This is a genomic window from Kosakonia sp. MH5 (genome assembly GCF_009935945.1).
Classification (GTDB): Bacteria; Pseudomonadota; Gammaproteobacteria; order Enterobacterales; family Enterobacteriaceae; genus Kosakonia; species Kosakonia radicincitans.
On record NZ_QODH01000001.1, the window covers coordinates 745594 to 860936 of the forward strand.

A 115343-nucleotide genomic window follows, 5' to 3' on the forward strand; every position below is an offset into this window, starting at 1 on the left:
TTTTTCCACGCCCTTTCGCACGCGTTTTCGCCAGCCCTTCGCCCATCGCCAGAATATCCACCACCTTCTTGTTCAGGCCCTGCGGCGTTATGCCGTGCTCAACGTTATAAGCGTGCTGTTTTTCGCGGCGGCGTTCGGTTTCACCGATTGCTTTCGCCATCGATGGCGTGATCTTATCGCCGTACAGAATCGCTTTCCCGTTGATGTTACGCGCTGCGCGGCCAATGGTCTGAATCAGTGAACGCTCCGAACGCAGGAAGCCCTCTTTGTCCGCATCCAGAATCGCCACCAGCGACACTTCCGGCATATCCAGCCCTTCGCGCAGCAGGTTGATGCCCACCAGCACATCAAACTCGCCGAGACGCAGGTCGCGGATAATTTCCATACGTTCAACCGTATCAATATCAGAGTGCAGATAACGCACCCGTTCACCGTGCTCTTCCAGATATTCGGTGAGATCTTCCGCCATACGCTTGGTCAACGTCGTCACCAGCACGCGCTCATTAATGGCCGCGCGGATGCGGATTTCCGACAGCAGATCGTCAACCTGCGTAGCGACCGGGCGCACTTCGATGATGGGATCCAGCAAACCTGTCGGACGTACCACCTGGTCAATCACTTCATCGCCGGATTTCTCCAGCTCGTAATTGCCCGGCGTCGCCGAAACATAGATAGACTGCGGCGCCAGCGCTTCAAACTCTTCAAATTTCAGCGGACGGTTGTCCAGCGCCGACGGCAGACGGAAACCGTACTCCACCAGTGTCTCTTTACGCGCCCGGTCGCCACGGAACATCCCTCCGATTTGCGGGATGGTGACGTGGGATTCGTCGATCACTAACAGGCCATCGGCTGGCAGGTAATCAAACAGCGTTGGCGGCGGCTCGCCAGGGCCGCGCCCGGAGAGATAGCGCGAGTAGTTTTCGATGCCGGAGCAGTAGCCCAGCTCGTTCATCATCTCCAGATCGAACTGCGTGCGCTGGCTGAGACGCTGCTCTTCCAGCAGCTTATTGTTCGCCAGCAGCGTTTTACGCCGTTCTGCCAGCTCATCTTTAATCTCTTCCATCGCCTGCACGATACGCTCGCGCGGCGTCACGTAGTGCGTTTTCGGGTAAATGGTAAAGCGCTGAACCGTCGATTCCACATGCCCGGTGAGCGGGTCAAACAGCGACAGACGCTCTACTTCTTCGTCGAACAACTCGACGCGCAGCGCCAGGTCATCCGATTCCGCCGGGAAGATATCAATCACTTCCCCACGCACGCGAAACGTCCCGCGCTGGAAGGCCTGATCGTTGCGGGTGTACTGAAGTTCTGCCAGACGACGCAGAATCGAACGCTGGTCGATAATCATGCCGTTGGTCAGATGGAGCATCATCTTCAGGTAGAGATCCGGATCGCCCAGACCATAGATGGCCGAAACGGACGCCACGACCACCACATCACGGCGTTCCAGCAGCGCCTTCGTTGCTGACAGGCGCATCTGCTCGATATGCTCGTTCACCGAGGCATCTTTTTCGATAAAGGTGTCTGAGCTGGGCACATAGGCTTCCGGCTGGTAGTAGTCATAGTAGGAGACGAAATACTCCACCGCGTTTTCCGGGAAGAACTCCTTCATTTCGCCATACAACTGCGCCGCCAGCGTTTTGTTCGGCGCCAGCACCATCGTAGGGCGTTGCAGATCGGCAATGACATTGGCGATGGTAAAGGTCTTACCCGAGCCGGTAACCCCCAGCAGCGTCTGGTGCGCGAGGCCGTCTTCCAGACCTTCCTTAAGCCGACGAATCGCCTCAGGCTGGTCGCCGGAGGGACGAAAAGCAGAATTCAGTTTGAACGGTTTACTCATGAACGGCTACCTGGTGAAGGAATGAGCGGGCAGGTAACATATTTTACTCACCCTGTTCACTTTTGCCAATAAATAATACTGGATGAAAAAACAGTAGCAGGTTAGCTGATTTGGTCTACCCGCGATAAAGAAATGCGTTTTCGCGTTAAATTTCCCCCCCGACAAGATAAAACACCACACCCGCAGGGTTATCCCCAGGAATCTTCACTTTTTAACAATTGTCAAGCCGCACCTTGAAAGTTTTGTGGCAGCCAGTGACACTTTTCTTACAACCATTGATTTTATATAACCAATTGATAAATAAAAATTAATTCAAAAAGCCGGGTTTCGCACCAATTCAGACGGAAGCCGCGTCCGCTCTCGCTTGCCGCACGTTTTCTAACTCTAATACACAAGGTTATCCACAGGAATAGTGGATAACTGCCGCCAGCCCGTATACCTCGCCAGCCGACAAATTCCCAACAAGACCCAACAACTCTTCGTTAAAAAATTTTTATCATTTCTTTTTGCTCATTATCAGCTAAACAAAGACGTCATCCTCATGAGAGACCAATCACAAATTGTCGCTTTGCTGCACCACAACCCAACACTGGTAGCACTGGCAAAGTGCAGGATATTTACCTGCGTTCTCTCTTTCCCGCGTGTTAAACGGCAGTTTTATCATCCGCATCCGAAAAAAAAGCCTTTTTTCGCTTCTGGCAAGCCTTTTGCAATACGGAATGGTCACCAGAGCCGTAAGAAGGAGCGGACAATGTTGAGCTTACGCGCAGTAAACCAGTACTACGGTAATCAGCATACGTTATGGAATGTTGATCTTGATTTAACCCCGGGCGTATGTAATTCGATCATCGGCATGCCAGGAATGGGGAAAACAACACTCATAAATTGCATTTCCGGTTATTTACCCATTGAGAGCGGCAGCATGATTTGGCAGGAAGCAGGCGCACCACCGTGCGATCTGCTGAATATTCAGGCAGAGCACCGCAGCGCAATGGGAATTGGCTATGTGCCGCAGGACCGGCGCATCTTTTCGCAATTGACCGTGGAGGAGAACCTGCATATTGCCATGCGTGCAGTCGGCGAGCCGGGAAGCGTCATGGGGCGCGATATTTACGACCTGTTCCCTGAGCTGTATACGCTGCGTCCGGTACGTGGCGCAGAGCTGTCAGAGGATAACCAGCAACAACTGGCGATGGCGCGGGCGCTGGTCACCCGCCCGCGATTGCTCCTGCTTGATGAGCCGACGCGCGGGCTGGGCCAGGCGTTTATCCATAAACTGGGTAACCTGATCGTGCGGCTGAACCAGGAATTCGGCATGACCATTTTACTGGCCGAGCAGCATCTCTCATTCATTCGCCGGGTAGCCGACCGTTTTTGTCTGTTGCACCGGGGACGTAACGTCGCGCAGGGAGATGTCAGACAACTGGATGATCAGATGCTGTCACACTGGATGACACGGGAGTCAGTACGCTGAGATCGAGAAAATGGCCTGTTTTTTCTTTTTCGGGCGCGTGGGCAAACCAGGGGATTTCACCAATCAGTGGAGCCTGCATCACGCGCCGCAGCGTCGCCATATACTCCCGGTGACGCGCGCCTGGCGCCACCACATCGTTAGCAATCCAGCCCGCCAGCCTTAATCCTGCCTGGCGTACCGCTTGCGCTGTCAGCATGGCGTGGTTGATACAGCCCAATTTCACGCCCACCACCAGAATCACCGGCAACTGCTCCTGAATAACCCAGTCGGCATAGGTGAACGTTTCTGAAAGCGGCGTAAACCAGCCGCCCGCCCCTTCCACCAGCAGCCACTCTGCTTGCGTTTCCAGCGTGCGTAACCCGGCAGACATCACAGCGGCGTCAATCGGTTCGCCCAGTTCGGCGCTGACAATATGCGGCGAGGTCGGTTCCGCGAAGGTGTAAGGGTTCACGGTTTTATAATCCAGCGGCAAACTACTATGCTGCTGCAACGCCAGCGCGTCGCTATTACGCAGCCCCTGCGCCGTCATTTCACTACCAGATGCAACCGGTTTATACCCTGCACTGCGCAAACCGCGCAGGTTTGCCGCCTGTAGCAGCGCGCAGCTGGCGACGGTTTTCCCCACTTCGGTATCCGTGCCGGTGACAAAATAGCGTTCAATCACGCGTGATAACTCCCCAAAAAAGATGATACGTCAGGGGACATTTCCCCTGCTGCTGCGGCCAGGCGAGTTGCAGACGTTGCAGTTTGCCCCGCGTCAGCCCCTGCTGCCTGCCGTCGTGTAAATGTGTCGCGCCAATGCCTTTCAGCGACCGCAGCGCGCGGGCGGCGTCATCAAAGTGCAAGGTGATGCTCTCAACACCGCTGCGTAACGACCAGCCCGCTAAAGCCTGTTCGATTGACGGAAGGGATAAAAAGCGATTGGCATGCGGCTGATCGTCCACCGCCCGCCAGGCTTGATTCAATTCCGGCAACGAAGCTTCCACCAGTGTGGTAAATGCCACAAGACCGCCGGGTTGCGTCACGCGACAGAGTTCGCTGATAGCCTGGCGTAAGTCATCACACCACTGCACGGCGAGGTTGCTCCACACCAGTGAGAACTGTGCATCCACCAGAGGCAGCGCTTCGATATCCCCCAGCAGATAACGAGCAGCGCTTTGCTGTCGACGCGCTTCATCCAGCATAGTGGCCGAGAGATCCAGTGCCGTCACATTACTGCCCAGCCCGCGCCAGTAACGGCTTATGGTGCCAGGGCCGCAACCAGCATCAAGAACGTTTGCCGGGGTGATTTCGCCCAGTTGTTTCAGCAGCAGATCGGCACTTAGCCGCTGCAATGCGTCGTGGTGAGCGTAACTTTGCGCCGCACGGCCAAATGCGGCGGCAACGGCGCGTTTATTCACCGCCATATAACGCCTCCAGCAGACTATCAATATCTTCCGCCAGGTGAGCCGCCGTCAGCGTCAGGCGCAGGCGCGCAGTGCCCGGCGGTACGGTCGGCGGACGAATCGCTGTCACCCAGCAACCCTGCTGACGCAGACGCTCCGCCAGACGCAGGGCGCGCGCGTTATCACCGACGATGAGCGGCTGAATCGCGCTCTCTGAATCTGCCAGCGTCATCGGCAGTTGCGCCGCGCCGTGGCGAAAACGTGCGATCAGCGCCGCCAGCATTGCCCGGCGTTGCTCGCCCTCATCACTGCGGATCACCCGCAATGCCGCGCTGAGCGCCATTGCCTGCGCGGGTGGCATTGCGGTGCTGTAAATCAGATGACGGGCGAATTGCAGCAAATAGTCGGCAACCGTTTCGCTGCACAGCACTGCCGCGCCGCTGACGCCGAAGCCTTTGCCAAAGGTAACAATCAATATCTCAGGTTTGATGCCATGCAGATGGCAACTGCCGCGCCCCTGCTCACCCACCACGCCGGTGCCGTGCGCGTCGTCAACCATCAGCCACGCCTGCGCTTCACGTGCCGCCTGGGCGATTTCCGCCAGCGGCGCGCTGTCGCCATCCATACTGAAAATGCCTTCGGTGACCACCAGTTGCTGGCCGTCAATGGGCTTTGCCAGTAGCGTTCGCATCTGCGCCACATCGTTGTGCGCAAAACGCCGCAACTGCACCGGACTGTGGCTGGCCGCTTCCAGCAACGACGCGTGGCTCAGCTTGTCGGCGACAATGCGATCCTCTTTACCGGTCAGTGCGGCGATCGTCGCCTGATTGGCGGAAAAGCCAGAGATAAACAGCAGCGCGCGCGGGTATCCCAGCCATTCGGCCAGCTCGCTTTCCAGCGCCTGATGCGCCACGGTGTGGCCGCTGACGTGCCCCGAACCGCCGCTGCCCACGCCATAGCGTTCCGCGCCCTGCTGCCAGGCACGCACCACTGCCGGATGCTGGCTTAAGCCGAGGTAATCATTGCTGGAGAAGTTACAAAAACGCCGCTCACCGACCGTCAGCCAGCGTCCTGCGCCTTGTGCCACAGTCTGTCGCGAGCGCAGGGCATCTGCCGCGCGGCGTTCGCTCAACGCGGCATCAATACGCTGTTGCCAGCTCATAGCGCTGCCGCGTTGTAGAATTGCTCCGTATCGGCGTGCAGCAGTTGCTGCTCAATCTGCTGTTGCTGTTCGTTATCGCCATTCAGCACTTCTGTCTGCTGCGGGTTCAGCCCCAGTTTGCGGAACAGTTGCAGATCTTTATCCTCTTCCGGGTTCGGCGTGGTCAGGAGTTTGCAGCCGTAGAAAATGGAGTTCGCCCCGGCCATAAAACACATTGCCTGGGTCTGTTCGTTCATTTGTTCGCGACCGGCAGAAAGGCGCACATGGGAAGTGGGCATCATAATGCGGGCAATGGCGATGGTGCGGATAAAATCGAAGGCATCGACATCGTCATTATCGGCCAGCGGCGTGCCTTTGACCTTCACCAGCATGTTAATCGGCACGCTCTCCGGCGGCGTGGGCAGATTCGCCAGTTGCAGCAGCAGACCGGCGCGATCTTTCACCGTTTCCCCCAGCCCGACGATACCGCCCGAGCAGACTTTGATCCCGGCTTCGCGCACTTTATCCAGCGTGTCGAGGCGCTCCTGGTAGGTGCGGGTGGTGATGATATTGCCGTAAAACTCCGGCGAGGTGTCGAGGTTGTGGTTGTAGTAATCCAGCCCGGCGCTGGCAAGGCGCTGTGCCTGGTTTTCATTCAGCGTGCCAAGCGTCATACAGGCTTCCATCCCCATCGCTTTGACCCCTTCAACCATTTTTTCAAGGTACGGCATGTCGCGATCGTGCGGGTTTTTCCAGGCTGCGCCCATACAAAAACGCGTTGATCCGGCGAGTTTCGCCTGTCGCGCCGATTCCAGCACCTGCTCCACTTCCATCAGCCGCTCGGATTCCAGCCCGGTTTTGTAGCGCGCGCTCTGCGGGCAATATTTGCAATCTTCCGGGCAGGCGCCGGTCTTGATCGACAGCAGCGTACTGACCTGAACCTGGCGCGGATCAAAGTGCTGGCGGTGAACCTGCTGCGCTTCAAACAGCAGTTCAAGGAATGGTTTTTCAAACAGGGCGGTAACTTGCGACATTGTCCAGCGTGCGTGGTGAGCCATCGGGCGTCTCCAAAGGGTGTTGTTAATTTTTGATTCGGTGTAGACTTGTAAACCTAAAACTTTTTAATTTGGTTTACAAGTCGATTATGACCGCAGACGATTTCGCTTTTGACCAGCGCCATATCTGGCACCCATATACGTCAATGACCTCTCCCCTGCCGGTTTACTCGGTGCAATCCGCGCAAGGCTGCGAGATTCAACTCAGCAGCGGCGAGCGGCTGGTTGACGGCATGTCCTCCTGGTGGGCGGCGATTCATGGCTATGGTCATCCGGCGCTGAATGCGGCGATGAAAGCGCAGATTGATGCGGTTTCGCATGTGATGTTCGGCGGCATAACGCATCAACCGGCGATCGACCTCTGTCGCAAGCTGGTCGCGATGACGCCCGAAGCGCTGGAGTGTGTGTTCCTGGCAGATTCCGGCTCGGTGGCCGTGGAAGTGGCGATGAAGATGGCGTTGCAATACTGGCAGGCAAAAGGCGAAGCGCGACAGCGTTTTCTTACCTTCCGCAACGGCTATCACGGCGATACCTTTGGTGCAATGTCGGTCTGCGATCCGGACAACTCCATGCACAGCTTGTGGAAGGGCTATCTGCCGGAGAACCTGTTTGCGCCTGCGCCGCAAAGCCGCTTCGACGGTGAATGGGACGAGCATGATATGGTGGCGTTTGCCCGGCAGATGGCGGCGCATCGCCATGAGATCGCGGCCGTGATCCTCGAGCCCATCGTGCAGGGCGCGGGCGGCATGCGCATGTATCACCCGGAGTGGCTGAAACGCATACGCAAGATGTGCGATCGTGAAGGCATTTTGCTGATTGCTGACGAAATTGCCACTGGCTTTGGCCGCACAGGCAAACTGTTTGCCTGTGAACATGCGGGCATCGCGCCGGACATTCTGTGCCTCGGCAAAGCGCTGACCGGCGGCACGATGACGCTCTCCGCCACCCTGACCACGCGCCAGGTCGCCGAAACCATCAGCAACGGCGAAGCGGGCTGCTTTATGCACGGCCCGACATTTATGGGCAACCCGCTGGCCTGCGCGGCAGCCGCCGCCAGCCTGACGCTACTTGAGAGCGGCGAATGGCGCAAGCAGGTTGCGACCATTGAAGCCCAGCTCAAAGAAGAACTGGCGCCTGCGGCGCAAGCCGCCACGGTGGCAGACGTTCGCGTGCTCGGCGCAATTGGCGTGGTGGAGACCCGCTCACCGGTAAATATGGCGGCGCTACAGCGTTTCTTCGTTGAACAAGGCGTGTGGATCCGGCCATTTGGCAAGCTCATCTACCTGATGCCGCCGTATATCATTACGCCTGAGCAGTTGTCGCGACTGACCGGCGCGGTGAATCACGCCGTTGCACGCAGCGATCTGTTCGCATAGGCTACACTTCAGCCTGAACGAACAGAGGAGCCCGTAATGAAGCTTATCAGTCACGATTTACGCGACGGCGAAAAACTGCCGCATCGCCATGTGTTTAACGGCATGGGCTACGATGGCGACAACCTCTCCCCGCATCTGGCATGGGACGACGTCCCTGCCGGAACCAAAAGTTTTGTCGTCACCTGCTATGACCCGGATGCGCCGACCGGCTCCGGCTGGTGGCACTGGATTATCGCCAACCTGCCTGCCGATACGCGCGTTCTGCCGCAGGGCGCCGGTTCCGGCGTCGCTGAATTGCCGGAAGGCGCGATTCAGACGCGCACCGATTTCGGTAAAGCCGGTTACGGTGGCGCTGCGCCGCCGAAAGGCGAAACCCATCGCTACATTTTTACCGTTTACGCCCTCGATGTGGACCATCTGGAGGTGGATGAAAATGCCAGCGGTGCGATGGTCGGTTTTAATGTCCATTTCCATAAACTCGCCAGCGCCAGCATTACGGCGATGTTCAGCTAATTCATGTGCGCGCAACGTAGTGCATCCGGCGACTGGGTGGATTTTCGCCGCGAGCAGGAAACCGGCATTGAGAGTGTCAGCGCTCACTTCACCGGGCACGCCTACGATCCGCACGACCATGACGAAGTGCTGGTGGGCGTGACCCAGCAAGGCGTGCAGCGTTTTAACTGCCACCGCGAGTTGCATACCAGCCGCCCCGGCCGCGCGATTTTGATTGAGCCGGGCGCGGTGCATGACGGACATGCGCCGGACGAAAATGGCTTCACCTATGTGATGCTTTACCTGCCGCAGCAGTGGGTCACCACCATGCTGCAACAGCGCGGGCACAGAGACGTATCGCAAATCGAAGCGGCCTTTCGTAACACCCTGACCGATGACAACATGCTGATCCACGCCATTCAGCAGGCATTTTTTGCCATTCATCATCATGAAGGCCGTCTCGCCCGCGATCAGAGTCTGGATCATCTCATGAAGCTGCTCACCCGCCATATTGATGGCAAAACCGCCCTGCCGCCGGATGAAACCGTGCTGCGTATGCAGCAGGTGAAAGAGATGCTGCATGACCACATGGCGGACGATATCGGGCTGGACGCGCTTTCGGCGCACTGCGGTATTGACCGTTTTCGCCTGAGCAGACAATTTCAGAAAGCCTTTGGCCAGACGCCGCACGCGTATCTGGTGCGCCTGCGCTTGCGCACTGCCAGAGCCTTGCTGGCGCACGGGCTGGAGCCAGCGCAGGTGGCGGCGCAGGTGGGTTTTGCCGATCAAAGCCACCTTGGCCGGTGGTTCCAGCGCGCGTATCGCCTCTCTCCCGCCGCCTTCCAGCGCCAGTGCACAAACGTTCTATCCCGCTGAATGCGCTTCTCCGAAGATGGGCTTTTTACGACAGACGGAGAAGAAAAACGCATGTTTGATACCAAAGTTGCCCTTGTGGTACGTGACGATCTGGAAAGCTGGCAACGGTTGAATGTGGTGGCGTTTCTCGCTACCGGCGTGGTCTCTGCTGCGCCGGAGGTGCTGGGTGAACCCTATGTGGATGCCGCCGGGCGCCGTTACGAGCGCATTGCCGGGCAGCCGATGCTGATTTTCGCCGGTACGCTGGCCGATTTGCAGCGTACCCACCGCAAAGGGCTGGAGCGGGAAGTGACGGTTGTGCCGTATGTGGAAGCGATGTTCTCTACCGGCAATGATGACGCTAACCGCGCCGTGTTTCAGCTGGAAGATGCGGATGCGATGAACCTGGTCGGCATTGCCCTGCGCGGGCCGAAAAAAGCCGTCGATAAAGTAATCAAAGGTCTCTCCCTGCATCCTTAATTTCCCTTCCCGCCGACGTCTTTGTGCGGCGGGAATTCCCCCATCCGCCAAATAGCGGTCAATTTCGCTCACTTACCGGTGACTTTTTTCGATTTTGGCTTCCCGTTTCGCTCAACTTAGTATAAAAAAGCAGGCTTTGACGTAACCCTTTCAACTTTGCATAGTCTGGAGCACGCTTTGAACACATCATCGGTTTCCCGTCTGGCGCTGGCGCTCGCTTTTGGCGTGACACTGACCGCCTGTAGCTCAACCCCGCCGGCTGAACGTCCCTCTGAACAGAAAGCACCGGGCACGACGTCGCGTCCGATCCTCAGTGCGGGCGAAGCGAAAAACTTCGTGGCGGATCGCTACTTCACCTCGCTGACGCCGGACGGCGCGGTATGGAAACCGGTGTCGATTCGTCTGCCGGAAAAAGCGGACTTCGTGGTTGGCCCGGCTGGTACTCCAGGCGTAACGCACACCACTATTCAGGCTGCGGTAGACGCGGCAATCAACAAGCATGCCAGCGATCGTCAATATATCGCAGTGATGCCGGGCGAGTATGAAGGCACGGTGTATGTCCCTGCAGCTTCCGGCAGCGTGACCATTTACGGTACCGGCGAGAAAGCGCTGGACGTAAAAATCGGTATGGCGATTGACTCTGAAATCGACCCGAACAGCTGGCGTCGTCTGGTCAATCCATCAGGCAAATATATGCCGGGTAAACCTGCCTGGTACATGTTCGATAACTGCCAGAGCAAACGCGCTGCAACGGTCGGTGTAATGTGTTCTGCGGTTTTCTGGTCACAGAACAACGGCCTGCAATTGCAGAACCTGACCATTGAGAACACGCTGGGCGACAGTGTTGATGCGGGCAACCACCAGGCGGTAGCGCTGCGCAGCGACGGCGATAAAGTGCAGATCAACAACGTCAACATTCTGGGTCGCCAGAATACCTTCTTTGTCACCAACAGCAGCGTGGACAACACCCTGCGTAGCGATCGCCAGACCCGTACGCTGGTGACCAACAGCTACCTCGAAGGGGATGTGGACATCGTTTCTGGTCGCGGCGCGGTGGTGTTTGATAACACCGATTTCCGCGTAGTGAACTCCCGCACGCAGAAAGAAGGCTACGTCTTTGCCCCGGCGACGCTCTCTAACCTGTACTACGGCTTCCTCGCCGTGAACAGCCGCTTTACCGGCAACGGCGTGGCGCAGCTCGGCCGTTCACTGGATGTTGATGGCAACACCAACGGTCAGGTCGTTATCCGCGACAGCGTGATTAATGAAGGCTTTAACGTCGCTAAACCGTGGGCTGATGCTGCGGTTTCTGGCCGTGCATACGCAGGCAATGTCGGTGCGGTGGATGATAAAGGCAATGTACAGCGCGAGCTGAACAACCCGCAGTTCAACCGCATGTGGGAGTTTAACAACCGCGGCGTGGGCAGCCAGGTTGTCGCTGAGCCGAAAAAGTAATTCAGCAGTAATAAAAAACCTCGCCACGGCGAGGTTTTTTTATGGCTGACGTTCGGTATCAGAAGGCGTTAACTACCACCCACATCGGCCCCTGGCCTACCGCATAGCGCGCTTTCTCGGTCAGCAACCCCTGCTCGCCGGTGATTTCATACAGCGCGATGTGATGCGATTTCTGCCCGGCCGCGATCAGATACTTACCGCTTTTATCGATGTTGAAACCGCGCGGTTGTGTCTCCGTCGGCTGGAAACCTTCCAGCGACAGCACGCTGCCATCTTCCGAGACACTGAAAACCGTCAGCAGGCTGGCGGTACGATCGCAGGTATAGAGGTGGCGACCATCCGGCGTGATATGAATATCTGCTGCCCAGCGGGTATCGGTAAAATCTGGCGGCATGATATCCAGCGTCTGTACGCACTCGATTTTGCCGTGCACATCGCTCAACTGCCAGACATCAACGGAGCTGTTCAGCTCATTCACGCAATAGCCGAAACGCGCGTTCGGATGGAACACCATATGGCGCGGACCTGCGCCTTCCACGGTGGTCACTTCTGCCGGGTTTTGCGCCGTCAGATTGCCGTCATCCGCCAGCGTGAACAGGCAGATGCGATCCTGCTTCAGCGCCGGAACCCACAGCGTACGGTTGTCCGGAGAGATGTTCGCCGAGTGGCACCCTTCCAGCCCTTCCACCACATCCACGATCTCCGTCGGAATTCCGTCTTCCAGGCGCGTCACGCTGACGCTGCCTGCATTGTAAGAGGCGCTGAACAGGAAGCGGCCGCTGTGATCGGTGGAAATATGCGTCGGGCTGCCCGGCAACGGCGCTTCCGCCGTAAACGTCAGCGCACCGTCGTCAGGGGCGATACGGTAAGCGATAACGCGAAATTCAGGGCGAACGCCCACGTAGAGGTAACGTTTATCCGGGCTGACCACCATCGGCTGAACCTGACCCGGCACATCAACGACCTGAACCAGCGTCAGGGTGCCTTCAGAATTCAAACGCCAGACATGGATTTGCTGACTTTCCGGACTGGCGGTATAAACGGTTTGTTTCATGAACACTCCTTTCCTCTAATTCTTATTTGCGTTAAGTAACCAGGATAGCCTTTTTTCTGGCTTGATGCTGATTTTCTGCGCCAGATTTTGCGCATCCGGCGACGCGGTGTACCATGCCCGGACGCAAAAATTTCAACATCGACCACGGAATACGTTATGACTTCGCGAGTTATTGCTCTGGATTTAGACGGTACGCTACTGACACCGAAAAAAACGCTTCTGCCCTCATCTATTGAAGCGTTGACCCGCGCAAAAGCGGCAGGACATCAACTCCTCATCGTCACCGGTCGGCATCATGTTGCCATCCACCCTTTTTATCAGGCACTGGCGCTGGATACACCTGCAATTTGTTGTAATGGCACTTATTTGTATGATTATCATGCAAAAAAAGTACTCTCTGCCGATCCACTGCCGGTGCCGCAAGCGCAACAACTGATTACTCAGCTTAACGAGCATAACATTCATGGTCTGATGTATGTCGATAACGCCATGCTGTACGAGAAACCCACCGGCCATGTGCTGCGCACCAACAACTGGGCGCAATCACTGCCGCCAGAGCAACGCCCGGTTTTCCAGCAGGTAGCATCGCTGAACACTGCGGCGCAGGAAGTGGAAGCCATCTGGAAGTTCGCGCTCACCGATGAAGATACGCAAAAGCTGAAGGATTTCGCCCACCATATCGAGCAGACGCTGGGGCTGGAATGTGAATGGTCGTGGCACGATCAGGTCGATATCGCCCGCGCCGGAAACAGCAAAGGTAAACGCCTGGCTGAATGGGTGGCATCACAAGGTTTGTCGATGCAGAACGTAGTGGCGTTTGGCGATAATTATAACGATATCAGCATGCTGGAAGCGGCAGGCGTGGGTGTGGCGATGGGAAATGCCGACGATGCAGTCAAAGCGCACGCCGATGTGGTGATTGGCGACAATACCATCGACAGCATTGCCAGCTTTATCTACAAAGAGCTGCTGTGATCGACCCGTTACCGTCCGGGCTGTTGAAAATGTGCTTCGGCCTGACAGCTCAGCGCATTGTCTTGCAAGCGATCAGGGAAGTTTCGTCCCGGGATGAATGGCGACAGTGAACCCCTGATTGCGCCAGTGCGTCAGTTGCTGCAACTGACTGCGCGTCAGCGGTTTTCCTGTCCAGACGAAAAGCTGCTGGCCGGGGAAGAACTCCGGGTGTGGGGAATCGAGCGGCTCGGCAAGCACATGAATGCGCCAGCCCTGCTGAGAAAGCCGCCAGGCTTCCAGCCACAAACGGGTACGATCGTGATTGTCCCAGGCCACCAGCAGCGCCTCTTTCGCCGCCTGCGAACGTGCCTGCGCGATAGCCGCGGCGGCATATTCAATCAGCACGCCATCCAGCAAACTGAGCATAACGCGCGCGGTATTGGGATCGAGGCTCATGCGCTGCCTGACCGGCATGATAATATCCTCAATAAACTGCTCTGCGGAGTATTGCTGCGCCAGCGTGGTCAGCATCGCCTGCAAACGGGCAGGATTGACCTGCCGTAGCGTGGACATCATCTCTTCCTGAACCGATGTCCATCCGGCCTGGCCTGCCAGCTTGTTCTCATCGAGCAACGCTTTCACTTTACTGACGGACACACCGCTCTCGATCCAGCGTTTGATCTCTTCAATACGCTGAATGTCGGACTCATCAAATTGACGGTGCCCGCCTTCGCTGCGCTGTGGCCTTAACAAACCATAACGACGTTGCCATGCACGCAGTGTGACCGGGTTAATGCCGCATCGCTCGGCAACCTCGCCAATGCTGTAAAATGCCATGGACTTCCTCTACTGGTAACGCCGGTTTACTCGGTTGCAAGACTAATTAACTCTGCCAGCTTGTACAAATACTTTTGTACAACTTTATGATGGTAGATCTTCTCTTTTCTCAGGCCAGGCCACTGCCGGGATCCCCGACAGCGAAGGCGGCGCGAACAAATAGCCCTGGAAATGGGTAATGCCCGCTGACTCCAGCCACATCCACTCTTCTGCGGTTTCGATGCCAACGGCGGTAACGGCAATTTCAAGCGCGGTACAACAGCGGATAATCGCCTGAACAATGGCCTGCCGTGAGCCGCTTTTGTGTACGTCCTGAATCAACGCGCGGTTGATTTTGATCCGGTCCGGCTGAAACTGCGCCAGCAGCAGCAATCCGGCAAACCCGGCGCCAAAGTGCTCAATCGCCACGCGGATGCCCGCGCCTTTTAATAGCTTCACCGCCTGAGTAAATTCGTCCAGGTGCGAAAGAATTTCACTTTCTGTAAATTCAACGACAATCTGCTCCGGCACCAGTCCGTTGGCGCGAATTTCCTGCAGGAAAAACTCCACCGCATTGGGGACCTTTACCAGCGTCATTGGCAGGAGATTCACCGAGAGAGTTTGCGCGCCCAGGCGCAAGGCGGCCGCCAGCGCAAACGCCACTTTCTTACTGCGTAAATCTGCCGCATAGATATCTTCTCCCGCAAGGCCATCAAACCAGGCCTGCGGCGAGCCGCCTTCCGGCGTTCGCAGCAGCGCTTCCAGCGACACGATTTGCCGGGCAAACGGATCGACTACCGGCTGGAATGCAAAACGGCATTCAGCAAGGCTGTCGAGCACCATTGCCGGCAGCGCAACCGCCTGTTCATCCGCAATGAATTCCCACATATCGCCCGGCGGGATCTCAAAGTAATTCTCTTTTTCACTGTCCTCGACAAAGGTCTGGAAAAATTGCAGCGCGCGATCGCCGTAGATCAGCTGATAACGTGAAGTGCCTCTGTCGAATACCGCCTGCAACACCGCTTCCCGGCGATGATCGCGTAAATCAAACAGCTCCATTCCGGTCTTACCGAACCGACGCGCAGGGGCGTAATCACGCAATAACTCAACCAGATTGTAATGACGGTTGTCTGCACAAATATCCTGATAGATGGCGGCGACGCCCTCTTCAGGCCCCTCCAGTAACTGGAAAAAATGAGTGCCGTTAAACAACAAAATCCCCGTAACGCCTGCCTGACCATTCTTGATATTCGCGGCGACGACCATCTCTTTAAGCACTTCATAAGAGACATGTTCATGCAAATGGCTACGGTAAATGATGGTGGTGAGCATAAAGGCTCCGGGGCGAAATGAAAGAACAGCAACCTTAGCAGATGCTTTCAGGGGCGTCTTGCATTGATTTTCCTTGGTTTATCGCCGGATGGGATAATGGATCAATATCAGACTTATCCGAGGACAGGTTGTACAACGTCTGTTTTTTCCTGAATTTTCAGAAATTTATTAACGCAATAAAACAACGAATTAGTGAGTGTTTCTATAGGACGCTAATAATTTTGTACAATTTTAATATACATTTTTGCCATGTTTGTATAACTTTAATTGTACTTATTTAACTGACAATTTCCTGAGGAGTGACAAATGCAACAGAACGGTTATCTTCCGAACACAGCAGCTGCCGTTACCCGTTATTTCAACAAAGCGACGCTACCGACCCAACAAGTGACACTCGGGAAAATTGCGGTAGAAATCCTCAGTGAAGGGCGTAATCTCAATCGTAAAGCCATTTGTACCAAACTGCTCAGCCGCCTCGAACAGGCATCCAGCCCGGAGGAGGAGAGCCACTATCATGCGTTGATTGGTATGCTGTTTGACCGCTAAGGCTCTGCTTAAACAGCAAAAATTATCTGGTATTTGAGTCAATTCTCGCGGGTCACGTAGCATTCTGCGAATGTTTCCACGGGAGAATGGGCTTCAGGCCGTCTTTGCAGATCCGCAATGGGCGGCAACCCGAGATGCAGTTATGAACAGTAGTGAAATTGAGCAACTAACCGATGAACTTATTGGCGTGGCGGTTCTGTCACTCCTTAAGGACAATTCGCCCATTAGCACTCAGGCACTGATTAACCGGCTGAGGTCAATGGAGCGAAACGAAACCGATATTGAGCGGCGTAGCATGCTGGGGCGTATTATTGCCGAAATCATCAGCAATAACATTTCCTCGTTACGCTCCGCCACGGGTAGTGAAGCATTCTGGGACAAGGAAAACAGAAGTAACGTTTTCCCTCTGTTTGGCGAAAAATCGCCAGGCAACAACAAAAAACACTGAGGCCGCTCAGTCATGTTCAATCACAACAGGATCCACCCGATGAGCCAGGCTATGCAAGACCCATCATATGGTTACGAAAATCTGCCCGATGCTTCTCTTGCTGAATACTTCCGCAGCGGCGGCAATTTGTTATCAGAGGAATCGGCAATACTCGGTGCCGCCATTCGTCGTATTTCTGCCGCAGAGCAAAGGATCACGCACAAGGCGCTGATTCTTGAATTGATTAAGATGATCGAAACAACAAAAGACGTGGTCACAAGCGATGTTATCCGCAATACGCTGGAGATCGTTGTCCACCACACCACGGATGATCTCTGAGGCTCATCACCGCCAGCCACTTTCGCCACGACGGGGAGCTCTGCTCCCCTTCTTTATGTTACGCACTCAGGCGGTTATCGACACGCTCTTGATTTGCGCATACAGCCACTGACCCGCTTTCACGCCCAGTTCATCTCTCGCCCAGGGGCTGATGCGCGCCCACAACGTGCGGCTACCCACCTCCAGTTGAACTTCTACCTGCCCATCAACATCGAAACACTGCGCCACCTTGGCACGCAAAATATTACGGATACTGGTATTCATCGGCGGTTGCAGCACAAGAGAAACATCCGTCGCCTGCACGCGAATGCGTAGCGTACTTTGCAGCGGGCGATCAATTTTGTTCACCCAGATATGCTGATCGCCAAGCGCCAGTGCGGTCATGGCGTAGTGCGGATGGTGTTCCAGCACTATCACTTTTAGCACGCTGCTTTGCTGCTCGGGCGGCAACCACGGGTTCATCACGCGGCTCCCCCAGACATCCTCCAGTCTGCCGAACGCTTTCACTTCCCCCGCTTCCAGTACCATCACGTTATCGGCGAGATGCAGGATCTCATCCAGCGAGTGGCTGACATACAGCATCGGAATGTTGATCTCCTGCGCCAGCCGCTGCAAATAGGGTAACAACTCCCGTTTACGCGGAATATCCAGCGATGCCAGCGGCTCATCCAGCAACATCAGTTCCGGCGCGGTTAATAACGCGCGGCCAATGGCGACGCGCTGTTTTTCGCCGCCGGAAAGCGTACCCGGAAGCCGCTCCAGCAAAGGCTCAATGCCCAGCAGCGCCACCAGCTTGTCGAATTGCCCGGCCATGGATTTCGCCATGCCGTAACGCAGGTTACCGAGCACTTTATAGTGCGGGAACAGGCGCGCATCCTGAAAAACGTAGCCAACACGACGTTTTTCCGGCGGCAGGCAAATTTTGCGCGAGGTATCGAGCAGCACGCGATTGTTCAGGATGATGCGCCCCTCTTGCGGGTGCGTCAGGCCGCCGATCGCGTTAATCAGCGAGGTTTTCCCGGCGCCGGAAACACCAAAAATCGCCGTAATTCCGCTGGCAGGCAGCGATTCGGCGACACGCAGTTGATGTGTTCCCAGCGTCTGGGTGAAATCGAGCTCCAGCATCGGTTATCTCCCTGTCCGTTCACGGCTGATACGCGCCAGCCATTCCGATACCAGCAACGAGATCAGCGCCAGCACAATCGAGATCACACACAGCCGCGCCGCCGCGCTTTCACCGCCCGGCATCTGGATCAGGGTGTACATCGCCGAGGGAATGGTGCGCGTTTCCCCCGGAATATTGGAGACGAAGGTGATGGTCGCGCCAAACTCGCCGAGCGAGCGGGCGAAGGCCAGCACCGTACCGACAATAATTCCCGGCAACGTCAGCGGCAGCGTGATAGTGACAAAGACGCGCCAGCGCCCTGCGCCAAGCGTGCGTGCTGCCTGTTCGAGCTTTCTGTCCACACCTTCCAGCGCCAGACGGATCGCGCGTACCATCAATGGAAAAGACATTACTGCGGCAGCTAACACCGCGCCGCGCCAGCTAAACGCAAAGGTGATACCAAACCAGTCATACAACCACTGACCGATAAAACCGCGTCTACCCATCGCCACCAGCAACAAATAACCGACCACCACTGGCGGTAAAACCAGTGGCAGATGCAGTACGCTATCAAGGAGGGCTTTGCCCGGAAATGTGCAACGCACCAGCAGCCAGGCGAAGAAGATCCCAAAGGGCAAACTGAATAATACCGCGAGGGATGAGACTTTCAGGCTCAGCAGTACCGCCTGCCATTCGGGATCCGTCAATATCATTAGTGCGTCGTAAATCCGTAACGTTTGAAAATTTCAGAAGCCTGCGGGCCTTTCAGGTAATCATAAAACGCCGTTACCGTCGCGTTTTTATGCCCGTCGATAATAGCCAGCGGGTATTCCACTTTTTGGTGTGAATCTTCCGGGAAGGTCCCCACCACTTTCACACCTTTGCTGACAACCGCATCAGAACCGTAAACGATGCCCAGCGGCGCTTCTCCACGTTCTACCAGCGCCAGCGCGCCACGTACATCTTCTGCCGGAGCGAGCTTCGATGACAGAGAGTCCCATGCTCCCAGTTTTTGCAGCGCTTCCTTGGCGTAAATCCCTGCCGGAACGTGGTCCGGGTCGCCAACGGCAAGGCGACCGCCTTTCAGCAGGCTGGCCCAGTTCGTTTTGGCATTAACGCTAATATCGCCCTGAGTGCTGCTTTTCGGTGCCACAACCACCAGGCTGTTGCCCAGCAGGGTTTCACGCGTCGCCGTATCAATGGCTTTTTTCTCGACGGCGTAATCCATCCATTTCTGATCGGCAGAAATAAACAGATCGGCTGGCGCGCCAGCTTCAATCTGCCGCGCCAGCGTTGACGAAGAGGCGAATGAAGAGACTACCTCAACGTTTTTCTCTTTTTTATACGCCGCCGCAATATCCTGCAGCGCATTGGTCAGCGACGCTGCTGCAAAAACGGTAATTTTGCTCTCTTCCGCCAGCGCATGCCCGGCAACAGAAAGCGATAAAGTCGCCCCAGCAAAAAGGCGTAACCATGTACCTGCCATTTGTAGCTCCTCTGAGTATCGTTATATACATTGAAACATAACGATGTTATCAGAGTTTTCATGACGGCAGGTAATACCCATAAAGAATGAGTAACTTCAGTAAATATATCGGCAGGATGTCACAAAATCTTGAACAGTAAAACGCCCACCGAAGTGGGCGTTTTCGAAAGGATCAGCGCTGCTGGCTGGAGCGGTCGCGACGACCAACAGCGGAAAAGACGTTAAACACTTCACCCAGGCCATAAATCAGCCCCAGGATGATAGCCATCACCACAGGAACCATGATCACGGCAAAAACCAGGCTTTTCAACAACTCTAACATGATCGACTCCGGATATTGTGAAGCAGACATTTTAGCCTGATTCTACAGAAAAACACTCGCCTTTTGTGCGATTGCATGAGCCGCTTTGCTATCAATATCAGGGCTCAGGCTAGGCGTAATACCGCTTTTCCTTCACAATACTCTTTTTGCCAGGACATTGCGTAATGCAGGCTGAAATTCTCTTAACCCTCAAACTCCAGGAACGCCTTTTTGCCGATCCGCGCCGTATTTCTTTGCTGAAACAGATTGAACAAACGGGTTCGATTAGCCGGGGCGCAAAGAACGCAGGCATCAGTTACAAAAGCGCCTGGGATGCCATCAATGAAATGAACCAACTGAGCGAACATACGCTGGTTGATCGTGCGACAGGCGGTAAAGGCGGCGGCGGCGCAGTAGTGACCCGTTACGGGCAGCGCCTGATTCAGCTTTACGATCTGCTGGCACAGATTCAGCAGAAGGCGTTTGACGTGCTAAGCGACGACGACGCGCTGCCGCTGAACAGCCTGCTGGCAGCTATTTCCCGCTTTTCCCTGCAAACCAGCGCCCGCAACCAGTGGTTTGGCACCGTAACCGCCCGCGATCACCAACAGGTGCAGCAGCATATTGAAGTGCTGCTGGCCGACGGTGAAACGCGCCTGAAAGTCGCTATCACCGCACAAAGTGGCGAACGGCTTGGCCTTGATGAAGGAAAAGAGGTGCTGGTATTGCTGAAAGCGCCGTGGGTCAATATCACACAGGATGCGCAGCGCGCAGCGCTTGCCGACAACCAGCTTAAAGGGTTTATCAGCCATATTGAGCGTGGCGAACAGCAAAGCGAAGTGCTGATGACATTGCCAGACGGACAGCAGCTCTGCGCCACAGTGCCGACGCATGACGTGGATAATTTGCAGGAACAGCGCGAAGTGACGGCATATTTTAATGCCGATCGCGTCATTCTCGCCACGTTATGCTAATCGCATTGACAAGTGAGTGCATTGCACGTATCCCTGAACTTCATTGCTGCAAAAAACGGGATATATCATGTCATCATTGCAAATTTCGCAAGGTACGTTTCGTCTTAGCGATACACGCACGTTGCACCTTGAGCAGTTGATCCTGCGGGCAGGCGAAAGCTGGGCCTTCGTTGGCGCGAACGGCAGCGGGAAATCCGCGCTGGCCCGCGCGCTTTCCGGCGAACTGACGCTGCTGAATGGTGAGCGTCAGTGTCAGTTTACCCGCCTGACGCGCCTCTCTTTTGAGCAGTTACAAAAACTGGTCAGCGATGAGTGGCAGCGCAACAACACCGATATGCTCAGCCCGGGCGAAGAAGATACCGGGCGCACCACGGCCGACATCATTCAGGATGAGGTCAAAAACCCACAGCGCTGTGAACAGCTGGCGGCGCTGTTCGGCATCACGCATCTGCTGACACGCCGCTTTAAATACCTTTCGACCGGCGAAACGCGCAAAACGCTGCTGTGCCAGGCGCTGATGTCCGAGCCGGAACTGCTGGTTCTGGATGAACCGTTCGACGGGCTGGATGTGAACTCCCGCCAGCAACTGGCGGAACTGCTGGCGCGGCTGAATAGTGAAGGTTACACCGTAGTGCTGGTGCTTAACCGCTTCGATGAAATCCCGGATTTTGTACAGCATGCTGGCGTACTGGTGGATTGCACCCTGACGGAAACCGGTGAAAAATCCGCCCTGCTACAACAAGCGCTGATTGCGCAACTGGCCCACAGTGAAAAGTTGGCCGGGATTGCCCTGCCGGAACCCGATGCGCCCCCGGCCCGAGAAACATTACGCGCGGGCGAGCCGCTGATAGTGCTGAATGATGGCGTCGTTTCTTATAATGACAGGCCGATCATCAACCAGCTTTCCTGGAAGGTAAATCCCGGCGAACACTGGCAGATCGTCGGCCCGAACGGCGCGGGGAAATCGACGCTGTTGCGCCTGATCACCGGCGATCACCCGCAGGGTTACAGCAACGATCTGACGCTGTTTGGCCGCCGTCGCGGCAGCGGTGAAACTATCTGGGATATCAAAAAACACATTGGTTACGTCAGCAGCAGTCTGCATCTTGATTACCGCGTCAGCACCAATGTGCGCAACGTGATCCTCTCCGGCTACTTTGATTCAATTGGCATCTATCAGACGGTATCAGACAAGCAGCACAAACTGGCGCAGCGCTGGCTGGATATTTTAGGTTTTGACGCCCGCACCGCCGATGCGCCCTTCCACAGCCTTTCATGGGGACAACAGCGGCTGGCGCTGATTGTCCGCGCGCTGGTGAAACATCCGACATTACTGATCCTCGACGAGCCGCTGCAAGGGCTGGATCCGCTAAACCGCCAGCTAATCCGCCGCTTTGTTGACGTATTAATCAGTGAAGGGCAAACCCAATTGCTGTTTGTTTCGCACCATGCCGACGATGCGCCAGCCTGCATTACTCACCGGCTGACCTTCGTGCCGGAAGGCGACAGCTATCGCTACCAACTCGAAACGCACGCTTCCTGATCAGCATCACTCTGGCGAACATCTGGAATATAGTCTTTTATCCTGTGCGCCGATTGCCTGAATGCCATCAATGACTTATAACCTCCTCGGGACGTTGTCCGGCTTTGCCGGCAGCGTCTGCGTTGCTGTAACGCAATGCAGTCATTTTAAGACTATTCATATTCGCCGGATAAGCGCCGCTAAAGCAGGGTTTTTCCGGCGGTTACGCGACAAACCGGACGACAGAAAATTCAGTGTAAACGATTCCACTAATTTATCCCATGTCACAGTTTTCACCTCTCTGTTATGCTAAGGTTTGTTCATATCAAATGCTTTATGGAGTGAAATATGCGAGTTCTGGTTACTGGTGGTAGCGGTTACATAGGAAGCCACACCTGCGTGCAACTGCTGCAAAACGGCCATGACGTCATCATTCTGGATAACCTCTGTAACAGTAAGCGCAGCGTGCTCAATGAAATCGAGCGCTTCGGCGGAAAATCCGCACTGTTCGTTGAAGGCGATGTTCGCGATGAAGCGCTGCTGGCCGAAATCCTGCACGATCATGCCATTGAAGCGGTCATTCACTTTGCCGGGCTGAAGGCCGTTGGCGAATCCGTGGCGAAGCCGCTGGAGTACTACGACAACAACGTCAACGGTACGCTGCGCCTGATCGACGCCATGCGCGCGGCCAACGTCAAAAACCTGATTTTCAGCTCCTCCGCCACGGTCTACGGCGATCAACCGAAAATCCCTTATGTCGAAAGCTTCCCTACCGGAACGCCGCAAAGTCCGTACGGCAAAAGCAAGTTGATGGTGGAACAGATCCTCACCGACCTGCAAAAAGCCCAGCCGGAGTGGAGCATCGCGCTGCTGCGCTACTTCAACCCGGTTGGCGCGCATCCGTCAGGAGATATGGGCGAAGATCCGCAGGGTATCCCGAATAACCTGATGCCTTACATCGCGCAGGTTGCCGTTGGCCGTCGCGATTCTCTGGCGATTTTCGGCAACGATTATCCGACGCCGGATGGCACGGGCGTGCGTGATTACATTCATGTGATGGACCTGGCTGACGGTCACGTTGCGGCTATGCAACAACTGGCCGGCAAACCGGGCGTCCATATTTACAACCTCGGCGCCGGCGTCGGCAGCAGCGTACTGGATGTGGTCAACGCGTTCAGCAAAGCCTGCGGCAAACCGGTGGCATGGCACTTTGCGCCGCGCCGCGAGGGCGATTTACCGGCCTACTGGGCCGACGCGACCAAAGCCGATAAAGAGCTGAACTGGCGCGTAACCCGTACGCTTGACGAAATGGCAGAAGATACCTGGCGCTGGCAGTCACGCCATCCGCAGGGTTATCCGGATTGAAGGAGCAGTAATGACGCAATTTAACCCGGTCGATCACCCGCATCGCCGCTACAACCCGCTGACCGATCAGTGGATCCTGGTTTCTCCGCATCGCGCAAAGCGTCCCTGGCAAGGGGCGCAAGAAACGCCTGCGAAGCAAACATTGCCTGCACACGATCCGGATTGCTTCCTGTGTCCGGGTAATACTCGCGTAACGGGCGATAAAAACCCGGATTACACCAGTACTTACGTGTTCACCAATGATTTTGCGGCGCTGATGACCGACACGCCGCAGGCGCCGGAAAGCAGCGATCCGCTGATGCGCAGCCAGAGCGCGCGCGGGACCAGCCGGGTTATTTGCTTCTCGCCGGATCACAGCAAAACGCTGCCGGAACTGAGCCTGAATGCGCTGGAAGAGGTAATAAAAACCTGGCAACAGCAAACCGCCGAGCTGGGCCAGCACTATCCATGGGTGCAGGTGTTTGAGAACAAAGGCGCGGCAATGGGCTGCTCCAATCCGCATCCGCATGGTCAGGTGTGGGCGAATAGCTTTCTGCCCAACGAAGTGGAACGCGAAGACCGCCTGCAAAAAGCGTACTTTGCTGAACATCACTCACCGATGCTGGTCGATTATGTGCAGCGCGAGCGGAATGACGGCAGCCGTACGGTGGTAGAAACGGACCACTGGCTGGCCGTGGTGCCTTACTGGGCGGCCTGGCCGTTCGAAACGCTGCTGTTGCCGAAGGCGCATATCCAGCGCATTACCGACTTAACCGCAGCACAGCGCAGCGATCTGGCGCTGGCGCTGAAAAAACTGACCAGCCGTTACGACAATCTGTTCCAGTGCTCTTTCCCCTACTCGATGGGCTGGCACGGCGCGCCGTTTAACGGTGAAGAGAATGATCACTGGCAGTTACACGCGCATTTCTATCCGCCGCTGCTGCGTTCCGCTACCGTGCGTAAATTTATGGTGGGCTACGAAATGCTGGCGGAAACCCAGCGCGATCTGACGGCAGAACAAGCCGCTGAACGCCTGCGTGCGCTGAGCGATGTCCATTTTCGCGAATCCGGAGAATAACAATGAGTCTGAAAGAGAAAACACAATCCCTGTTTGCTGAGAAATTTGGCTACCCTGCCACCCATACCATTCAGGCTCCGGGCCGCGTGAATCTGATTGGTGAACATACTGACTATAACGACGGTTTTGTACTGCCCTGCGCCATTGATTACCAGACGGTGATTAGCTGCGCGCCGCGCACCGATCGCATCGTGCGGGTGATTGCCGCCGATTATGATAACCAGACGGATGAATTTTCCCTCGACGCCCCGATTGTGACTCACGACAGCCAGCAGTGGTCCAACTATGTGCGTGGCGTAGTGAAACACCTGCAAAAACGCAACGCAGGCTTTGGCGGCGCCGATCTGGTGATCAGCGGCAACGTACCGCAAGGCGCGGGGTTAAGCTCCTCAGCATCGCTGGAAGTGGCGGTCGGCACCGTCTTCCAGCAACTTTACCATCTGCCACTGGATGGCGCGCAGATTGCCCTTAACGGCCAGGAAGCGGAAAACCAGTTCGTCGGCTGTAACTGCGGCATTATGGATCAGTTGATCTCGGCGCTGGGCAAAAAAGGCAGCGCGTTGCTGATCGACTGCCGCTCGCTCGGCACCAAAGCGGTGTCGATGCCGGAAGGCGTGGCAATTGTCATCATTAACAGTAACTTCAAACGCACGCTGGTCGGCAGTGAATACAACACGCGACGTCAGCAGTGCGAAACCGGCGCGCGTTTCTTCCAGCAGAAAGCGCTGCGTGATGTCAGCATCGATCAGTTCAATGCGGTAGCGCATGAGTTGGATCCGCTGGTCAGCAAACGCGTACGCCATGTGCTGACAGAAAACGCGCGCACGGTCGAAGCGGCCGCCGCGCTGGAGAAAGGCGATCTGCAACGCATGGGCGTGCTGATGGCTGAATCCCACGCGTCAATGCGCGATGATTTTGAAATCACCGTGCCGCAAATCGATACGCTGGTCGAGATTGTGAAAGCCACCATCGGTGATAAAGGCGGCGTGCGCATGACCGGTGGTGGCTTCGGCGGCTGCGTTGTCGCGCTGGTGCCGGAAGCGCTGGTTCCTGCGGTCAAACAGGCCGTGGAAAGCCAGTACGAAGCCAAAACCGGCATCAAAGAAACCTTCTATGTGTGCAAACCTTCACAGGGAGCAGGACAGTGCTAAACGAATCTGCGACGGCGGCTCCGGACGGGCTGCCCTTTCGTCTCATCACTCTGCGCAACAGCGCCGGAATGGTGGTGACACTAATGGACTGGGGCGCGACGCTGCTTTCGGCTCGCGTGCCACTGAAAGATGGCTCCGTGCGTGAAGCGCTGCTCGGCTGCGCGTCACCGGAATACTATCTGCAACAATCCGCGTTTCTCGGCGCTTCGGTGGGCCGTTACGCCAACCGTATCAGCAAGAGCCGTTTTCAGCTTGATGGTCAGACATATGCGCTTACGCCCAGCCAGGGCGAAAATCAGTTGCATGGCGGCCCGGAAGGTTTCGACAAGCGTCGCTGGCGGATTGAGCGTCAGAATGAAAACGAAGTGCTGTTTTCGCTCACTTCGCCGGATGGCGATCAGGGTTTTCCGGGCAACGTAAACGCCACGGCGCATTTTCGCCTCGGCGAGGATAACCGTCTGGCAATTGAATATCGTGCCACGACGGATAAACCCTGCCCGGTCAACCTGACCAACCACGCCTATTTCAACCTCGATGGGTACCAGTCTGATGTGCGTAGCCACTCCCTGCAACTGCTGGCAGATGAATATCTGCCTGTGGATGAGATGGGGCTGCCGACCGGTGGGTTGAAAAAAGTCGCGCTGACCAGTTTTGATTTCCGTACGCCCAAAACCGTGGCGGAAGAGTTTCTCAGCGATGACGATCAGCGTGCGGTAAAAGGCTACGATCATGCGTTTTTGTTGCAGGCGAAGGGCGATGCCAGCCTGCCTGCGGCACAGTTGTGGTCGGCGGATAATCAACTGCAAATGACGGTTTATACCAGCGCTCCAGCGCTCCAGTTCTATTCCGGCAATTATCTTGACGGTACGCCAGCGCGCGGGGGGAAAACCTACGCTGCATGGCAAGGCCTGGCGCTGGAGAGTGAATTTTTGCCCGACAGCCCGAATCGCCCGGACTATCCGCAGCCGGACTGTGTTTTACGCCCCGGCAGCGAATATGTCAGCCTGACGGAATATCACTTTATTGCGCTTTAATCTCAGCCCTCCTCCCGGAGGGCTTTTTTTTGCTCATTTTGCTGAAATAAGCGTCACTTATCGACAAAACTATAACCCCTGGTTCACAAGCACCTTACACTGCGCGGCTATTTTCGCTATGGTTATGGGTAATCGTTGCCGGGGCTCTCTCTCCGGCAATATAATGAGAATTGTTATCATTCAATCAGACTTACAGGAGTAAGAGTATGGCTGTTACTAAGCTGGTTCTGGTTCGTCATGGCGAAAGCCAGTGGAACAACGAAAACCGCTTCACCGGTTGGTACGATGTCGATCTGTCAGAGAAAGGAGTTGGTGAAGCGAAAGCAGCAGGCAAACTGCTGAAAGAGGAAGGCTACTCCTTCGATTTTGCTTACACCTCCGTGCTGAAACGTGCCATCCACACACTGTGGAACGTGCTGGACGAACTGGATCAGGCGTGGTTGCCGGTAGAAAAAAGCTGGAAACTGAACGAGCGTCACTACGGTGCGTTGCAGGGTCTGAACAAAGCCGAAACCGCAGAGAAATACGGTGACGAGCAGGTTAAACAGTGGCGTCGAGGCTTTGCCGTTACCCCGCCAGCGCTGACTAAAGATGATGAGCGTTTCCCGGGCCACGATCCGCGCTACGCTAAACTGAGCGAAGCCGAACTGCCGCAGACCGAAAGCCTGGCGCTGACCATCGATCGCGTTATTCCTTACTGGAATGAAACTATTCTGCCGCGCCTGAAAAGCGGTGAGCGCGTGATCATCGCTGCGCACGGTAACTCCCTGCGTGCGCTGGTGAAATACCTCGACAATATGAGCGAAGAAGAGATCCTCGAACTGAACATCCCGACCGGCGTACCGCTGGTTTATGAGTTCGATGAAAACTTCAAACCGCTGAAACACTACTACTTGGGCAATGCGGAAGAGATCGCTGCAAAAGCCGCTGCAGTAGCAAACCAGGGTAAAGCGAAGTAAGTTTTCCCCCATAAAAAAAGCGTGGATTGCTCCACGCTTTTTTTTGCACTTCACACGCAATCAGAGACACAAAATAATTCGCGTTGCAGAAAGGCGGCGAAGCTAATCTCCGGCAGCTAGCACAAAGTGACCCAGGTTAGCGAGAAAAGCCAACGTCTCTGCGGCTCGAATCAGGCACGACGCGCTTTTACCGCTGCCGCTAACTGACGCAGGATAGTGTCCGTATCTTCCCAGCCGATGCACGCATCGGTGATGCTCTTACCGTAGACCAGCGGTTCGCCGCTCTCCAGACTCTGGTTACCTTCTACCAGGTGGCTTTCAATCATCACGCCGATAATCGCTTTTTCACCGTTGGCGATCTGCTGACAGACATCGCTGCCAACGTCCATTTGCCTTTTGAACTGCTTGCTGGAGTTCGCATGGCTGAAATCGATCATCACCTGCGGTTCCAGGCCCGCTTTGGTCAGACCTGATTTCACTTCTGCCACATGTTTTGCACTGTAGTTCGGCTCTTTGCCGCCGCGCAGAATAATGTGGCAGTCGCCATTACCGGCGGTATTCACAATGGCAGAGTGGCCCCATTTGGTGACCGACAGGAAGCAGTGCGGCGCGCTGGCGGCGTTAATGGCGTCGATCGCCACTTTGATGGTGCCGTCGGTGCCGTTTTTGAATCCAACCGGACAGGAGAGACCAGAAGCCAGCTCGCGGTGTACCTGTGATTCCGTAGTACGGGCGCCGATCGCACCCCAGCTCATCAGATCCGCCAGATATTGCGGCGTGATCATATCGAGGAATTCACCCGCAGCCGGCAGGCCGCTGTCATTGATTTCCAGCAATAATTTGCGGGCAATGCGCAGGCCGTCGTTGATCTGGAAGCTGTTGTCCATATGCGGATCGTTGATCAGCCCTTTCCAGCCAACGGTAGTACGCGGTTTTTCAAAATAGACGCGCATCACCACTTCCAGCTCGCCACCGAGCTCTTCACGCAATGCCAGCAGGCGCGAAGCGTACTCTTTCGCCGCCGCAGGATCATGAATGGAACACGGGCCAATCACCACCAGCAGACGATCGTCATTGCCGCGCAGAATGTTATGGATCGCTTTGCGGGCGCTGGATACCGTCTGGGCGGCAGCTTCAGTGGCGGGGAATTTTTCAAGGAGCGCTACAGGAGGTAATAACTCGTTGATCTCTTTAATACGTAAATCGTCGTTCTGATAATTCATGATCTTTCCAGTGTGGCCATACTTTTTGTAATGAATGCAATCTTTCCAATCTATCTTGTCAGGCCCGAAGTGTAAACGCCCTTTTACACTTCGGGCGGATAATTCCTGGAATGGCGCAAAAAGCCATGCAAAAGTCGCAGACTGTTAGATAGTGGCTACACTTTTTAACTGTAAACACCGTTAAATTGAACTTTAGCAATATTACATTCTGCCGTTAATAAATAAAGCGGCATCTTTCACCACTGAGCGTGATGACTCGTTCGCGCTGCTTTTATCGCCTTTGCCGGTGATGAAAACGACCAGAACAGGAGCTTTATGATGAAAATGAATAAATTAGCGACGCTTTTACTGACCTCGACCCTTACCCTTGCAGGTGGCGCAGCATGGGCTGCGGATTCTGCATCTGATGCCTCGGCCAATAACGGCCAGGCAAACTCCTCGGCAGCCGCGGGGCAGACCGCCCCGGATGCGCAGCAGAACCTTGCACCGAACGGGGTTGATAACAGCAAAATTAACAACGGCAGCACGAATTCTGCTACCGGTACGCAGCAAACTCACTCATCGCAGCATATGAGCAAAGATGAAGTGCACAAAAACACGATGTGTAAGGATGGGCGTTGCCCGGACGTAAACAAAAAAGTCGAAACCGGTAATGGCACTAATAATGACGTCAATACCAAAACCGATGGCACAACCCAGTAAAGAGTGATGCCATGACACATGAGGAGAGCTTCGGCTCTCCTTATTTTTTTCTTCTCACCGGTTAAAAATCTGTAATGATGTAAGGCGTTAAGCCTGGTTAAAAGGAAGGAGCCATTCATGGCGCATTCACATTCACACGCTCCCGCCGATGCCAACGCCCGGCGTTTGTTGCTGGCATTTATTGTCACCGCCGTTTTTATGTTGGTGGAAGTGGCTGGCGGGATTATTTCCGGCTCGCTGGCGCTACTGGCTGATGCTGGTCACATGCTTACCGATGCCGCCGCCCTGCTCTTCGCGCTATTAGCTGTCTGGTTTGCTCGCCAGCCGCCCAGCGCGCATCGTACGTTTGGCTGGCTGCGGCTGACGACGCTGGCCGCCTTTGTGAATGCGCTGGCGCTGGTGCTGATTACCGTGTGGATTGTCTGGGAAGCACTTCAGCGCTTCTACCATCCGCAGCCGGTCGCCGGGTTAACCATGATGGTGATCGCTATTGCCGGTCTGCTGGCAAACATACTGGCGTTCTGGTTGCTGCATCGCGGTAGCGAAGAGAAGAATCTCAATGTGCGTGCTGCGGCGCTGCATGTACTGGGTGATCTGCTCGGTTCCGTTGGGGCGATCGCCGCCGCGCTGGTCATTATGCTGACCGGATGGACGCCGGTCGATCCTATACTTTCCGTGCTGGTTTCAGCGCTGGTGTTGCGCAGCGCCTGGCGTTTATTGAAGGAAAGCGTCAATGAATTGCTGGAAGGTGCGCCGTCGACATTCGACATTGGCGCGCTGAAACGCCATTTGCGCCGCGCCATTCCGGAAGTGCGCGACGTACACCATGTTCATGTCTGGCTGGTCGGTGAAAAACCATTAATGACGTTGCATGTGCAGGTTATTCCACCGCGGGATCACGATAAGCTACTCGGTGAGATCCAGCATTTCCTCATCCACCATTACCAGATTGAGCACTCCACCGTGCAGATGGAGTATCAGCTCTGTAACGGGCCAGACTGTACGCTGGGAGAATCACAGCCTGACCATCACCATCAGCATCACCATTAATGTGAAAACGCGTGAGAACCCCGCTCACGCGCGCTGTTCATCCACATCCGGCTGCCATTAAGCGCAATGAATGTCAGGATCAGATACTCAAGCGACATCGCCCACACGCCTTGCAATGCGAAAATCACCACGCTGATGACGTTGATGATCACCCAGAGCAGCCAGTTTTCAACGTATTTGCGGGTCATCAGGATCATCGCCACAATCGACAACACCATCATGGAAGAATCCCAGAACGGGAAAGCATCGGGTTGCAGCTGCGGCATCGCCACATTCAGCCCCAGCGTTTGCATTACTGAGACAGCAATTTTCGTCAGAAACGCAAAGACAGGATCAATAAACGCGGTCATCAGGCCAATCGCGACCACGCACACGGCCAGCCACGCCAGCGCCTTCGGCAACGGCAGCCAGCGAATTTGCAGCTCAGCCTCGTTTTGCGATGTCTGGCGTGACCAGGCGTACCAGCCGTAAATATTGGCAGCAAAGAAAAAGAGCTGGAGCAACAGGCTGGCGTAGAGCTGGATCTGGAAAAAGATAATGGCGAACAGCGTGACGTTTATCAGACCAAACGCGTAATTACTGATTTTCTCCAGGCTCGCCAGCCAGATACACAGTAAGCCCGCCAGCGTGCCTGCAGCTTCAATCCATGAGAGATCGTACCCACCAGCACCCAGCGGTATGTGCACCAGGATGTTCTGTGTACTAAAAAAATCCATTCTTTCCCCAGAGCGTATTGTTACGCGTTAAAAAGTATTAAGGTCGTAGTGTAGCCGCAAAATCCAGCATGCGGTTCAGCGATACCAACGCGCCTTCGCGTAGTGCCGCATCAACATGGATCTCATGCTCAGCACCGGCGTGTTCCAGCCCTTCAGCAATCGCTTTCAGGCCATTCATCGCCATCCACGGACAGTGCGCACAACTGCGGCAAGTCGCCCCTTCTCCTGCTGTCGGCGCTTCAAACAGCTCTTTTTCCGGTACGGCTTGCTGCATCTTATAAAAGATACCCCGGTCAGTGGCGACAATAAGCTGTTTATGCGGCAGTGTTTTTGCCGCAGCAATCAATTGGCTGGTGGATCCTACAGCATCCGCCAGTTGCACGACCGATTGCGGCGATTCTGGATGCACCAGGATAGCGGCTTGCGGGTAGAGCGCCTTCATGCGCATCAGCGCCTGGGTTTTAAATTCATCATGAACAATACAGGCGCCCTGCCAGCACAGCACATCAGCACCGGTCTGTTTCTGCACGTAGCTTCCCAGATGTTTGTCCGGCGCCCAGATAATTTTCTCGCCGAGGCTATCGAGATGCTCAATCAACTCGACGGCAATACTGGACGTTACGACCCAGTCGGCACGCGCTTTCACTGCTGCCGAGGTATTGGCATAGACCACCACTGTACGATCCGGGTGAGCGTCGCAGAAAGCAGTAAACTCATCAATCGGGCAGCCCAGATCGAGTGAACATTCGGCGTGCAGTGTTGGCATCAGGATGTTTTTTTCCGGGCTGAGAATTTTAGCGGTCTCGCCCATAAAACGAACGCCTGCGACCAGCAGCGTGGAGGCTGGATGTCTGGCACCAAAGCGCGCCATCTCCAGCGAATCGGCGATACAACCCCCAGTCTCTTCCGCCAGTTGTTGGATCTCCGGGTCGGTATAATAGTGCGCGACCATCACCGCATCCCGTTCTTTCAGCAAGCGTTTGATTTTCTCGCGGTAAAATTGCTTGTCTTGCTGATCCAGCGGCTGGGGTTTTGGCGGAAAAGGATAGATTGCGGCTTCAGGGTCAAACATTACGCTCATCATGCTTACTCGTTTTTCTTGCTGAACTTAACAACCGGGTTCGTCACCATGGAAGCGGGTAATCCGGCAGAGATGTTTTATATACTAAACAAGATAGCCGATTGCGTAAAAAATGTCGTGATGAATTTTTAAGGAATGGCAGATCCCCCTCCAACAGCAGCTACTGCTGACGCTGTGCTTAGCAGGCCTATGGATGGATATCGCGGGATTTACGGATGTCAGAAAGCAAAAAACCCGCCAGCGCCATTTTACATGGGTGGGTCGTGCAGGATGACTCGCTTCGCTCGCCCTTCGAACGCTGCGCGTTGTTCAAAATTGTTCCCGACAATTTTGTCGAATCTTCTCTATTCGCAGAAAGCAAAAAAGCGCCTTTAGGGCGCTTTTTTACATTGGTGGGTCGTGCAGGATTCGAACCTGCGACCAATTGATTAAAAGTCAACTGCTCTACCAACTGAGCTAACGACCCCTTACGAGACTGCTCTTCGAAGTAATCACCCACGTTGAAAGTGGTGGGTCGTGCAGGATTCGAACCTGCGACCAATTGATTAAAAGTCAACTGCTCTACCAACTGAGCTAACGACCCATAGGGGTAGTGACTTCGAAGATAATTTTACCAGGAACCACATTAAGTGGCGGATCGTGCAGGATGATTTGGCCTTTGCCTCGCCCTGTGGCGTCGCTGCTGACGCAACGTTATCCTTCACGTTTAACACCATTAGATTGATGTTAAATTGGTGGGTCGTGCAGGATTCGAACCTGCGACCAATTGATTAAAAGTCAACTGCTCTACCAACTGAGCTAACGACCCGAGTGGTGGGTGATGACGGGATCGAACCGCCGACCCCCTCCTTGTAAGGGAGGTGCTCTCCCAGCTGAGCTAATCACCCGATACTACTTGCTGGATACTACTTTAAGTGATGGGTCGTGAGGATGATTCGGCTTTGCCTTACCCTGTCGGGCCGTTGCTACGCAACGTTATCCTTCACGCTTAACATCTCCACCCCGATGTTAAATTGGTGGGTCGTGCAGGATTCGAACCTGCGACCAATTGATTAAAAGTCAACTGCTCTACCAACTGAGCTAACGACCCACTTTCATGTTGCCTCTGGTTTAAGAGATATCCCGTGGCAACGGCGGCATATATTACTGATTTAAGATTTCAGCGCAACAACAATTTCAACCAGAATGACTTAACTGCTTATGATTCATGCGACAAGACCAGAAAAAACACGATTTCTGGTCATGCGCTATGCATTACATAGAACCAAGGCGTTTTTGCGCTTGTTTCGCGCCGTCGGTACCAGGGTATTTACTGACCACCTGCTGGTAAACCGCTTTCGCTTTCGCGCTGTCACCTTTGTCCTGCATAATCACGCCGACCTTGAACATAGCGTCAGGCGCTTTAGGCGACTTCGGGTAATTCTTCACCACAGAGGCAAAGTAATAAGCAGCGTCGTCTTTTTTACCCTTGTTATAATTCAACTGACCAAGCCAGTAGTTGGCATTCGGTATGTAGGTTGAATCTGGGTACTTTTTGACAAAATTCTGGAAAGCAGCGAGCGCATCATCCTGACGGGATTTATCCTGTACCAGCGCAATCGCCGCATTGTAATCCGTATTTGCATCGCCGCTTTGAACGGGAGCACCAGACGTTGCCGTACCGTTATTTGCGCCCGTATCCACTGCTGGCGCTTGCGCCGCCGCACCGCTCTGATCGCCGGAAGCTTGCTGCGTCTGTCCCGCTGTGCCACTGCTCAAATTGCCTATCTGCTGCAAAATTTGCTGTTGGCGTTCAACCACCTGATTAAGCTGATACTGATTTTCCTGGATTTGTCCACGAAGGGTATCAATATCGGCCTGATTATCGGAGAGTTGTTGCTGGAGTTGAGTCAAAAGCTGGCTATGAGCATTAGAAATACGCTCGAGTTGAGTGACACGGTCTTCGACCGAGCCTGAGCCGACACTACTGATTGGCGCCTGAGCATTAGCGGCCCATGGGGCCGCTATGCCAACCAGTAACGACAGACTCAACAAATGATGTCTGAAGTTACTGCTCATGCAATTCTCTTAGTAAACCAGTACGGCACGACGGTTTTTAGCGTAAGCCGCTTCGTCATGACCCAGTACTGCAGGTTTTTCTTTACCGTAAGAAACGATGGAGATCTGATCTGCGGAAACGCCTTTACCCTGCAGGTACATTTTAACGGCGTTAGCACGACGTTCGCCCAAGGAGATGTTGTATTCCGGAGTACCACGTTCGTCCGCGTGACCTTCTACGGTGACTTTGTAGGACGGGTTGCTACGCAGGAAGTTAGCGTGAGCATCCAGCATCGCAGCGAAGTCAGAACGGATGTCATATTTGTCCAGATCGAAGTAAACAATGTTGTTCTGCTGCAGCTGTTGCATTTGCAGACGCGCTTGTTCTTCGGAGGACATATTGCCACTACCGTTCATGCCAGTGCCAGCACCCATCATGCCTTCGCCGCTCTGGTCGCTGGTGTTGTTCTTGTGAGAAGAACACGCAGCAATCGCCATAACAGGCAGAGCCAGCATCAGGCCTTTCAGCACTTTGTTCAGTTGCATTTCTTTGATTCCTTTATAAATATTTATTATTACAGATACGGAGACCAGGCAGGGAATTTAACCTGACCATCAGTCGCCGGAAGACGCGCTTTGAAACGCCCATCTGTAGAAACCAGATTCAGCACGGATCCCATCCCCTGAGAAGAGCTGTAGATTACCATTGTGCCGTTAGGTGCCAGACTTGGCGTTTCATCCAGGAACGTTGACGTCAGAACCTGTACGCCACCCGCTGCCAGATCTTGTTTAGCGATGTGCTGCTGACCACCGTCAGAGCTTACCATCACCATAAATTTGCCGTCGCTGCTCACGTCAGCATCCTGGTTTTGTGAACCCTGCCAGGAGATACGCTGCGCTGCGCCGCCATTGATACCTACTTTATACACCTGCGGACGACCCGCCTGGTCAGACGTAAAGGCCAGCGTCTGGCTATCCGGGAACCAGGTCGGTTCGGTGTTGTTGCTGCGGCCATCGGTAACCTGACGAATCTGGCCGGAACCAATATCCATGACATAAATGTTCAGGCTACCGGTTTTAGACAGCGCAAACGCCAGTTTAGAACCGTCCGGCGAGAAGGCCGGCGCACCGTTGTGGCGCGGGAAGGAAGCAACCTGGCGGATGCTCGCATTCGCCAGCGTCTGGATAACCAGAGCAGAACGACCGCTTTCAAACGTCACGTAAGCCAGTTTGGACCCGTCCGGAGACCATGCCGGAGACATCAGCGGCTGCGGCGATTTGTGCACCAGGAACTGGTTGTAACCGTCATAGTCAGAAACGCGCAGCTCGTACGGGAACTGACTGTTCGCAGTCTGCACTACGTAAGCAATACGGGTACGGAATGCACCTTTAATGCCGGTCAGTTTTTCGAATACTTCATCACTGGCGGCGTGAGCGGCATAACGCAGCCACTGTTTGTTCACTTTAAAGGAGTTCTGCGCCAGCACGGTACCCGGCGCACCACCGGTGTCCACCAGTTGGTAAGCGACGTTGTAGCTGCCGTCAGGATTCGGGGTTACCTGACCAACAACCACCGCATCGATGCCTAACGCAGACCATGCGGCTGGCTGAACTTCCTGTGCGCTGCCAGGCTGCTGCGGCAGGCGGGAACGATCGAGGGGATTGAATTTGCCGCTGTTGCGCAGATCCGCAGCAACGATACCGCCGGCATCTTCAGGCGCGGCACCAGGGCCTGCCCACTGGAAAGGCACAACGCCAATCGGGCGTGCCGAGTCCACCCCCTGGGTGATCTCGATACGTACTTCTGCGTGCAGCACCGCTGCCCACAGCATCAGAAAACCAAATGCAACACGTAATGCCTGCTTCATCATATCTCCCTTATCCGGGTGGAAAACCCGCGATAATTTAGCAGAATTTTAACAAACTCAATAAGACAAAACTACCCGCGTCGGAACAACCGGTACGATTTCCCCCCGCGCGGTGCGAAGGAAAGTCTACCTTATGGTTCAAGGTCCTGGTTTAAAGTCCAGCGGCGCATTTTTGAACACTTCATACACAGCCTGACTTGGCGGCTTCGGTATTTTTGCCTGTCTTGCAGCTGCAAGAGCCGCCTGACAAAGCGCCGGGTCGCCACCTTCGGACTGAATATCTAACAGCATGCCATCCGGCGCCAGTTTGACACGCAACGTACAGGTTTTCCCCGCATAGGAGGAGGAATCATAAAAGCGGCTTTCAATCGCCGATTTTATCTGCCCTGCATAGTTACTGATGTCAGCACCTGATGCGCCGTTGTTCTTAGTGTTACCAGAACCGGCTGCGGCTGCATTATTCCCTTTCGCCCCACCACCTGTTTTCGGCGCATTCTTACCGGAACTTAAATCGCCAAACAGATCGTCAACGCCAGCGGCAGCAGCGGCTTTTTCAGCGGCGGCTTTCTTGGCAGCAGCCGCTTTCTTATCGGCGGCGGCCTTCTCAGCGGCTGCAGCTTTCTTCTCTTCTGCAGCTTTTTCAGCGGCAGCAGCTTTCGCAGCAGCAGCCTTCTCAGCCGCAGCGGCTTTCTCTGCTGCTGCTTTCTCCGCGGCGGCTTGTTTAGCCGCTTCGGCCTGTGCTTTCTTCTCAGCGTCTGCCTGAGCTTTCTTCGCTGCTTCAGCTTCCGCTTTTTTCTTCGCATCGGCGGCGGCTTTTGCGGCTTCAGCTTCTGCTTTTTTCTGTGCGTCGGCAGCGGCTTTTGCGGCTTCAGCTTCCGCTTTTTTCTGCGCATCGGCAGCGGCTTTCTTCGCTGCTTCTGCTGCTTCTTTTGCCTGAGCGTCTGCTTTAGCTTTTGCATCAGCGGCTGCTTTCGCTGCGGCTTCTTCAGCTTGCTTCTGTTGCTGCTGCGCTTTTTTCGCCGCCTCTTCCGCTTGTTTCTGCTGCTCGGCCTGTTCGCGCGCGGCTTCCTGCGCCTGCAAACGCTCCTGCTCCAGCTGTTTCAAACGCTCCTGCTCGGCAGCCTGCTTTTCACGCAGCTCTTCCGCCTGCTGTTGCGCCTGTTTTTCGCGCTGCTCTTTGGCTCGTTGCGCACTGGCTTGCTGCTGCTGTTGGCGATTGTAATTGTCCACCACAGCACCGGGATCGACCATCACCGCATCGATCGCCGAGCCACCGCCGCCGCCCGCAGACGCATCAATATGCTCGTCGAACGAACTCCAAATCAGCAGCGCCACCAGAATTACGTGCAGCACGGCTGAGATGATTATCGCTCGCTTAAGCTTGTCGTTTTGTACGGTTGCCTTTGACACTCTCGGTTCCCAAAAACTGTCCGCCTGTCAGGCGAGTGATCAGATAGGCTGCGTCATCAAGCCAACCGATTTCACACCCGCGCTATGTAACAGGTTCAGCGCTTTAATGATTTCATCGTACGGCACATCTTTCGCTCCGCCGATTAAGAACACGGTTTTCGGATTGGATTGCAGGCGACGCTGCGCCTCGGCAATCACCTGCTCTGGCGGTAGCTGATCCATGCGATCTTTTTCCACCACCACGCTGTACTGTCCGACACCGGAAACCTCAATAATGACCGGAGGATCGTCATTGGTACTGACGGTCTGCGATTCCGTCGCATCCGGCAGATCGACCTCTACGCTCTGCGTGATGATCGGCGCTGTTGCCATAAAGATCAGCAGCAGCACCAGCAACACGTCCAGCAACGGTACAATGTTGATTTCAGACTTGAGGCCACGACTGCCCCGCCCACGCGTTCTGGCCATGGATTACTCCTTATTGCTGTCGCTGCTGGCGAATGCCTGGCGATGCAGAATAGCCGTGAACTCTTCCATAAAGTTGTCGTAATTCAGTTCCAGTTTGTTCACGCGCTGGTTCAGGCGGTTATATGCCATCACCGCCGGGATTGCGGCAAACAGACCGATTGCGGTAGCGATCAACGCTTCCGCGATCCCCGGCGCAACCATTTGCAATGTGGCCTGCTTCACCGCGCCCAGCGCGATAAAGGCGTGCATGATCCCCCATACCGTACCGAACAGACCGATATACGGGCTGATAGAACCCACGGTACCAAGGAAAGGAATGTGGTTTTCCAGATTTTCCAGCTCGCGGCTCATCGAAATGCGCATCGCCCTTGATGCCCCTTCGACAATCGCTTCTGGCGCGTGACTGTTTGCGCGATGCAGACGGGCAAACTCTTTGAACCCGCTGTAGAAGATTTGTTCCGAACCGCTCAGATTATCGCGGCGAGCCTGGCTTTCCTGATACAAACGTGACAGTTCAATGCCGGACCAGAACTTGTCTTCGAATGCTTCTGCTTCGCGCCCTGCTGCGTTCAGGATGCGCGTTCTCTGGATGATGATTGCCCAGGATGCGATTGAAAAACCAATCAAAATCAACATGATAAGTTTGACCAGAAGGCTAGCCTTCAGGAACAAATCAAGGATGTTCATGTCAGTCACTGCTTAAACTCCGCGACAATAGACTTGGGAAGCGCACGAGGCTTCATTAAGAGTGGATCAACACAGACAATCAGCACCTCAGCTTCATTCAGCACTTTGTTCTCTGCGTTGACAATCCGCTGCGTGAACACCATGGAGGTACCACGCATTGATGTAATTTCCGTTTGGACTTCGAGCATGTCGTCGAGTCTGGCGGGCGCAAAATACTCCAGCATCATTTTGCGTACCACGAACGCGACGCGCTCAGCCAGCAGAACTTGTTGGCTAAAGTGATGATGGCGCAGCATCTCTGTACGGGCTCTTTCATAAAAAGCTACGTAGCTGGCGTGGTAAACCACACCACCGGCGTCTGTATCTTCGTAATAGACACGAACCGGCCATCGAAACAGCGTTGTATTCACTTTACATCCCGGTAATGCAAAAAAAGTTAGAGCTTTTAAACTTCGCTACTATACGCGCGGGAAAGGTGCTTTGGAATGGGTTCAGGTAAACGGATAGTAAAAATTTATGGGCTTTTGCAAGCCCATGAGGATAGCGGATATTTCTTATTCAAAAGAAGAAAAAAATAAGCCCCGCCAGCAGAACGGCATCAGCAATAAGCGGGCAGAAAAAACCCTGCCAGTGAATGGCGCGCGGACGAAAACCGACGCCATGGATAACCCCGGCACACACCGCCCACATCAGCAGCAATCCGTGCCAGATCTCCAGCTCGCTGGTTTTCGCAGCAAAACGGGACGGATCCCAGAAAATGCAGCCAGCCAGCAGGAGCGCCATTATTAAGGAAAGGGCCCTTAACGGGCCCTTATCCATTACCGCATACAATTTTGCGATAACTTTTTCCATTACTGTTCTTCTTGTCCGGCTTTCGACGCTTCAACGTGTTCCAGCGCCAGGGCGGTAATCACTCCAAAAGCACAGGCAAGAAGCGTTCCTAAAATCCATGCGAAATACCACATATTCAGCTCCTTACTTAGTACATAGAGTGGGTATTGCTTTCAATATGTTCTTTGGTGATACGGCCGAACATTTTCCAGTAACACCAGATGGTGTAGAGCAGAACGATTGGCACAAATACCAGAGCAACATAGGTCATCAGATTCAGCGTCAGTTGGGTCGATGTTGCATCCCACATGGTCAGGCTAGCTTTCAGCATGGTGCTTGACGGCATGATGAACGGGAACATCGCGATACCGGCGGTCAGAATGATGCAGGCCAGGGTCAGCGAAGAGAACACAAATGCCCAGGCCGCTTTATCCAGACGCGCGGTCAGTACGGTCAACAGCGGCAGGACTACGCCCAGCGCCGGGATCACCCACAACACAGGCGTGTTGTTAAAGTTAGTCAGCCAGGCACCAGCCTGTAGCGCAACGTCTTTAAGCAACGGATTAGACGGGGCGTGATGATCCATCACAGAGGTCACTACATAGCCATCAATGCCGTAAACCACCCACACACCGGCCAGTGCGAAGCAGATCAGCGTCACCAGTGCGGCGATCTGCACAGTAGCGCGAGCACGCAGATGCAGTTCACCCACGGTACGCATTTGCAGATATGTTGCGCCTTGCGTCAGGATCATCGCCACACTAACCACACCCGCCAGCAGACCAAACGGATTCAGCAACTGGAAGAAATTGCCGGTGTAGAACAGACGCATATCGTTGTCGAGGTGGAATGGCACACCCTGCAGCAGGTTGCCAAACGCCACGCCAATCACCAGCGGCGGTACGAAGCTACCGATGAAAATGCCCCAGTCCCACATCCCGCGCCAGCGATTGTCTTCAATCTTCGAGCGGTAATCGAAACCCACCGGACGGAAGAAGAGAGAAGCCAACACGAGGATCATCGCAACATAGAAGCCGGAGAACGCAGCAGCGTAAACCATCGGCCAGGCAGCGAACAGCGCGCCACCAGCGGTGATCAGCCAAACCTGGTTGCCGTCCCAGTGCGGCGCAATGGCGTTAATCATCACGCGGCGCTCAGTGTCGCTACGACCCAGCACGCGGGTCAGCATGCCCACACCCATGTCGAAGCCATCTGTGACAGCGAAACCAATCAGCAAAATACCGACCAGCAGCCACCAGATAAAACGTAATACTTCATAATCGATCATTTGACGACTCCTGTCTTAGCGTGCCGGCTGAGAAGCCACAGTGGACTGCTCATAGTGATAGCGACCTGTTTTCAGGCTGCTCGGCCCAAGGCGAGCAAATTTGAACATCAGGAACACTTCCGCCACCATAAACAGCGTATAAAGGCCGCAAATCAGAATCATGGAGAACAGCAGATCGCCAACGGTTAACGACGAGTTAGCCACCGCGGTCGGCAACACCTCACCAATCGCCCACGGCTGACGTCCGTACTCGGCAACAAACCAGCCGGATTCAATGGCGATCCACGGCAGCGGAATACCATACAGCGCCGCGCGCAACAGCCATTTCTTCTCGCCAATACGGTTACGAATCACCGTCCAGAAGGACGCGGCGATAATCAACAGCATCAGAACACCGCACGCCACCATGATACGGAACGCGAAGTACAGCGGCGCAACACGAGGGATAGAGTCTTTCGTCGCCTGCTGAATTTGCGCGTCAGTCGCATCGGTCACATTCGGCGTGTAGCGTTTAAGCAACAGGCCATAACCAAGGTCTTTCTTGACGCTGTTGAACTGATCGCGAACGGACTGATCGGCAGAACCTGAGCGGAGCTGCTCCAGCAACTGGTACGCTTTCATACCGTTACGGATACGCTCTTCATGCTGCACCATCAGCTCTTTCAGGCCGATAACCGGGGTATCCACCGAACGGGTCGCGATAATGCCCAGCGCGTAAGGGATCTGGATAGCAAATTTGTTCTCTTGCTTATCCTGGTCCGGCACACCAAACAGAGTAAATGCCGCCGGAGCCGGTTGCGTTTCCCATTCGGCCTCAATGGCAGCCAGTTTGGTTTTCTGCACGTCGCCCATTTCGTAACCGGATTCATCACCCAGCACAATAACAGACAGCACAGCGGCCATGCCGAAGCTGGCAGCGATAGCGAAGGAGCGTTTAGCAAAAGCGATGTCGCGCCCACGCAGCAGGTAGTAGGAGCTAATACCGAGGATAAAGATGGCGCCGCAGGTATAACCGGAAGCTACGGTGTGAACGAATTTCACCTGAGCAACCGGGTTCAGCACCAGTTCGGCAAAGCTCACCATCTCCATGCGCATGGTTTCGAAGTTGAAATCAGAGGCGACGGGGTTCTGCATCCAGCCGTTAGCAACAAGGATCCACAATGCCGACAAGTTAGAACCCAGCGCGACTAACCAGGTAACTGCCATGTGCTGCACTTTACCGAGACGATCCCAACCGAAGAAGAACAAACCGACAAATGTGGATTCGAGGAAGAAGGCCATCAACCCTTCGATTGCCAGTGGCGCACCGAAGATATCCCCAACGTAGTGGGAATAGTATGACCAGTTAGTCCCGAACTGAAACTCCATCGTCAGGCCTGTTGCCACGCCCAGAGCAAAGTTGATACCAAACAACTTGCCCCAGAACTTGGTCATATCTTTATAAATCTGTTTGCCGGAGAGGACATAGACCGTTTCCATAATTGCCAGCAGGAACGCCATACCGAGCGTCAGTGGCACAAACAGAAAGTGGTACATCGCAGTCAAGGCAAACTGTAAGCGCGACAGTTCGACTATATCTAACATTCTGACTCCTTGCTCATCGCATGAAGACTCCGAGAGTAAACCCCGTTAGCGCGGGTTCACACGCATGCCCCAATACAAATTTGTTGCACTACTTTTATTCACTGCCACATAAATTGTGGTAATGAATGAAAAAAGTTACAACCAGGTTAATAAAAATTTCGAATTGATCTCGCGAACATATTAACTCGGAAAACCCTTACGATAAATAGGTTTTTATTGAGTTAATTTTACGTTTTTCGACACCGATCAATTTATGCCAACCATACCGCTTTTTAGCCAATTTGATCTGCGACAATTTAACGATTTTCACAATCTTTTCCAAGCTTTTAGATATTGATTTAAATCATTTTTATTCTTTACTGTTAATTTTGTAGCTGGTGTATAGCTGTGGTAAAAACCTTGTTAACAGCATGTTCATTTTAACGTAATCAATGGTTATCAATCGGCAGGTAAAGGTAAATAATGGCGAGTATATTTAACGTTTATCATTTGCGTAAAAAAATGGGTCGTCCATGACAGATAAGGAACCTGAGAAATTAGACTTATTGCACATCTTTTTTATTTTACAAATATTTCACCATTACGATTATCATACTTAACACCGCTCCGTGATTATTCTTTTTATTCTCGCTCGCGCTAAAACCCTTTTATTTTATGGGGCATTGTTCAGCCGCATCCAGCGCCGTGTTGTAGCCCAGAAGATAAGCGCCAGCAGACTTACGGTAGCACCGAGCAAACAAACGCCCTGCCAGCCGAATCCAGCATAGATAACAGTTGTCGCCATGGCGCCCAACCCACTGCCTGTCGCGTAAAACAGCATATATAACGCCACCAGTCTGCCGTGTTGAGCAACGTTGGTGCGCAAAAGCAGACTCTGGTTCGTGACATGCAGCGCCTGTCCGCCGAAATCAAGCAGTACAATCCCCAGGATCAGCAGAACCAGAGAGTGTTCCAGCCTTGACAGCGGCCACCAGGCAAGCAGCAATAGCAGAAGAGACAGCAAACTTGTGCGCTGTGCATTACCGCGATCCGCTTCCTTTCCGGCTTTCGCCGCAGCCAGTGCTCCCGCAACACCCGCCAACGCCAACAAACCAATCGCCGTATGTGAAAAACCAAACGGCGCGGCACTCAACGGCAGCACCATCGCACTCCAGAAAATATTAAAAGCCGCAAACATCAACAGCGCCAGCACACCACGGATTTGCAATACCCTATCGGTGCATAACAGCACCAGCATTGAAGACATCAAACGAAACCAGCTTTCAGAAACCGCAGAGGCGCGCATGACCGGCAACCGTTGCCTGAGGAGCAGCAACAGCATCATCATCAGCAATGCAGAAACGCCATACACCGCCCGCCATCCCGCCAGGTCACTAATAACCCCGGCAAAGATACGCGCCAGCAGCAGGCCGATAAAAACGCCGCCTTGCGCGGCGCCCACAACCCTGCCCCGCTCCCGTTCACTGGCAATACTGGCCGCACTGGCGATCAATCCCTGTGTCATGGCCGTACCCAGCAAACCGGTTGCCAGCATGCCAGTGAGCAACACTACAGCCGATTGCGCCAGCGCCACGGTGCTCAACGCCACCATCAGCGCCAGTAACTGCACCAACAATAACCGACGTCGTTCAACAATATCGCCCAGTGGTACCAGCAGCAGTAAAGCCAACGCTGATCCCACCTGAGTTGCAGTCACCACGCCGCCGACAGCCGCCTGGCTAATGGCGAAACTCTGCGCCAGCGCATCAAGTAGCGGCTGAGCGTAATAAACATTCGCCACACATAAGCCGCTGGCCACGGCAAACATGGCAATCAAACCCCGTTCTGTTGTCTGCTTGTTTTTATTCATTCCACTAACCTGGTTGCAAAATAAAACTGGTTGAAGCGTAGCCAGGCTAGTTTTAAAATGCAACCAGAATTCCAAACCGGAGATACGCCGTGCCACTGAAGACTCAACCCTGCCCCGTTGCCCGTTCTGTCGATTTGATTGGCGATCGCTGGGCATTGCTTATCATCCGTGATGCCTTCGATGGCGCGCGGCGTTTTGGTGATTTTCAGCGTGGTCTTGCCGTGGCGCGTAACATTCTTACCGACAGGCTACGCAAGCTAGTGGAAGCGGGCATTTTTACCACTCAACCCGCATCAGATGGCACGGCATATCAGGAATATGTGCTGACAGAGAGAGGCGAATCGTTATTTCCGGTAGTAGTGGCGCTGCGCCAGTGGGGCGAACAACATCTTTTTGCTCCTGGTGAACCCCATTCCGTATTGATCGATAGCCAGAGCGGCGAAGCCATCCCCCCGATGCTGCCGCAAGCGGCTGACGGGCACCGGCTTACCGCGGCAAATACTGAAGTACGTAAATTACGGCAATAAAAAAGGCCGCTACGGGAGCGGCCAACCATGTCGAGACAAGTTTATGCTCCCCTCAGGGAGGAGCAATAGTTTTATTTAATGATAGATTTCAGTGCTTCGCCGATATCAGCGAGGCTACGCACAGTTTTCACCCCGGCCGCTTCCAGCGCAGCGAATTTCTCGTCCGCTGTACCTTTACCACCCGCGATAATGGCGCCCGCGTGGCCCATACGTTTGCCTTTCGGCGCAGTGACGCCCGCGATGTAGCCGACAACCGGTTTGGTCACATGTTCTTTGATGTAAGCAGCCGCTTCTTCTTCTGCGCTACCGCCAATCTCACCGATCATAACGATCGCTTCGGTCTGCGGATCTTCCTCGAACAGTTTCAGGATATCGATAAAGTTAGAGCCCGGGATCGGGTCGCCACCGATACCAACACAGGTAGACTGACCAAAGCCGTAATCGGTGGTCTGTTTAACCGCTTCATAAGTCAGCGTACCGGAACGTGACACAATACCGATTTTACCCGGTTTGTGAATATGGCCCGGCATGATGCCGATTTTGCACTCGCCCGGGGTGATTACACCAGGGCAGTTCGGGCCGATCATGCGCACGCCAGCTTCGTCCAGCTTCACTTTTACCGTCAGCATATCCAGCGTCGGGATACCTTCAGTAATGGTGATAATCAGTTTGATGCCCGCGTCGACGGCTTCCAGAATCGAGTCTTTGCAGAACGGCGCCGGAACGTAAATCACGCTGGCTGTCGCGCCAGTGGCTTCCACCGCTTCACGTACGGTATTAAATACAGGCAGACCCAGATGCGTGGTGCCGCCTTTACCTGGCGTTACACCGCCAACCATCTGCGTACCGTAGGCAATCGCCTGCTCGGAGTGGAAAGTACCCTGGCTACCGGTAAAACCCTGGCAGATAACTTTGGTGTTCTTATCAATCAAAACAGACATTATTTCCCCTCCACTGCGGCAACAACCTGCTGTGCTGCATCCGTCAGACTTTTCGCTGCGATAATGTTCAGACCACTGTCCGCCAGACGTTTGGCACCCAGCTCGGCGTTGTTACCTTCCAGACGGACAACCACCGGGACGTTAACACCCACCTCTTCTACCGCACCGATGATGCCGTCGGCAATCAGGTCGCAACGCACGATACCGCCGAAAATGTTCACCAGCACCGCTTTCACGTTCTCATCGGAGAGGATAATTTTAAACGCTTCAGTAACACGTTCTTTGGTCGCACCGCCGCCGACGTCGAGGAAGTTCGCCGGTTCGCCGCCGTGCAGCTTAACGATGTCCATGGTGCCCATCGCCAGACCCGCACCGTTAACCATGCAGCCGATGTTGCCATCCAGCGCAACATAGTTCAGTTCCCACTGCGCAGCTTGCGCTTCACGCGGGTCTTCCTGCGACTGATCGCGCATTTCGCGCAGTTCCGGCTGGCGGAACAGTGCGTTGCCATCAGCGCCCAGTTTGCCGTCGAGGCAGATAAGGTCACCTTGTTTGGTGATGACCAGCGGGTTGATTTCAATCAGCGCCAGATCGCGCTCAAGGAAAATAGTCGCCAGCCCCATGAAAATTTTAGTGAACTGCTGAACCTGTTTGCCTTCCAGACCGAGTTTGAACGCCAGTTCGCGTCCCTGGTACGGCATCGGGCCAGTCAGCGGATCAATGGTGGTTTTGTGGATCAAGTGCGGCGTCTCTTCTGCCACTTTTTCGATTTCCACGCCGCCTTCCGTCGACGCCATGAACACCACACGTCGTGAGCTGCGGTCAACAACCGCACCCAGATACAGCTCTTTGTCAATATCCGTTGCCGCTTCGACCAGAATCTGGTTAACCGGCTGACCGTTGGCATCTGTTTGGTAGGTTACCAGGCGTTTACCCAGCCAGTGTTCCGCGAAAGCGCGAATATCTTCTTTGCTGCTAACGACTTTTACGCCGCCCGCTTTACCACGGCCGCCCGCGTGGACCTGGCATTTCACCACCCACGGGCCGGTGCCGATTTTCGATGCGGCTTCTTCTGCTTCACGTGGGGTAGCACAGGCGTAACCAACCGGAGTCGGCAGTCCTGACCGGGCAAAAAGCTGTTTCGCCTGATACTCGTGTAAGTTCATGTGTTCTATCCATCCTTCATTTAATTTGTCATGCCGGAAGCGCCAGAGCTTTCCGGCCTGCAAAGCAGGTGTTCGTTATAGACCCGGCAGCCTGCGCCGCCGGGCAAAGGACACTACACATCCAGCAGCAGACGCGTCGGATCTTCCAGCATTTCTTTAATTGCGACCAGGAAGCCCACAGACTCACGTCCGTCGATCAGGCGGTGGTCATAAGAGAGCGCCAAGTACATCATCGGCAGAATTTCAACTTTGCCATCTACCGCCATTGGGCGATCTTTGATGGCGTGCATGCCAAGGATCGCACTCTGCGGCGGGTTGATGATCGGCGTGGACATCAGCGAACCGAATACACCGCCATTAGTGATGGTAAAGTTACCACCGGTCAGATCCTCAACGGTCAGCTTGCCGTCACGGCCTTTTACCGCCAGTTCTTTAATTTTCTTCTCGATGTCGGCCATGCCCAGCGTATCCACATCACGCAGTACCGGCGTAACCAGACCACGCGGTGTGGAAACCGCCATGCTGACATCGAAATAGTTGTGGTAAACCACGTCGTCGCCATCAATAGAGGCGTTCACTTCCGGATAGCGTTTCAGCGCTTCAACGACCGCTTTCACGTAGAACGACATAAAGCCCAGACGGATGCCGTGACGTTTTTCAAACGCATCACCGTACTGCTTACGCAGATCCATGATTGGCTTCATGTTGACTTCGTTAAAAGTCGTCAGCATGGCAGTTGAATTTTTCGCTTCCAGCAGACGCTCAGCTACGCGTTTGCGCAGACGGGTCATCGGCACGCGTTTTTCAGAACGGCCAGCCAGCTGCGGCGCCGGGCTGCTCGCCGGTTGAGCGGCCGGTTTGCTCTCTTCTTTAGCCGGGGCTTTCGCCAGGTACTTATCCACATCTTCACGGGTGATGCGGCCGCCAACGCCGGTACCTTTAATCGCACTGGCGTCAAGGCTGTGTTCAGCCAGCAGGCGACGGATCGCCGGGCTGAGCGCGTCGTTATTTTGCTCTTCCAGCGACGCCTGCTGGCGCTGAGCTGGCGTGGATTCTTTCGCTTCAGATTTGGCGCTGCTCTCTTTACCCGAGCTGTTGCCTTCTTTCAGGCGGCCAAGGATCTGACGGGAAGTGACCGTCGTACCTTCGTCTTCCAGCACCGCGTCCAGAACACCGTCCGCTGAAGCCGGTACTTCCAGTACCACTTTGTCCGTTTCGATTTCTACCAATACTTCATCGCGTCGGACGCTATCGCCTGGTTTTTTGTGCCAGGTCGCGACAGTCGCATCAGCAACGGACTCAGGCAGATCGGGAACAAGAATATCTACGCTACTCATTATTTATCCTTTATTGAATCGACGTTCAGCGCGTCATTCACCAGCTCTTGCTGTTGCTTCTGGTGAACGGACAGATATCCCACCGCCGGGGAGGCGGAGGCCGGGCGTCCTGCATAGCGCAGAGCGGCCCCAAAAGGTATCACATCACGGAAATGATGCTGGCTGCAGTACCATGCGCCCTGGTTAAGCGGCTCTTCCTGGCACCAGACAAAATCATGTACGTGCGCATAAGGTTTCAACGCGTCCTGCACCGACTGATGCGGGAACGGGTACAACTGCTCAATACGGACAATGGCGACATCCTTCTGGTCATTTTTACGACGCTGTTCAAGCAGGTCGTAATAAACCTTACCAGAACAAAGGATAACGCGCTTCACGGCTTGCGGATCCAAATCATCCACTTCGCCAATCGCCGGCATAAAGGTGCCATTCGCCAGTTCATCCAGCGTGGAGACCGCCTGCGGATGACGCAGCAGCGACTTCGGTGACATCACCACCAGCGGGCGACGCATACCGCGCAACGCCTGACGACGCAGCATATGGTAAACCTGCGCCGGGGTGGACGGGACGCAAACCTGCATGTTTTGCTCAGCGCACAGTTGCAGATAACGCTCCAGACGAGCGGAGGAGTGCTCCGGGCCCTGCCCTTCATAGCCATGCGGCAACAGCATTACCAGCCCGCACATACGGCCCCACTTCTGTTCGCCGGAGCTGATGAACTGGTCAATCACCACCTGCGCGCCGTTAGCGAAGTCGCCGAACTGTGCTTCCCAGATGGTCAGGGTACGCGGCTCAGCGGTGGCGTAGCCATATTCAAAAGCCAGCACCGCTTCTTCAGAGAGCACGGAGTCCCACACGCGGAACGGGCCCTGGCCATTATGCACGTGGCTTAGCGGCGTATAGGTTGAGCCGTTGGCCTGGTTATGGATCACGGCGTGGCGATGGAAGAAGGTACCGCGCCCGGTGTCTTCACCGGAGAGGCGCACCGGAATGCCTTCATCAACCAGCGTGGCGTAAGCCAGCGTTTCAGCACCGCCCCAGTCGAACAGTTTCTCGCCATTGGCCATTAACTGGCGATCGGCGTAGATTTTCGCCACACGGGGCTGCATCTCAATGGCTTCCGGCACCGTGCTGATGCGCCTCGCCAGTTCTTGCAGGCGTTTCATCTCTACTTTGTTCGGGTAGCTCTCATCCCACTCGTGGTTGAGGTACGGCGACCAGGTAAAGGAGTGCATATTCATTGGACGCCATTCAGCGACCACACACTCGCCCGCATCCAGCGCGTCGCGGTACAGGTTAACCATCTCAGTGGCATCTTCCAGCGTGATGGTTTTGTCCTGCTCCAGACGATCGGCGTAGATTTTACGCGGCGTCGGGTGTTTTTTAATTTTCTGGTACATCAACGGCTGGGTTGCGCTCGGCTCGTCGGCTTCGTTATGGCCGTGACGGCGGTAGCACACCAGATCGATAAACACATCGCGTTTGAAAGTGTTACGGAAGTCCAGCGCCAGACGGGTAACGAAAGCAACCGCTTCCGGATCGTCCGCGTTGACGTGGAAAATCGGCGCCTGCACCATCTTACCGATATCGGTACAGTACGGCGTAGAGCGGGCATCCAGCGGGTTGGAGGTGGTGAAACCAACCTGATTGTTGATCACCACGCGCACCGTACCGCCCACTTCATAACCGCGCGCTTTGGACATGTTCAGGGTTTCCTGTACCACGCCCTGACCCGCCACCGCCGCGTCACCGTGAATGGTGATCGGCAGCACTTTATTGCTGCTCGGCTCAGAGAGGCGATCAAGACGCGCGCGTACGGAACCAATCACCACCGGGCTAACGATTTCCAGGTGCGACGGGTTAAACGCCAGCGCCAGATGCACCAGGCCGCCTTCAGTCTCAACGTCAGACGAGAAGCCCATATGGTATTTCACGTCGCCGGTACCGAGGTGTTCTTTATGTTTACCGGCAAACTCGTCGAACAGATCCTGCGGCTGTTTGCCCAGCACGTTGACCAGCACGTTCAGACGACCGCGGTGCGCCATGCCCAGCACCACTTCGCGGGTGCCGCTTTTGCCTGCATGGCGAATCATCTCTTTCAGCAGCGGTATCAGCGCATCACCGCCTTCCAGCGAGAAGCGTTTCGCGCCCGGGAACTTCGCCCCGAGATAACGCTCCAGACCTTCAGCTGCCGTCAGTTCGCTTAAGAAGCGTTTTTTCTCTTCGCTGCTGAAGCTCGATTTTCCGGCTGCTGACTCAATCCGCTGCTGGATCCAGCGCTTCTCTTCAGTGCTGGTAATGTGCATGTATTCCGCGCCGATCGAACCGCAATAGGTCTCTTTCAGCGCTTTGATCAATTCGCCCAGCGGCAGGGTATCTTTCCCAATCGCAAAGGAACCTACGTTATAGCTGTTCTGGTAATCCGCTTCGCTCAGATCGTGGAATGCCGGATCCAGATCGGCAACGCGCTCTTGCTGCCACAGCCCCAACGGATCGAGATTCGCATGCTGGTGACCACGGAAGCGGTAGGCGTTGATCAACTGCAGGACTTTAACCTGCTTAACGTTGGTGTCGGGGTCGGAAATAGAGGAAGAGTAACGTGAGGCATCTTTCGCCAGTTGACGGAAATAATCACGTGTTTTGGAGTGGAACTGATCCGGTTTGACTCCGGTGCCCGGTAACTGCTGGAACATAGATCGCCAGTTAGCATCTACCGAGTCAGGATCGGTTAAGAAGTCTTCATAGAGCTGTTCTATCCAGCTCTGGTTCGACCCAGAGAGGTAAGAAGAGTCCAGCCAGGCTTTCATTGCGCCGTTCTGCATCGTGATCCCTTAAGCATTGTTATGCTTACTTCGCCGTGGATAACTACGACGTACACCGAGTAGCGCACGTCCCAGGGTTCACTTGCGGGCTCTTGGCGGCCCGCGAAGGAACCTTTAAAAACTGCCCTAATCTTCGCTGTCCGGGCTGCGACTGTGTTGGCTGCCTTCACTTACCCTGGTCACATAGTTCACTATGCTCCCAGGGATGCGCTCAGTTGCCGCCTTGTCTCGCTCCAGACATCTCGATTATGTCTTTGTGGCGGTTTTTAAAGATTTCCTGCTTTTGTATCGCCCTTACCGGGCCGACAAACATCATTAATACTGTAGGCCGGATAAGCGCAAGCGCCATCCGGCACTTCGACCGCGCAGCGCTATCCGGCACGGACTAATTACGCACTTCTTTGCAACAACATCGACTTAATATGGCCGATGGCGCGCGTCGGGTTCAGCCCTTTCGGACATACACTGACGCAGTTCATGATGCTGTGGCAGCGGAATACGCTGAAAGCATCGCTCAACCCTTCCAGACGGCTGTCGGTTTCGGTATCGCGGCTGTCGATCAGGAAGCGATACGCCGCCAGCAAGCCAGCCGGGCCGATAAACTTATCCGGGTTCCACCAGAATGACGGGCAGGACGTAGAACAGCAGGCGCAAAGAATACATTCGTACAGACCGTCAAGCTTTTCACGCTGCTCTGGTGCCTGTAAATGTTCTCTGGCCGGTGGATTTTGCCCATTATTCAATAAGTAAGGTTTAATCTTCTCATATTGGGCATAGAATTGTCCCATGTCCACCACCAAATCGCGGATAACCGGCAACCCTGGCAGCGGGCGGATAACGATCTTCTGTTTGCCGTTGCCAAGCGCGGAAATCGGGGTGATACAGGCAAGACCATTCTTACCGTTCATGTTCAGACCATCGGAACCACATACACCTTCACGGCAGGAGCGGCGGAACGACAGTGTAGAATCCTTTTCTTTCAGCTGGATTAATGCATCCAGCAACATCATGTCACGCCCTTCTTCCGCTTCCAGCGTGTAATCCTGCATACGCGGCGCGTCATCCACATCCGGGTTATAGCGATAAATCGAGAATTCGAGTTTCATCATCCTGTCTCCGCATTAATAAGTACGAATCTTCGGCGGGAACGCCGGACGCAGTTTCGGTTCCATATTCACGCTACGGCGCGTCATGGATTCCGTTTCTGGCAGATACAGGCTGTGGCACAACCAGTTCTCATCGTCACGATCCGGATAGTCGAAGCGGCTGTGCGCGCCACGGCTTTCGGTACGGAAGTTTGCGGAAACAGCCGTTGCGTAAGCGGTTTCCATCAGGTTATCCAGCTCCAGGCACTCAACGCGCTGGGTATTGAACTCGCTCGACGTATCATCCAGACGAGCCTCTTTCAGGCGCTCGCGGATCACTTTCAGTTGTTCAAGACCTTTCGCCATCGCATCACCTTCGCGGAACACCGAGAAGTTATGCTGCATACACTCTTGCAGCGCTTTGCGGATGGTGACCGGATCTTCGCCGCTGCGATTGTTATTCCAGCGGTTGAGGCGGCTGAGCGACCCTTCGATATCCGATTCGCTGGCATCGCGCAGCGCGCCCTGTTCAGCGATAGATTCTTGTAAATGCAGACCTGCTGCACGGCCAAAGACCACCAGGTCGAGCAGCGAGTTACCGCCCAGGCGGTTGGCGCCGTGAACCGATACGCAGGCGATTTCGCCCACCGCAAACAGCCCCGGGATCACGACATCTTCGCCCTTCTCGTTGACCGTCAGCGCCTGGCCGGTCACTTTGGTCGGAATACCGCCCATCATATAGTGGCAGGTCGGGATCACCGGAATTGGCTCTTTCACCGGATCCACATGTGCGAAGGTGCGCGACAGTTCCAGGATCCCCGGCAGACGCGATTCGAGTACTTCTTTACCCAGATGATCGAGTTTCAGTTTGGCGTGCGGTCCCCATGGACCGTCGCAACCGCGACCTTCACGGATTTCGATCATGATGGAACGCGCCACCACATCACGGCCCGCCAGGTCTTTGGCGTTCGGCGCATAACGCTCCATAAAGCGCTCGCCGTGTTTGTTAAGCAGATAGCCGCCTTCACCACGGCAGCCTTCCGTTACCAGCACCCCTGCCCCGGCGATACCGGTCGGGTGGAACTGCCACATCTCCATATCCTGCACCGGTACACCCGCGCGCAGCGCCATACCCACGCCGTCGCCGGTATTAATGTGCGCATTGGTGGTGGACTGGTAAATACGGCCTGCGCCGCCAGTTGCCAGCACGGTTGCGCGGGCTTTGAAGTAGACGACTTCACCGGTTTCGATGCACAGTGCGGTACAGCCCACGACAGCGCCATCCTGGTTTTTCACCAGATCCAGCGCGTACCACTCGGAAAAGATGGTGGTGTGATTTTTCAGGTTCTGCTGATAAAGGGTATGCAGCAGCGCATGGCCGGTACGGTCCGCTGCCGCTGCGGTACGCGCCGCCTGCTCGCCGCCGAAGTTCTTCGACTGGCCGCCAAACGGACGCTGATAGATACGGCCATCATCAAGACGGGAGAACGGCAGGCCCATATGCTCCAGCTCAAGAATCGCTTCCGGGCCGGTTTTGCACATATATTCAATCGCGTCCTGATCACCGATGTAGTCGGAACCTTTTACCGTGTCATACATGTGCCATTCCCAGTTATCTTCATGGGTATTGCCCAGGGCTACGGTGATACCGCCCTGCGCAGACACAGTGTGGGAACGGGTTGGGAAAACTTTGGAGAGCAGCGCACAGGTTTGCCCGCTCTGGGAAATTTGCAGCGCCGCGCGCATACCTGCGCCGCCCGCGCCAATAACAACAGCATCAAATTCTCTGACTGGCAATTTCATTACACACCCCACACCACAACGAATCCATAAATCACGTAAGCCGCCAGCGCCACAACAATAACCAGTTGCAGAATCAGGCGTACAGCCAGCGGTTTAACGTAGTCGGTCAACACTTGCCACATGCCAATCCAGGCATGGATCAGAATGGAAAACAGAGCCAGCAGAGTGAAGACTTTGGTAAAGGCGGAGGAGAAGAAGCCGGTCCAGACCACCCAGGTCAGGTCGCCATGCAGGGCGAAAAAACCCACCATATAGATGATGTATAACGTCAGGACGATGGCGGTAGCACGGACAAGAATAAAATCATGTACGCCGTTGCGTCCTAATGCGGAGGCGTTGCTTACCATACGAGAACTCCTGCGAGAATTGAAAGCACGACAGTGATCACAAAAGAAAGGTTTGCGGAACGTTTTCCTGCTTCGAAGGTTTCTTCCAGCCAGCCAAAATCCATCAGCATGTGACGAATCCCGCCGACAGCGTGATACGCCAGCGCGGTGAGGATGCCCCACAGAATGAATTTAACGAAGAAGCTGTTCACGATGGCAGAGGCAGTCAGGAAGCCGTCTTCAGATGACAGCGACAGGCCCAGTAACCACAGCAGAATACCGACGGCTACAAACGTAATAACGCCGGAGACGCGGTGAAGAATGGAAGCTATAGCCGTAACAGGAAACCGAATTGTTGTCAGATCCAGATTGACAGGTCTTTGTTTTTTCACATTTTTTATCATGAATAACGCCCACATGCTATTCTTATAGTTTCCTTCCTCCGGTCTGCGTGCGGGTCAGACAGCGTCCTTTTCTATAACTGCTCGTCATGCAAAAAATTAGCTTCCAGATGCTAAACGACAGGTTACAACGCTGGGTGGCTCGGGATGGCAGGGTATTCCGGAGACCTGGCGGCAGTATAGGTCGTTCACAAAATCATTACAATTAACCTACATATAGTTTGTCGGGTTTTATGCAGAACAGTGACACTCATCACGATAACAACATTCTTTTAAAATTTAATCATCTGATTTGACAAAAGTTAAACATTATTGTTACAAACTACGCCGAATAAGGCTTATAATTCGCAAAAGTTATGGGGTCTTGCTTTCACCTGAGAATAAGTTATGTAACAGTGTGATGGTATTGACCGATGTAATCAGGACAGTTATTAGTGATATACAGGTTTGACAAATTCGGACTGCTGAGACGCTGATTTGCTGTTTTTTCACTGTATTTTCAATGTGTACTGGCACGCGCCATTGCTCTGTACCCTGGTTCTCCCTCTCCACAGAGCTGCGAGCTAATAACAAACTGGTAACGTTGACGGGCAGTTGAAAGCAAATCCGGTAACTGGCAGTCTTAAGCAATAAGGCGCTAAGGAGACCGTAAATGGCTGATAAAAAAGCAAACATCACCTACAATGGTGACGCTGCTATTGAACTGGATGTGCTAAAAGGCACGCTCGGTCAGGATGTAATTGATATCCGTAGTCTCGGTTCAAAAGGGGTTTTTACTTTTGACCCTGGTTTTACCTCTACCGCATCGTGCGAATCAAAAATCACTTTTATCGACGGTGACGAAGGTATTTTGTTACACCGCGGTTTCCCGATTGATCAACTGGCGACCGAATCCAACTACCTGGAAGTGAGCTACATCCTGCTGTACGGCGAAAAACCGACGCAGGAGCAGTTTGAAGAGTTCAGACTGACGGTCACCCGCCACACCATGATTCACGAGCAGATCACCCGCCTGTTCCACGGTTTCCGTCGCGACTCACATCCAATGGCAGTACTTTGTGGCGTGACCGGCGCGCTGGCAGCGTTCTACCATGATTCGCTGGATGTGAACAATCCGCGCCACCGCGAAATCGCGGCGTTCCGCCTGCTGTCCAAAATGCCGACCGTAGCGGCGATGTGTTACAAATACTCCATCGGTCAGCCGTTTATCTATCCGCGCAACGATCTCTCTTACGCCGGCAACTTCCTGCATATGATGTTTGCCACTCCGTGCGAACCGTATGAAGTGAATCCGGTGCTGGAACGCGCCATGGATCGTATTCTGATCCTGCATGCCGATCACGAGCAGAACGCCTCCACCTCTACCGTGCGTACCGCCGGTTCTTCTGGCGCGAACCCGTTTGCCTGCATCGCGGCCGGTATCGCCTCTCTGTGGGGACCGGCGCACGGCGGCGCCAACGAAGCGGCACTGAGAATGCTGGAAGAGATCAGCTCCGTAAAACATATTCCGGAATTCCTGCGTCGCGCCAAAGACAAGAACGATTCGTTCCGTCTGATGGGCTTCGGTCACCGTGTCTACAAGAACTACGACCCACGCGCTACTGTGATGCGTGAAACCTGCCACGAAGTGCTGCGCGAGCTGGGTACGAAAGATGATCTGCTGGAAGTGGCGATGGAGTTGGAGCACATCGCGCTCAACGACCCGTACTTTATCGAACGCAAACTCTACCCGAACGTCGACTTCTACTCCGGTATTATCCTGAAAGCGATGGGTATTCCGGCGTCCATGTTTACTGTTATCTTTGCGATGGCGCGTACCGTGGGCTGGATTGCGCACTGGAACGAAATGCACGACGACGGCATCAAGATTGCCCGTCCGCGTCAGCTTTACACCGGCTATGCCAAACGCGAATTCTCCTCCGATCTGAAAAAAGATTAAGGGTGAATCCGCATAAAAAAACGCGCCTGTGGGCGCGTTTTTTGTTTCAGCGTTGACAGCCCGGGCACCAGTAAAACGGGCGCGATGAGAGCGTGGTTTTTTCGATGATCCCACCGCAGCGCTCGCACATCTCCCCTGCCCGGTGAAAGACCCGGAAGCGAAACAGCGCGCCGTGATGCTTGTTCTCATTCACAGTGCCGCGTGTCTGCCAGGACAAACGAGGAATATCCAGCAACGCCTGCGCCAGCACGTCAAGCTGGGTATCATCCAGTTCGGCGGCACAATGCTGCGGTGCCAACGCACAGTGCCAGAGGATCTCTACGCGTAAATAGTTGCCCAGCCCGGCCAGAAACGCCTGATCGAGGAGCAAACCGGAGAAGCGACGACGGCGAAAACGCGGCGATAACAGACGTTCTTTCACCTGCGCCGCAGTGAGCGTCATGTTCAACACATCCGGCCCAAGCCGCTGTAGAAACGGGTGCTGCGCCAGTTGTTCTGGCGTGAGTATGGCGATATCTGACGCGCTGTAAAGCAAGATGGCTTTATCGGTCGTCTGTAATTTTACGCGCAACACGCGGTTGGTTTGCGGCGTTTCGCCCGCATTCACCACGCGCCAGACGCCGTAAAGCTGGTTATGGCTGTAGAGGGTCAACCCGCCGGAAAAGTGCGTCAACAGCGCCTTGCCGCGGGTTTCAATCTGCTCGATGCGCTGTCCCACCAGACCTGGGGCAAAATCGGTTAGCTGCGGCGGAGCAAACCAGACATCGGTCAGTGGTTTTCCCTGAACCGCCGCTTCAAGCATGTCCGCCGCCCGGCGGATCTCCGGTCCTTCCGGCATGTAAAACTCCTTGTGTTATCGCGCGGAAATGATCACCCCACGCTGGGTAAAAGCAGCATGCAGACGGCGGGCAAACAGTAACGCATGTTCACCATCGCCGTGCAGGCACACCGTTTGCGCCTGCACGGGAACATATTCGCCTTCAATACTTTTGACACGCCCTGCCAGCACCATCTCCAGCGTTTGCGCCAGCGCCACATTGTCATCAGTAATCAACGCGCCCGGCTCGCTGCGTGGTACCAGCCGACCATCGCTGCGATAGCCGCGATCGGCAAACACTTCCTGGCGGGTGATCAGCCCCCAGTTTTTTCCGGCGCGGATCAGTTCGCTGCCCGCCAGCCCGACCAGAATCAAATCCGAATCAACATCGTGTACCGCACTGGCGATAGCGTCGGCCAGTTGCGCATCATTTGCCGCCTGGTTGTATAACATGCCGTGGGGCTTCACATGCTGTAATTTACCGCCCTCAGCATGCACCATCGCTGCCAGTGCACCGATTTGGTACAGCATCTGGGCATACACGGTTTCCGGCGGCAGTTGCATCGCTGTACGACCGAAGTTTTCCCGATCGGGAAACGAGGGATGTGCGCCGATGGCGACCCCGTTACGCAGCGCTTCGCGCACGCATGTCAGCATCGTCCCGGCATCGCCCGCATGAAAACCGCAGGCGATATTGGCCGACGACACCAGTTTCAACAACGCAGCATCATTGCCGCAGCCTTCGCCAAGATCGGCGTTTAAATCAATCTTCATGCGTTAACCGCCATGCCAGTTGTTCAAGATAACGCTGTTGGTCCTGGCGGGCATGCAGCGCTTCATCCAGTGAACACTGAACAAAATGCACCGGTTGCCCAAGAGGAATTTGCGCCAGATGGTACATATCGGCCTCAATAATGCAGGCAATACGCGGGTATCCGCCGGTCGTCTGAGCATCATTCATCAGCACAATCGGTTGGCCATTTGACGGCACCTGTATAACGCCGGGTAATAAGCCGTGGGAGAGCAACTCGCGCGAGGTCGTCCGCAACAGTGGCTGCCCCTGTAAGCGGTACCCCATACGGTTGCTCTGCGGGCTTATCTGCCATGGCAGACGCCAGAATGCTTCCTGCGAAGCCGTGTCGAATTCGTGATATTCCGGCCCCGGCAGCGCGCGAATGCGGTTACCCCACAGCAGTTGTTTTACGCCCTGCTGGGTACGAAACTGCCGCTTCGTTTTTGCCAGAGGCAGCGTATCGCCATCACGTAACAGTCGCCCTTCCAGCCCACCGATAGCGGCTTTCAGATCGGTACTCCCGGAACCCAGCACCTCCGGCAGCGCGAAACCTCCTGCCACTGCCAGATAACTACGCACACCGTGCAGCGGGCGTTTCAGCACTAGCCGCTGCCCGGCTTTTGCCACAAAACGCCACCCCGTCCACACGGGTTTACCGTCGAGCTTCGCTTCACAACCGGCGCCGGTCAGGGCAAACCAGCAGCGGCTTTCGAACACCACTTCGAACTGGCCGAGCGTAATCTCAAGCCCTGCCGTATCAGGCGCATTGCCCACCAGCGCATTGCCAATTTGCAGCGCAGGCGCGTCCAGCGCGCCGCAATAGCTGATTCCGGACTGGCGCAAACCGGTACGTTTACCACCCTGTAAGCTGGTGTAAATACCGGCGCGGATAATGTTCAACATACGCCCTCCTTACGCGGAATGAAGCGCAGCGTGTCGCCAGGACGCAGCAATGAAGGCTCCGCTAAACGCGGGTTAAAGAGCGCCAAATCTGTTCGTCCAATCAGGTTCCAGCCGCCGGGCGTCTCCAGCGGGTAGATGCCGGTTTGTGCGCCGCCAATACCGACAGAACCGGCTGCTACGCGAACACGCGGTTCAGCGCGTCGCGGCGTGGCCAGTGCTTCCGGCAGGCCGCCCAGATAGGGAAAGCCAGGCTGGAAGCCAATAAACCAGACCACATAATCAACAGAGGCATGAAGCTCCACTACCTGTTTTTCACTCATCCGGCAATGTTCCGCCACCCGTCCGAGATCCGGCCCGGCATCGCCGCCGTACAGCACCGGGATCTCAATGGCGCGAGATTCCGGCTCCAGCGCCTCGCTCTCTTCCCACCAGCGCTGTAAGCGTTCAATGGCATCGAGCGCCAGCGTGCCCGGATCGCGCAGCACAACCGTAATGTTATTCATCCCCGGAATGACTTCTGCCACCTCCGGCACCGTGGACAGCCGCTGCGTCAGCCGCCAGATCCGCTTTTGCGTCGCCAACTGCACAGGAGGCTCCAGCTCCAGCACCACGGCGGTTTCCCCTAATAAATAACAACGCGCTCGCTGCACTTGTTTGCTCCTCAGGCCGGGTTCGGAATATCCACAAACGTAACGTCAAGATCGGTATGGGTATTCAGCCACTCGCTCAACGCGCGAATGCCGCCACGTTCGGTGGCATGGTGCCCCGCCGCGTAGAAATGCAGCCCCTGTTCACGCGCAGAATGAATGGTCTGCTCCGATACCTCGCCGGTGATAAAGGCATCCACGCCAAAGCGGGCGGCTTTATCGATAAAGCTCTGTCCGCCGCCGGTACACCAGGCGATACGTTTCACAACATCCGGCCCGGTATCGCCGCACCAGAGCGGCTTACGGCCGAGACGCGCTTCGATCCACGAAGCCAGTTCCAGCCCCGGCACCGGCATCGTGAGTTCTCCCCACGGCAACAGCTCTTCGATTTCGCCCTGAATGGTAATACCTAGCAGCGCCGCCAGTTGCGCGTTATTGCCCAGCTCCGGGTGCGCATCGAGCGGCAGATGCCAGCCATACAGGTTGATGTCGTTCGCCAGAAGCGTTTTCAGGCGGTTACGCTTCATGCCCAGAATGACTGGCGCTTCGTTTTTCCAGAAATAGCCGTGATGGACAATTACCGCGTCCGCCTGCTGACGCACTGCTTCATCCAGCAACGCCTGGCTGGCGGTCACGCCGGTGACAATTTTTTGCACCGTTTCTCGCCCTTCAACCTGGAGGCCGTTCGGGCCGTAATCACTGAATGCCGCACTGTTCAGCTTCTCGTTAATCAGTTTTTCCAGTTCGGTATTTTTCATCAATGCTCTCTTTTACGCTTTACGGGCGGCTTCATACGCCGCCAGGGTGGCGGCTCGCGCCTGTTTATGGTCCACAATCGGGCGAGGATAATCGAGACGTTGCCCCTGTTTATCCGCCCACGCCCAGGGCTGATGGAGATGCTTTTCCGGCACTGCTTGCAGTTCCGGCAGCCAGTGACGAATAAACTCGCCGCTGGCGTCAAAGCGCTCCCCCTGCGTGGTGGGATTAAAAATGCGGAAATACGGCGCCGCGTCGGTCCCCGTTGAGGCTGCCCACTGCCAGCCACCATTGTTTGCCGCCAGATCGCCATCAATCAACTGAGAAATAAAATAGCGCTCTCCGCAACGCCAGTCGATAAGTAAGTCTTTGACCAGGAAGCTGGCAGTAATCATCCGCAGCCGATTGTGCATCCAGCCAGTGCTGTTCAACTGGCGCATTGCGGCATCGACAATCGGAAAGCCAGTCTTGCCTTCTTGCCACGCCGCAAGCTGCTGCTGGCTCCCCTGCCACTGCACCCTATCAGTCCAGGGGATAAAAGGTTTGTGCTTGCAGAGCGCCGGATGAAATGTCATCAGATGACGGTAAAACTCACGCCAGATCAGCTCATTGAGCCATACTGCGCCGCTTCCACCATCAAGCGCCTGCGGCTGCTCGGCCAGTAAACGATGCAGACACTGGCGCGGCGACAGTGCGCCAATCGCCAGCGCGGCGGAGAGGCGGCTGGTACCTTCAATCGCCGGAAAATCACGCTGCTGCTCATACTCCGCCGCCTGCTGCTGGCAAAAGTGACGCAGCCGGGCAATCGCGCTTTTCTCATCGGCGGGGAAAAGTTGTTCATCAAACGGCTGCTGCGGATAGTTAAGTGCGATCGGCTTAGCGACAGGCCGCGCCCCTTCGCGTGCATGCGGCGCGGCGACGCATTGCGGCAGTTCCTCTTTTAGCCGACGCAAAAAAGCGTTTTTGAACGGCGTAAAGACTTTATACATCTCGTGATTACCGGTCATAACGCTGCCAGGTGCCAGCATCACGCTGTCATCAAACCCCTGGCAGGATACGTTCGGCAGCGCTTTTTCTACCGCCGCATCACGCTGGCGTTCATTGAATTCATATTGATAGTTATAAAAAAGATGGCTTACCTGCTCGCTGGCACAGATTTGGGCGATGGCCTGCGCGCAGGCAGCAAAATCATCCACCTCGCGGTAGAGCAACGGAATGCCCTTCTCCGCCAGCGCCTGTTGCAGCGCATTAAGATGGGCGTTGAGCAGCGCCGCCTGACGGGGAGCCATATGATGCTGCTGCCACTGTGCTGGCGTGGCAATGAAAAGCGCAATAACTCGGACATCGGGATAACGGCAGGCGGCCGCGAGCGCAAGATTATCATGTACACGTAAATCCGCGCGAAACCAGACCAGATGGGTGGTCATATCACTCCTTAATGTCCACAACGAAAGCGCAGCGTAGCGGATCTAATCAGCTACGCCAGGCGGCACAGTGTAAATGTAGCAAAAAGGTTACTGCAAAAAAAAACCACCGCAAGGCGGTGGCTTAGAGAATTTGCTGTGTGTAATCGATTAATAAAAGTCGCAGGCTACTTTTTCGGCCTGGTCCATCCACACCGGTTTTTCACTGGTTTTCGCCCAGACGCGGTGCAGGTAGCTGTAAAAACGCGCGCGATCTTTCCAGAATAACATCACTGGTAATGCCAGAACGCCTGCCAGAATGGCGAAAGCGCGACGCATCAACACAACGTGTACCGGAAACGCTTTATATGTGTTCATAATTCTCTCCCCTTTGTCAGGCCGGCAATCACTACCGGAAATGTTCCCGCCTTACAGAAAATCAGGGCGGCGCTGAAATCTGGTTAAAATAGTATCGCTTTATTCGTAATTTTACTACTCATCCGACCACTATTTTTCTGTCAATTTACGATTTATTGATGTCCCGGCGGTAAATTAGTTACAAAACAGTTAAATTAATACTAATCATTAGTTAAATTGTGGTTTATCGATTTTCGTTACGTTGAAAGCCCCTGGGGGATCCCCCCGCTTGTCCGCCCAATGTTTTTGGCCATTTTTATATTTTTTTTACACCCCGCCTGACGATTTTTGCGAAATCTTTGCGCCGAAAAAACTACTTTCACAACACATCCTTAAATCACCCCGGAGGTGAATTGTGAGTGCAGGCGTAATAATCGGCATCGTGCTGGTTTTCCTGTTATTGGGCTACCTGGTTTATGCCCTGATTAACGCGGAGGCTTTCTGATGGCCGCTCAGGCGTTTCTTCTGGTCGCCAGCTTTTTGCTGGTGCTGTTTATTCTTGCGCGCCCGCTGGGATCGCTGCTGGCAAAACTGATTGCCGGACAAGCGCTGCCCGGCACGGCGACAATCGAAAATATCCTCTGGCGTGGACTGGGTATTGATACCCGTGAAATGAACTGGCGGCACTATCTGTTCGCCATCCTGTGGCTCAATGTGCTCGGTATTGTGCTGCTATTTGCCATGCTGATGTTGCAAGGCATTTTGCCAATGAACCCGCAAAACTTGCCCGGCCTCTCCTGGCATCTGGCACTGAATACGGCGGTCAGCTTTGTCACGAATACCAACTGGCAATCCTATTCAGGCGAAAGCACACTGAGTTATTTCAGCCAGATGGTCGGGCTGACGGTGCAAAACTTCCTCTCTGCGGCAACGGGGATTGCGGTGATATTCGCGTTGATCCGCGCCTTTGCGCGCCGCAGCATGGATACGCTCGGCAACGCGTGGGTAGATCTCACTCGCATTACTCTGTGGGTACTGCTGCCGATTTCGCTGATCCTTGCCTTGTTCTTTATTCAGCAAGGCGTCCTGCAAAACTTTTTACCTTATCAGCCTTACACCTCGCTTGAAGGCGTTCAGCATCTGATGCCGATGGGGCCAGTCGCGTCTCAGGAAGCGATCAAAATGCTCGGCACCAACGGCGGTGGCTTCTTCAATGCCAACTCTTCACACCCGTTTGAAAACCCGACCGCATTGACCAACATCGTGCAGATGCTGGTGATCTTCCTGATCCCGGCAGCGCTTTGCTTTGCTTTTGGCGATGCAGTGGCGGACCGTCGCCAGGGGCACATGCTGCTGTGGTCGATGTCGCTGATTTTCGTAGTCTGTGCCGGGGTGGTGATGTGGGCGGAGTTCCAGGGTAATCCGCACTTCCTGACGCTCGGTGGCGACAGCGCCATCAATATGGAAGGTAAAGAGAGCCGGTTTGGCATTCTGGCGAGCAGCCTGTATGCCGTGGTTACAACCGCCGCTTCATGCGGCGCGGTGAATGCCATGCATGACTCCTTTACCGCGCTGGGCGGCATGATCCCGATGTGGCTGATGCAGATTGGCGAAGTGGTGTTTGGCGGCGTGGGCTCGGGTCTTTACGGCATGCTGCTGTTCGTGCTGCTGGCGGTGTTTATTGCCGGGTTGATGATTGGCCGTACGCCGGAGTTTATCGGCAAAAAAATCGATGTCCGCGAAATGAAAATGACCGCGCTGGCGATCCTCGTCACCCCGGCGCTGGTGCTGATTGGTACCGCGCTGGCGATGATGACCGATGCCGGGCGTAGCGGCATGTTTAACCCCGGCATTCACGGCTTTAGTGAAGTGCTGTACGCCGTCTCGTCGGCGGCCAACAACAACGGCAGCGCCTTTGGCGGATTAAGTGCCAACACCCCGTTCTGGAACTGTCTGCTGGCGTTCTGCATGTTCTTCGGCCGCTTCGGTGTGATTGTTCCGGTGATGGCGATTGCCGGTTCACTGGTCGGCAAGAAAATCCAGCCCGCCAGCACTGGCACCCTGCCGACGCACGGCGCGCTGTTTATCGGCCTGCTGATCGGCACGGTACTGCTGGTTGGCGCATTGACCTTTGTTCCTGCCCTGGCGCTCGGCCCGGTGGCGGAATACCTCTTATTTTGAGACTGGCGGAGACGCGTTTTATGAGTCGCAAACAACTGGCCCTGTTCGAACCGCACCTTGTTCGTCAGGCGCTGATGGATTCGGTGACCAAGTTAAGCCCGCAAGTACAGTGGCGTAACCCGGTGATGTTTATTGTCTGGATCGGCAGCCTGTTGACCACAGTTTTGACTGTGGCAATGGCAACAGGCCATCTTGACGGCAGTGCATGGTTTACTGGCACAGTCAGCCTGTGGTTGTGGGTTACGGTATTGTTCGCCAACTTTGCAGAGGCGCTGGCGGAAGGTCGCAGCAAAGCGCAGGCCAATAGCCTGAAAGGGGTGAAAAAAACCGCTTTCGCCCGCAAATTACGCGCCCCGCAGCATGATGCACAAATCGACCATATTCCGGCAGCAGACCTGCGTAAAGGCGATGTGGTGCTGGTTGAGGCCGGTGACATTATTCCGTGCGATGGTGAAGTGATTGAAGGTGGCGCATCGGTAGATGAGAGCGCGATAACCGGCGAATCGGCACCGGTTATCCGTGAGTCCGGTGGCGATTTCGCTTCGGTCACTGGCGGGACACGCATTCTTTCTGACTGGCTGGTGATCCAGTGCAGCGTTAACCCCGGCGAAACGTTCCTCGACCGCATGATTGCGATGGTGGAAGGTGCGCAGCGGCGTAAAACACCGAACGAGATCGCGCTGACCATTCTGCTGGTTGCCCTGACTCTTGTCTTCCTGCTGGCAACCGCCACTTTGTGGCCATTCTCGGTATATGGCGGCCAGGCAGTCAGCGTAACTGTGTTGGTGGCCCTGCTGGTATGCCTGATCCCAACGACTATCGGCGGGCTGCTGTCTGCGATTGGCGTTGCCGGGATGAGTCGCATGCTGGGTGCGAATGTGATTGCCACCAGCGGTCGTGCGGTGGAAGCGGCAGGTGATATCGATGTGCTGCTGCTGGATAAAACCGGCACCATCACCTTAGGTAACCGCCAGGCATCCGATTTCCTGCCCGCGCAGGGCGTGGATGAAAAAACGCTGGCCGATGCTGCGCAACTCTCTTCGCTGGCGGATGAAACGCCGGAAGGCCGCAGTATTGTGATACTGGCTAAACGCCGCTTTAATCTGCGCAAGCGCGATATGCAGAGCCTGCAAGCCACCTTTGTGCCCTTCACTGCGCAAACCCGCATGAGCGGCATCAACGTGCAGGATCGGATGATCCGTAAAGGTTCGGTGGATGCTATCCGTCGTCATATCGCCGCCAATGGCGGCCAATTCCCGGCCGATGTGGAAACGCTGGTCGAACGCGTCGCCCGCCAGGGTGCCACGCCGCTGGTCGTTGCCGAAGGGGCGAAAGTGCTGGGTGTTATCGCGCTGAAAGATATCGTCAAAGGCGGGATTAAAGAGCGTTTTGCCCAGTTGCGTAAAATGGGCATTAAAACGGTAATGATCACCGGGGATAACCGTTTAACCGCTGCGGCGATTGCTGCTGAAGCCGGTGTCGATGACTTCCTTGCGGAAGCGACGCCGGAAGCGAAACTGGCGTTGATCCGCCAGTATCAGGCGGAAGGTCGTCTGGTGGCGATGACCGGCGATGGCACGAACGATGCGCCAGCGCTGGCGCAGGCGGACGTTGCGGTAGCGATGAACTCCGGCACCCAGGCCGCCAAAGAGGCGGGCAACATGGTGGATCTCGATTCGAACCCCACCAAATTGATTGAAGTGGTGCATATCGGTAAACAGATGCTGATGACTCGCGGTTCGCTGACCACCTTCAGTATCGCCAACGATGTGGCGAAATACTTCGCCATCATTCCGGCGGCGTTCGCAGCAACCTATCCGCAACTGAATACGCTGAACGTGATGCATCTGCACTCCCCGGCGTCGGCAATTTTAAGCGCGGTGATCTTTAACGCGCTGGTGATTGTGTTTCTTATCCCGCTGGCGCTGAAAGGGGTGAGCTACAAGCCGCTTACTGCTTCCGCCATGCTGCGCCGCAACCTGTGGATTTACGGGCTGGGCGGGCTGGTAGTGCCGTTTATCGGTATCAAGGCGATCGACCTGATTTTGACCCTGTTTGGCCTGGTGTAAGAGGTATAAAAAATGGCTTTATTACGTCCCGCATTTCTGCTTTTGTTACTCTTCACCCTGATTACCGGCGGGATCTACCCGCTGGTGACCACCGCGCTCGGGCAGTGGTGGTTTAACGCGCAGGCGAACGGTTCGCTGATCCGTGAGGGCGATACTGTGCGCGGTTCGCGCTTGCTGGGTCAGGACTTTACCGCGCCGGTTTATTTTCACGGCCGCCCTTCTGCCACTGCCGATGCGCCTTATAATCCAATGGCGTCCGGCGGCAGCAATCTGGCAGGCAGCAACCCGGAGCTGGATAAAGAAGTGGCGGCGCGCGTGGCGCAACTGCGTGCCGAGAATCCACAAGCGGATACGCATGTGCCGGTGGAGTTGATTACCGCCTCGGCGAGCGGCCTTGATGGTCAACTCTCTCCGGCCGCCACCGCCTGGCAGATCCCGCGCGTGGCGCAGGCTCGTCACTTACCCGTGACAGAAGTGGAAAAAATGGTGGCCGAACATACCACCACACCGCTGGTCAATTTTATCGGCCAGCCGGTGGTCAATATTGTGGAACTCAATCTGGCGCTGGATGCGCTCAAGGATAAATAAAGCATGACTGACGAGCCTTTGCGTCCCAATCCCGACCGCTTGCTGGAACACGCCGCAACGGCGCATCGGGGAAAGTTGAAAGTCTTCTTCGGCGCCTGCGCCGGTGTGGGCAAAACGTTCGCTATGCTGCAAGAAGCGCAGCGTCTGCGGGCGCAGGGGCTTGATATTCTCGTTGGCGTGGTGGAGACTCACGGGCGCAAAGAGACTGCCGCGCTGCTGGAAGGGCTGGCAACCCTGCCGCCACGCCGTATCGCCCATCGCGGGCGACTTATTCAGGAGTTTTCGCTGGACGACGCCCTTGCGCGCCGTCCGGCGCTGATTTTAATGGACGAGCTGGCGCACAGTAACGCGCCCGGCTCGCGCCATCCGAAACGCTGGCAGGATGTAGAAGAGCTGCTGGAAGCGGGCATTAATGTCTTTACAACCGTCAACGTCCAGCATCTGGAAAGCCTCAACGATGTGGTCAGCGGCGTGACCGGTATTCAGGTACGTGAAACCGTACCGGATCCCTTTTTCGATAACGCCGATGAAGTCGTACTGGTGGATTTGCCGCCGGACGATCTCCGCCAGCGCCTGCACGAAGGCAAAGTCTATATCGGCGGCCAGGCCGAGCGCGCCATCGAACACTTCTTCCGTAAAGGTAATCTGATTGCCCTGCGCGAACTGGCGCTACGCCGCACCGCCGACCGTGTGGACGATCAGATGCGCGCCTGGCGCGATCGCCAGGGTGAAGAGAAAGTCTGGCATACGCGTGATGCTATTCTGCTCTGCGTCGGGCATGGCGCGGGCAATGAGAAGCTGATCCGCACGGCGGCGCGGCTGGCAGCCAAACTGGGCAGCGTCTGGCATGCGGTGTACGTTGAAACGCCGTCGTTACATAAATTGCCGGAACCGCAACGGCGGGCGATTTTAAGCGCCCTGCACCTTGCACAGGAACTGGGGGCCGAAACGGCAACGCTTTCCGATCCGGCGGAAGAGAAGGCGATTCTGCGTTATGCCCGCGAGCATAACCTCGGCAAAATTATTATTGGCCGACGCAATAAGCACCGCTGGTGGAACCCAGAATCATTTGCCGATAAGCTGGCACGCCGCGCGCCGGATCTCGATCTGGTGATCATCGCGCTGGACGACGCTCCGGCAGCATTGCCCTCACGCGCCGGAGATACACGCCCGTTGATTGAGCGCTGGCGGGTGCAGTTAAAAGGTTGTGCCGTCGCCCTCGCCCTCTGTGCGGCAATCACGCTGATCGCCGCGCAGTGGCTGACTGCTTTCGACGCCGCCAACCTTGTGATGATCTACCTGCTTGGCGTGGTGCTGGTTGCGTTGTTTTATGGGCGCTGGCCATCCGCGTTCGCCACGGTGATTAACGTCATCAGTTTCGATCTCTTTTTTATCGCTCCGCGCGGCACGCTGGCCGTTTCCGATGTGCAATACCTGCTGACCTTTGGCGTGATGATGACGGTCGGTTTGGTCATTGGCAATCTCACCGCCGGGGTGCGTTATCAGGCGCGTGTGGCGCGGTATCGCGAGCAGCGCACCCGCCATCTTTATGAGATGTCGAAAGCGCTGGCGGTCGGGCGTAATAACAAGGATATCGCCGTTACCAGCGAAACATTTATCCAGTCTACCTTTGATGCCCGCAGCAAATTGTTGCTGCCGGACAGCCACGGGCAGTTGAAAGCGGTGACGCAAACCCACGGCATGACGCCCTGGGATGACGCAATTGCCCGCTGGAGTTTTGATAAAGGCCAGCCTGCCGGAGCGGGAACCGACACCCTGCCCGGCGTGCCGTATCAAATTTTGCCGCTTAAAAGCGACCAAAAAACCCATGGGTTATTGATTGTGGAACCGGCCAACTTACGTCAGTTGATGATCCCGGAACAGCAACGCCTGCTGGAAACCTTCACCCTGCTGGTTGCCAGTGCGCTTGAACGCCAGGCGCTCGCCACCAGCGAAGAACAGGCTCGCCTCGCCAGCGAGCGGGAAAGCATTCGTAACTCCTTGCTGGCCGCACTCTCCCATGATTTGCGCACACCGCTGACTGTGCTGTTTGGCCAGGCAGAGATCCTGACGCTCGATCTGGCAAGTGAAGGCTCCTCGCATGCGCCGCAGGCCAACGAGATCCGTCAGCATGTGCTGAATACCACGCGACTGGTGAATAATCTGCTGGATATGGCACGTATTCAGTCCGGTGGTTTTAATCTTAAAAAAGAGTGGTTAACGCTGGAAGAGGTGGTCGGCAGCGCGCTCAGAACGCTGGAACCCGGGCTTGGCGGCCGCCATATCAACCTCGCCCTGCCCGACCCGTTAATGCTGGTACATGTTGACGGCCCATTATTTGAACGGGTGCTAATCAATCTGCTGGAAAATGCGGTGAAATATGCAGGACAGCGGGCAGAGATCGGCATTACCGCCCATGAAACGCCGCAACAGTTGATGCTGGATGTGTGGGATAACGGGCCAGGTATTCCGGCGGGACAGGAGCAGGCCATTTTTGATAAGTTCGCGCGAGGAACCAAGGAATCAGCGATTCCTGGCGTCGGTCTTGGGCTGGCGATTTGCCAGGCGATTGTTGAGGTTCATGGCGGTACCATTAGTGCCCGCAATCGTCCGCAAGGGGGTGCGCTGTTTTGTGTTACACTTCCCCGTGAAACACCTCCGCAACTGGATGAATTACCTGAGGATCTGTGATCAACGTTCTGATTGTCGAAGATGAACAAGCTATTCGCCGATTTCTGCGTACCGCGCTGGAAGCTGAAGGGTTGCGCGTCCATGAAGCGGAGACCTTGCAGCGCGGTCTGATTGAAGCCGCCACCCGCAAACCCGATCTGGTGATCCTCGATTTGGGGCTGCCGGATGGCGACGGTCTGGACTTTATCCGTGATTTGCGCCAGTGGAGCCAGATGCCGGTGATTGTCCTTTCGGCGCGTGCTGAAGAGAGCGACAAAATTGCGGCTCTTGATGCCGGCGCCGACGATTACCTCAGCAAACCGTTTGGCATTGGCGAGTTGCAGGCCCGCCTGCGCGTTGCCCTGCGCCGTCATGCGGCCACAACCCCTGGCGAACCGGTGGTGGCCTTTGCTGATATTCGCGTCGATCTGGCTAACCGCCGCATCCAGCGCGGTGAGGAAGAGATCCATCTGACGCCCATTGAATTTCGCCTGCTGGCCGTGCTGTTGAACAATCACGGCAAAGTGTTAACTCAGCGACAACTGCTAAGCCAGGTCTGGGGGCCGAATGCCATCGAGCACAGCCACTACCTGCGCATCTATATGGGCCACCTGCGCCAGAAACTCGAAGCCGATCCTGCCCGCCCTCGCCATTTACTGACTGAAACAGGGATTGGCTACCGGTTTATGCTTTGAGGGCGTATCCTGCTGTTTTTTGGGAGAGTAATGATGAGCGCCTGGCTAATTTATGCGTTGTTATCAGCGGTCACCGCTGCGCTGGTGGCTATTTTCGGCAAGATCGGTTTGCAACATCTCGACGCCAATACTGCCACGGCGATCCGTGCGGTGGTAATGGCCGTATTTCTGGTCGGTGTGGTCGTGGTGCAGGGCAAATTGTCGCTGGTCGCCACTGTGCTGGCCGATAAAAAAGCGCTGCTGTTTGTGGTACTGAGCGGCATCGCGGGCGCGCTGTCGTGGCTGTTCTATTTTATGGCGATCAAAAGCGGCAACGTATCGCGGGTTGCTCCCATCGACAAGCTGAGCGTGGTGTTTGCCGTGATCCTGGCGGTGATCCTGTTTGGCGAGAAAGTCTCACTGATTGCGGCAGCGGGCGTGGCGTTAATTACTGCCGGTGCGCTGATGGTTGCGCTGGGGTGAGTTTGCAACAGATGGCAGCCCCGATCCGCAAAAATTTAAGGCTCCCGAAGGAGCCTTTTTTCTTACGCGTTTTTCAGCACTTCGCTGACAATTTCTACCGCTTCTTTTTCAATCAGCTTCCGGTGTTCGTCACCGAGGAAACTTTCGCAGTAGATTTTGTAGGCGTCTTCAGTACCTGACGGACGCGCGGCGAACCAGCCGTTGTCGGTCATCACTTTCAGGCCGCCAATCGATGCGCCATTGCCCGGAGCAGCCGTCAGACGCGCAGTGATAGGGTCGCCTGCCAGCGTGCTGGCGCTCACCATTTCCGGAGAGAGTTTGGACAGCGCGGCTTTCTGCGCGGAGGAGGCAGAAGCCTGCAAACGGTTGTAGCTCGGCGCTCCGAAGCGTGCCGCCAGCTCATCGTAATGCTGCTGCGGGTTTTTCCCGGTCACGGCGGTGATCTCAGCCGCCAGCAGACACATGATGATGCCGTCTTTATCTGTTGACCACGGCGTACCGTCGAAACGCAGGAAGGACGCGCCCGCGCTCTCTTCACCACCAAAGCCGAAACTGCCGTCATGCAGACCATCAACAAACCATTTGAAACCCACCGGCACTTCCACCAGCTTACGGCCAAGGTCGTTAACCACGCGGTCGATCATCGCTGAAGAGACCAGCGTTTTGCCGACGGCAACATCTTTGCCCCACTGCGGACGGTGCTGGAACAGGTAGTTGATAGCAACCGCCAGGTAGTGGTTCGGGTTCATCAACCCTGCCGGGGTTACGATGCCGTGACGGTCGTAGTCCGGATCGTTAGCAAACGCCAGATCGAACTTGTCGCGCAGCGCCAACAGACCCGCCATCGCACATTCGGAGGAGCAATCCATACGGATCGCGCCGTCTTTATCCAGGTGCATAAAGCGGAAGGTCTGATCGACCTGATCGTTAACGATGCTCAGATCCAGCTTGTAGTACTCCGCGATACGCTTCCAGTATTCAATACCGGAGCCGCCCAGCGGATCGACACCCAGTTTCAGGCCCGCTTTCTGGATTGCCGCCATGTCGACAATGTCCGCCAGCCCTTCAATAAATGGCTGCACCAGATCTTTTTCTGTCACATGACCGGAGGCCAGCGCTGCATCCAGCGTAAGACGTTTCACGCCTTTCAGACCATCCGCCAACAGCGCATTCGCGCGGTCTTCCACCACTTTGGTAACGTTGGTATCAGCCGGGCCACCGTTAGGCGGGTTGTACTTGATCCCGCCATCTTCTGGTGGGTTATGCGACGGGGTGATAACGATACCGTCCGCCTGCGCGCCGCCGTTTTTGTTGTGTACCAGAATGGCATTTGAGATGGCAGGCGTGGGCGTGAAGCCGTTATTTTCCTGCACGATCACATCCACACCGTTTGCTGTCAGCACTTCCAGCACGGAGATAAACGCCGGTTCAGACAGCGCGTGAGTATCTTTACCCACATAGCACGGCCCGGTAATCCCGTTTTTTGCACGCTCTTCGGCAATCGCCTGAGCGATGGCCAGAATGTGTGGCTCGTTGAAGCTGTGGCGATGGGCGCTGCCACGGTGGCCGGAAGTGCCAAATTTCACCGCATGTTCTGAATTACCGACTTCAGGTTTCAACACATAGTACTGCGCAGTAAGCTGGGCGACGTTAATCAAATCGCTCTGTTGTGCAGGTTGACCCGCACGCGGGTGGTTAGCCATTGCCTGGTCCTTTCAATGCAAGGATTAAATTGTGCCGCAAACTTTTTCAATCAATTCCGCCGGGAACTGCATTGACTGCATGATGTGCTCAATCATGCTGCATTTACGACCCGTATTGGTGTTGGTGATGACCCAGTAAGGGGTGTTCGGCACCTGCTTCGGTTTGGTCTGGTTGCCGTTCTGCAACAGGGTTTGCTCATTGACGGCAAAGTATACTCTTGTGCGCCCGTGCAGTGATTCAGTGGATTCCGTAAAGCCTTTGTCGTCGAGTGAATAGAGAGTAGACAGCACCATCAGGAAACGATTGACGGCCTTTTTCTGCTCGGCATATTCATCAGAGAGGAGCAGCTCACGCACGGCGCGGACTTTATCTTTTGCGGTATTAGCCGGTTTGATGCCTTCGACAGCAACGACGGTACGCGGCTCTTTTACCGTTGCAAGAGAAGCGGCAGGCTGTGCCGGTGATACGGCGGAAAATTTCAACATGCGCCGTAAAATGTCGGATGCGCTCTCGCCGATATGCTTAGTATGGCTGGCAATATAACTGTAGAGCTCATCATCAACTTCGATCGTTTTCATCTTAATCCAGTGCGATATCTAATCTGAATACAAGTGTTGGGATTATAAAGTGAAATCTCAACAGCGGATAGCGTCAAACCAGGATGGCGGCAAAAGTAAGAGTAATTCTTAACCTTGCAGCCGGGCGGCAGAATGTTCACCATAATAACCTAACCCGCCAGAGTGAAAAAAAGAACTTTCCTATGAAATTGAATACGCGAGCGCAATCTGCACAACATCCGCACAACAATTCTCCTGTCGTCCTTGTCCACGGGCTGTTTGGTAGCCTCGATAACCTCGGCGTACTGGCCCGCGAACTGGTACAGGAGTATGACGTGGTGCAGGTTGATATGCGCAACCACGGTCTTTCCCCCCGCTCCGACGAGATGAACTATCCGGCAATGGCGCAGGATCTGCTGGATACGCTGGACGCCCATCATATCGACAAGGCTATATTTATTGGGCACTCAATGGGCGGCAAAGCCGTGATGGCGCTGTCGGCACTGGCGCCGGAACGCGTAGAAAAGCTGGTGGCGATTGATATTGCACCGGTCGATTACCATGTTCGCCGCCATGACGAGATATTTGCCGCGATCAATGCCGTCACTGACGCGCAGGTCACTACGCGCCAGCAGGCGGCTTCGCTAATGCGCGAGCATGTAAAAGAAGAAGGCGTGATCCAGTTTCTGCTGAAATCGTTTGTTGAGGGCGAGTGGCGTTTCAATGTTCCGGTGTTGTGGGTGCAATATCCGCATATTGTCGGCTGGGAAACCATTCCCGCATGGCCTCATCCGGCACTGTTTGTCTGCGGCGGCAACTCCCCTTACGTTACGGAGCAGTACCGGAGCGCTTTGCTTGAACAGTTCCCGCAGGCGCGCGCGCATGTGATTGCTGGCGCCGGTCACTGGGTGCATGCGGAAAAACCTGAAGCGGTAATGCGGGCAATTAATCGTTATCTCGCTGAAAAGTCAAACTGATTAAAAAGGCGGCGACCAGTCGCCAGAACGCGTCCGCCCGTTGGCGCGCCCGTTATGCTGATGTATGATGGCGCGCTATTCAGCCCGGGCGGCAGCCCGATTGCTTGTCTTTCCCGTAGTATGCTTAAACATGGCTAAAGAACAAACGGACCGTACAACCCTGGATCTGTTCGCGAATGAGCGTCGCCCGGGACGGCCGAAGACGAATCCGCTCTCGCGTGATGAACAGTTACGCATCAACAAACGCAATCAATTAAAACGCGATAAAGTTCGTGGGCTTAAACGCGTCGAGCTAAAACTGAATGTTGAAGCCGTTGATGCATTAAACGAACTTGCCGATGCGCGCGACATGAGCCGCAGCGAACTTATCGAAGAGATGCTGCTGGCACAGCTGAGCGCATTGCGCGGAAAGTAATTACTCCGAATCACCTCTCTTATTTTTACGTTTTCATGTGTCATACAGTGCACTCCGCGGCGATAGCTGTTTTCGCGCGCTTCTCTGTTCTGCTATGATTGCCCTTATCTGTGGGCGTAGCGCCACCATCATATTCATTAGGTTTCAAGAGGTTATTTTACTCATGGCAATTACAGGTATTTTCTTCGGCAGCGACACCGGCAACACCGAAAATATTGCGAAAATGATTCAGAGTCAGCTTGGTAAGGACGTTGCCGACGTACATGACATTGCCAAAAGCAGCAAAGAAGATATCGAAGGATATGACATTCTGCTGCTCGGCATTCCGACCTGGTATTATGGCGAAGCGCAGTGCGACTGGGATGATTTCTTCCCGACGCTGGAAGACATTGATTTTAATGGTAAGTTAGTTGCGCTGTTTGGCTGCGGCGATCAGGAAGACTATGCAGAATATTTCTGTGATGCGCTGGGTACGATCCGCGATATTATTGAGCCGCGCGGCGCGACCATCGTGGGCCACTGGCCGACTGCAGGCTACCATTTCGAAGCCTCTAAAGGTCTGGTGGATGACGACCATTTTGTTGGTCTGGCCATTGACGAAGATCGCCAGCCAGAACTGACCGCAGAACGCGTGCAAAAATGGGTTAAGCAAGTTCGCGAAGAGCTGCATCTTGATGACATCATCAACGCCTGATTTTACGGCGTAATCTGTGGGTTACGTGGTATTAATAGGTAAAAGCAATGGAAATAATTGCTACAAATTTTTAACTTTTTTCTCCATCGCTGTACAATAAGCCCTGCTAAAGTGGTGTCATAAAGCACAGGAGTTGCTGGTGACACCACGTTTTAAAAGCTTACTTTACTTGAGGACTTGCAGTTTTCATTTAGCCATGGCAGTTCTATAATGAGACGCATTATCCCAGGTGCATTCCTTCTAACTTCCATTGAGGAAGTGAATCGTATAGCAACAGGACAGATTCCGCATGACTGACAACAATACCGCATTAAAGAAGGCTGGCCTGAAAGTCACGCTTCCTCGGTTAAAAATCCTGGAAGTACTTCAGGAACCGGATAACCATCATGTCAGTGCGGAAGATTTATATAAACGACTGATCGACATGGGCGAAGAGATCGGGCTGGCGACAGTATACCGTGTACTGAACCAGTTTGATGACGCCGGCATTGTGACCCGTCATAACTTCGAAGGCGGGAAATCCGTTTTTGAACTGACTCAGCAGCATCACCACGATCACCTGATTTGCCTCGACTGCGGCAAAGTGATCGAATTCAGTGATGATTCCATCGAAGCGCGCCAGCGCGAAATCGCCGCGAAACACGGCATTCGTCTGACGAACCATAGTCTTTACCTGTACGGTCACTGCGCCGAGGGTGACTGCCGCGAAGATGAACACGCGCACGACGCGAAATAATCCCTTTTCATACTCAAGCCAGCCTTCGGGTTGGCTTTTTTTTGCCCTTCAAAAACAAAAATGCCCGGCAGGTTTGCGCTGCCGGGCAGGTTACTTCAGCAATAATTACGCTTTCACGCTATCCACACGGCTGAAACGTTTACCGTCCGGGCTGGCGGTACGGATCTGCACTTCCCCGCTCACCTGAGGACGCGCTTTATTATCGTAGCGCAGCCAGTTTTTACCGCCGTCCGTAGAATATTCCACGACCATTCCCGGGAAGCTGGTATTGGCTTCCAGCTTGCTGCCAACCACGCGCGCGCCCGGTACAGGCAGACGGTAGTTGATGCCTGCTTTGTCCAGTTTTGCCAGTTCACGATGGCCTAACAGATTTGCAAAGCGGCTCCAGTCTTTATCCAGCGCTTTTACATCGACCAGATGAGTTTCACCGCCTTTGTACTCGCGCCCGGCCTGATAATCCTGTTCCCAGCCGGCGCGGTGCCAGGCACGCTCTGCGACCGCAATCATGCGTGGATAAATCATGTACTCCATCTGGTTGTCGGTACGCACCACTTCACTCCACAGCTGAGCAGAAAGACCATAGGCTCCAGGCCACGGTTTATCCGATTTCGCGCTGAATGGATTGCCGTCACGATCCAGTGAGGTTTCGGCATTTTGCGGCATGTTGTCCGGCGCAAAGCTGAAGATCTTGCGCTCATCGCTAAAGCGCGTGCCCCAGTAGTAGCCGCTTTCCGCCGGATGGACTTCGTTCGGGAAGTCGAGGTAAACATAGTCCGGGTTCGAGACAATGACGCGGAACCCTTTGTTCGCCCAGTCATTTACCGAATCGAAACCGCCCCAATAGAGCGTATCCCAGAAGTTAACATTGACGTGATCGGTGGCAAACTCAGCGGCATTTTTGGCATCTTTCAGGCCATCCTGCCACGCCTGCATGGTGCCGATACCGTGCGCTTTCACCAGCTTGCTGACCTCAATACCAAAGTAGCTGGAAAGATGCTCAACATCTGCAACTTTACCCTCTTTAACCATAGTCTGGCAGACCTGAGATTTTGCCCACGGTTTGTCCTGCTTGCTCTGATCGATGATACCTTTGCCCGCTTCCGGTTTTTTCTGGTCGGTATAACCCGCCCCCAGATAGATGTTTTTCGCTTCGTCACCGCCAAAATGCCAGGTGTTCAGCGGTACACCCGCTTCTTTGTGCATTTGCTGGATTTCGCCAATCACTTTATCGACGAAATTGCGCGACGAATCGAGACAAGGGTTCAGATAGCCAGTGCGGTTATAGAACTGTACCCCGGTGGTATTAGAGGTGTCCGTCGGATCCAGCAAACGGTACTGATTCGCCTCTTTCTCTTTACCCTCTTTCATCAGGCGCTCATAGCGCGCTTCCATTGAGATCACGGCTGCACGGGCGTGTGCCGGCATATCAATTTCCGGGATCACTTCAATCTGGCGCGCTTTCGCGTACTTCAGTATGTCGATGTAATCGGTACGGCTGAAGTGGCCGCTACCATTGTTGTTGCTGTCCGGGCCGGAACCCAGTTGCGGCAGCAGGCAGGTTTTCTCGCTCAGATCGTGGCAACGTTTACTGCCGATGTCGGTCAACTCAGGCAGACCAGGGATCTCAATGCGCCAGCCTTCGTCATCAGTAAGGTGAAAGTGGAATTTGTTCAGCTTATACGCTGACATCTGATCCAGCAGGCGTAGTACGGCATCTTTGCTATGGAAGTTACGTCCCACATCAAGCTGAATACCGCGATAATCAAAACGCGGTGCGTCTTTTGCTTCAAGCCGTGCGATTTTCTGCTCGCCACTGGAAGGGATCAGCGACAGCAAAGATTGCAGGCCGTAGAACACGCCAGCCTGATCAAAGCCGGTGATTACCGCCTCATTTGCCCCAATGTGCAACTGATAGGCACCAGATATGGCTTCATCACCCGCAAAAGCCTTCACTGCGATCTCTGTACGGATGGGATAACTGCCCTCTTTGACGCCCAGCAGCGCGAAGCGCGACTTCACCGCTTCCTGCGCATCCGCGCCTAGCGCAGAGAGATCGAGCTTCACGCCTTTGCTCAGATCCACATCCTGACCGGAGATTTTTACCTCCTGCGGCGTGGGTATAATCTGGCCGCGCAACGTGGCGAGGTTCAGCGCTTTGACGTCGCTATTTTTCTCAAAGCGCGCTTCAGCGGTCATCAGGATGTTTTTATCATCCGGCGTACGTTTCCACTGGCCGTCGAGCGGCGTAACAAACTGGAACAGATCTTCGGTATCGGTATTGGCGATCACTTTGCCGTCGCACCTTCGGCCGTCACATACCAGCGAGGCAGCACATCGGTAACAAACAACTGCCAGTACTCGTTAACAACAGGAATTTCCACTGCCTGCTTCGCCGGGAAGCCGGTAAATTTGTCCGTTGGCTCCAGTTTGTGCAGATCGCCCATGATATGGCTAACCTTAAACTGGTCATTTGCCACTTCCAGTATCGGACGGATGCTGTGGAAGTAAATCGCCCAATCCTTGTCGGTTACAGCCTCACCCTTGTTGGTCAGCGTGATCACCGCCTTATTGCAGGAAGCCCAGTCAGCACCCAGCTTCGCACAGTCAATGCCGTTCTGTGCGGCAAAGTTATCCTTCACCGCGTAGTTAAGATGAAACTGGCTGATGGCGTCGACAGTATTCTGGTTTGCCAGCGCAGGGCTGCTTAATACCCCAAAGATTGCGCTGGCTAAGATGCTTGAACGTACTGTTTTCATTACTTATTCCTTGTATTTCAGCCGGGCATAACCCGGCAAACGCATCAGAAGATGGTGAATGGTGCGATAACCATAAATTTCACGTCGCGCTCATCCTGGAAGATGTTGCCATAGCCGCCGCCGTAGCTCGGAATGTCAGAATGGTTGTCGTATTGGGTAAAGTGCAGCTTGAACATCGTGCCTTTGGCGCGACCATCCTGAACGGTATAGATCGCATCAAGGCTGTAAGCGGATTCTTTCAGGCGGTAGTTTGGATCGTAATACGCATCCGGTGTTGCCATATCAGCCGGCTTCGCGTCCCACGCATAGGCGTAAGAGGCGCCGACCGTAAAGCCAGGCAGGTTCCAGTTCTTCAGGTCATACATCGCGCCGAAGAAGAGAGCTTTTTCACCATTGGCATTAAAGTCAGAGCGGTTATCCCACCAGATATCGAGGCGTCCGTTGGATGACGCATAGGTTGGCGTCATACGTTGCAGGAAGTATCCTTGCTGACCGTCAGCTTTGACCCAGGTGCCTTCAAGACGCAAATCAACCTGACCAATTTTGTAGCCAAAGGTCAACGCTTGCAGCCATGCAGTGCCGTCGTAAATATCGTTCACGCCGCCATTGCTGACTTTGTCGCGGGCGCCGTAGAACTGGTAGCTGGTGCTGAGCGGGCTGCCTGCCACGTCAAATTTGTAGCTGGCTTTAGCGAAGTATTGATCGACGTAGCCTTCCGCCTGGCCAAATGCGGCCTCCAGCACCAGATCGTTTTTGAAGTCATATTTCGCGCCGAGCGAGTGCAGATAATCGACTTTGGTTTTTCTGTCGTTCTGATAAAACTTATCCATCTCGATATGCCACGGCGCCTTGTATTCATTGGTCCACATATACGAGAAGCTCAGCGCACCTGCATCGCCGTAATCAAAATTCGCCCCGGCTTCCGCCCCCTGGTAGGTGCCCGGCATAAAGCTCCAGTGCGGCGCTAACAGCGTTTGGCCGGTTGGCTGAATGTAACCCGCGCGCGCCCAGACCGGGCCATATTTAAATTTCGCGGCGGCTTTATACAGGCTGATTCCGCTTTTATCTCCTGACCAGTCTTCTTTGTAGGCTTTGTTACTGGAGGAGAAAGCAATTTCGTTCGGATGCGCGCTGTCGCCGTTTTCTGCCATTTCAATCGCGGTAAAAGCCGCAATATCCAGACCGAACATGTCCGCGACATAGCCAGACTGGAAATCCAGATTGGCGTTCCAGGTCGAGTGAGAAAGGTTAGTTTTGTATTTATTTTCCAGAACATCTTTGCGGTCACGTTCACGCTGCCAGTAATAGATACCGCCCGTGAGCGTGGAATCATCGATAAAACCTGCTGCATGAGCCTGTGGAGATACAACCCAGCCCGATATTGCTGTGACACTGGTAATAGCCAGTGCCAGTGCACTACGTTTACCACTAAACATACGCATGAGTGATTCCTTCTGGACGCATATAAACCGCCGCGACGGCGAGAAAAAAAGCAAAAAGTTTAGGTAGTTATGAAATACCCCCGAAGTAACTACCGGGTTAAGACTATTTTTCGCGACGCGAATTATCAATGCTTTTTAGTGGGCAAAATGCAGGATTATGATGAAGTGCACATAATTGGTAGTGTTTTGAAACAAATTACATAGACCGGTTAAATGATTAATTTTAACGCAATTAAATAGCATATAATGCCTTTTGTTAGCGATTACATCTTATATTTAGCTAAAATTATCTATTTGCGATCTTTTTCTATAGGTTAAGTCAACATCAATAAGAGACGACATTAATTCGCGACGCGAATATATTGTGTGATAATGGCCTAATGAATAAGCAAAAAAAAACGCCGCAGTTCGCGGCGTTTTAAGCTGATAGTCCGTGGTTGACTTAATCAGTCACCCATTTTTGCCCAGGTATCGCGCAGCCCGACTGTGCGGTTGAAGACTGCTTTGGTAGCGCTTGCATAACGGCTGTCGAGGCAGAAATAACCTTCGCGCTCGAACTGATACGCTTTACCCGGCTGCGCCTCTTTCAGAGAGGGTTCAGCATAACCCTGCTTGATCACCAGCGATTCCGGATTGATGGTGGCAAGGAAATCATCCGCCGCGCCCGGGTTCGGTACACTGAACAGGCGATCATAGAGACGGATTTCTACTGGCAACGCATGCTGCGCGCTTACCCAGTGGATCACACCTTTCACTTTACGCCCATCAGCCGGATCTTTACTCAGAGTGTCCGCATCGTAAGAGCAGAAAATGGTAGTGATATTGCCTTCGTCATCTTTCTCCACGCGCTCAGCTTTAATTACATACGCGTTGCGCAGGCGCACTTCTTTGCCCAGCACCAGACGTTTGTATTGCTTATTCGCTTCTTCACGGAAATCTGCGCGATCGATCCAGATCTCGCCGCTAAACGGCACTTCACGCGTGCCCATCTCCGGTTTATTCGGATGGTTCGGCATGGTGACGATTTCGCTGCTGCCCTGCGGATAATTTTCGATAACCAGTTTCACCGGATCGATAACTGCCATTGCACGCGGCGCATTCTCGTTAAGATCTTCACGGATACAGGATTCCAGCGAAGCCATTTCGATAGTGTTGTCCTGCTTGGTCACGCCAATGCGTTTACAGAATTCACGGATGGAAGCGGCAGTATAACCACGGCGGCGCAGACCGGAGATGGTCGGCATACGCGGGTCATCCCAGCCTTCCACATGCTTCTCAGTGACCAACTGGTTCAGCTTGCGCTTCGACATCACGGTGTATTCCAGATTCAGACGCGAAAACTCGTACTGGCGCGGATGAACCGGAATGGTGATGTTATCCAGCACCCAGTCATAAAGACGACGGTTGTCCTGGAATTCCAGCGTACACAGGGAGTGCGTAATGCCTTCCAGCGCATCGCTGATGCAGTGGGTAAAGTCGTACATCGGGTAGATGCACCACTTGTTGCCGGTCTGGTGATGTTCTGCAAATTTAATGCGATACAACACCGGATCGCGCATCACGATAAACGGCGATGCCATATCGATCTTCGCACGCAGGCATGCTTTACCTTCCTCAAAGCCGCCTGCACGCATTTTCTCAAACAGCGCCAGGTTCTCTTCTACACTGCGATCGCGGAACGGGCTGTTTTTACCCGGCTGAGTCAGCGTACCGCGATATTCACGGATTTCATCAGCAGAAAGCTCGTCAACATAGGCCAGACCTTTGTTGATCAGCTCGATCGCATACTGGTACAGCTTGTCGAAGTAATCCGAGGAGTAGCAGATGTCGCCAGACCAGTGAAAGCCCAACCATTGCACGTCGTTTTTGATTGATTCAACGTATTCGATGTCTTCTTTCGCCGGGTTGGTGTCGTCAAAACGCAGATTGCACTGGCCCTGGTAATCTTGTGCGATGCCGAAGTTCAGGCAGATAGATTTCGCATGGCCGATGTGCAGGTAGCCATTCGGCTCCGGCGGAAAACGGGTATGGATGGTAGTGTGCTTACCACTGGCCAGATCTTCATCAATGATCTGGCGAATAAAGTTAGTCGGGCGGGCTTCTGCCTCACTCATCACGGGTTCCTCAAGGCGTAAACAACGTATAACGGCATATGATCTAATAACAGGGCGCAGGAAACAACCTTTACTTATACAAATCAGCGTTGCCCGCTGGAAAGGTAATCGGCTATGGCTTGTGCGCGTGGGCAGCCTCTCTGAAACAGTGGCAAACAGAGTCAAAAGCACATCCGCTTCATGGTATCCCTTGTAATAAAGCGGCTGCAGTATGGCATTGATTAAGTGCGGGGCAAAAAAAAGCGGCGGAGGTTCTCCCCCGCCGCTTAAGGCATTAATGCTTACTCAGGAGCAACTACTTGCCTTTAATCTCATACAGCGGCGTCTGACCGGCAACAAGCTGACCCTGCGCCTTAATAACCAGACCGCTAAAGTCATCGATATTGCTGACGACAACCGGACTAATCATTGAGCGGGCATTCGCATTGAGGTACGCCAGATCCATTTCCAGTATTGGCTGGCCCGCCACAACTTCTGCGCCTTCTTCCACCAACCGCGTAAAGCCCTGGCCGCCCAACGCCACCGTATCGATGCCCATATGCACAACGATTTCAGCGCCTTTTTCGGTTTCCAGGCAGAATGCGTGGTTAGTATTGAAGATTTTAACGATGGTGCCCGCTGCCGGAGAAACCACAATGCTTTCAGTTGGTTTCACCGCCACACCGTCGCCAACAGCTTTGCTGGCGAAAGCTTCATCAGGCACCTGATCCAGCGCAACCAGTTCACCCGTTACTGGTGATACCAGTTCAGCAATCACTGTTGCGTTCGGTACGGCCTGAGGCTTAACACTCGCCACGGGTGCAGCGGCTGGCGCTGCATTACCTGCAGCCGGAACATGGCCGGTGGTCTTCATCGCATTGGCGATTTTTTCCGCCACAAAACCAACGATGATCTGCACGCTGGTTTTGTTCAGACGGATAACACCGGTTGCGCCCAGGCGTTTAGCCAGCGCATCGTTCACCAGTGCAGAGTCTTTCACGTTCAGACGCAAGCGGGTGATACAAGCATCAATGCCGGTCAGGTTATCAGTACCGCCAACTGCGGCAATATACTGACGCGCCAGCCCACTCACATCCTGCTCGGTATCCGCACTTACGTTTACATCCTGACCATCGGTTTCGTCACCGGCAACAGCCAGCTCACGGCCCGGCGTCAGCAGGTTGAATTTGGTGATCGTGAAGCGGAAGATCACATAGTAGATAACGAAGAACACCAGCCCCTGCGGGATCAGCATCCACCACTGGGTTGCCAGCGGGTTACGCGAAGAGAGCACCAAATCCACCAGACCCGCACTAAAGCCGAAACCGGCAATCCAGTGCATGCTCGCAGCGATGAAAACAGAGATACCGGTCAGGATCGAGTGGATGACATACAATACCGGCGCCACGAACATGAAGGAGAATTCCAGCGGTTCGGTAATACCGGTGAAAAACGCGGCAAACGCGCCGGCCATCATGATGCCCAGTACTTTGGCTTTATTTTCCGGACGAGCGCAGTGGTAAATCGCCAGCGCCGCGCCAGGCAGACCGAACATCATGATCGGGAAGAAGCCCGCCTGGTAACGACCAGTGACGCCAACAACCGCTTTACCAGCTTCGATAGACTGTGCGCCGCCAAGGAAGTTAGGAATGTCATTGATGCCAGCAACATCGAACCAGAACACGGAGTTCAGCGCGTGATGCAGACCAACCGGGATCAGCAGACGGTTAAAGAAGGCGTAGACACCCGCACCGATTGACCCCATTTTCTGGATATGTTCACCAAAACCCACCAGACCGCTAAATACGACCGGCCAGATAAACATCATGATGAAAGCGACCACGATCATCACAAACGATGTGAGGATCGGCACCAGACGGCGGCCACTGAAGAAGGAGAGCGCTTTCGGCAATTCGACATTGCTGAAGCGGTTATAAAGTTCGGCGGCAATAATCCCGACCAGAATACCAATAAACTGGTTTTTGATTTTGCCGAACGCAGCAGGAACCTGATCCGCCGGAATCTTCTGGATCATGGCAACCGCAGCAGGTGAACACAGCGTGGTTAATACCAGGAAGCCGACAAAACCAGCAAGCGCAGCAGCGCCATCTTTATCTTTGGACATACCGTAAGCGACACCCACCGCGAACAGCACGCCCATGTTATCGATAATGGCAGAGCCGGACTGGATGAAAAACGCCGCCAGTGCGTTTTGTCCACCCCAGCCAACCGGGTCAATCCAGTAGCCGACACCCATCAGTATCGCCGCCGCAGGCAGAGTGGCGACAGGCACCATCAGCGCACGGCCAATCTTTTGTAAATAACCTAGAATACTCACTTTTATTCCCCCTATGAACCCATCGTGAGCTCACTGAAACAGTCGTTTTTTATTGTGTAACTAACCTGAAATCACGGCTATTTATTCACTACCCTACAGGCTATTTTTTCACTACCTTGCAGAGTGTGTGAAAAATTAATTCGCCTCGCAAATTAAAAGCATTTTTTTTGTGATAAGAGTCACTAACTATCGTCAATAAGCCTCCCGAATGCTAGCAAACAAGTAAAACTTATTTTATGATCAAAAATATCAAGACGGACTGCTCCCTCTCTGTAACGAATTCAGGTTACGCTTAACACCGAGCCAGTAAGCATTCCGCCAACTTTATTCATTTAACTTTTGAGGTGAACAATGAGACTGATTCCCCTGGCGACAGCTGAACAAGTCGGAAAATGGGCAGCCCGCCATATCGTAAATCGTATCAACGCATTCAAACCGACGGCAGATCGTCCGTTTATCCTTGGTCTGCCAACCGGCGGTACGCCGCTCACCGCTTACAAAGCGCTGGTTGAGATGCACAAAGCAGGCCAGGTTAGTTTCCAGCACGTTGTCACCTTCAACATGGACGAATATGTTGGCCTGCCGAAAGAGCACCCGGAAAGCTACCATAGCTTTATGCACCGCAACTTCTTTGATCACGTTGATATTCCGGCAGAAAATATTAACCTGCTGGATGGCAATGCGCCTGATATTGACGCAGAATGCCGCCGCTATGAAGAAAAAATCCGTTCCTACGGCAAAATTCACCTGTTTATGGGCGGCGTAGGTAACGACGGGCACATTGCGTTTAACGAACCGGCCTCTTCTCTGGCTTCACGAACGCGCATTAAAACCCTGACTCATGACACTCGCGTGGCGAACTCTCGCTTTTTTGACGGCGATGTGAACCTGGTGCCGAAATACGCGCTGACTGTCGGCGTGGGCACGCTGCTTGACGCAGAGGAAGTGATGATCCTGGTACTTGGCGGCGTGAAAGCGCAGGCTCTGCAGGCGGCAGTAGAAGGCAACGTAAACCATATGTGGACCATTAGTTGCCTGCAGCTGCATCCGAAAGCAGTCATCGTCTGCGATGAACCGTCCACGATGGAGCTGAAAGTTAAAACGCTGAAATACTTCAACGAGTTAGAAGCAGAAAACATCAAAGGTCTGTAATTCAGTTTCCGCTCCACAAGGGATGACTACGGAGCGGTACACATTTGTAACCGGGGGTCGTTATGTATGCTTTAACCCATTGCCGAATCTACACCGGCCATGAAATTCTGGATAATCACGCGGTTGTGATTGCCAATGGCCTGATTGAACGTCTTTGCCCACAGGACGAGTTGCCGACGGGAATCGAACAACGCTCGTTGAATGGCGCCATTCTGGCCCCCGGATTTATCGACGTGCAGCTTAACGGCTGCGGCGGCGTACAGTTTAATGACACCGCAGAAGCGGTAAGCGTAAAAACGCTGGAGATAATGCAGCAGGCGAACGAAAAATCCGGCTGCACCAGCTACTTGCCGACACTGATCACCACCAGCGATGAATTAATGAAACAGGGCGTGCAGGTGATGCGCGATTACCTGGAGAAATATCCGAATCAGGCGCTCGGCCTTCATCTGGAAGGGCCGTGGCTGAATATCGTTAAAAAAGGCACCCATAACCCGGCGTTTGTGCGTAAACCGGAACCTGCACTGGTCGATTTTTTGTGCCAGAACGCCGATGTTATCACCAAGGTAACGCTGGCACCGGAAATGGCGGGCGACAAAGTCATTCGTCAACTGGCGGATGCAGGGATTGTGGTTTCCGCCGGGCACTCTAACGCCACGTTGAAAGAAGCGAAAGCCGGATTCCGCGCCGGGATCACTTTTGCGACGCACCTTTATAATGCCATGCCATACATCACCGGTCGTGAGCCGGGTCTGGCTGGCGCGGTGCTCGATGATACGGATGTTTACTGTGGCGTTATTGCAGACGGGTTGCACGTCGATTACGTTAATATCCGTAACGCTAAGCGTCTGAAAGGTGACAAACTTTGCCTGGTGACCGACGCGACCGCGCCAGCGGGTGCAAACATTGAACAATTTATTTTTGCTGGCAAAACAATATACTACCGGAATGGGTTGTGTGTGGACGAAAACGGAACGCTGAGCGGTTCCTCCCTGACAATGATTGAAGGGGTTCGCAATCTGGTAGAGCATGTCGGCATCGCACTGGACGAAGCGCTGCGTATGGCAACACTCTACCCCGCTCGCGCCATTGGCGTTGATAACCGCTTAGGCAGCCTCGCCATCGGCAAAGTGGCGAACCTGACCGCGTTCACACGCGATTATAAAATCATCAAGACCATCGTTAATGGCAACGAGGTCGTCACTGTATAAAGAGAAAGTATGACATCAGGCGGACAGGCTCAAATTGGTAACGTTGACCTCGTAAAACAGCTTAACAGCGCGGCGGTTTACCGCCTGATTGATCAACATGGCCCCATTTCGCGCATTCAGATTGCCGAACAAAGCCAGCTTGCTCCTGCCAGCGTGACCAAAATCACGCGTCAACTGATTGAACGCGGGTTGATCAAAGAAGTCGATCAACAGGCCTCCACCGGAGGCCGCCGCGCCATCTCCATCGTCACCGAAACCCGCAATTTTCAGGCTATCGGTGTGCGTCTTGGTCGTTATGACACTACGCTGACGCTGTATGATCTGAGCAGCAAAGTGCTGGCTGAAGAGCACTACCCTTTACCGGAACGCACCCAGGAAACACTCGAGCATGCGCTGCTTAATACCATCAGCCTGTTTATTGAAACCAGCCAGCGTAAGATCCGCGAACTGATCGCCATTTCGGTCATCCTGCCGGGGCTGGTCGATCCGGAAAGCGGCGTCATCCGTTACATGCCGCATATCCAGGTCGAAAACTGGGGGCTGGTGGAAGCGCTGGAAAAACGCTTTAAATTGACCTGTTTTGTTGGTCATGACATTCGCAGTCTGGCACTTGCTGAGCACTATTTTGGGGCAAGTCAGGACTGCGAAGACTCTATTTTGGTGCGCGTGCATCGCGGCACCGGCGCCGGAATCATCTCCAACGGGCGTATTTTTATTGGTCGTAACGGTAACGTAGGCGAGATCGGTCACGTGCAGGTCGAGCCGCTGGGTGAACGTTGCCACTGCGGTAACTTCGGTTGTCTGGAGACGATAGCCGCCAATGCTGCCATTGAACAGCGCGTGCGCCATCTGCTGGAACAGGGCTATCAAAGCCGCCTCACGCCAGACGATTGTTCAATTAAAACGATCTGTAAAGCCGCAAATAAAGGCGACGCGCTGGCCTGTGAAGTGATCGAATATGTCGGCCGTCATCTTGGCAAAACCATTGCGATTGCCATCAACCTGTTTAATCCACAAAAAGTCGTGATCGCAGGCGAGATTGTTGAGGCCAGCAAAGTCCTGCTCCCCGCCATTGAAGCCTGCATTAATACCCAGGCGCTGAAAGCGTTTCGCAAAAACCTGCCGGTGGTGCCCTCCACGCTGGATCATCGCTCGGCTATCGGCGCATTCGCGCTGGTGAAACGCGCCATGTTGAACGGTCTGCTGCTGCAACGTTTGCTGGAAATCTGACAGGGTTTATAGTTATTACTTCATTTTTATCCGGACAGTCCATGACCATTCAGAATGTAATCTGTGATATCGACGGCGTGCTGATGCACGATAACGTAGCGGTGCCTGGCGCGGCAGAGTTCATTACGCGCATCCTTGAGAAAGGAATGCCGCTGGTGCTGTTGACGAATTACCCTTCTCAGACCGGCCAGGATCTGGCGAACCGCTTTATTTCCGCCGGTATTGATGTACCCGCCAGCGTCTTTTATACCTCGGCCATGGCTACCGCGGATTTTCTCAAGCGTCAGGAAGGGAAAAAAGCCTATGTTGTTGGTGAAGGCGCGCTGATCCATGAGCTTTATAAAGCAGGCTTTACCATTACCGACATCAATCCGGATTTTGTCATCGTCGGCGAAACCCGCTCCTATAACTGGGAAATGATGCACAAAGCGGCCTTCTTTGTCGCCAATGGCGCACGCTTTATCGCCACCAACCCGGACACCCACGGGCGCGGTTTTTACCCTGCGTGCGGCGCGCTGTGTGCTGGTATCGAAAAAATTTCTGGCCGTAAACCGTTTTACGTCGGCAAACCCAGCCCGTGGATCATCCGCGCCGCGCTGAATACGATGCAGGCACACTCGGAGCAGACGGTGATTGTCGGCGACAATCTGCGTACCGATATTTTGGCCGGTTTTCAGGCCGGTCTGGAGACCATCCTGGTGCTCTCGGGCGTTTCACAAATTGATGATATTGACGCCATGCCGTTTCGCCCTTCGTGGATTTACCCCTCCGTCGCGGAAATCGATGTTATCTGACAGAAACCACGTCTTCGGGCGTGGTTTTTCATTTTGAGCCTGATAAAAAACAACGCCATTCAATAAAAAGCGCTTTATTTTAATGATTCATCAATAACAGAGTTCAATCTGTACTCTTTTTTCAGCATTCGATAATCACTATTGCACTTTTTAAGTTTACGCTCGCAAAAGGCTTGCGCGCCCCTGCGCTTTTGCGGCATTTTGAATGCAAGCACACAACATTACAGCAATGCCCTCAAGGTTAACGGAGAAGTCTATGTGTTCAATTTTTGGCGTACTGGATATTAAAACCGACGCAGCAGAATTACGTAAAAAAGCGCTGGAATTATCCCGTCTGATGCGCCACCGCGGCCCGGATTGGTCCGGCGTGTATGCAAGTGACAAAGCCATTCTGGCCCATGAGCGTCTCTCTATTGTTGACGTCAACGCAGGCGCGCAGCCGCTGTATAACGAGAAAAAAACGCATGCGCTGGCGGTTAACGGTGAAATCTATAACCATCAGGCTTTACGCGCAGAATACGGCGATCGTTATGCATTCCAGACCGGTTCCGACTGTGAAGTGATCCTGGCGCTGTATCAGGAGAAAGGTCCGGAATTCCTCGACGATTTGCAGGGGATGTTTGCTTTCGCCCTGTATGACAGTGAAAAAGATGCTTATCTGATTGGCCGCGACCATATCGGTATTATTCCGCTGTACATGGGTCACGATGAGCACGGCAACTTTTATGTTGCCTCAGAAATGAAAGCGCTGGTACCGGTTTGCCGCACGATTAAAGAGTTTCCGGCAGGCAGCTACCTGTGGAGCAAAGACGGTGAAATCCGTTCTTACTATCAGCGCGACTGGTTTGACTATGACGCTGTAAAAGATAACGTGACGGATAAAGCCGAGCTGCGCCAGGCGCTGGAAGAGTCGGTGAAAAGCCATCTGATGTCAGACGTGCCGTACGGCGTGCTGCTCTCCGGCGGTCTGGATTCTTCTGTCATTTCAGCTATCACCAAGAAATTCGCTGCTCGTCGCGTTGAGGATCAGGAGCGCTCTGAAGCCTGGTGGCCACAATTGCACTCCTTTGCTGTTGGCCTGAAAGGCGCGCCGGATCTGAAAGCCGCGCAGGAAGTGGCTAACCATCTCGGCACCGTGCACCACGAAATTCACTTCACCGTGCAGGAAGGTCTGGATGCGATCCGTGACGTTATCTATCACATCGAAACTTATGATGTGACGACTATTCGCGCTTCAACCCCGATGTACCTGATGTCGCGTAAAATCAAAGCGATGGGTATCAAAATGGTGCTCTCCGGCGAGGGTTCCGATGAAGTATTCGGCGGCTATCTCTACTTCCATAAAGCGCCGGATGCCAAAGAACTGCATGAAGAGACCGTACGTAAACTGCAAGCGCTGCATATGTTTGACTGTGCGCGTGCAAACAAAGCGATGTCGGCCTGGGGTGTTGAAGCACGCGTTCCGTTCCTTGATAAGAAATTCCTCGACGTGGCAATGCGCATCAACCCGCAGGACAAAATGTGCGGCAGCAACGGCAAAATGGAAAAACACATTCTGCGCGAATGTTTTGAATCCTATCTGCCGGCAAGCGTGGCGTGGCGCCAGAAAGAGCAGTTCTCCGACGGTGTAGGTTACAGTTGGATCGATACGCTGAAAGAAGTGGCGGCGCAGCAGGTGACGGATCAGCAACTGGCGACCGCCAGCTACCGCTTCCCCTACAACACGCCAGCGTCAAAAGAAGCGTATTTGTACCGCGAAATCTTTGAAGAGCTGTTCCCGCTGCCAAGCGCAGCAGAATGCGTACCTGGCGGTCCGTCTGTTGCCTGCTCTTCGGCTAAAGCATTCGAGTGGGATGAAGCATTCAAAACCATGAACGATCCGTCAGGTCGCGCTGTGGGTATTCACCAGTCCGCTTATTAATAAGTGGCGGTTATTCTTACGGGCCCTGAGGGGTCCGTATTTTTTTGTATCACTGATTTCATGAATAAATTCGAATTTTGTTGAATAAAGCATCCATGCTGTTCGCAACCTAACCAAACAGTCACATTACGGCAATTTTCGATGAAAAAGGTATTGACGCTGTAAGGCCCAATACGCATAATGCGCCCCGCAACGCCGATAAGGTAACGCGAAAAAAAGATGGCTACGTAGCTCAGCTGGTTAGAGCACAGCACTCATAATGCTGGGGTCACAGGTTCGATTCCCGTCGTAGCCACCATCTTTTTTTGCGGGAGTGGCGAAATTGGTAGACGCACCAGATTTAGGTTCTGGCGCCGCAAGGTGTGCGAGTTCAAGTCTCGCCTCCCGCACCATTCCCAACAGGTGTTGCACGGATGGGGTATCGCCAAGCGGTAAGGCACCGGTTTTTGATACCGGCATTCCCTGGTTCGAATCCAGGTACCCCAGCCATCTCTTCTTCGACTCCTGCGTGTAAACGCGTCAGTCGTTGGGGTATCGCCAAGCGGTAAGGCACCGGTTTTTGATACCGGCATTCCCTGGTTCGAATCCAGGTACCCCAGCCAGTCGATGACTGGGTAAGCAGTAAAATTTGGCTACGTAGCTCAGCTGGTTAGAGCACAGCACTCATAATGCTGGGGTCACAGGTTCGATTCCCGTCGTAGCCACCATATTTAAGGTGTAGTACTTTAGCGTATTAAACCTGAAAGATTTGTTGGGGTATCGCCAAGCGGTAAGGCAGTGGATTCTGATTCCACCATCCCGAGGTTCGAATCCTCGTACCCCAGCCATCTCAAAGACGTCTGCTTTTGCGGGCGCACATTTGGGGTATCGCCAAGCGGTAAGGCAGTGGATTCTGATTCCACCATTCCGAGGTTCGAATCCTCGTACCCCAGCCACTTAATGCAAAAAAGCTCGCTTCGGCGGGCTTTTTTGTTTTTTCATCCCCGGAATTGGTAGCGAGTATCCCGTCAAAATCAGTGGTAATTTAAACCATTACTCAGCAGGGATGACATCATGAACTACCAGACAACAGCCTTCCCACTCTACTCCCCACTCTACATTCTGTTAGGTGTATTTTGCCTGGCACTGGCTTTTTTCGGCCTCTCCGCACCCTTTTTGTATGGTCTGCTGATGGGTCTCGTGTTTCCGGTGCTGGTTTCGATGCGACTGCACACGCTCAGCCAACATGGCCAGGCCACGCTGCTCAGCGAAATATCTAACTGGAAAGTTTACATGCAAGGCATTCCGCTGGAAGAGCAACGCGCTTCGCTTAAAAACCCCTGTTTTCATACGCCAGAACGTCTTCAGCAATTCTACTGGCGGGGCTTTATTGCCCGGCTCATTTTGCAGTTAATGACCTTAGGACTGTTGATACAGCAGACGCGGGAAATTGAGTGGACGAGCTATGCAGGGATCGCAGCAGTAGCGGCATTTATACTTCTGCTGCTGCCGATCTACCATACACTGACAACAATGCGCGATATGCGCGCCGGTGCATGGGCATTGCAACATGTTGAAGCGGCTGACGGCTATCAGGCTTTTTTCCAGCAGAAAATGCGCGTGCGTACTGCGTTGGATGTACTGCTTTCGTTACGCTAATGCGAATCAAAGGCCGCGAACACTGGATACTCGCGGCACAAAGTTAACATCTATAGTCCTAAAGCATATTTCAGCGCCTGACGTTTCAGCACTCCGGCACGCTCCGCCGCCATCAGACCAATATTACGCAACAACCTGACCGGGCCAAGGTTGTTGCTGAACCCGGCATAGAACAGATCCATACCGCTTTGCATAATAAAGTTATCCGCCATTCGACGCGTCTGATAGCGTTTTAAAATCGCGTGACTGGCCCAGGCTTCGCCGTGCGTACGTGCCCCGGTAAGCACTTCCAGCAAGGCATCAACATCACGATAGCCCAGATTGACGCCCTGCCCGGCCAGCGGATGAATGGTATGTGCCGCATCGCCCACCAGCGCAAGGCCAGGGCGAACATATTGCAACGCATGACGGCGCGCCAGCGGGAATGCCGCCGCCGCAACCGGCTTCACGCGCCCCAGTCGCGGAGGAAAGTTGCGAACGATCTCCTGCTCCAACTGCGCCATAGTCAGCGTCTGTAACTGGCGAATACGCGCAGGCGTGTCATACCATACCAACGAGGCCCAGTTGCCAAACAGCGGTAAAAAGGCGTGCGGCCCATCGGGAGTAAAATGTTGCCAGGTGCTCTCGCCTGCCTCAGCTTCGCACTCAACGGTAATCAACATACAGGATTGCTGATACTGCCAGGCGTGAATGCCAATTCCGGCCGCCTGCCGAACGCGGGAGTTAGCGCCATCCGCGCCAACCACCAGCTTCGCCGTTAACGGCTCGCCCTCTTCGAAGGTCAGTTGGTGATGATCACCATCCGTATGTAATCCGCTGAGTGCCGCGGGCACACGTAACGTGACCTGCGGATGCGCCTCAAGCGCGTCCCACAGCGCACGTTGCAGGACATTGTTTTCAACCATATAACCGAGCAGCGGCAATTTCAGCTCGCGGGCGTCAAATATCACATGGGCGTTTTCCCACTCCCAGGTTTCCAGCTGGCGATACGGGTGGCAGCGCATCGCCTGCACACGTTCCCAGACACCCAACCCGCGCAGCAACGCCACCGATGCGGCGCTAATCGCCGAAATACGCACATCCGGCTGCGCCGTCGCATCAAACGCGGGCGGCGCATGCTGCTCAATTACCGTAACGGTAAATCCATGTTGCGCCAGCCCCAGCGCCAGCGCTCCGCCGACCATGCCACCGCCAACGACGGCGACTTCAGTGTGATGTGTCATGGCTAATTTTCCTTAAACGAGAATCCCTTAAGTTTACCGGATTTTTTCTCCCTTGCGTCTGACATCCGTCATACTGGTCAGCACGCGACCAAAGCATTACAATACGCGGCCTGCAATCCTGGCTTATACCCGTCATACTCGGTGTATATGAACTTAAGCAAGAGCAAGTCGATGACTAAAAAACTCCACATAAAAACCTGGGGCTGTCAGATGAACGAATACGATTCATCGAAGATGGCCGATCTGCTGGATGCCACACACGGCTATCAACTGACCGAAGTGGCGGAAGAGGCGGATGTGCTGCTGCTCAATACCTGCTCGATCCGCGAAAAGGCTCAGGAAAAAGTTTTCCATCAGCTGGGTCGCTGGAAGCTGCTGAAAGAGAAAAACCCCGATCTGATTATCGGTGTTGGCGGCTGCGTAGCTTCTCAGGAGGGCGATCACATTCGCCAGCGCGCCCACTACGTTGACATTATTTTCGGGCCGCAAACTCTGCATCGCCTGCCGGAGATGATCAACTCCGTGCGCGGCAACCGTAGCCCGGTCGTCGATATCAGCTTCCCGGAAATTGAAAAATTCGATCGTCTGCCGGAGCCGCGTGCCGAAGGTCCGACCGCCTTTGTCTCTATCATGGAAGGCTGCAACAAATACTGCACTTACTGCGTGGTGCCTTACACCCGTGGTGAAGAGGTGAGCCGCCCATCTGACGACATCCTGTTTGAAATCGCTCAACTGGCGGCGCAGGGCGTGCGTGAAGTGAACCTGCTCGGTCAGAACGTTAACGCCTGGCGCGGTGAGAACTTCGACGGTAGCGCCGGTACCTTTGCGGAACTGCTGCGTCTGGTCGCCGCGATCGACGGTATTGACCGCATCCGTTTCACCACCAGCCACCCGATTGAATTCACCGACGATATCATTGATGTCTACCGTGATACGCCAGAGCTGGTGAGCTTCCTGCATCTGCCGGTGCAGAGCGGCTCCGACCGTGTGCTGAACATGATGGGTCGTACGCACACTGCGCTGGAATATAAAGCAATTATTCGCAAGCTGCGTGAGGCGCGCCCGGATATCCAGATAAGCTCCGACTTTATCGTTGGCTTCCCTGGCGAAACCACCGACGATTTCGAAAAGACGATGAAGCTTATCGCCGATGTCAATTTCGACATGAGCTACAGCTTTATCTTCTCTGCACGTCCGGGGACACCGGCCGCCGATATGGTGGACGATGTACCGGAGGAGGAGAAAAAACAGCGCCTCTATATTCTGCAGGAGCGCATTAACCAGCAGGCGATGGCCTGGAGCCGGCGTATGCTCGGCACTACCCAGCGCATTCTGGTAGAGGGCACTTCACGCAAGAACATCATGGAACTGTCCGGTCGTACCGAAAATAACCGCGTGGTGAACTTTGAAGGCTCGCCAGAGATGATCGGCAAATTCGTCGATGTGGAAATCGTTGATGTCTATCCAAACTCCCTGCGCGGCGTACTGGTCCGTACCGAAGACGAAATGGGTCTGCGCGTCGTGGAATCCCCGGAATCGGTAATCGCCCGTACGCGTAAAGAGAACGACCTCGGCGTTGGCACGTACCAGCCGTAATGCCACTGGCCTGCCATTTCTGGCAGGCCTTGCTTTTCCCCTGCCTGCCCCAACATCATGCGCTAAGCTTGCGACTTCTTAATATGCCGTGAATAATTCCCTGATGGGCAGAGCCCGCGACACACTGAAAAGAGGAACAGTTTGAACATAGATACGCGTGAAATTACCCTTGAGCCAGCGGACAACACACGCCTGCTAAGTCTGTGCGGCCCGTTTGACGACAACATCAAACAACTGGAGCGGCGACTGGGCATAGAAATCAACCGTCGCGATAATCACTTCAAACTCACCGGACGCGAAATCTGCGTCAACGCTGCGGCCGACATTCTGCGCACGCTGTATGTCGATACTGCGCCAATGCGCGGCCAGACGCAGGACATCGAACCGGAACAAATTCATCTGGCGATCAAAGAAGCCCGCGTGCTGGAACAAAGCGCCGAGAGCGTGCCGGAATACGGCAAAGCTATCCATATCAAAACCAAGCGTGGTGTGATTAAACCGCGTACGCCAAACCAGGCGCAATACGTCGCCAATATTCTCGATCACGACATCACCTTCGGCGTAGGCCCGGCCGGTACGGGGAAAACCTACCTTGCGGTTGCGGCGGCGGTGGATGCGCTGGAGCGCCAGGAAGTGCGCCGTATTCTGCTGACGCGTCCGGCGGTTGAGGCAGGGGAAAAACTGGGCTTCCTGCCAGGCGATCTCAGCCAGAAAGTGGATCCATACCTGCGCCCGCTGTATGACGCGCTGTTTGAAATGATCGGTTTCGAACGCGTGGAGAAACTGATTGAGCGCAACGTCATTGAAGTCGCCCCGCTGGCCTACATGCGCGGGCGGACATTAAACGACGCCTTCATTATTCTTGATGAAAGCCAGAATACCACCATCGAGCAGATGAAGATGTTCCTGACGCGTATCGGCTTTAACTCGAAAGCGGTGATCACCGGCGACATTACGCAAATCGACCTGCCGCGCAATACCAAATCCGGTCTGCGTCATGCGATTGAAGTGCTGGCGAATGTCGATGAAATTAGCTTTAACTTCTTCCACAGCGAAGACGTGGTCCGCCATCCGGTTGTTGCCCGCATCGTTATCGCCTATGAGGCCTGGGAAGAAGCCGAACAGAAACGTAAAGCAGAACTGGCTGCCGAACGTAAGCGCGAAGCGCAGGAGCAGGAACAGAAATGAGTCAGGTGATCCTCGATTTACAGTTGGCGTGTGAAGATAACAGCGGCCTGCCGGAAGAAGCGCAGTTTCAGAAGTGGCTGGACGCGGTTATCCCGCAGTTTCAGGAAGAAGCGGAAGTCACCATTCGCCTGGTCGACAGCGCGGAAAGCCACGAACTGAATCTGACTTATCGCGGGAAAGATAAGCCGACCAATGTGCTGTCATTCCCTTTTGAAGCGCCGCCCGGCATCGAAATGCCGCTGCTCGGCGATCTGATTATCTGCCGCCAGGTGGTGGAACAGGAAGCGCAGGAGCAAGGTAAACCGCTGGATGCGCACTGGGCGCACATGGTTGTGCACGGTAGTTTACACCTGCTCGGTTACGACCATATTGCAGACGATGAAGCGGAAGAAATGGAAGGGATCGAGACAGAGATAATGCTTGCTCTGGGCTATGAGGATCCGTACATTTCCGAGAAAGAGTAACCGGAAAGCCTGCGCATCCACTCTTAACTGCCGTCCGGCGCTGAGTTTACGCGTGACGAGCGACAAATTAACCAACATGAGAACCCACACGACGCCATGAGCGACGATAACTCACACAGTAGCGACACAACCAACAGCAAGAAGGGATTCTTCTCCCTTTTACTGAGTCAGCTTTTCCACGGCGAACCAAAAAACCGTGACGAATTACTGGCTCTGATCCGAGACTCCGGGCAGAACGAGCTTATCGACAACGATACGCGCGACATGCTTGAAGGGGTGATGGATATCGCGGACCAGCGCGTGCGCGACATCATGATCCCCCGTTCACAAATGATCACCCTGAAACGCAACCAGACGCTGGACGAATGCCTCGATGTCATTATCGAGTCTGCCCACTCGCGCTTCCCGGTGATCAGCGAAGACAAAGATCATATCGAAGGGATTCTGATGGCCAAGGATTTGCTGCCTTTTATGCGCAGCGATGCCGAAGCCTTCAGCATGGAAAAGGTGTTACGCCCGGCAGTGGTGGTACCGGAAAGTAAGCGTGTGGATCGCATGCTGAAAGAGTTCCGTTCCCAGCGCTACCATATGGCTATCGTGATTGATGAGTTTGGTGGTGTTTCCGGTCTGGTGACGATTGAAGACATTCTGGAGCTGATCGTCGGCGAAATTGAAGATGAGTACGACGAAGAAGAGGATATCGACTTCCGCCAGCTCAGCCGTCATACCTGGACAGTGCGCGCACTAGCGCCGATTGAAGACTTCAACGAGACCTTTGGCACCCACTTCAGCGATGAAGAAGTGGACACCATCGGCGGGCTGGTGATGCAGGCGTTTGGTCATCTCCCGGCGCGCGGAGAAGCGATTGACATTGATGGTTACCAATTCAAAGTCGCTATGGCCGACAGCCGACGTATTATTCAGGTCCATGTCAGAATGCCGGATGATTCGCCGCAACCGAAACTGGATGAGTAATGTAAATGGTATTTGCCTCACTGTTTGAGCGCCAGCGCGTGCGTCTGCTGCTGGCGCTGTTATTCGGAGCCAGCGGAACGCTGGCTTTTTCTCCTTATGACTTCTGGCCTGCAGCTCTTATCTCTCTGATGGGCCTGCAAGGATTAACCCTCAATCGTCGACCGCTACAGTCCGCCTGGATTGGTTATTTCTGGGGGCTGGGGCTGTTTGGTAGCGGCGTGCACTGGGTTTACGTCAGTATTGCGCAGTTCGGCGGTATGCCTGGCCCGGTCAACGTTTTCCTGGTGGTTCTGCTGGCCGCCTATTTGTCGTTGTATACCGGTCTGTTCGCCGGGATTTTGTCACGCCTTTGGCCGCAAACCAGCTGGCTGCGCGTGGCTGTCGCCGCCCCCGTGGTATGGCAAATTACCGAATTTTTGCGCGGCTGGGTGCTGACCGGGTTCCCGTGGCTGCAGTTCGGCTACAGCCAGATCGACGGCCCGCTGAAAGGGCTGGCGCCACTGATGGGCGTCGAAGCCATCAACTTCCTGCTGATGGTAGTTAGCGGCTTACTGGTGCTGGCGCTGGTGAACAAAAGCTGGCATCCGTTAGTGATTGCGGTGCTGCTGTTCGCCCTGCCGTTCCCGCTACGCTATATCCAGTGGTATCAGTTGCTGCCACAGCGCACCACGCAGGTTTCGCTGGTACAGGGCAATATTCCCCAGGCGCTGAAGTGGGACGAAAAGCAGTTGTTCAACACGCTGAAAATCTACAGCGACGCCACTGAGCAGGTGATGGGGAAATCGCAACTGATCATCTGGCCGGAGTCCGCCATTCCGGATCTGGAAATTAATCAACAGCGCTTTTTAACCGCCATGGATGATCTGCTGCGGGCGCATGACAGTACGCTTATCACCGGTATTGTCGATGCGCGGCTGAATCAACAAAACCGTTACGATACCTACAACACCATTATCACGCTGGGTAAAGACAGCGCCTACAGCTACAGTTCATCCGATCGCTATAACAAGAACCATCTGGTACCGTTTGGCGAATTCGTACCGCTGGAGTCGATTCTGCGCCCGCTGGCGCCGTTCTTCGATCTGCCGATGTCCTCATTCAGCCGCGGATCGTATGTACAACCGCCGCTGACGGCGCACGGTCTGAAGCTGACGGCAGCTATCTGCTACGAGATCATTCTTGGCGAGCAGGTGCGTGATAACTTCCGCCCGGATACCGATTTCCTGCTGACCATCTCTAACGATGCGTGGTTCGGCAAGTCTATCGGCCCGTGGCAGCACTTCCAGATGGCGCGTATGCGCGCGCTGGAGTTGGCGCGTCCTCTGCTGCGCAGTACCAACAATGGCATCACCGCAGTGATCGGCCCACAGGGCGAGATTCAGGCGATGATCCCGCAGTTTACCCGCGAGGTGCTCACCACCAGCGTCACGCCGACATCCGGTTTGACACCATACGCACGCGCAGGTAACTGGCCGGTGTGGATCCTCTCCGCCCTCTTCGGCTTTGCCGCCGTGATCATGAGCCTGCGCCAGCGCCGCCGTTAATCTGCTCTTTTAAGCGCCGAAAGGCGCTTCGCTTATCCGGCCGACAATTCACACACCGTAGGCCGGATAAGGCATAGCCGCCATCCGGCAACGCTTCCTAAAGGCCCCCCATCTTCGCAGTCATCCAGTCGTTTCTGGCATGCCATTTGCTTATACATATCAGGCAGCTATGAAATCCGCTTATGTGCAACAGAGTCGCACCGGCAGGGAACATTAGCGGCACCAGTTTGGTGCAATGGAAGATTTTTGCCTTTAAACGGTGCGGCGCGCCTCGCAAAAATAAACAATACCGCAGCAAAATCTTTACATTAAGCCAGACTAAATGTAACAAACACACACGACACTGCACGAAAATGTCGCAGTCTATAAAAAACACAACATACACAACGGGTATCAATGCGTCTCTGGCGCTGACGATAAAGGAGTCTGGATATGCAATTACGTAAACTGGCCGCCGCGATGCTGGTGATGGGAATGTCCGCCGGTCTGGTTCATGCTGAAGATGCAAAACCTGCCGATGCGGCTGCTCAGCAGCAAACGACGCTGGATAAAATTGCCAAAAACGGCGTTATCGTCGTGGGTCACCGTGAATCTTCCGTACCGTTCTCCTATTACGACAACGAACAGAAAGTGGTCGGCTACTCGCAGGATTACTCCAACGCTATCGTTGAAGCGGTGAAGAAAAAACTGAATAAGCCTGATCTGGCCGTTAAGCTGATCCCTATTACTTCGCAGAACCGTATTCCGCTGCTGCAAAACGGTACTTTCGACTTTGAGTGCGGTTCCACCACCAACAACCTTGAACGTCAAAAACAAGCGGCCTTCTCCGACACCATTTTCGTTGTCGGTACGCGTCTGCTGACCAAAAAAGGCGGCCCGATCAAAGATTTCGCAGACCTGAAAGGCAAAGCGGTTGTCGTGACCTCGGGTACCACGTCCGAAATTCTGCTCAACAAACTGAATGATGAGAAGAAAATGGATATGCGCATCATCAGCGCGAAAGACCATGGCGACTCCTTCCGTACGCTGGAAAGCGGCCGTGCTGTGGCCTTTATGATGGATGATGCTCTGCTGGCGGGTGAACGTGCGAAAGCGAAGAAACCCGACAACTGGGAAATCGTTGGTACGCCGCAGTCCCACGAAGCGTACGGCTGCATGCTGCGTAAAAACGATCCAGAGTTTAAAAAGCTGATGGATGACACCATTGCTCAGTTGCAAACCTCCGGCGCGGCAGAGAAGTCCTACGAGAAATGGTTTAAAAGCCCGATTCCGCCAAAAAATATGAACATGAACTTTACGCTGTCTGATGACATGAAAGCGCTGTTCAAAGCACCGAATGATAAAGCTCTTAACTAATTAAAACCATTAGGGGCGGGTTTACCTGCCCTCTCGATTGTCGAAGTAGCACGGACAGACTATACGTTGAATGGTCGTTCCCCACTCAACGCGAAAACTCGCTCTTCATACAATCTTCGAGGGTAGCGCTGCTACCCTTTTTTTTCCGGAGTAGATTTATGTCCATAGACTGGAACTGGGGAATATTCCTGCAACAAGCCCCGTTCGGCAACACAACCTACCTTGGCTGGCTATGGAGTGGTTTTCAGGTCACTATCGCGCTTTCCATCGCGGCCTGGATTATCGCTTTTCTTGTCGGTTCACTGTTTGGCATCCTGCGAACAGTCCCTAACCGTTTCCTGTCCGGCATTGGCACCTGCTATGTCGAACTGTTCCGTAACGTTCCGCTGATCGTGCAGTTCTTTGCATGGTATCTGGTGGTACCGGAACTGCTGCCGGAAAATATCGGCATGTGGTTCAAACAGGAGCTCGATCCGAACATCCAATTTTTCATCTCTTCAATGGTTTGTCTGGGGCTGTTCACCGCCGCTCGCGTATGCGAACAGGTACGGGCGGCGATCCAGTCGCTGCCGCGCGGTCAAAAGAACGCCGGGCTGGCAATGGGGCTGACGCTGCCGCAAACCTATCGTTATGTGCTGCTGCCGAATGCGTATCGCGTGATTGTGCCGCCAATGACCTCCGAAATGATGAACCTGGTGAAAAACTCCGCTATCGCCTCCACCATCGGTCTGGTCGATATGGCGGCGCAGGCAGGGAAACTGCTGGATTACTCCGCGCACGCGTGGGAATCCTTTACTGCTATCACCGTAGCCTATGTCCTGATTAACGCGGTCATTATGCTGGTGATGACGCTGGTAGAACGCAAAATTCGCCTGCCGGGCAATATGGGAGGCAAATAAACATGTACGATTTTGACTGGAGTTCAATTGTTCCTTCTCTGCCCTATCTGCTCAACGGGCTGGCGATTACGCTGAAAATCACCGTGACCGCCATTGTGATCGGGATTGTCTGGGGCACCCTGCTGGCAGTAATGCGTTTGTCGACGTTTGCGCCGCTGCGCTGGTTCGCCAAAAGCTACGTGAACGTCTTCCGCTCTATCCCGCTGGTGATGGTGCTGCTGTGGTTCTACCTGATTGTGCCGGGTTTCCTGCAAAACGTGCTGGGCCTGTCGCCGCAAACCGATATCCGTTTGATTTCGGCAATGGTGGCGTTCTCAATGTTCGAAGCGGCTTACTATTCGGAAATTATCCGCGCAGGTATTCAGAGTATCTCGCGTGGGCAATCCAGCGCAGCGCTGGCGTTGGGTATGACGCACTGGCAGTCAATGCAGTTAATCATCCTGCCGCAGGCGTTTCGCGCCATGGTTCCGTTGCTGTTAACGCAAGGGATCGTACTGTTCCAGGACACCTCTTTGGTGTATGTCCTGAGCCTCGCGGACTTCTTCCGTACGGCATCCACCATTGGCGAGCGTGATGGTACGCAGGTCGAAATGATCCTGTTTGCCGGCGCCGTGTATTTTGTTATCAGTCTCAGTGCTTCGCTGTTGGTCAGCTGGCTGAAGAAAAGGACCGTCTAATGATTTCCCTGAAAAATGTTTCTAAATGGTATGGTCACTTTCAGGTGTTGACCGACTGCTCCACCGAAGTGAAAAAAGGCGAAGTAGTGGTAGTGTGCGGCCCGTCGGGTTCCGGTAAATCCACGCTGATTAAAACCGTTAACGGCCTGGAGCCGGTGCAGAAAGGCGAAATCATCGTCAACGGCACCCAGGTGAACGACAAGAAAACCGATCTGGCAAAACTGCGCTCGCATGTTGGTATGGTATTCCAGCATTTTGAACTCTTCCCGCATCTGTCGATTATCGACAACTTGACGCTGGCGCAGGTCAAAGTGCTGAAGCGTGACAAAGCCGCCTCACGGGAAAAAGGCTTAAAACTGCTTGAGCGTGTCGGACTGTCAGCACACGCCAACAAATTCCCGGCACAGCTCTCCGGTGGTCAGCAGCAGCGTGTGGCAATCGCCCGAGCCCTGTGTATGGATCCGGTGGCGATGCTGTTTGACGAACCGACGTCAGCGCTCGATCCGGAGATGATCAACGAAGTGCTGGATGTGATGGTCGAATTGGCAAACGAAGGGATGACGATGATGGTGGTGACCCACGAAATGGGCTTTGCCCGAAAAGTGGCAAACCGCGTGATCTTTATGGATGAAGGGAAAATCGTTGAGGATTCAGAGAAAGACGCTTTCTTCAATAATCCAAAATCCGAACGGGCAAAAGATTTCCTCGCCAAAATCCTGCACTAACAAATTAACGCCTGCCAGTATCGGCAGGCGTTTTTGCCTTAAGGTTCAAAGGGGCGTCGCTGGAACTGATCGTGCCCGCATTTAGGGCACAGCGGCAACACATCCGGGGTATATACTGCCAGGTGGAAGTGGCACTTCTCGCATACCAGATTCCCCAGCCCCACCACTTCGCCACTGTGGTAGACACCGTGATGATTGAGATCCTGGAATACTTCGCGCCATTCAAGCTGCGTTTTATCGGTGATATCCGCCAGTTCCTGCCAGATACTCTCTTTAATTACCCGCATAAAGACGCTGTCCGTCACCTCTTCCTGACTTTCGTTATAGCTGCGGGCAAACTCTTCGAGATCGCGGCGGATAGCCCGCATCAGCTCGTCGATCTCGGTGCGAGTTAACTCACCGGTCTGTGAGACGCGCTGGCGCGCCTGATCAACTAATGCGTCAATATCGCGCTCTCCATTGCGCAAACGTTCGGTTAACGTCGCTACCAATTCACGGTAAAAATGAGCAACCTTGTTCATCGTTTCGCCTCCCGGTTCAGTAACTCTCTCTAATGGTAGACGTTATTTACCGTACGCAGTGCCGACTGCGCCGCACTGTTGGCAAAAAGTTAACGGCAAAAGCGCCGGGCTATTTCGTTCGCGGCTCGCGGAAAGGCTGTTTTGAGGCTGACGTTTGGGCTATGCTATGCCGATCTGAAAAACCACGTAACAACGCTACATTTGTAGCTGTAGCAAAAACAGGACTACTGGCTGCCATGCAAGAGCAATACCGCCCGGAAGAGATAGAATCCAAAGTACAGCGTCACTGGGAAGAGAAACGCACATTCGAAGTCACTGAAGACGAGAGCAAAGAGAAATACTATTGCCTGTCGATGCTCCCCTATCCTTCTGGCCGACTACACATGGGCCACGTCCGTAACTACACCATCGGCGATGTGGTTTCTCGCTACCAGCGCATGCTGGGTAAAAACGTATTGCAGCCAATTGGCTGGGATGCGTTCGGTCTGCCTGCGGAAGGCGCGGCGGTGAAAAACAACACGGCGCCGGCACCGTGGACTTACGACAACATCGCCTATATGAAAAACCAGCTCAAAATGCTGGGCTTCGGCTACGACTGGAGCCGCGAGCTGGCGACCTGCACCCCGGAATATTACCGCTGGGAACAGAAGTTCTTCACCGAACTGTACAAAAAAGGTCTCGTTTACAAGAAAACCTCTGCGGTGAACTGGTGCCCGAACGACCAGACCGTACTGGCGAACGAACAGGTTATCGACGGCTGCTGCTGGCGCTGCGATACCAAAGTTGAGCGTAAAGAGATCCCGCAGTGGTTTATCAAAATCACCGCCTACGCCGACGAACTGCTGAACGACCTGGATAATCTGGATCACTGGCCGGATACCGTGAAAACCATGCAGCGTAACTGGATTGGCCGTTCCGAAGGCGTGGAAATCACCTTTGACGTTCAGGACAGCGACCAGAAGCTGACGGTCTATACGACCCGTCCGGATACCTTTATGGGCGCGACCTATCTGGCCGTTGCCGCAGGTCACCCGCTGGCGCAAAAAGCCGCAGCCAGTAACGCAGAGCTGGCCGCTTTCATCGACGAATGCCGCAATACCAAAGTGGCGGAAGCCGATATGGCGACGATGGAGAAAAAAGGCGTTGCTACCGGCTTTAAAGCGGTTCATCCGCTGACCGGCGAAGCGATCCCGGTCTGGGCGGCAAACTTCGTACTGATGGAGTACGGCACCGGTGCGGTCATGGCCGTTCCGGGTCACGATCAGCGCGACTATGAATTTGCCACCAAATACAACCTGCCGATCAAGGCGGTTATTCTGGCGGCGGACGGTTCAGAGCCGGATCTGTCTGAGCAGGCGCTGACTGAAAAAGGCACGCTGTTCAACTCTGGCGAGTTCAGCGGTCTGAGCTTTGAAGAAGGCTTCAACGCGATTGCCGACAAGCTGGCAGCCAAAGGCGTGGGCGAGCGTAAAGTGAACTTCCGTCTGCGCGACTGGGGCGTTTCCCGTCAGCGTTACTGGGGTGCGCCGATTCCGATGGTCACTCTCGAAGACGGTACAGTCATTCCGACTCCGGAAGATCAACTGCCGGTGATTCTACCGGAAGATGTGGTCATGGATGGCATCACCAGCCCAATCAAGGCCGACCCGGAATGGGCGAAAACGACCGTTAACGGCCAGCCAGCGCTGCGTGAAACCGACACCTTCGATACCTTTATGGAGTCTTCCTGGTACTACGCGCGTTATACCTGTCCGCAGTACAGCGAAGGCATGCTCGACCCGAATGCGGCGAACTACTGGCTGCCGGTTGATATTTACATTGGCGGTATCGAACACGCCATCATGCATCTGCTCTACTTCCGCTTCTTCCATAAGCTGATGCGCGATGCGGGCATGGTGAACTCTGACGAACCGGCTAAACAGCTGCTGTGTCAGGGCATGGTGCTGGCGGATGCATTCTATTACGTTGGCGTAAACGGCGAGCGTAACTGGGTCTCCCCGAAAGACGCGAACGTTGAGCGCGACGACAAAGGCCGTATCGTGAAAGCGAAAGATTCGGCGGGTCATGAGCTGGTTTACACCGGCATGAGCAAAATGTCCAAGTCGAAAAATAACGGTATCGACCCGCAGGAAATGGTTGAACGCTACGGCGCGGACACCGTTCGTCTGTTCATGATGTTCGCTTCCCCGGCTGATATGACGCTGGAGTGGCAGGAATCCGGCGTGGAAGGGGCGAACCGCTTCCTGAAACGCGTATGGAAACTGGTTTACGAGCACACCAGCAAAGGCGCGGTTGCCGCACTGGATCTGGCCGCGCTGAACGACGAGCAGCAGGCGTTGCGCCGCGATGTTCATAAAACCATTGCTAAAGTTTCCGATGATATCGGCCGTCGTCAGACCTTCAACACTGCTATCGCAGCGATTATGGAGCTGATGAACAAACTGGCGAAGGCGCCTCAGGAAAACGATCAGGATCGCGCGCTGTTGCAGGAAGCTCTGCTGGCCGTAGTTCGTATGCTGAACCCGTTCACGCCGCACGCCAGCTTTACGCTGTGGCAGGAGCTGGGCGGCGAAGGCGATATTGATAATGCACCGTGGCCGGTAGCGGACGAAAAAGCAATGGTGGAAGACACCACGCTGGTTGTCGTCCAGGTAAACGGCAAAGTGCGTGGTAAAATTACCGTTGCCGTGGACGCCACCGAAGAACAGGTGCGTGAACGCGCTGGCCAGGAACATCTGGTGGCGAAGTATCTTGATGGCGTTACCGTGCGTAAAGTGATTTACGTACCGGGTAAACTGCTCAATCTGGTCGTTGGCTAAGCGCGGGAGGAAGCGTGCGATATCTGGCAACATTGTTATTGTCACTGGCGGTGCTGGTTACCGCCGGATGTGGCTGGCATTTGCGTAACACCACGCAGGTTCCGGGCGAAATGAAAACGATGATTTTCGATTCCAGCGATCCGAACGGTCCGCTGAGCCGTGCCATTCGTAACCAGCTGCGCCTTAACGGCGTTCAGTTGCTGGAGAAAGGTACGCTGCGTCAGGATGTGCCTTCGCTGCGTCTGGGCGCGGTGACGTTTACTCGCGACACGGCATCGATCTTCCAGAACGGCCGTACCGCAGAGTATCAAATGGTGCTGACCGCGAATGCCAGCGTGCTGATCCCGGGGCATGATATCTACCCGATCAGTACAAAAGTGTACCGTTCATTCTTTGATAACCCGCAAACGGCATTGGCGAAAGCCGCCGAGCAGGACATTATTATTCAGGAAATGTACGACAAAGCGGCAGAGCAACTGATTCGCAAACTGCCGAGCGTCCACACGGCTGATGCCGCTGAGACGCATAACACCCAGGCACCGTCCTCTCCCTCCGTTTCCGTCACGCCGGGTAGCTAATGCTCAGGTTGTATCCGGAACAACTCCGCGCGCAGCTCAATGAAGGGCTGCGCGCGGCGTATCTGCTTCTCGGTAACGATCCACTGCTGTTGCAGGAGAGCCAGGACGCCGTGCGCCAGGTTGCCGCCACGCAAGGCTTCAGCGAACATCACACGTTTACACTGGATGCCAGCACCGACTGGGACGCTATTTTTTCCATCTGCCAGGCACTTAGCCTGTTTGCCAGTCGTCAAACCCTACTGTTGCTGCTGCCGGAGAACGGTCCAAACGCCGCCATTAATGAACAACTGGCAAAGCTGGTTTCGTTGCTACATGAGGATCTGATCCTGATCGTACGCGGCAACAAGTTGACGAAAGCGCAGGAAAACGCAGCATGGCTGACGCAACTGAATAACCACGCCGTGCAGATTAGCTGCCAGACGCCAGAACAGGCGAATCTTCCCCGCTGGGTCGCCGCACGGGCGAAGCAAAACAAGCTGGAGCTGGATGACGCCGCAAATCAGCTACTTTGCTATTGCTACGAAGGCAATCTGCTGGCGCTGGCGCAGGCACTTGAACGGCTGTCGCTGCTGTGGCCGGATGGCAAATTAACGCTGCCGCGCGTGGAGCAGGCGGTCAACGACGCAGCGCACTTTACCCCGTATCACTGGGTTGATGCACTGCTCGCGGGCAAGAGCAAACGTGCGCTGCATATTCTGAACCAGTTACGGCTGGAGGCATGCGAGCCGGTGATCCTGCTACGCACGGTGCAGCGCGAATTGCTGCTGCTGGTCACGCTCAAGCGTCACGCCGCGCATACGCCGCTGCGTACGCTGTTTGATAAACATCGGGTCTGGCAAAATCGCCGTGGCATGATGGGCGATGCGCTGAACCGCCTGAGCGCCGATCAGCTACGCCAGGCGGTGCATCTGCTCAGCCACATTGAGCTGATTGTGAAGCAGGACTTTGGTCAGTCGGTGTGGGCCGAGCTGGAAGGGTTTTCTCTGCTACTCTGTCATAAGGCATTAGCAGACGTTTTTATTGATGGTTGATATGAATCAGTTGCAGGCACTGTTTGGTGGTACGTTCGATCCTGTCCATTATGGGCATCTGAAGCCGGTTGAAGCGCTGGCGAATCAGATTGGGCTGTCACGGGTAATCATTATGCCCAATAACGTACCGCCGCACCGTCCGCAACCGGAAGCCACCAGCCAGCAACGCAAAATCATGCTCGAACTGGCCATCGCCGACAAACCGCTGTTTACCCTCGATGAGCGGGAACTGCGCCGCGACACGCCCTCTTACAGCGCGCTAACGCTGCAGGAGTGGCGAGAGGAACAAGGGCCACACTGCCCGCTGGCGTTTATCATTGGTCAGGATTCTCTGCTTACCTTCCCGAGCTGGCACCACTACGAAACCATCCTGGATAACTGCCATTTGATTGTCTGCCGCCGCCCCGGCTACCCGCTGGAGATGGCGCAGGAAGAGCATCAACAATGGCTTGATGAACATCTCACCCAGCATGTCGAAACGTTGCACACGCAGCCTGCGGGAAAAATCTATCTGGCTGAAACGCCGTGGTTCAATATCTCCGCAACGCTTATCCGTGAGCGGCTGGAGCACGGCGAAAACTGCGATGATCTGCTGCCTGCCGCCGTACTGGAATATATCAACGCGCAGGGGTTGTACCGCCAAGCGCCCGGCGCATTGCCGTAACCAGCCGATCATTTTCCTCTTTGCTGCGCACCGCAACGCGGTAATAACGATCATCCAGCCCCGGATAGTTCGCACAGCGACGAATTAAAATATGCTGTTCCAGTAGAGCACGCTGTAGCTCCACCCCAGGCGCATCACAACGCAGAAACAGGTAATTCGCCACACCAGGCCAGACAGTGAGTGCCGGAAGATCGTTCAGTGCGGCGAACAAACGAGGACGCTCATCCGCCAGCCACTGCCAGCTCGCCTGCTGATAAGCATGATCATGCAGGATTACCTCTCCCGCCAGTGCAGCAAACGCATTGATTGACCACGGCATCTGCGCAGCGCGCATCTGCGTCACTTTCTGTTCATTGCTGCCCAACAGATAGCCGAGCCGCAAACCCGGAATGGCATAAAACTTGGTCAGCGAGCGTAGCACCCACAGATGCGGATTGCCCGCCAGATGCCGGATAAAGCCGCGGCGTTGCGGGATAAAATCCATAAACGCTTCATCGAGAATAAGCTGAATGCCCAGCGACTTGCAGAGCGCCGAAATGGTCTGTAGCAGCGCATCATCCGGCAGCAGCCCGGTCGGATTATTTGGCGTGCAGAGAAACAGGCAGTCCAGATCCGGCGTCAGCGCCCCCAACAGACGTTCGGTCAGTTGCCAGCCCTCGTCTTCGCGCAACGGAAAATCGACGATGTCACAACCTGCCAGCCGCAGCGCACGGCGATACTCAGCAAACCCAGGCGTGATAAGCATCGCCCGACGCGGCGCCAGCGCATTGACCAGGGCGAAGATCACTTCCGTCTCACCATTTCCGGCCAGCAACCATGACGCTGGAACCTGATGATGTTCCGCCAGCACCTGGTGCAGGCGCTGATACTCCACGTCCGGATAGCGCTCAGCCAGCGCCATATTCTCCAGCAATGCATGCCGCAAAGAGTCTGGCATACCCGCCGGATTAATATTGGCGCTGAAATCCAGTAACTGCTCTGGGGCAATGCCCAGCAGTGCGGCCGCCTCGCGTGTATTGCCGCCGTGCGCGCTATGAAACATCGCTCTCTCCGCTTGCTTAAAGCCGCTATCTTAAACGAAAAAGGGATGTGGATTGAGGGGCGTGGTAAACTTTGCGCAGTAATCCAGACGGGAGATAACGATGCGACTCTGGCTGATTCGTCACGGTGAAACCGAAGCAAACGTTGCAGGGCTTTACAGCGGCCACGCCCCCACTCCGCTGACGCCCAAGGGTCTGGCGCAGGCGCAAACCCTGGGTGAATTGCTCAGCGAGGTCCCCTTTGATCGCGTCCTGTGCAGCGCGCTGGAGCGGGCGCAACAGACGGCGGAACGCGTCCTTGAGCGGCGCGAAATCACCATTGAAACCACGCCGTTACTGAATGAAATATTCTTCGGCGACTGGGAAATGCGCCATCACCGCGATCTGGCGCGCGAAGATCCGCAGAACTATGCCGCCTGGTGCAATGACTGGCAGAATGCCATCCCGACCAATGGCGAAGGCTTTCAGGCATTTTCCGCGCGCATTGAGCAAGTTATCGCACATCTGGCCGATATTAAGGATCAGCAGAATATCCTGCTGGTGAGCCATCAGGGCGTTTTGAGCCTGTTAATCGCCCGCCTGTTAAAGATGCCCGCCGCCTCGCTATGGCATTTTCGTGTTGATCAAGGGTGCTGGAGTGCGATCGATATGCATGAGGATTTCGCCACGCTGCGAGTACTTAACAGCCGCGCCGTCTGGCGGGCTGACGAGTAAGCGTGTTTTTCAACCATCCCATTCAACGTGGTGATTCGGTCATTGACACGCCATGCAAGGCTGTTATCCTCCGCGCGCAGAAATTGTTTTACAAAAATGGCGATGCAATCACACGGTCATGATGGGATGATAGCCCGCTTTTGAAATTGCCGGGTCAGACATTTGTCCCGACAATCGATGCAGTTCAGGTATAATGTCAGGCCGTTCATTAACAGTACATTTTTCACTCACCCAGGGGGAACACTTGCAGGGTAAAGCACTCCAGGATTTTGTTATCGACAAAATTGATGACCTGAAAGGTCAGGACATCGTTGCAATTGACGTGCAGGGCAAATCAAGCATCACCGATTGCATGATTATCTGCACCGGCACTTCCACTCGTCATGTGATTTCCATTGCGGATCATGTGGTTCAGGAATCCCGCGCCGCCGGTCTGATGCCGCTGGGCGTCGAAGGCGAAAGCGCCGCCGACTGGGTTGTGGTCGATCTGGGCGATGTCATTGTCCACGTAATGCAGGAAGAGAGCCGTCGCCTGTATGAGCTGGAAAAACTCTGGAGTTAATGCGTGAAACTGCAACTGGTCGCCGTCGGCACAAAAATGCCGGACTGGGTACAGACAGGTTTTACTGAATATCTGCGCCGTTTTCCCAAAGATATGCCGTTTGAGCTGATTGAGATCCCGGCAGGAAAGCGCGGTAAAAACGCAGATATCAAACGTATTCTCGACAAAGAGGGTGAGCAGATGCTGGCGGCGGCTGGCAAGAATCGCATCGTCACCCTCGATATCCCCGGCAAACCCTGGGATACGCCGCAGCTTGCAAATGAACTGGAACGCTGGAAGCAGGACGGACGCGATGTCAGTCTGCTTATCGGCGGTCCGGAAGGGTTATCCCCCGCCTGCAAAGCGGCAGCAGAACAAAGTTGGTCTCTCTCTGCGCTAACGCTCCCGCACCCGCTGGTGCGCGTGCTGGTGGCTGAAAGCCTGTATCGCGCATGGAGTATTACCACCAACCATCCTTACCACCGTGAGTAATGACGAGTCTTAGGTAGATTAAGCAGCGGATGAAATTACAGAATTCTTTTCGCGACTATACGGCTGAGTCCGCGCTGTTTGTACGCCGGGCGGTGGTCGCCTTTACGGGGATTTTGCTGCTTACCGGCGTGCTGATCGCTAATCTTTATAACCTGCAAATCGTCCGTTTTGCGGACTACCAGACCCGTTCTAACGAAAACCGCATCAAACTGGTTCCCATCGCGCCAAGCCGCGGCATTATTTACGATCGCAACGGCACGCCGCTGGCACTTAATCGCACCATTTACCAGGTCGAAATGATGCCGGAGAAGGTCGATAACGTGCAGCAAACTCTGGATGCCCTGCGCGACGTGGTAGATCTGACCGATGATGATATTGCCAACTTCAAAAAAGAGCGCTCGCGTTCGCACCGCTTCACGTCAATTCCGGTAAAAACTAACCTGACCGAAGTTCAGGTGGCGCGCTTTGCCGTTAACCAGTACCGCTTTCCCGGTGTGGAAGTGAAAGGCTACAAACGCCGCTTCTATCCTTACGGCTCCGCCCTGACTCATGTTATCGGCTACGTCTCGAAAATTAACGATAAAGACGTCGATCGGCTGGATAAAGAGGGCAAACTGGCCAACTATGCCGCCACGCACGATATCGGTAAGCTGGGGATTGAGCGCTATTACGAAGATGTTCTGCACGGCCAGACCGGTTATGAAGAGGTTGAAGTTAACAACCGCGGCCGCGTGATCCGCCAGCTTAAAGAAGTGCCGCCGCAGGCCGGGCACGATATCTACCTGACGCTGGATTTGAAATTACAGCAGTACATCGAAACGCTGCTCGCTGGCAGCCGCGCCGCGGTGGTTGTCACCGATCCGCGCAACGGCAGCATTCTCGCGCTGGTGTCGATGCCGAGCTACGATCCCAATCTGTTTGTCGATGGTATCTCCAGCAAAGATTATTCGTCGCTGCTTAATGACCCGAACACACCGCTGATCAACCGCGCCACGCAGGGGGTTTACCCTCCGGCGTCAACGGTGAAACCGTATGTAGCGGTTTCCGCGCTCAGCGCCGGTGCGATCACCCGCAATACCAGCCTGTTCGATCCCGGCTGGTGGCAATTGCCGGGTTCTGAAAAACGCTACCGCGACTGGAAAAAATGGGGCCACGGTCATCTGAACGTCACCAAAGCGCTGGAAGAATCCGCCGATACCTTCTTCTACCAGGTCGCTTATGACATGGGCATCGATCGCCTGTCGGAGTGGATGGGTAAATTTGGTTACGGCCACTATACCGGCGTCGATCTGTCGGAAGAGCGCTCCGGTAATATGCCGACGCGCGAGTGGAAACTGAAACGCTTTAAGAAGCCCTGGTATCAGGGCGACACCATCCCGGTAGGGATTGGCCAGGGCTACTGGACGGCAACACCATTGCAAATGAATAAAGCGATGATGATCCTGATTAACGACGGTATCGTCAAAGTGCCACACCTGCTGATGAGCACGGTGGAAAACGGCCAACAGGTGCCGTGGAAACAGCCTGTCGAACCGCCGGTCGGCGATATTCACTCCGGCTACTGGGAGATCGCGAAAGACGGGATGTACGGTGTGGCGAACCGCCCGAATGGGACCGGCCACAAATACTTTGCCGATGCACCGTATAAAGTTGCAGCGAAGTCCGGTACTGCGCAGGTCTTTGGCCTGAAAGCGAATGAAACCTATAACGCGCACCGGATCGCTGAGCGGCTGCGTGACCATAAACTGATGACTGCGTTTGCACCGTATGATAATCCGCAGGTCGCCGTCGCGATGATTCTGGAAAACGGCGGTGCAGGACCGGCAGTCGGGACCATTATGCGCCAGATCCTCGACCACATTATGCTTGGCGATAACAACACCGATTTGCCGGCGGAAAACCCCTCAACGGCAGCGGCGGAGGACCAATAATCATGACGGATAATCCGAACAAAAAATCGTTCTGGGACAAAATCCATATCGATCCCACGATGATGCTAATTATCCTCGCATTGCTGTTTTACAGCGCGATCGTGATCTGGAGCGCCAGCGGCCAGGACATTGGCATGACCGAACGTAAAATCGGCCAGATCGCTATGGGGCTGATTATCATGGTGGTGTTGGCGCAGGTGCCGCCGCGCGTCTATGAAGGCTGGGCGCCCTATCTCTACATTTTCTGCATTATCCTGCTGGTAGCGGTGGATGCTTTCGGCGCGATATCCAAAGGCGCGCAGCGCTGGCTCGATCTCGGCGTTGTACGTTTCCAGCCTTCCGAGATCGCTAAAATCGCCGTGCCGCTGATGGTGGCGCGCTTTATTAACCGCGACGTTTGCCCGCCTTCGCTGAAAAATACCGCTATCGCGCTGGCGCTGATCTTTCTGCCAACGCTGCTGGTGGCAGCACAGCCGGATCTGGGTACCTCGATTCTGGTGGTGCTCTCGGGACTGTTTGTCCTGTTCCTCTCCGGTCTGAGTTGGCGGCTGATCGCTATTGCAGCGGTACTGGTTGCGGCGTTTATTCCGGTGCTGTGGTTCTTCCTGATGCATGATTATCAACGCCAGCGCGTGATGATGTTGCTCGATCCGGAAACCGATCCGCTCGGCGCAGGCTACCATATTATTCAGTCGAAAATTGCTATCGGCTCCGGCGGCCTGAGCGGCAAAGGCTGGCTGCACGGTACGCAGTCGCAGCTGGAATTCCTGCCTGAACGCCACACCGACTTTATTTTCGCCGTGCTGGCGGAAGAGCTGGGGCTGATCGGGATTCTGATTTTGCTGGCGTTGTATGTGCTGCTGATTATGCGCGGGTTATGGATTGCCGCGCGGGCACAAACCACCTTTGGCCGCGTCATGGCTGGCGGTTTGATGTTGATTTTGTTCGTTTATGTATTCGTAAATATTGGTATGGTGAGTGGCATACTGCCGGTGGTCGGCGTACCGTTGCCACTGATCAGTTACGGGGGATCAGCCCTGATCGTACTCATGGCCGGGTTTGGTATCGTTATGTCGATCCATACTCACAGGAAAATGTTGTCTAAGAACGTTTAAGAGGTGCGCAATGCGTAAGCAATGGCTGGGGATCTGCATAGCAGCAGGGTTACTGGCGGCATGTTCAAATAATGATGGTCAGCAGCAGACCACCGTAGCGCCTCAACCTGCGGTGTGTACTGGTCCTGTCGTTGA

General features: G+C 54.5%; 107 protein-coding genes, 12 tRNA genes and 1 pseudogene (2 of these 120 only partly in view). 64 read left to right on the top strand and 56 right to left on the bottom strand.

The genetic code is table 11. From position 1 onward, the window contains the following. Window positions 1-1840 carry the 5' portion of an excinuclease ABC subunit UvrB gene (gene uvrB / locus DK872_RS03495; RefSeq protein ID WP_007373960.1) on the bottom strand. The gene continues 182 nt to the left of window position 1, outside the view, so only the first 1840 of its 2022 coding nucleotides appear in the window; it begins with the start codon at window positions 1838-1840; the stop codon falls past the left edge of the window. Between the two features lie 751 nt (window positions 1841-2591). On the opposite strand from uvrB, the gene DK872_RS03500 reads away from it, so the two are divergent. Next, a complete protein-coding gene (locus DK872_RS03500; RefSeq protein WP_035885939.1) occupies window positions 2592-3314 on the top strand; it encodes an ABC transporter ATP-binding protein in 723 nt (240 codons plus the stop codon). Here the strand turns inward: DK872_RS03500 and bioD are convergent. Genes bioD through bioB form a run of 4 tightly spaced genes read right to left on the bottom strand, consistent with a single transcriptional unit; the run spans window position 3256 to window position 6898 of the window. Next, window positions 3256-3978: a dethiobiotin synthase gene (bioD, locus tag DK872_RS03505; protein WP_035885941.1), complete on the bottom strand. Its 723-nt coding sequence runs from the start codon at window positions 3976-3978 to the stop codon at window positions 3256-3258. The genes DK872_RS03500 and bioD overlap by 59 nt on opposite strands. Continuing rightward, complete coding sequence (gene bioC / locus DK872_RS03510; RefSeq protein ID WP_035885942.1) at window positions 3971-4720, bottom strand: malonyl-ACP O-methyltransferase BioC; 750 nt, start codon at window positions 4718-4720, stop codon at window positions 3971-3973. The genes bioD and bioC overlap by 8 nt, the downstream gene beginning before the upstream one ends. Further along, window positions 4707-5861 carry an 8-amino-7-oxononanoate synthase gene (bioF, locus tag DK872_RS03515; protein WP_161518036.1) on the bottom strand — a complete coding sequence of 385 codons (1155 nt, stop codon included), beginning with the start codon at window positions 5859-5861 and terminating at the stop codon, window positions 4707-4709. The genes bioC and bioF overlap by 14 nt, the downstream gene beginning before the upstream one ends. Then, entirely contained in the window at window positions 5858-6898 is a 1041-nt protein-coding gene (gene bioB / locus DK872_RS03520; RefSeq protein ID WP_007373955.1) for a biotin synthase BioB, read from the bottom strand. The genes bioF and bioB overlap by 4 nt, the downstream gene beginning before the upstream one ends. Window positions 6899-6984: 86 nt before the next feature. On the opposite strand from bioB, the gene bioA reads away from it, so the two are divergent. From bioA to DK872_RS03545, 5 genes are all read left to right on the top strand, one after another. Next, window positions 6985-8271: an adenosylmethionine--8-amino-7-oxononanoate transaminase gene (bioA, locus tag DK872_RS03525; protein WP_202625918.1), complete on the top strand. Its 1287-nt coding sequence runs from the start codon at window positions 6985-6987 to the stop codon at window positions 8269-8271. A 36-nt stretch (window positions 8272-8307) separates the two neighbouring features. Further along, complete coding sequence (locus tag DK872_RS03530; RefSeq protein ID WP_035885946.1) at window positions 8308-8784, top strand: kinase inhibitor; 477 nt, start codon at window positions 8308-8310, stop codon at window positions 8782-8784. A 3-nt stretch (window positions 8785-8787) separates the two neighbouring features. Next, on the top strand, window positions 8788-9639 hold the full coding sequence (locus tag DK872_RS03535; RefSeq protein ID WP_071920508.1) for an AraC family transcriptional regulator: 852 nt from the start codon (window positions 8788-8790) through the stop codon (window positions 9637-9639). Window positions 9640-9690: 51 nt separating this feature from the next. Beyond that, window positions 9691-10098, top strand: coding sequence for a DUF2000 family protein (locus DK872_RS03540; RefSeq protein ID WP_035885948.1), 408 nt, complete (start codon window positions 9691-9693; stop codon window positions 10096-10098). A gap of 177 nt (window positions 10099-10275) precedes the next feature. Then, window positions 10276-11553, top strand: a complete 1278-nt coding sequence (locus tag DK872_RS03545) for a putative acyl-CoA thioester hydrolase (protein ID WP_035885949.1) — start codon at window positions 10276-10278, stop codon at window positions 11551-11553. A 58-nt stretch (window positions 11554-11611) separates the two neighbouring features. Here DK872_RS03545 and pgl read toward each other — a convergent pair whose 3' ends face one another. Next, a complete protein-coding gene (gene pgl / locus DK872_RS03550) occupies window positions 11612-12607 on the bottom strand; it encodes a 6-phosphogluconolactonase (protein WP_071920507.1) in 996 nt (331 codons plus the stop codon). Between the two features lie 156 nt (window positions 12608-12763). On the opposite strand from pgl, the gene DK872_RS03555 reads away from it, so the two are divergent. Then, window positions 12764-13582, top strand: a complete 819-nt coding sequence (locus tag DK872_RS03555; RefSeq protein WP_071920506.1) for a pyridoxal phosphatase — start codon at window positions 12764-12766, stop codon at window positions 13580-13582. Between the two features lie 72 nt (window positions 13583-13654). Here the strand turns inward: DK872_RS03555 and DK872_RS03560 are convergent, their stop codons facing one another. Then, window positions 13655-14398, bottom strand: a complete 744-nt coding sequence (locus tag DK872_RS03560; RefSeq protein WP_007373946.1) for a MerR family transcriptional regulator — start codon at window positions 14396-14398, stop codon at window positions 13655-13657. An 84-nt stretch (window positions 14399-14482) separates the two neighbouring features. Then, window positions 14483-15709: a diguanylate phosphodiesterase gene (locus tag DK872_RS03565; RefSeq protein ID WP_161518038.1), complete on the bottom strand. Its 1227-nt coding sequence runs from the start codon at window positions 15707-15709 to the stop codon at window positions 14483-14485. Between the two features lie 306 nt (window positions 15710-16015). Between DK872_RS03565 and ycgZ the strand changes: the two genes are divergently transcribed. From ycgZ to DK872_RS03580, 3 genes are all read left to right on the top strand, one after another. After that, on the top strand, window positions 16016-16255 hold the full coding sequence (gene ycgZ, locus DK872_RS03570; protein WP_007373944.1) for a regulatory protein YcgZ: 240 nt from the start codon (window positions 16016-16018) through the stop codon (window positions 16253-16255). A gap of 142 nt (window positions 16256-16397) precedes the next feature. Beyond that, window positions 16398-16703 (top strand): hypothetical protein, encoded by a 306-nt coding sequence (locus DK872_RS03575; protein ID WP_079518216.1) that lies wholly within the window; start codon window positions 16398-16400, stop codon window positions 16701-16703. Between the two features lie 39 nt (window positions 16704-16742). Next, window positions 16743-17021: a biofilm development regulator YmgB/AriR family protein gene (locus DK872_RS03580; protein ID WP_007373942.1), complete on the top strand. Its 279-nt coding sequence runs from the start codon at window positions 16743-16745 to the stop codon at window positions 17019-17021. Between the two features lie 66 nt (window positions 17022-17087). Here the strand turns inward: DK872_RS03580 and modC are convergent, their stop codons facing one another. From modC to DK872_RS03600, 4 genes are all read right to left on the bottom strand, one after another. After that, window positions 17088-18146 carry a molybdenum ABC transporter ATP-binding protein ModC gene (modC, locus tag DK872_RS03585; RefSeq protein WP_035885952.1) on the bottom strand — a complete coding sequence of 353 codons (1059 nt, stop codon included), beginning with the start codon at window positions 18144-18146 and terminating at the stop codon, window positions 17088-17090. Window positions 18147-18149: 3 nt separating this feature from the next. Next, window positions 18150-18839 (bottom strand): molybdate ABC transporter permease subunit, encoded by a 690-nt coding sequence (gene modB, locus DK872_RS03590; protein ID WP_071920504.1) that lies wholly within the window; start codon window positions 18837-18839, stop codon window positions 18150-18152. Continuing rightward, window positions 18839-19612 carry a molybdate ABC transporter substrate-binding protein gene (gene modA, locus DK872_RS03595; RefSeq protein ID WP_007373939.1) on the bottom strand — a complete coding sequence of 258 codons (774 nt, stop codon included), beginning with the start codon at window positions 19610-19612 and terminating at the stop codon, window positions 18839-18841. The genes modB and modA overlap by 1 nt, the downstream gene beginning before the upstream one ends. 172 nt (window positions 19613-19784) lie before the next feature. After that, a complete protein-coding gene (locus DK872_RS03600; RefSeq protein ID WP_035885954.1) occupies window positions 19785-19934 on the bottom strand; it encodes an AcrZ family multidrug efflux pump-associated protein in 150 nt (49 codons plus the stop codon). Window positions 19935-20098: 164 nt separating this feature from the next. On the opposite strand from DK872_RS03600, the gene modE reads away from it, so the two are divergent. The 7 genes from modE to gpmA all read left to right on the top strand — a co-directional run bounded on the left by modE (window position 20099) and on the right by gpmA (window position 27975). Then, window positions 20099-20887 carry a molybdenum-dependent transcriptional regulator gene (gene modE, locus DK872_RS03605; RefSeq protein WP_079518217.1) on the top strand — a complete coding sequence of 263 codons (789 nt, stop codon included), beginning with the start codon at window positions 20099-20101 and terminating at the stop codon, window positions 20885-20887. 67 nt (window positions 20888-20954) lie between these two features. Continuing rightward, window positions 20955-22430 (top strand): molybdate ABC transporter ATP-binding protein ModF, encoded by a 1476-nt coding sequence (modF, locus tag DK872_RS03610; RefSeq protein ID WP_161518039.1) that lies wholly within the window; start codon window positions 20955-20957, stop codon window positions 22428-22430. Between the two features lie 327 nt (window positions 22431-22757). Beyond that, entirely contained in the window at window positions 22758-23774 is a 1017-nt protein-coding gene (gene galE, locus DK872_RS03615; protein WP_035885958.1) for a UDP-glucose 4-epimerase GalE, read from the top strand. A gap of 10 nt (window positions 23775-23784) precedes the next feature. After that, window positions 23785-24831 carry a galactose-1-phosphate uridylyltransferase gene (gene galT, locus DK872_RS03620; protein WP_035885959.1) on the top strand — a complete coding sequence of 349 codons (1047 nt, stop codon included), beginning with the start codon at window positions 23785-23787 and terminating at the stop codon, window positions 24829-24831. Between the two features lie 2 nt (window positions 24832-24833). Beyond that, a complete protein-coding gene (galK, locus tag DK872_RS03625; RefSeq protein ID WP_007373932.1) occupies window positions 24834-25982 on the top strand; it encodes a galactokinase in 1149 nt (382 codons plus the stop codon). Beyond that, window positions 25976-27016 carry a galactose-1-epimerase gene (galM, locus tag DK872_RS03630; RefSeq protein WP_035885960.1) on the top strand — a complete coding sequence of 347 codons (1041 nt, stop codon included), beginning with the start codon at window positions 25976-25978 and terminating at the stop codon, window positions 27014-27016. Before galK ends, galM begins: the two co-directional genes overlap by 7 nt. A gap of 206 nt (window positions 27017-27222) precedes the next feature. Next, window positions 27223-27975, top strand: coding sequence for a 2,3-diphosphoglycerate-dependent phosphoglycerate mutase (gpmA, locus tag DK872_RS03635; protein ID WP_043954207.1), 753 nt, complete (start codon window positions 27223-27225; stop codon window positions 27973-27975). Window positions 27976-28145: 170 nt separating this feature from the next. On the opposite strand, the gene aroG is transcribed toward gpmA, so the two are convergent. Next, on the bottom strand, window positions 28146-29198 hold the full coding sequence (gene aroG, locus DK872_RS03640) for a 3-deoxy-7-phosphoheptulonate synthase AroG (RefSeq protein WP_161518040.1): 1053 nt from the start codon (window positions 29196-29198) through the stop codon (window positions 28146-28148). Between the two features lie 318 nt (window positions 29199-29516). Between aroG and DK872_RS03645 the strand changes: the two genes are divergently transcribed. Both DK872_RS03645 and zitB read left to right on the top strand, forming a co-directional pair. Then, complete coding sequence (locus tag DK872_RS03645) at window positions 29517-29900, top strand: YbgS-like family protein (protein WP_035885963.1); 384 nt, start codon at window positions 29517-29519, stop codon at window positions 29898-29900. A gap of 117 nt (window positions 29901-30017) precedes the next feature. After that, window positions 30018-30950: a CDF family zinc transporter ZitB gene (gene zitB, locus DK872_RS03650; protein ID WP_007373927.1), complete on the top strand. Its 933-nt coding sequence runs from the start codon at window positions 30018-30020 to the stop codon at window positions 30948-30950. Here zitB and pnuC read toward each other — a convergent pair. From pnuC to DK872_RS03745, 19 genes are all read right to left on the bottom strand, one after another. Continuing rightward, complete coding sequence (pnuC, locus tag DK872_RS03655) at window positions 30947-31666, bottom strand: nicotinamide riboside transporter PnuC (protein WP_007373926.1); 720 nt, start codon at window positions 31664-31666, stop codon at window positions 30947-30949. The two genes, zitB and pnuC, sit on opposite strands and share 4 nt — an antisense overlap. Before the next feature lie 37 nt (window positions 31667-31703). Next, on the bottom strand, window positions 31704-32747 hold the full coding sequence (nadA, locus tag DK872_RS03660; RefSeq protein WP_035886080.1) for a quinolinate synthase NadA: 1044 nt from the start codon (window positions 32745-32747) through the stop codon (window positions 31704-31706). Between the two features lie 390 nt (window positions 32748-33137). Further along, window positions 33138-33213: transfer RNA gene (locus tag DK872_RS03665), tRNA-Lys, on the bottom strand. Between the two features lie 41 nt (window positions 33214-33254). Then, window positions 33255-33330 (bottom strand) — tRNA-Lys (locus tag DK872_RS03670). 149 nt (window positions 33331-33479) lie between these two features. Beyond that, a tRNA-Lys gene (locus DK872_RS03675) sits at window positions 33480-33555 on the bottom strand. Window positions 33556-33558: 3 nt separating this feature from the next. Beyond that, window positions 33559-33634 (bottom strand) — tRNA-Val (locus tag DK872_RS03680). 127 nt (window positions 33635-33761) lie between these two features. Then, window positions 33762-33837, bottom strand: a tRNA-Lys gene (locus tag DK872_RS03685). A gap of 164 nt (window positions 33838-34001) precedes the next feature. Continuing rightward, window positions 34002-34805 (bottom strand): cell division protein CpoB, encoded by an 804-nt coding sequence (gene cpoB, locus DK872_RS03690; protein ID WP_161518041.1) that lies wholly within the window; start codon window positions 34803-34805, stop codon window positions 34002-34004. 9 nt (window positions 34806-34814) lie between these two features. Beyond that, on the bottom strand, window positions 34815-35330 hold the full coding sequence (pal, locus tag DK872_RS03695; protein WP_007373922.1) for a peptidoglycan-associated lipoprotein Pal: 516 nt from the start codon (window positions 35328-35330) through the stop codon (window positions 34815-34817). Between the two features lie 29 nt (window positions 35331-35359). After that, window positions 35360-36652 carry a Tol-Pal system beta propeller repeat protein TolB gene (gene tolB / locus DK872_RS03700; protein ID WP_035885966.1) on the bottom strand — a complete coding sequence of 431 codons (1293 nt, stop codon included), beginning with the start codon at window positions 36650-36652 and terminating at the stop codon, window positions 35360-35362. Between the two features lie 138 nt (window positions 36653-36790). After that, window positions 36791-38062: a cell envelope integrity protein TolA gene (gene tolA / locus DK872_RS03705; RefSeq protein ID WP_035885967.1), complete on the bottom strand. Its 1272-nt coding sequence runs from the start codon at window positions 38060-38062 to the stop codon at window positions 36791-36793. 39 nt (window positions 38063-38101) lie between these two features. Next, window positions 38102-38530 carry a colicin uptake protein TolR gene (gene tolR, locus DK872_RS03710; protein ID WP_007373919.1) on the bottom strand — a complete coding sequence of 143 codons (429 nt, stop codon included), beginning with the start codon at window positions 38528-38530 and terminating at the stop codon, window positions 38102-38104. A gap of 3 nt (window positions 38531-38533) precedes the next feature. Next, a complete protein-coding gene (tolQ, locus tag DK872_RS03715; RefSeq protein ID WP_090474323.1) occupies window positions 38534-39226 on the bottom strand; it encodes a Tol-Pal system protein TolQ in 693 nt (230 codons plus the stop codon). After that, window positions 39223-39627 carry a tol-pal system-associated acyl-CoA thioesterase gene (gene ybgC / locus DK872_RS03720; protein ID WP_007373917.1) on the bottom strand — a complete coding sequence of 135 codons (405 nt, stop codon included), beginning with the start codon at window positions 39625-39627 and terminating at the stop codon, window positions 39223-39225. Before ybgC ends, tolQ begins: the two co-directional genes overlap by 4 nt. 148 nt (window positions 39628-39775) lie before the next feature. Continuing rightward, window positions 39776-40069: a cyd operon protein YbgE gene (gene ybgE, locus DK872_RS03725; protein WP_035885968.1), complete on the bottom strand. Its 294-nt coding sequence runs from the start codon at window positions 40067-40069 to the stop codon at window positions 39776-39778. After that, window positions 40069-40182 (bottom strand): cytochrome bd-I oxidase subunit CydX, encoded by a 114-nt coding sequence (cydX, locus tag DK872_RS03730; RefSeq protein WP_007373915.1) that lies wholly within the window; start codon window positions 40180-40182, stop codon window positions 40069-40071. Before cydX ends, ybgE begins: the two co-directional genes overlap by 1 nt. 14 nt (window positions 40183-40196) lie before the next feature. Continuing rightward, a complete protein-coding gene (cydB, locus tag DK872_RS03735) occupies window positions 40197-41336 on the bottom strand; it encodes a cytochrome d ubiquinol oxidase subunit II (protein WP_007373914.1) in 1140 nt (379 codons plus the stop codon). 15 nt (window positions 41337-41351) lie between these two features. Beyond that, a complete protein-coding gene (gene cydA, locus DK872_RS03740; RefSeq protein ID WP_007373913.1) occupies window positions 41352-42920 on the bottom strand; it encodes a cytochrome ubiquinol oxidase subunit I in 1569 nt (522 codons plus the stop codon). Between the two features lie 652 nt (window positions 42921-43572). After that, entirely contained in the window at window positions 43573-44769 is a 1197-nt protein-coding gene (locus DK872_RS03745; protein ID WP_071920498.1) for an MFS transporter, read from the bottom strand. An 89-nt stretch (window positions 44770-44858) separates the two neighbouring features. On the opposite strand from DK872_RS03745, the gene DK872_RS03750 reads away from it, so the two are divergent. Then, on the top strand, window positions 44859-45296 hold the full coding sequence (locus tag DK872_RS03750) for a helix-turn-helix domain-containing protein (RefSeq protein WP_161518042.1): 438 nt from the start codon (window positions 44859-44861) through the stop codon (window positions 45294-45296). Between the two features lie 71 nt (window positions 45297-45367). On the opposite strand, the gene sucD is transcribed toward DK872_RS03750, so the two are convergent. From sucD to sdhC, 8 genes are all read right to left on the bottom strand, one after another. Then, window positions 45368-46237, bottom strand: coding sequence for a succinate--CoA ligase subunit alpha (gene sucD / locus DK872_RS03755; protein WP_035885970.1), 870 nt, complete (start codon window positions 46235-46237; stop codon window positions 45368-45370). Beyond that, complete coding sequence (sucC, locus tag DK872_RS03760; protein ID WP_007373908.1) at window positions 46237-47403, bottom strand: ADP-forming succinate--CoA ligase subunit beta; 1167 nt, start codon at window positions 47401-47403, stop codon at window positions 46237-46239. The genes sucD and sucC overlap by 1 nt, the downstream gene beginning before the upstream one ends. 113 nt (window positions 47404-47516) lie before the next feature. Further along, window positions 47517-48740 carry a 2-oxoglutarate dehydrogenase complex dihydrolipoyllysine-residue succinyltransferase gene (gene odhB, locus DK872_RS03765; protein ID WP_035885971.1) on the bottom strand — a complete coding sequence of 408 codons (1224 nt, stop codon included), beginning with the start codon at window positions 48738-48740 and terminating at the stop codon, window positions 47517-47519. Beyond that, entirely contained in the window at window positions 48740-51562 is a 2823-nt protein-coding gene (gene sucA / locus DK872_RS03770; RefSeq protein WP_035885972.1) for a 2-oxoglutarate dehydrogenase E1 component, read from the bottom strand. Before sucA ends, odhB begins: the two co-directional genes overlap by 1 nt. Before the next feature lie 389 nt (window positions 51563-51951). Continuing rightward, window positions 51952-52668, bottom strand: a complete 717-nt coding sequence (sdhB, locus tag DK872_RS03775) for a succinate dehydrogenase iron-sulfur subunit SdhB (protein WP_007373904.1) — start codon at window positions 52666-52668, stop codon at window positions 51952-51954. Window positions 52669-52683: 15 nt separating this feature from the next. Next, window positions 52684-54450: a succinate dehydrogenase flavoprotein subunit gene (gene sdhA, locus DK872_RS03780; protein WP_072438434.1), complete on the bottom strand. Its 1767-nt coding sequence runs from the start codon at window positions 54448-54450 to the stop codon at window positions 52684-52686. Further along, entirely contained in the window at window positions 54450-54797 is a 348-nt protein-coding gene (gene sdhD, locus DK872_RS03785) for a succinate dehydrogenase membrane anchor subunit (RefSeq protein WP_007373902.1), read from the bottom strand. The genes sdhA and sdhD overlap by 1 nt, the downstream gene beginning before the upstream one ends. Further along, window positions 54791-55195, bottom strand: a complete 405-nt coding sequence (sdhC, locus tag DK872_RS03790; protein WP_035885974.1) for a succinate dehydrogenase cytochrome b556 subunit — start codon at window positions 55193-55195, stop codon at window positions 54791-54793. The genes sdhD and sdhC overlap by 7 nt, the downstream gene beginning before the upstream one ends. A gap of 634 nt (window positions 55196-55829) precedes the next feature. Here sdhC and DK872_RS03795 point away from each other — a divergent pair. Next, the gene (locus DK872_RS03795) at window positions 55830-57116 is read left to right on the top strand and encodes a citrate synthase (RefSeq protein ID WP_035885975.1); all 1287 of its coding nucleotides are present in this window, start codon (window positions 55830-55832) and stop codon (window positions 57114-57116) included. 46 nt (window positions 57117-57162) lie between these two features. Here DK872_RS03795 and nei read toward each other — a convergent pair whose 3' ends face one another. The 7 genes from nei to DK872_RS03830 all read right to left on the bottom strand — a co-directional run bounded on the left by nei (window position 57163) and on the right by DK872_RS03830 (window position 62813). Next, entirely contained in the window at window positions 57163-57954 is a 792-nt protein-coding gene (nei, locus tag DK872_RS03800) for an endonuclease VIII (RefSeq protein ID WP_007373899.1), read from the bottom strand. Window positions 57955-57969: 15 nt separating this feature from the next. Beyond that, entirely contained in the window at window positions 57970-58707 is a 738-nt protein-coding gene (pxpA, locus tag DK872_RS03805; protein WP_007373898.1) for a 5-oxoprolinase subunit PxpA, read from the bottom strand. Next, entirely contained in the window at window positions 58697-59629 is a 933-nt protein-coding gene (pxpC, locus tag DK872_RS03810; protein WP_007373897.1) for a 5-oxoprolinase subunit PxpC, read from the bottom strand. Before pxpC ends, pxpA begins: the two co-directional genes overlap by 11 nt. Beyond that, a complete protein-coding gene (pxpB, locus tag DK872_RS03815; RefSeq protein ID WP_007373896.1) occupies window positions 59623-60279 on the bottom strand; it encodes a 5-oxoprolinase subunit PxpB in 657 nt (218 codons plus the stop codon). Before pxpB ends, pxpC begins: the two co-directional genes overlap by 7 nt. An 11-nt stretch (window positions 60280-60290) precedes the next feature. After that, window positions 60291-61034: a type 2 GTP cyclohydrolase I gene (locus DK872_RS03820; protein ID WP_007373895.1), complete on the bottom strand. Its 744-nt coding sequence runs from the start codon at window positions 61032-61034 to the stop codon at window positions 60291-60293. A 12-nt stretch (window positions 61035-61046) separates the two neighbouring features. After that, window positions 61047-62459, bottom strand: a complete 1413-nt coding sequence (gene phrB / locus DK872_RS03825) for a deoxyribodipyrimidine photo-lyase (RefSeq protein WP_007373894.1) — start codon at window positions 62457-62459, stop codon at window positions 61047-61049. Window positions 62460-62606: 147 nt separating this feature from the next. Then, window positions 62607-62813, bottom strand: a complete 207-nt coding sequence (locus tag DK872_RS03830; RefSeq protein WP_035885977.1) for a YbfA family protein — start codon at window positions 62811-62813, stop codon at window positions 62607-62609. A 394-nt stretch (window positions 62814-63207) separates the two neighbouring features. On the opposite strand from DK872_RS03830, the gene kdpF reads away from it, so the two are divergent. The 7 genes from kdpF to DK872_RS03865 are packed head-to-tail and all read left to right on the top strand — an operon-like array spanning window position 63208 to window position 71457. Continuing rightward, on the top strand, window positions 63208-63297 hold the full coding sequence (kdpF, locus tag DK872_RS03835) for a K(+)-transporting ATPase subunit F (RefSeq protein ID WP_035885978.1): 90 nt from the start codon (window positions 63208-63210) through the stop codon (window positions 63295-63297). Beyond that, window positions 63297-64973, top strand: a complete 1677-nt coding sequence (gene kdpA / locus DK872_RS03840) for a potassium-transporting ATPase subunit KdpA (protein WP_007373892.1) — start codon at window positions 63297-63299, stop codon at window positions 64971-64973. The genes kdpF and kdpA overlap by 1 nt, the downstream gene beginning before the upstream one ends. Before the next feature lie 20 nt (window positions 64974-64993). After that, a complete protein-coding gene (kdpB, locus tag DK872_RS03845; protein WP_035885979.1) occupies window positions 64994-67042 on the top strand; it encodes a potassium-transporting ATPase subunit KdpB in 2049 nt (682 codons plus the stop codon). A 12-nt stretch (window positions 67043-67054) separates the two neighbouring features. Continuing rightward, on the top strand, window positions 67055-67630 hold the full coding sequence (kdpC, locus tag DK872_RS03850; protein ID WP_090397265.1) for a potassium-transporting ATPase subunit KdpC: 576 nt from the start codon (window positions 67055-67057) through the stop codon (window positions 67628-67630). 3 nt (window positions 67631-67633) lie between these two features. Then, a complete protein-coding gene (gene kdpD / locus DK872_RS03855; protein ID WP_007373889.1) occupies window positions 67634-70321 on the top strand; it encodes a two-component system sensor histidine kinase KdpD in 2688 nt (895 codons plus the stop codon). Continuing rightward, window positions 70318-70995 carry a two-component system response regulator KdpE gene (kdpE, locus tag DK872_RS03860; protein ID WP_007373888.1) on the top strand — a complete coding sequence of 226 codons (678 nt, stop codon included), beginning with the start codon at window positions 70318-70320 and terminating at the stop codon, window positions 70993-70995. The genes kdpD and kdpE overlap by 4 nt, the downstream gene beginning before the upstream one ends. Before the next feature lie 33 nt (window positions 70996-71028). Continuing rightward, window positions 71029-71457, top strand: a complete 429-nt coding sequence (locus DK872_RS03865) for an EamA family transporter (protein ID WP_035886081.1) — start codon at window positions 71029-71031, stop codon at window positions 71455-71457. A gap of 62 nt (window positions 71458-71519) precedes the next feature. Here the strand turns inward: DK872_RS03865 and pgm are convergent, their stop codons facing one another. Next, entirely contained in the window at window positions 71520-73160 is a 1641-nt protein-coding gene (gene pgm / locus DK872_RS03870) for a phosphoglucomutase (alpha-D-glucose-1,6-bisphosphate-dependent) (protein ID WP_007373886.1), read from the bottom strand. A 24-nt stretch (window positions 73161-73184) separates the two neighbouring features. After that, the gene (gene seqA / locus DK872_RS03875) at window positions 73185-73739 is read right to left on the bottom strand and encodes a replication initiation negative regulator SeqA (RefSeq protein WP_007373885.1); all 555 of its coding nucleotides are present in this window, start codon (window positions 73737-73739) and stop codon (window positions 73185-73187) included. Between the two features lie 182 nt (window positions 73740-73921). Here seqA and ybfF point away from each other — a divergent pair, with 182 nt between their 5' ends. From ybfF to fur, 4 genes are all read left to right on the top strand, one after another. Further along, on the top strand, window positions 73922-74695 hold the full coding sequence (ybfF, locus tag DK872_RS03880) for an esterase (protein ID WP_161518043.1): 774 nt from the start codon (window positions 73922-73924) through the stop codon (window positions 74693-74695). A 130-nt stretch (window positions 74696-74825) separates the two neighbouring features. Further along, entirely contained in the window at window positions 74826-75110 is a 285-nt protein-coding gene (ybfE, locus tag DK872_RS03885) for a LexA regulated protein (protein WP_007373883.1), read from the top strand. Window positions 75111-75273: 163 nt separating this feature from the next. Then, entirely contained in the window at window positions 75274-75804 is a 531-nt protein-coding gene (fldA, locus tag DK872_RS03890) for a flavodoxin FldA (protein WP_007373882.1), read from the top strand. A 289-nt stretch (window positions 75805-76093) separates the two neighbouring features. Then, entirely contained in the window at window positions 76094-76540 is a 447-nt protein-coding gene (gene fur, locus DK872_RS03895; RefSeq protein WP_007373881.1) for a ferric iron uptake transcriptional regulator, read from the top strand. A 105-nt stretch (window positions 76541-76645) separates the two neighbouring features. Here fur and DK872_RS03900 read toward each other — a convergent pair. From DK872_RS03900 to nagE, 4 genes and pseudogenes are all read right to left on the bottom strand, one after another. Then, window positions 76646-79296: pseudogene (locus DK872_RS03900) on the bottom strand (beta-N-acetylhexosaminidase). Between the two features lie 44 nt (window positions 79297-79340). Continuing rightward, complete coding sequence (gene chiP / locus DK872_RS03905; protein WP_007373879.1) at window positions 79341-80738, bottom strand: chitoporin; 1398 nt, start codon at window positions 80736-80738, stop codon at window positions 79341-79343. Window positions 80739-81184: 446 nt separating this feature from the next. Further along, window positions 81185-82852 carry a glutamine--tRNA ligase gene (glnS, locus tag DK872_RS03910; protein ID WP_007373878.1) on the bottom strand — a complete coding sequence of 556 codons (1668 nt, stop codon included), beginning with the start codon at window positions 82850-82852 and terminating at the stop codon, window positions 81185-81187. Window positions 82853-83147: 295 nt separating this feature from the next. After that, window positions 83148-85169: an N-acetylglucosamine-specific PTS transporter subunit IIBC gene (nagE, locus tag DK872_RS03915; protein ID WP_007373877.1), complete on the bottom strand. Its 2022-nt coding sequence runs from the start codon at window positions 85167-85169 to the stop codon at window positions 83148-83150. Between the two features lie 351 nt (window positions 85170-85520). Here nagE and nagB point away from each other — a divergent pair, with 351 nt between their 5' ends. The 13 genes from nagB (at window position 85521) to DK872_RS03980 (ending at window position 93115) form a co-directional block, all read left to right on the top strand. After that, window positions 85521-86321, top strand: coding sequence for a glucosamine-6-phosphate deaminase (gene nagB / locus DK872_RS03920; protein ID WP_007373876.1), 801 nt, complete (start codon window positions 85521-85523; stop codon window positions 86319-86321). A gap of 62 nt (window positions 86322-86383) precedes the next feature. Then, window positions 86384-87532 (top strand): N-acetylglucosamine-6-phosphate deacetylase, encoded by a 1149-nt coding sequence (nagA, locus tag DK872_RS03925; RefSeq protein ID WP_007373875.1) that lies wholly within the window; start codon window positions 86384-86386, stop codon window positions 87530-87532. 9 nt (window positions 87533-87541) lie between these two features. Next, window positions 87542-88762: an N-acetylglucosamine repressor gene (locus DK872_RS03930; RefSeq protein ID WP_161518044.1), complete on the top strand. Its 1221-nt coding sequence runs from the start codon at window positions 87542-87544 to the stop codon at window positions 88760-88762. Between the two features lie 41 nt (window positions 88763-88803). Then, window positions 88804-89556, top strand: coding sequence for an HAD-IIA family hydrolase (locus DK872_RS03935; protein ID WP_007373873.1), 753 nt, complete (start codon window positions 88804-88806; stop codon window positions 89554-89556). Window positions 89557-89812: 256 nt separating this feature from the next. Continuing rightward, a complete protein-coding gene (asnB, locus tag DK872_RS03940; RefSeq protein ID WP_007373871.1) occupies window positions 89813-91477 on the top strand; it encodes an asparagine synthase B in 1665 nt (554 codons plus the stop codon). A gap of 221 nt (window positions 91478-91698) precedes the next feature. Then, window positions 91699-91775, top strand: a tRNA-Met gene (locus DK872_RS03945). Window positions 91776-91784: 9 nt separating this feature from the next. Next, a tRNA-Leu gene (locus tag DK872_RS03950) sits at window positions 91785-91869 on the top strand. Between the two features lie 22 nt (window positions 91870-91891). Continuing rightward, window positions 91892-91966: transfer RNA gene (locus tag DK872_RS03955), tRNA-Gln, on the top strand. Window positions 91967-92004: 38 nt separating this feature from the next. Further along, a tRNA-Gln gene (locus DK872_RS03960) sits at window positions 92005-92079 on the top strand. Between the two features lie 28 nt (window positions 92080-92107). Next, window positions 92108-92184, top strand: a tRNA-Met gene (locus tag DK872_RS03965). A 45-nt stretch (window positions 92185-92229) separates the two neighbouring features. Next, window positions 92230-92304 (top strand) — tRNA-Gln (locus DK872_RS03970). A gap of 33 nt (window positions 92305-92337) precedes the next feature. Beyond that, window positions 92338-92412: transfer RNA gene (locus DK872_RS03975), tRNA-Gln, on the top strand. Window positions 92413-92530: 118 nt separating this feature from the next. After that, window positions 92531-93115 carry a hypothetical protein gene (locus tag DK872_RS03980; protein WP_007373870.1) on the top strand — a complete coding sequence of 195 codons (585 nt, stop codon included), beginning with the start codon at window positions 92531-92533 and terminating at the stop codon, window positions 93113-93115. 50 nt (window positions 93116-93165) lie between these two features. On the opposite strand, the gene ubiF is transcribed toward DK872_RS03980, so the two are convergent. Continuing rightward, entirely contained in the window at window positions 93166-94338 is a 1173-nt protein-coding gene (ubiF, locus tag DK872_RS03985; protein WP_161518045.1) for a 3-demethoxyubiquinol 3-hydroxylase, read from the bottom strand. A 171-nt stretch (window positions 94339-94509) separates the two neighbouring features. On the opposite strand from ubiF, the gene miaB reads away from it, so the two are divergent. The 9 genes from miaB (at window position 94510) to DK872_RS04030 (ending at window position 103762) form a co-directional block, all read left to right on the top strand. Then, window positions 94510-95934, top strand: a complete 1425-nt coding sequence (gene miaB, locus DK872_RS03990; RefSeq protein ID WP_043954278.1) for a tRNA (N6-isopentenyl adenosine(37)-C2)-methylthiotransferase MiaB — start codon at window positions 94510-94512, stop codon at window positions 95932-95934. A gap of 141 nt (window positions 95935-96075) precedes the next feature. Then, window positions 96076-97122: a PhoH family protein gene (locus DK872_RS03995; RefSeq protein ID WP_007373867.1), complete on the top strand. Its 1047-nt coding sequence runs from the start codon at window positions 96076-96078 to the stop codon at window positions 97120-97122. After that, window positions 97119-97586 (top strand): rRNA maturation RNase YbeY, encoded by a 468-nt coding sequence (gene ybeY, locus DK872_RS04000; protein ID WP_007373866.1) that lies wholly within the window; start codon window positions 97119-97121, stop codon window positions 97584-97586. The genes DK872_RS03995 and ybeY overlap by 4 nt, the downstream gene beginning before the upstream one ends. A gap of 96 nt (window positions 97587-97682) precedes the next feature. After that, window positions 97683-98561 (top strand): CNNM family magnesium/cobalt transport protein CorC, encoded by an 879-nt coding sequence (corC, locus tag DK872_RS04005; protein ID WP_007373865.1) that lies wholly within the window; start codon window positions 97683-97685, stop codon window positions 98559-98561. A gap of 5 nt (window positions 98562-98566) precedes the next feature. After that, window positions 98567-100105: an apolipoprotein N-acyltransferase gene (gene lnt / locus DK872_RS04010; protein ID WP_107146316.1), complete on the top strand. Its 1539-nt coding sequence runs from the start codon at window positions 98567-98569 to the stop codon at window positions 100103-100105. A gap of 432 nt (window positions 100106-100537) precedes the next feature. After that, entirely contained in the window at window positions 100538-101461 is a 924-nt protein-coding gene (locus DK872_RS04015; protein ID WP_007373863.1) for an amino acid ABC transporter substrate-binding protein, read from the top strand. Between the two features lie 158 nt (window positions 101462-101619). After that, entirely contained in the window at window positions 101620-102360 is a 741-nt protein-coding gene (locus DK872_RS04020; RefSeq protein WP_007373862.1) for an amino acid ABC transporter permease, read from the top strand. Window positions 102361-102362: 2 nt separating this feature from the next. Further along, window positions 102363-103037, top strand: a complete 675-nt coding sequence (gene gltK / locus DK872_RS04025) for a glutamate/aspartate ABC transporter permease GltK (protein ID WP_007373861.1) — start codon at window positions 102363-102365, stop codon at window positions 103035-103037. Next, window positions 103037-103762 (top strand): amino acid ABC transporter ATP-binding protein, encoded by a 726-nt coding sequence (locus DK872_RS04030; protein ID WP_090397280.1) that lies wholly within the window; start codon window positions 103037-103039, stop codon window positions 103760-103762. The genes gltK and DK872_RS04030 overlap by 1 nt, the downstream gene beginning before the upstream one ends. A gap of 38 nt (window positions 103763-103800) precedes the next feature. Here the strand turns inward: DK872_RS04030 and DK872_RS04035 are convergent, their stop codons facing one another. Beyond that, a complete protein-coding gene (locus DK872_RS04035; RefSeq protein WP_007373859.1) occupies window positions 103801-104283 on the bottom strand; it encodes a zinc ribbon-containing protein in 483 nt (160 codons plus the stop codon). 236 nt (window positions 104284-104519) lie between these two features. Here DK872_RS04035 and leuS point away from each other — a divergent pair, with 236 nt between their 5' ends. Genes leuS through nadD form a run of 4 tightly spaced genes read left to right on the top strand, consistent with a single transcriptional unit; the run spans window position 104520 to window position 109375 of the window. After that, a complete protein-coding gene (gene leuS / locus DK872_RS04040) occupies window positions 104520-107102 on the top strand; it encodes a leucine--tRNA ligase (protein ID WP_007373858.1) in 2583 nt (860 codons plus the stop codon). 14 nt (window positions 107103-107116) lie between these two features. Further along, window positions 107117-107680 carry an LPS assembly lipoprotein LptE gene (gene lptE / locus DK872_RS04045; RefSeq protein WP_007373857.1) on the top strand — a complete coding sequence of 188 codons (564 nt, stop codon included), beginning with the start codon at window positions 107117-107119 and terminating at the stop codon, window positions 107678-107680. Then, window positions 107680-108711 (top strand): DNA polymerase III subunit delta, encoded by a 1032-nt coding sequence (holA, locus tag DK872_RS04050; protein WP_007373856.1) that lies wholly within the window; start codon window positions 107680-107682, stop codon window positions 108709-108711. Before lptE ends, holA begins: the two co-directional genes overlap by 1 nt. Beyond that, window positions 108704-109375, top strand: a complete 672-nt coding sequence (gene nadD / locus DK872_RS04055) for a nicotinate-nucleotide adenylyltransferase (RefSeq protein WP_035885990.1) — start codon at window positions 108704-108706, stop codon at window positions 109373-109375. The genes holA and nadD overlap by 8 nt, the downstream gene beginning before the upstream one ends. Here nadD and cobD read toward each other — a convergent pair. After that, window positions 109329-110417 carry a threonine-phosphate decarboxylase CobD gene (gene cobD / locus DK872_RS04060; RefSeq protein WP_161518046.1) on the bottom strand — a complete coding sequence of 363 codons (1089 nt, stop codon included), beginning with the start codon at window positions 110415-110417 and terminating at the stop codon, window positions 109329-109331. The two genes, nadD and cobD, sit on opposite strands and share 47 nt — an antisense overlap. Before the next feature lie 100 nt (window positions 110418-110517). Here cobD and DK872_RS04065 point away from each other — a divergent pair, with 100 nt between their 5' ends. From DK872_RS04065 to rlpA, 6 genes are all read left to right on the top strand, one after another. Beyond that, on the top strand, window positions 110518-111129 hold the full coding sequence (locus tag DK872_RS04065) for an adenosylcobalamin/alpha-ribazole phosphatase (RefSeq protein ID WP_161518047.1): 612 nt from the start codon (window positions 110518-110520) through the stop codon (window positions 111127-111129). A gap of 244 nt (window positions 111130-111373) precedes the next feature. Further along, window positions 111374-111691 carry a ribosome silencing factor gene (gene rsfS / locus DK872_RS04070; RefSeq protein WP_007373852.1) on the top strand — a complete coding sequence of 106 codons (318 nt, stop codon included), beginning with the start codon at window positions 111374-111376 and terminating at the stop codon, window positions 111689-111691. A gap of 3 nt (window positions 111692-111694) precedes the next feature. After that, on the top strand, window positions 111695-112162 hold the full coding sequence (rlmH, locus tag DK872_RS04075) for a 23S rRNA (pseudouridine(1915)-N(3))-methyltransferase RlmH (protein WP_000776107.1): 468 nt from the start codon (window positions 111695-111697) through the stop codon (window positions 112160-112162). A 29-nt stretch (window positions 112163-112191) separates the two neighbouring features. Beyond that, window positions 112192-114093: a peptidoglycan DD-transpeptidase MrdA gene (mrdA, locus tag DK872_RS04080; RefSeq protein ID WP_007373851.1), complete on the top strand. Its 1902-nt coding sequence runs from the start codon at window positions 112192-112194 to the stop codon at window positions 114091-114093. Window positions 114094-114095: 2 nt separating this feature from the next. Next, the gene (gene mrdB / locus DK872_RS04085) at window positions 114096-115208 is read left to right on the top strand and encodes a peptidoglycan glycosyltransferase MrdB (protein WP_007373850.1); all 1113 of its coding nucleotides are present in this window, start codon (window positions 114096-114098) and stop codon (window positions 115206-115208) included. Between the two features lie 10 nt (window positions 115209-115218). Beyond that, window positions 115219-115343, top strand: partial view of an endolytic peptidoglycan transglycosylase RlpA gene (gene rlpA, locus DK872_RS04090; protein WP_007373849.1) — the start only. The gene runs 1048 nt beyond the window's last position; the window shows 125 of its 1173 coding nt (coding positions 1-125); it begins with the start codon at window positions 115219-115221; its stop codon lies off the right edge, out of view.

What these genes read in the sequence shown, in the direction of transcription:
- corC (WP_007373865.1), top strand. Translation starts at nt 97,683, where the DNA reads ATGAGCGACGATAACTCACACAGTAGCGACACAACCAACAGCAAGAAG.
- tolB (WP_035885966.1), bottom strand. Translation starts at nt 36,652, where the DNA reads ATGAAGCAGGCATTACGTGTTGCATTTGGTTTTCTGATGCTGTGGGCA.
- bioC (WP_035885942.1), bottom strand. Translation starts at nt 4,720, where the DNA reads ATGGCGGTGAATAAACGCGCCGTTGCCGCCGCATTTGGCCGTGCGGCG.
- galK (WP_007373932.1), top strand. Translation starts at nt 24,834, where the DNA reads ATGAGTCTGAAAGAGAAAACACAATCCCTGTTTGCTGAGAAATTTGGC.
- modF (WP_161518039.1), top strand. Translation starts at nt 20,955, where the DNA reads ATGTCATCATTGCAAATTTCGCAAGGTACGTTTCGTCTTAGCGATACA.
- DK872_RS04015 (WP_007373863.1), top strand. Translation starts at nt 100,538, where the DNA reads ATGCAATTACGTAAACTGGCCGCCGCGATGCTGGTGATGGGAATGTCC.
- nei (WP_007373899.1), bottom strand. Translation starts at nt 57,954, where the DNA reads ATGCCGGAAGGACCGGAGATCCGCCGGGCGGCGGACATGCTTGAAGCG.
- pnuC (WP_007373926.1), bottom strand. Translation starts at nt 31,666, where the DNA reads ATGGATTTTTTTAGTACACAGAACATCCTGGTGCACATACCGCTGGGT.
- pal (WP_007373922.1), bottom strand. Translation starts at nt 35,330, where the DNA reads ATGCAACTGAACAAAGTGCTGAAAGGCCTGATGCTGGCTCTGCCTGTT.
- sucA (WP_035885972.1), bottom strand. Translation starts at nt 51,562, where the DNA reads ATGCAGAACGGCGCAATGAAAGCCTGGCTGGACTCTTCTTACCTCTCT.
- DK872_RS04020 (WP_007373862.1), top strand. Translation starts at nt 101,620, where the DNA reads ATGTCCATAGACTGGAACTGGGGAATATTCCTGCAACAAGCCCCGTTC.
- DK872_RS03500 (WP_035885939.1), top strand. Translation starts at nt 2,592, where the DNA reads ATGTTGAGCTTACGCGCAGTAAACCAGTACTACGGTAATCAGCATACG.
- tolR (WP_007373919.1), bottom strand. Translation starts at nt 38,530, where the DNA reads ATGGCCAGAACGCGTGGGCGGGGCAGTCGTGGCCTCAAGTCTGAAATC.
- ybeY (WP_007373866.1), top strand. Translation starts at nt 97,119, where the DNA reads ATGAGTCAGGTGATCCTCGATTTACAGTTGGCGTGTGAAGATAACAGC.
- cydA (WP_007373913.1), bottom strand. Translation starts at nt 42,920, where the DNA reads ATGTTAGATATAGTCGAACTGTCGCGCTTACAGTTTGCCTTGACTGCG.
- ubiF (WP_161518045.1), bottom strand. Translation starts at nt 94,338, where the DNA reads ATGACACATCACACTGAAGTCGCCGTCGTTGGCGGTGGCATGGTCGGC.
- DK872_RS03575 (WP_079518216.1), top strand. Translation starts at nt 16,398, where the DNA reads ATGAACAGTAGTGAAATTGAGCAACTAACCGATGAACTTATTGGCGTG.
- modA (WP_007373939.1), bottom strand. Translation starts at nt 19,612, where the DNA reads ATGGCAGGTACATGGTTACGCCTTTTTGCTGGGGCGACTTTATCGCTT.
- phrB (WP_007373894.1), bottom strand. Translation starts at nt 62,459, where the DNA reads ATGACCACCCATCTGGTCTGGTTTCGCGCGGATTTACGTGTACATGAT.
- pgm (WP_007373886.1), bottom strand. Translation starts at nt 73,160, where the DNA reads ATGGCTAACCACCCGCGTGCGGGTCAACCTGCACAACAGAGCGATTTG.
- modB (WP_071920504.1), bottom strand. Translation starts at nt 18,839, where the DNA reads ATGATATTGACGGATCCCGAATGGCAGGCGGTACTGCTGAGCCTGAAA.
- asnB (WP_007373871.1), top strand. Translation starts at nt 89,813, where the DNA reads ATGTGTTCAATTTTTGGCGTACTGGATATTAAAACCGACGCAGCAGAA.
- DK872_RS03830 (WP_035885977.1), bottom strand. Translation starts at nt 62,813, where the DNA reads ATGAACACATATAAAGCGTTTCCGGTACACGTTGTGTTGATGCGTCGC.
- DK872_RS03745 (WP_071920498.1), bottom strand. Translation starts at nt 44,769, where the DNA reads ATGAATAAAAACAAGCAGACAACAGAACGGGGTTTGATTGCCATGTTT.
- ybfF (WP_161518043.1), top strand. Translation starts at nt 73,922, where the DNA reads ATGAAATTGAATACGCGAGCGCAATCTGCACAACATCCGCACAACAAT.
- nagA (WP_007373875.1), top strand. Translation starts at nt 86,384, where the DNA reads ATGTATGCTTTAACCCATTGCCGAATCTACACCGGCCATGAAATTCTG.
- DK872_RS03645 (WP_035885963.1), top strand. Translation starts at nt 29,517, where the DNA reads ATGAAAATGAATAAATTAGCGACGCTTTTACTGACCTCGACCCTTACC.
- kdpB (WP_035885979.1), top strand. Translation starts at nt 64,994, where the DNA reads ATGAGTCGCAAACAACTGGCCCTGTTCGAACCGCACCTTGTTCGTCAG.
- fur (WP_007373881.1), top strand. Translation starts at nt 76,094, where the DNA reads ATGACTGACAACAATACCGCATTAAAGAAGGCTGGCCTGAAAGTCACG.
- aroG (WP_161518040.1), bottom strand. Translation starts at nt 29,198, where the DNA reads ATGAATTATCAGAACGACGATTTACGTATTAAAGAGATCAACGAGTTA.
- chiP (WP_007373879.1), bottom strand. Translation starts at nt 80,738, where the DNA reads ATGCGTATGTTTAGTGGTAAACGTAGTGCACTGGCACTGGCTATTACC.
- DK872_RS04065 (WP_161518047.1), top strand. Translation starts at nt 110,518, where the DNA reads ATGCGACTCTGGCTGATTCGTCACGGTGAAACCGAAGCAAACGTTGCA.
- DK872_RS03565 (WP_161518038.1), bottom strand. Translation starts at nt 15,709, where the DNA reads ATGCTCACCACCATCATTTACCGTAGCCATTTGCATGAACATGTCTCT.
- sdhC (WP_035885974.1), bottom strand. Translation starts at nt 55,195, where the DNA reads ATGTGGGCGTTATTCATGATAAAAAATGTGAAAAAACAAAGACCTGTC.
- ybgE (WP_035885968.1), bottom strand. Translation starts at nt 40,069, where the DNA reads ATGGAAAAAGTTATCGCAAAATTGTATGCGGTAATGGATAAGGGCCCG.
- sucC (WP_007373908.1), bottom strand. Translation starts at nt 47,403, where the DNA reads ATGAACTTACACGAGTATCAGGCGAAACAGCTTTTTGCCCGGTCAGGA.
- pxpC (WP_007373897.1), bottom strand. Translation starts at nt 59,629, where the DNA reads ATGTTGAACATTATCCGCGCCGGTATTTACACCAGCTTACAGGGTGGT.
- bioF (WP_161518036.1), bottom strand. Translation starts at nt 5,861, where the DNA reads ATGAGCTGGCAACAGCGTATTGATGCCGCGTTGAGCGAACGCCGCGCG.
- miaB (WP_043954278.1), top strand. Translation starts at nt 94,510, where the DNA reads ATGACTAAAAAACTCCACATAAAAACCTGGGGCTGTCAGATGAACGAA.
- sdhA (WP_072438434.1), bottom strand. Translation starts at nt 54,450, where the DNA reads ATGAAATTGCCAGTCAGAGAATTTGATGCTGTTGTTATTGGCGCGGGC.
- bioB (WP_007373955.1), bottom strand. Translation starts at nt 6,898, where the DNA reads ATGGCTCACCACGCACGCTGGACAATGTCGCAAGTTACCGCCCTGTTT.
- leuS (WP_007373858.1), top strand. Translation starts at nt 104,520, where the DNA reads ATGCAAGAGCAATACCGCCCGGAAGAGATAGAATCCAAAGTACAGCGT.
- nadD (WP_035885990.1), top strand. Translation starts at nt 108,704, where the DNA reads ATGGTTGATATGAATCAGTTGCAGGCACTGTTTGGTGGTACGTTCGAT.
- mrdB (WP_007373850.1), top strand. Translation starts at nt 114,096, where the DNA reads ATGACGGATAATCCGAACAAAAAATCGTTCTGGGACAAAATCCATATC.
- galT (WP_035885959.1), top strand. Translation starts at nt 23,785, where the DNA reads ATGACGCAATTTAACCCGGTCGATCACCCGCATCGCCGCTACAACCCG.
- kdpC (WP_090397265.1), top strand. Translation starts at nt 67,055, where the DNA reads ATGGCTTTATTACGTCCCGCATTTCTGCTTTTGTTACTCTTCACCCTG.
- DK872_RS03930 (WP_161518044.1), top strand. Translation starts at nt 87,542, where the DNA reads ATGACATCAGGCGGACAGGCTCAAATTGGTAACGTTGACCTCGTAAAA.
- DK872_RS04030 (WP_090397280.1), top strand. Translation starts at nt 103,037, where the DNA reads ATGATTTCCCTGAAAAATGTTTCTAAATGGTATGGTCACTTTCAGGTG.
- DK872_RS03935 (WP_007373873.1), top strand. Translation starts at nt 88,804, where the DNA reads ATGACCATTCAGAATGTAATCTGTGATATCGACGGCGTGCTGATGCAC.
- DK872_RS03980 (WP_007373870.1), top strand. Translation starts at nt 92,531, where the DNA reads ATGAACTACCAGACAACAGCCTTCCCACTCTACTCCCCACTCTACATT.
- nagB (WP_007373876.1), top strand. Translation starts at nt 85,521, where the DNA reads ATGAGACTGATTCCCCTGGCGACAGCTGAACAAGTCGGAAAATGGGCA.
- DK872_RS04035 (WP_007373859.1), bottom strand. Translation starts at nt 104,283, where the DNA reads ATGAACAAGGTTGCTCATTTTTACCGTGAATTGGTAGCGACGTTAACC.
- DK872_RS03530 (WP_035885946.1), top strand. Translation starts at nt 8,308, where the DNA reads ATGAAGCTTATCAGTCACGATTTACGCGACGGCGAAAAACTGCCGCAT.
- odhB (WP_035885971.1), bottom strand. Translation starts at nt 48,740, where the DNA reads ATGAGTAGCGTAGATATTCTTGTTCCCGATCTGCCTGAGTCCGTTGCT.
- DK872_RS03795 (WP_035885975.1), top strand. Translation starts at nt 55,830, where the DNA reads ATGGCTGATAAAAAAGCAAACATCACCTACAATGGTGACGCTGCTATT.
- glnS (WP_007373878.1), bottom strand. Translation starts at nt 82,852, where the DNA reads ATGAGTGAGGCAGAAGCCCGCCCGACTAACTTTATTCGCCAGATCATT.
- cydX (WP_007373915.1), bottom strand. Translation starts at nt 40,182, where the DNA reads ATGTGGTATTTCGCATGGATTTTAGGAACGCTTCTTGCCTGTGCTTTT.
- kdpD (WP_007373889.1), top strand. Translation starts at nt 67,634, where the DNA reads ATGACTGACGAGCCTTTGCGTCCCAATCCCGACCGCTTGCTGGAACAC.
- sdhD (WP_007373902.1), bottom strand. Translation starts at nt 54,797, where the DNA reads ATGGTAAGCAACGCCTCCGCATTAGGACGCAACGGCGTACATGATTTT.
- modC (WP_035885952.1), bottom strand. Translation starts at nt 18,146, where the DNA reads ATGCTGGAGCTCGATTTCACCCAGACGCTGGGAACACATCAACTGCGT.
- DK872_RS03560 (WP_007373946.1), bottom strand. Translation starts at nt 14,398, where the DNA reads ATGGCATTTTACAGCATTGGCGAGGTTGCCGAGCGATGCGGCATTAAC.
- cydB (WP_007373914.1), bottom strand. Translation starts at nt 41,336, where the DNA reads ATGATCGATTATGAAGTATTACGTTTTATCTGGTGGCTGCTGGTCGGT.
- ybfE (WP_007373883.1), top strand. Translation starts at nt 74,826, where the DNA reads ATGGCTAAAGAACAAACGGACCGTACAACCCTGGATCTGTTCGCGAAT.
- holA (WP_007373856.1), top strand. Translation starts at nt 107,680, where the DNA reads ATGCTCAGGTTGTATCCGGAACAACTCCGCGCGCAGCTCAATGAAGGG.
- DK872_RS03555 (WP_071920506.1), top strand. Translation starts at nt 12,764, where the DNA reads ATGACTTCGCGAGTTATTGCTCTGGATTTAGACGGTACGCTACTGACA.
- DK872_RS03540 (WP_035885948.1), top strand. Translation starts at nt 9,691, where the DNA reads ATGTTTGATACCAAAGTTGCCCTTGTGGTACGTGACGATCTGGAAAGC.
- fldA (WP_007373882.1), top strand. Translation starts at nt 75,274, where the DNA reads ATGGCAATTACAGGTATTTTCTTCGGCAGCGACACCGGCAACACCGAA.
- nadA (WP_035886080.1), bottom strand. Translation starts at nt 32,747, where the DNA reads ATGAGCGTAATGTTTGACCCTGAAGCCGCAATCTATCCTTTTCCGCCA.
- sdhB (WP_007373904.1), bottom strand. Translation starts at nt 52,668, where the DNA reads ATGAAACTCGAATTCTCGATTTATCGCTATAACCCGGATGTGGATGAC.
- pxpA (WP_007373898.1), bottom strand. Translation starts at nt 58,707, where the DNA reads ATGAAGATTGATTTAAACGCCGATCTTGGCGAAGGCTGCGGCAATGAT.
- bioA (WP_202625918.1), top strand. Translation starts at nt 6,985, where the DNA reads ATGACCGCAGACGATTTCGCTTTTGACCAGCGCCATATCTGGCACCCA.
- zitB (WP_007373927.1), top strand. Translation starts at nt 30,018, where the DNA reads ATGGCGCATTCACATTCACACGCTCCCGCCGATGCCAACGCCCGGCGT.
- kdpA (WP_007373892.1), top strand. Translation starts at nt 63,297, where the DNA reads ATGGCCGCTCAGGCGTTTCTTCTGGTCGCCAGCTTTTTGCTGGTGCTG.
- lnt (WP_107146316.1), top strand. Translation starts at nt 98,567, where the DNA reads ATGGTATTTGCCTCACTGTTTGAGCGCCAGCGCGTGCGTCTGCTGCTG.
- DK872_RS03535 (WP_071920508.1), top strand. Translation starts at nt 8,788, where the DNA reads ATGTGCGCGCAACGTAGTGCATCCGGCGACTGGGTGGATTTTCGCCGC.
- DK872_RS03600 (WP_035885954.1), bottom strand. Translation starts at nt 19,934, where the DNA reads ATGTTAGAGTTGTTGAAAAGCCTGGTTTTTGCCGTGATCATGGTTCCT.
- DK872_RS03580 (WP_007373942.1), top strand. Translation starts at nt 16,743, where the DNA reads ATGAGCCAGGCTATGCAAGACCCATCATATGGTTACGAAAATCTGCCC.
- cpoB (WP_161518041.1), bottom strand. Translation starts at nt 34,805, where the DNA reads ATGAGCAGTAACTTCAGACATCATTTGTTGAGTCTGTCGTTACTGGTT.
- galE (WP_035885958.1), top strand. Translation starts at nt 22,758, where the DNA reads ATGCGAGTTCTGGTTACTGGTGGTAGCGGTTACATAGGAAGCCACACC.
- sucD (WP_035885970.1), bottom strand. Translation starts at nt 46,237, where the DNA reads ATGTCTGTTTTGATTGATAAGAACACCAAAGTTATCTGCCAGGGTTTT.
- mrdA (WP_007373851.1), top strand. Translation starts at nt 112,192, where the DNA reads ATGAAATTACAGAATTCTTTTCGCGACTATACGGCTGAGTCCGCGCTG.
- gltK (WP_007373861.1), top strand. Translation starts at nt 102,363, where the DNA reads ATGTACGATTTTGACTGGAGTTCAATTGTTCCTTCTCTGCCCTATCTG.
- gpmA (WP_043954207.1), top strand. Translation starts at nt 27,223, where the DNA reads ATGGCTGTTACTAAGCTGGTTCTGGTTCGTCATGGCGAAAGCCAGTGG.
- DK872_RS03865 (WP_035886081.1), top strand. Translation starts at nt 71,029, where the DNA reads ATGAGCGCCTGGCTAATTTATGCGTTGTTATCAGCGGTCACCGCTGCG.
- ycgZ (WP_007373944.1), top strand. Translation starts at nt 16,016, where the DNA reads ATGCAACAGAACGGTTATCTTCCGAACACAGCAGCTGCCGTTACCCGT.
- seqA (WP_007373885.1), bottom strand. Translation starts at nt 73,739, where the DNA reads ATGAAAACGATCGAAGTTGATGATGAGCTCTACAGTTATATTGCCAGC.
- pgl (WP_071920507.1), bottom strand. Translation starts at nt 12,607, where the DNA reads ATGAAACAAACCGTTTATACCGCCAGTCCGGAAAGTCAGCAAATCCAT.
- DK872_RS03820 (WP_007373895.1), bottom strand. Translation starts at nt 61,034, where the DNA reads ATGAAAAATACCGAACTGGAAAAACTGATTAACGAGAAGCTGAACAGT.
- cobD (WP_161518046.1), bottom strand. Translation starts at nt 110,417, where the DNA reads ATGTTTCATAGCGCGCACGGCGGCAATACACGCGAGGCGGCCGCACTG.
- modE (WP_079518217.1), top strand. Translation starts at nt 20,099, where the DNA reads ATGCAGGCTGAAATTCTCTTAACCCTCAAACTCCAGGAACGCCTTTTT.